Origin of the sequence: Methylibium sp. Pch-M, from assembly GCF_004136295.1 — a bacterium.
In the GTDB taxonomy this organism is placed as follows: Bacteria; Pseudomonadota; Gammaproteobacteria; order Burkholderiales; family Burkholderiaceae_C; genus Methylibium; species Methylibium petroleiphilum.
In genome coordinates this window covers 2,955,346-3,066,743 of sequence record NZ_CP029606.1, presented here as the reverse complement: position 1 = coordinate 3,066,743, position 111,398 = coordinate 2,955,346, and the positions used below count along the sequence as shown (strand labels likewise).

The 111,398-nt window shown below is 69.5% G+C and carries 111 protein-coding genes and 2 tRNA genes (2 of these 113 only partly in view); 58 read left to right on the top strand and 55 right to left on the bottom strand.

Annotation, left to right across the window (positions count from 1 at the left end):
* Positions 1-2,340: the 5' portion of an ATP-binding protein gene (locus C1M51_RS14800; protein WP_129450913.1), read on the bottom strand. 537 nt of this gene lie to the left of the window's left edge; the window shows 2,340 of its 2,877 coding nt (coding positions 1-2,340); it begins with the start codon at positions 2,338-2,340; its stop codon lies off the left edge, out of view.
* A gap of 240 nt (positions 2,341-2,580) precedes the next feature.
* Positions 2,581-3,489 (bottom strand): bile acid:sodium symporter family protein, encoded by a 909-nt coding sequence (locus tag C1M51_RS14795; protein ID WP_129450910.1) that lies wholly within the window; start codon positions 3,487-3,489, stop codon positions 2,581-2,583.
* 105 nt (positions 3,490-3,594) lie between these two features.
* Here C1M51_RS14795 and C1M51_RS14790 point away from each other — a divergent pair, with 105 nt between their 5' ends.
* The 4 genes from C1M51_RS14790 (at position 3,595) to C1M51_RS14775 (ending at position 8,523) form a co-directional block, all read left to right on the top strand.
* Positions 3,595-4,392, top strand: coding sequence for a helix-turn-helix domain-containing protein (locus C1M51_RS14790; protein WP_129450908.1), 798 nt, complete (start codon positions 3,595-3,597; stop codon positions 4,390-4,392).
* Between the two features lie 219 nt (positions 4,393-4,611).
* A complete protein-coding gene (locus C1M51_RS14785) occupies positions 4,612-5,769 on the top strand; it encodes a porin (protein ID WP_129450904.1) in 1,158 nt (385 codons plus the stop codon).
* Between the two features lie 10 nt (positions 5,770-5,779).
* Positions 5,780-7,513, top strand: coding sequence for an arylsulfatase (locus C1M51_RS14780; RefSeq protein ID WP_242499787.1), 1,734 nt, complete (start codon positions 5,780-5,782; stop codon positions 7,511-7,513).
* Positions 7,510-8,523, top strand: coding sequence for a formylglycine-generating enzyme family protein (locus tag C1M51_RS14775; protein ID WP_129450899.1), 1,014 nt, complete (start codon positions 7,510-7,512; stop codon positions 8,521-8,523). The genes C1M51_RS14780 and C1M51_RS14775 overlap by 4 nt, the downstream gene beginning before the upstream one ends.
* 47 nt (positions 8,524-8,570) lie before the next feature.
* Here the strand turns inward: C1M51_RS14775 and C1M51_RS14770 are convergent, their stop codons facing one another.
* On the bottom strand, positions 8,571-9,020 hold the full coding sequence (locus C1M51_RS14770) for a helix-turn-helix domain-containing protein (protein WP_036232721.1): 450 nt from the start codon (positions 9,018-9,020) through the stop codon (positions 8,571-8,573).
* A gap of 80 nt (positions 9,021-9,100) precedes the next feature.
* Here C1M51_RS14770 and C1M51_RS14765 point away from each other — a divergent pair, with 80 nt between their 5' ends.
* Both C1M51_RS14765 and C1M51_RS14760 read left to right on the top strand, forming a co-directional pair.
* A complete protein-coding gene (locus C1M51_RS14765) occupies positions 9,101-9,595 on the top strand; it encodes a DUF2938 domain-containing protein (RefSeq protein WP_129450896.1) in 495 nt (164 codons plus the stop codon).
* A 25-nt stretch (positions 9,596-9,620) separates the two neighbouring features.
* On the top strand, positions 9,621-10,208 hold the full coding sequence (locus C1M51_RS14760; protein WP_129450894.1) for a flavodoxin family protein: 588 nt from the start codon (positions 9,621-9,623) through the stop codon (positions 10,206-10,208).
* A gap of 33 nt (positions 10,209-10,241) precedes the next feature.
* Here C1M51_RS14760 and C1M51_RS14755 read toward each other — a convergent pair whose 3' ends face one another.
* Positions 10,242-10,853, bottom strand: a complete 612-nt coding sequence (locus C1M51_RS14755) for a PAS and helix-turn-helix domain-containing protein (RefSeq protein WP_129450892.1) — start codon at positions 10,851-10,853, stop codon at positions 10,242-10,244.
* 105 nt (positions 10,854-10,958) lie between these two features.
* On the opposite strand from C1M51_RS14755, the gene C1M51_RS14750 reads away from it, so the two are divergent.
* Positions 10,959-12,470 carry an AMP-binding protein gene (locus C1M51_RS14750; RefSeq protein WP_129450890.1) on the top strand — a complete coding sequence of 504 codons (1,512 nt, stop codon included), beginning with the start codon at positions 10,959-10,961 and terminating at the stop codon, positions 12,468-12,470.
* A 21-nt stretch (positions 12,471-12,491) separates the two neighbouring features.
* Here the strand turns inward: C1M51_RS14750 and C1M51_RS14745 are convergent, their stop codons facing one another.
* Positions 12,492-14,528, bottom strand: a complete 2,037-nt coding sequence (locus tag C1M51_RS14745) for a carbohydrate binding family 9 domain-containing protein (protein ID WP_207207758.1) — start codon at positions 14,526-14,528, stop codon at positions 12,492-12,494.
* Positions 14,529-14,689: 161 nt separating this feature from the next.
* Here C1M51_RS14745 and C1M51_RS14740 point away from each other — a divergent pair, with 161 nt between their 5' ends.
* From C1M51_RS14740 to C1M51_RS14720, 5 genes are all read left to right on the top strand, one after another.
* Positions 14,690-14,986 (top strand): iron uptake protein, encoded by a 297-nt coding sequence (locus C1M51_RS14740; RefSeq protein ID WP_129450888.1) that lies wholly within the window; start codon positions 14,690-14,692, stop codon positions 14,984-14,986.
* 27 nt (positions 14,987-15,013) lie between these two features.
* Positions 15,014-16,723, top strand: coding sequence for a PepSY domain-containing protein (locus tag C1M51_RS14735; protein ID WP_129450886.1), 1,710 nt, complete (start codon positions 15,014-15,016; stop codon positions 16,721-16,723).
* Positions 16,716-17,060 (top strand): DUF3325 domain-containing protein, encoded by a 345-nt coding sequence (locus C1M51_RS14730; protein WP_129450884.1) that lies wholly within the window; start codon positions 16,716-16,718, stop codon positions 17,058-17,060. The genes C1M51_RS14735 and C1M51_RS14730 overlap by 8 nt, the downstream gene beginning before the upstream one ends.
* An 82-nt stretch (positions 17,061-17,142) precedes the next feature.
* Entirely contained in the window at positions 17,143-18,468 is a 1,326-nt protein-coding gene (locus C1M51_RS14725; protein WP_242499786.1) for a sigma-70 family RNA polymerase sigma factor, read from the top strand.
* A 63-nt stretch (positions 18,469-18,531) separates the two neighbouring features.
* A complete protein-coding gene (locus C1M51_RS14720) occupies positions 18,532-20,937 on the top strand; it encodes a TonB-dependent siderophore receptor (protein WP_165349699.1) in 2,406 nt (801 codons plus the stop codon).
* 284 nt (positions 20,938-21,221) lie between these two features.
* Here the strand turns inward: C1M51_RS14720 and C1M51_RS14715 are convergent.
* The 4 genes from C1M51_RS14715 to C1M51_RS14700 form a co-directional block, all read right to left on the bottom strand.
* Positions 21,222-21,312: transfer RNA gene (locus C1M51_RS14715), tRNA-Ser, on the bottom strand.
* 46 nt (positions 21,313-21,358) lie between these two features.
* On the bottom strand, positions 21,359-22,657 hold the full coding sequence (serS, locus tag C1M51_RS14710; RefSeq protein ID WP_129450878.1) for a serine--tRNA ligase: 1,299 nt from the start codon (positions 22,655-22,657) through the stop codon (positions 21,359-21,361).
* Positions 22,658-22,701: 44 nt separating this feature from the next.
* On the bottom strand, positions 22,702-23,691 hold the full coding sequence (gene ispH / locus C1M51_RS14705; RefSeq protein ID WP_129450876.1) for a 4-hydroxy-3-methylbut-2-enyl diphosphate reductase: 990 nt from the start codon (positions 23,689-23,691) through the stop codon (positions 22,702-22,704).
* Entirely contained in the window at positions 23,691-24,152 is a 462-nt protein-coding gene (locus tag C1M51_RS14700; protein WP_129450874.1) for a peptidylprolyl isomerase, read from the bottom strand. Before C1M51_RS14700 ends, ispH begins: the two co-directional genes overlap by 1 nt.
* 50 nt (positions 24,153-24,202) lie before the next feature.
* Between C1M51_RS14700 and radC the strand changes: the two genes are divergently transcribed.
* Positions 24,203-24,871 (top strand): RadC family protein, encoded by a 669-nt coding sequence (gene radC, locus C1M51_RS14695; RefSeq protein ID WP_129450873.1) that lies wholly within the window; start codon positions 24,203-24,205, stop codon positions 24,869-24,871.
* Positions 24,868-25,563 carry a Smr/MutS family protein gene (locus C1M51_RS14690; RefSeq protein WP_129450871.1) on the top strand — a complete coding sequence of 232 codons (696 nt, stop codon included), beginning with the start codon at positions 24,868-24,870 and terminating at the stop codon, positions 25,561-25,563. Before radC ends, C1M51_RS14690 begins: the two co-directional genes overlap by 4 nt.
* 21 nt (positions 25,564-25,584) lie before the next feature.
* On the opposite strand, the gene C1M51_RS14685 is transcribed toward C1M51_RS14690, so the two are convergent.
* The 3 genes from C1M51_RS14685 to C1M51_RS14675 form a co-directional block, all read right to left on the bottom strand.
* On the bottom strand, positions 25,585-25,995 hold the full coding sequence (locus tag C1M51_RS14685) for a group II truncated hemoglobin (protein WP_129450869.1): 411 nt from the start codon (positions 25,993-25,995) through the stop codon (positions 25,585-25,587).
* Positions 25,996-26,074: 79 nt separating this feature from the next.
* Positions 26,075-26,875, bottom strand: a complete 801-nt coding sequence (locus C1M51_RS14680; protein ID WP_129450867.1) for a MinD/ParA family protein — start codon at positions 26,873-26,875, stop codon at positions 26,075-26,077.
* Positions 26,876-26,887: 12 nt separating this feature from the next.
* Entirely contained in the window at positions 26,888-27,643 is a 756-nt protein-coding gene (locus C1M51_RS14675; RefSeq protein WP_129450865.1) for a GGDEF domain-containing protein, read from the bottom strand.
* A 148-nt stretch (positions 27,644-27,791) separates the two neighbouring features.
* Here C1M51_RS14675 and C1M51_RS14670 point away from each other — a divergent pair, with 148 nt between their 5' ends.
* The 3 genes from C1M51_RS14670 to C1M51_RS14660 are packed head-to-tail and all read left to right on the top strand — an operon-like array spanning position 27,792 to position 30,511.
* The gene (locus C1M51_RS14670) at positions 27,792-28,658 is read left to right on the top strand and encodes a CheR family methyltransferase (protein WP_129450863.1); all 867 of its coding nucleotides are present in this window, start codon (positions 27,792-27,794) and stop codon (positions 28,656-28,658) included.
* A gap of 25 nt (positions 28,659-28,683) precedes the next feature.
* Positions 28,684-29,367, top strand: a complete 684-nt coding sequence (gene cheD / locus C1M51_RS14665) for a chemoreceptor glutamine deamidase CheD (RefSeq protein ID WP_129450861.1) — start codon at positions 28,684-28,686, stop codon at positions 29,365-29,367.
* A 55-nt stretch (positions 29,368-29,422) separates the two neighbouring features.
* The gene (locus tag C1M51_RS14660; RefSeq protein ID WP_129450859.1) at positions 29,423-30,511 is read left to right on the top strand and encodes a chemotaxis response regulator protein-glutamate methylesterase; all 1,089 of its coding nucleotides are present in this window, start codon (positions 29,423-29,425) and stop codon (positions 30,509-30,511) included.
* 17 nt (positions 30,512-30,528) lie between these two features.
* On the opposite strand, the gene hemW is transcribed toward C1M51_RS14660, so the two are convergent.
* The 5 genes from hemW to C1M51_RS14635 are packed head-to-tail and all read right to left on the bottom strand — an operon-like array spanning position 30,529 to position 35,051.
* Positions 30,529-31,782: a radical SAM family heme chaperone HemW gene (gene hemW, locus C1M51_RS14655; RefSeq protein ID WP_129450857.1), complete on the bottom strand. Its 1,254-nt coding sequence runs from the start codon at positions 31,780-31,782 to the stop codon at positions 30,529-30,531.
* Positions 31,779-32,405 carry an RdgB/HAM1 family non-canonical purine NTP pyrophosphatase gene (gene rdgB, locus C1M51_RS14650; protein ID WP_129450855.1) on the bottom strand — a complete coding sequence of 209 codons (627 nt, stop codon included), beginning with the start codon at positions 32,403-32,405 and terminating at the stop codon, positions 31,779-31,781. Before rdgB ends, hemW begins: the two co-directional genes overlap by 4 nt.
* Positions 32,406-32,415: 10 nt before the next feature.
* Positions 32,416-33,141 carry a ribonuclease PH gene (gene rph, locus C1M51_RS14645; protein WP_129450854.1) on the bottom strand — a complete coding sequence of 242 codons (726 nt, stop codon included), beginning with the start codon at positions 33,139-33,141 and terminating at the stop codon, positions 32,416-32,418.
* A gap of 10 nt (positions 33,142-33,151) precedes the next feature.
* Positions 33,152-34,072, bottom strand: a complete 921-nt coding sequence (locus tag C1M51_RS14640; RefSeq protein WP_011830290.1) for a PP2C family serine/threonine-protein phosphatase — start codon at positions 34,070-34,072, stop codon at positions 33,152-33,154.
* 10 nt (positions 34,073-34,082) lie between these two features.
* The gene (locus tag C1M51_RS14635; protein ID WP_011830291.1) at positions 34,083-35,051 is read right to left on the bottom strand and encodes a serine/threonine-protein kinase; all 969 of its coding nucleotides are present in this window, start codon (positions 35,049-35,051) and stop codon (positions 34,083-34,085) included.
* A 28-nt stretch (positions 35,052-35,079) separates the two neighbouring features.
* On the opposite strand from C1M51_RS14635, the gene C1M51_RS14630 reads away from it, so the two are divergent.
* Genes C1M51_RS14630 through rpoZ form a run of 3 tightly spaced genes read left to right on the top strand, consistent with a single transcriptional unit; the run spans position 35,080 to position 36,874 of the window.
* A complete protein-coding gene (locus tag C1M51_RS14630) occupies positions 35,080-36,003 on the top strand; it encodes a YicC/YloC family endoribonuclease (RefSeq protein ID WP_207207844.1) in 924 nt (307 codons plus the stop codon).
* A 14-nt stretch (positions 36,004-36,017) separates the two neighbouring features.
* Complete coding sequence (gene gmk / locus C1M51_RS14625; RefSeq protein WP_129450852.1) at positions 36,018-36,638, top strand: guanylate kinase; 621 nt, start codon at positions 36,018-36,020, stop codon at positions 36,636-36,638.
* A 32-nt stretch (positions 36,639-36,670) separates the two neighbouring features.
* Complete coding sequence (gene rpoZ, locus C1M51_RS14620; protein WP_011830300.1) at positions 36,671-36,874, top strand: DNA-directed RNA polymerase subunit omega; 204 nt, start codon at positions 36,671-36,673, stop codon at positions 36,872-36,874.
* Between the two features lie 62 nt (positions 36,875-36,936).
* On the opposite strand, the gene C1M51_RS14615 is transcribed toward rpoZ, so the two are convergent.
* The 3 genes from C1M51_RS14615 to C1M51_RS14605 are packed head-to-tail and all read right to left on the bottom strand — an operon-like array spanning position 36,937 to position 38,201.
* A complete protein-coding gene (locus C1M51_RS14615) occupies positions 36,937-37,374 on the bottom strand; it encodes a DUF6691 family protein (RefSeq protein ID WP_129450850.1) in 438 nt (145 codons plus the stop codon).
* A gap of 11 nt (positions 37,375-37,385) precedes the next feature.
* Complete coding sequence (locus C1M51_RS14610) at positions 37,386-37,820, bottom strand: YeeE/YedE family protein (protein WP_129450848.1); 435 nt, start codon at positions 37,818-37,820, stop codon at positions 37,386-37,388.
* A gap of 3 nt (positions 37,821-37,823) precedes the next feature.
* Positions 37,824-38,201: an ArsR/SmtB family transcription factor gene (locus C1M51_RS14605; protein ID WP_409072612.1), complete on the bottom strand. Its 378-nt coding sequence runs from the start codon at positions 38,199-38,201 to the stop codon at positions 37,824-37,826.
* 34 nt (positions 38,202-38,235) lie between these two features.
* Here C1M51_RS14605 and C1M51_RS14600 point away from each other — a divergent pair, with 34 nt between their 5' ends.
* From C1M51_RS14600 to C1M51_RS14590, 3 genes are all read left to right on the top strand, one after another.
* Positions 38,236-39,135 (top strand): MBL fold metallo-hydrolase, encoded by a 900-nt coding sequence (locus tag C1M51_RS14600; RefSeq protein WP_129450845.1) that lies wholly within the window; start codon positions 38,236-38,238, stop codon positions 39,133-39,135.
* Between the two features lie 139 nt (positions 39,136-39,274).
* Complete coding sequence (locus C1M51_RS14595) at positions 39,275-41,506, top strand: bifunctional (p)ppGpp synthetase/guanosine-3',5'-bis(diphosphate) 3'-pyrophosphohydrolase (protein WP_165349762.1); 2,232 nt, start codon at positions 39,275-39,277, stop codon at positions 41,504-41,506.
* 62 nt (positions 41,507-41,568) lie between these two features.
* Positions 41,569-42,759, top strand: coding sequence for a CaiB/BaiF CoA-transferase family protein (locus C1M51_RS14590; RefSeq protein ID WP_165349698.1), 1,191 nt, complete (start codon positions 41,569-41,571; stop codon positions 42,757-42,759).
* Between the two features lie 9 nt (positions 42,760-42,768).
* Here the strand turns inward: C1M51_RS14590 and greB are convergent, their stop codons facing one another.
* The 3 genes from greB to C1M51_RS14575 form a co-directional block, all read right to left on the bottom strand.
* Positions 42,769-43,329 (bottom strand): transcription elongation factor GreB, encoded by a 561-nt coding sequence (gene greB, locus C1M51_RS14585; protein ID WP_129450839.1) that lies wholly within the window; start codon positions 43,327-43,329, stop codon positions 42,769-42,771.
* Between the two features lie 40 nt (positions 43,330-43,369).
* Positions 43,370-44,164 (bottom strand): SDR family NAD(P)-dependent oxidoreductase, encoded by a 795-nt coding sequence (locus C1M51_RS14580; RefSeq protein ID WP_129450837.1) that lies wholly within the window; start codon positions 44,162-44,164, stop codon positions 43,370-43,372.
* A 111-nt stretch (positions 44,165-44,275) separates the two neighbouring features.
* Entirely contained in the window at positions 44,276-45,595 is a 1,320-nt protein-coding gene (locus tag C1M51_RS14575) for a hemolysin family protein (RefSeq protein WP_129450835.1), read from the bottom strand.
* Positions 45,596-45,657: 62 nt separating this feature from the next.
* Between C1M51_RS14575 and C1M51_RS14570 the strand changes: the two genes are divergently transcribed.
* Both C1M51_RS14570 and C1M51_RS14565 read left to right on the top strand, forming a co-directional pair.
* Complete coding sequence (locus C1M51_RS14570) at positions 45,658-46,479, top strand: symmetrical bis(5'-nucleosyl)-tetraphosphatase (RefSeq protein WP_129450833.1); 822 nt, start codon at positions 45,658-45,660, stop codon at positions 46,477-46,479.
* Positions 46,480-46,526: 47 nt separating this feature from the next.
* Positions 46,527-46,616: transfer RNA gene (locus tag C1M51_RS14565), tRNA-Ser, on the top strand.
* Positions 46,617-46,625: 9 nt separating this feature from the next.
* On the opposite strand, the gene C1M51_RS14560 is transcribed toward C1M51_RS14565, so the two are convergent.
* The 5 genes from C1M51_RS14560 to C1M51_RS14540 all read right to left on the bottom strand — a co-directional run bounded on the left by C1M51_RS14560 (position 46,626) and on the right by C1M51_RS14540 (position 54,487).
* On the bottom strand, positions 46,626-46,853 hold the full coding sequence (locus C1M51_RS14560) for a hypothetical protein (protein WP_129450831.1): 228 nt from the start codon (positions 46,851-46,853) through the stop codon (positions 46,626-46,628).
* A gap of 129 nt (positions 46,854-46,982) precedes the next feature.
* Entirely contained in the window at positions 46,983-47,255 is a 273-nt protein-coding gene (locus C1M51_RS14555; RefSeq protein ID WP_129450829.1) for a hypothetical protein, read from the bottom strand.
* A 204-nt stretch (positions 47,256-47,459) separates the two neighbouring features.
* A complete protein-coding gene (locus tag C1M51_RS14550) occupies positions 47,460-49,103 on the bottom strand; it encodes a diguanylate cyclase (RefSeq protein ID WP_242499784.1) in 1,644 nt (547 codons plus the stop codon).
* 71 nt (positions 49,104-49,174) lie between these two features.
* On the bottom strand, positions 49,175-51,439 hold the full coding sequence (locus C1M51_RS14545; RefSeq protein WP_129450827.1) for a bifunctional diguanylate cyclase/phosphodiesterase: 2,265 nt from the start codon (positions 51,437-51,439) through the stop codon (positions 49,175-49,177).
* Positions 51,440-51,481: 42 nt separating this feature from the next.
* A complete protein-coding gene (locus C1M51_RS14540) occupies positions 51,482-54,487 on the bottom strand; it encodes a response regulator (RefSeq protein WP_129450825.1) in 3,006 nt (1,001 codons plus the stop codon).
* Between the two features lie 56 nt (positions 54,488-54,543).
* On the opposite strand from C1M51_RS14540, the gene C1M51_RS14535 reads away from it, so the two are divergent.
* A complete protein-coding gene (locus tag C1M51_RS14535) occupies positions 54,544-55,986 on the top strand; it encodes an ATP-binding protein (RefSeq protein ID WP_129450823.1) in 1,443 nt (480 codons plus the stop codon).
* Between the two features lie 29 nt (positions 55,987-56,015).
* Here C1M51_RS14535 and C1M51_RS14530 read toward each other — a convergent pair whose 3' ends face one another.
* The 8 genes from C1M51_RS14530 to C1M51_RS14495 all read right to left on the bottom strand — a co-directional run bounded on the left by C1M51_RS14530 (position 56,016) and on the right by C1M51_RS14495 (position 65,976).
* Positions 56,016-56,612, bottom strand: a complete 597-nt coding sequence (locus C1M51_RS14530) for a response regulator (RefSeq protein ID WP_129450821.1) — start codon at positions 56,610-56,612, stop codon at positions 56,016-56,018.
* 58 nt (positions 56,613-56,670) lie between these two features.
* A complete protein-coding gene (locus C1M51_RS14525) occupies positions 56,671-59,874 on the bottom strand; it encodes a PAS domain S-box protein (RefSeq protein WP_129450819.1) in 3,204 nt (1,067 codons plus the stop codon).
* Positions 59,875-60,070: 196 nt separating this feature from the next.
* Positions 60,071-60,826, bottom strand: a complete 756-nt coding sequence (locus tag C1M51_RS14520; RefSeq protein ID WP_242499781.1) for a flagellar brake protein — start codon at positions 60,824-60,826, stop codon at positions 60,071-60,073.
* A gap of 50 nt (positions 60,827-60,876) precedes the next feature.
* Positions 60,877-61,176, bottom strand: a complete 300-nt coding sequence (locus tag C1M51_RS14515; protein WP_011830446.1) for a flagellar protein FliT — start codon at positions 61,174-61,176, stop codon at positions 60,877-60,879.
* A gap of 38 nt (positions 61,177-61,214) precedes the next feature.
* A complete protein-coding gene (fliS, locus tag C1M51_RS14510) occupies positions 61,215-61,649 on the bottom strand; it encodes a flagellar export chaperone FliS (RefSeq protein WP_011830447.1) in 435 nt (144 codons plus the stop codon).
* 128 nt (positions 61,650-61,777) lie between these two features.
* Positions 61,778-63,211: a flagellar filament capping protein FliD gene (gene fliD / locus C1M51_RS14505; RefSeq protein WP_129450817.1), complete on the bottom strand. Its 1,434-nt coding sequence runs from the start codon at positions 63,209-63,211 to the stop codon at positions 61,778-61,780.
* Between the two features lie 122 nt (positions 63,212-63,333).
* Positions 63,334-64,548 (bottom strand): flagellin, encoded by a 1,215-nt coding sequence (locus tag C1M51_RS14500; protein WP_129450815.1) that lies wholly within the window; start codon positions 64,546-64,548, stop codon positions 63,334-63,336.
* Between the two features lie 213 nt (positions 64,549-64,761).
* Positions 64,762-65,976, bottom strand: coding sequence for a flagellin (locus C1M51_RS14495; RefSeq protein ID WP_129450813.1), 1,215 nt, complete (start codon positions 65,974-65,976; stop codon positions 64,762-64,764).
* Positions 65,977-66,530: 554 nt separating this feature from the next.
* Here C1M51_RS14495 and flhD point away from each other — a divergent pair.
* From flhD to C1M51_RS14460, 7 genes are all read left to right on the top strand, one after another.
* On the top strand, positions 66,531-66,854 hold the full coding sequence (gene flhD / locus C1M51_RS14490) for a flagellar transcriptional regulator FlhD (RefSeq protein ID WP_011830452.1): 324 nt from the start codon (positions 66,531-66,533) through the stop codon (positions 66,852-66,854).
* Between the two features lie 61 nt (positions 66,855-66,915).
* A complete protein-coding gene (gene flhC, locus C1M51_RS14485) occupies positions 66,916-67,452 on the top strand; it encodes a flagellar transcriptional regulator FlhC (protein WP_011830453.1) in 537 nt (178 codons plus the stop codon).
* A 69-nt stretch (positions 67,453-67,521) separates the two neighbouring features.
* The gene (locus C1M51_RS14480) at positions 67,522-68,415 is read left to right on the top strand and encodes a trans-aconitate 2-methyltransferase (RefSeq protein WP_129450811.1); all 894 of its coding nucleotides are present in this window, start codon (positions 67,522-67,524) and stop codon (positions 68,413-68,415) included.
* A 202-nt stretch (positions 68,416-68,617) separates the two neighbouring features.
* Complete coding sequence (gene motA, locus C1M51_RS14475) at positions 68,618-69,478, top strand: flagellar motor stator protein MotA (protein WP_011830455.1); 861 nt, start codon at positions 68,618-68,620, stop codon at positions 69,476-69,478.
* A 130-nt stretch (positions 69,479-69,608) separates the two neighbouring features.
* Positions 69,609-70,571 carry a flagellar motor protein MotB gene (gene motB / locus C1M51_RS14470; protein ID WP_129450809.1) on the top strand — a complete coding sequence of 321 codons (963 nt, stop codon included), beginning with the start codon at positions 69,609-69,611 and terminating at the stop codon, positions 70,569-70,571.
* A 67-nt stretch (positions 70,572-70,638) separates the two neighbouring features.
* Positions 70,639-71,034: a chemotaxis response regulator CheY gene (cheY, locus tag C1M51_RS14465; protein WP_036233207.1), complete on the top strand. Its 396-nt coding sequence runs from the start codon at positions 70,639-70,641 to the stop codon at positions 71,032-71,034.
* Positions 71,035-71,044: 10 nt separating this feature from the next.
* A complete protein-coding gene (locus tag C1M51_RS14460) occupies positions 71,045-71,680 on the top strand; it encodes a protein phosphatase CheZ (protein ID WP_011830457.1) in 636 nt (211 codons plus the stop codon).
* Between the two features lie 19 nt (positions 71,681-71,699).
* Here C1M51_RS14460 and C1M51_RS14455 read toward each other — a convergent pair whose 3' ends face one another.
* Positions 71,700-72,218: a hypothetical protein gene (locus tag C1M51_RS14455; RefSeq protein WP_129450807.1), complete on the bottom strand. Its 519-nt coding sequence runs from the start codon at positions 72,216-72,218 to the stop codon at positions 71,700-71,702.
* 198 nt (positions 72,219-72,416) lie between these two features.
* On the opposite strand from C1M51_RS14455, the gene C1M51_RS14450 reads away from it, so the two are divergent.
* The 7 genes from C1M51_RS14450 to C1M51_RS14420 all read left to right on the top strand — a co-directional run bounded on the left by C1M51_RS14450 (position 72,417) and on the right by C1M51_RS14420 (position 78,912).
* Positions 72,417-73,160: a sulfurtransferase gene (locus C1M51_RS14450; RefSeq protein ID WP_129450805.1), complete on the top strand. Its 744-nt coding sequence runs from the start codon at positions 72,417-72,419 to the stop codon at positions 73,158-73,160.
* Positions 73,161-73,378: 218 nt separating this feature from the next.
* A complete protein-coding gene (locus tag C1M51_RS14445; RefSeq protein WP_165349697.1) occupies positions 73,379-74,701 on the top strand; it encodes a cyanophycinase in 1,323 nt (440 codons plus the stop codon).
* Between the two features lie 96 nt (positions 74,702-74,797).
* Positions 74,798-75,589, top strand: a complete 792-nt coding sequence (locus C1M51_RS14440; RefSeq protein WP_129450801.1) for an ABC transporter substrate-binding protein — start codon at positions 74,798-74,800, stop codon at positions 75,587-75,589.
* Between the two features lie 28 nt (positions 75,590-75,617).
* Positions 75,618-76,310, top strand: a complete 693-nt coding sequence (locus C1M51_RS14435) for an ABC transporter permease subunit (protein WP_310733958.1) — start codon at positions 75,618-75,620, stop codon at positions 76,308-76,310.
* The gene (locus C1M51_RS14430; protein ID WP_129450797.1) at positions 76,307-76,996 is read left to right on the top strand and encodes an ABC transporter permease; all 690 of its coding nucleotides are present in this window, start codon (positions 76,307-76,309) and stop codon (positions 76,994-76,996) included. Before C1M51_RS14435 ends, C1M51_RS14430 begins: the two co-directional genes overlap by 4 nt.
* A 23-nt stretch (positions 76,997-77,019) precedes the next feature.
* Positions 77,020-78,135, top strand: coding sequence for a succinylglutamate desuccinylase/aspartoacylase family protein (locus C1M51_RS14425; RefSeq protein WP_129450795.1), 1,116 nt, complete (start codon positions 77,020-77,022; stop codon positions 78,133-78,135).
* A gap of 3 nt (positions 78,136-78,138) precedes the next feature.
* Positions 78,139-78,912 carry an ABC transporter ATP-binding protein gene (locus C1M51_RS14420; protein WP_129450793.1) on the top strand — a complete coding sequence of 258 codons (774 nt, stop codon included), beginning with the start codon at positions 78,139-78,141 and terminating at the stop codon, positions 78,910-78,912.
* A 4-nt stretch (positions 78,913-78,916) separates the two neighbouring features.
* On the opposite strand, the gene C1M51_RS14415 is transcribed toward C1M51_RS14420, so the two are convergent.
* Entirely contained in the window at positions 78,917-79,663 is a 747-nt protein-coding gene (locus C1M51_RS14415) for a DUF599 domain-containing protein (RefSeq protein WP_129450791.1), read from the bottom strand.
* A 95-nt stretch (positions 79,664-79,758) separates the two neighbouring features.
* Between C1M51_RS14415 and C1M51_RS14410 the strand changes: the two genes are divergently transcribed.
* The gene (locus C1M51_RS14410) at positions 79,759-81,228 is read left to right on the top strand and encodes an NAD(P)/FAD-dependent oxidoreductase (protein ID WP_129450790.1); all 1,470 of its coding nucleotides are present in this window, start codon (positions 79,759-79,761) and stop codon (positions 81,226-81,228) included.
* A gap of 27 nt (positions 81,229-81,255) precedes the next feature.
* Here C1M51_RS14410 and C1M51_RS14405 read toward each other — a convergent pair whose 3' ends face one another.
* The 4 genes from C1M51_RS14405 to C1M51_RS14390 all read right to left on the bottom strand — a co-directional run bounded on the left by C1M51_RS14405 (position 81,256) and on the right by C1M51_RS14390 (position 84,196).
* A complete protein-coding gene (locus C1M51_RS14405; RefSeq protein WP_129450788.1) occupies positions 81,256-82,161 on the bottom strand; it encodes an alpha/beta hydrolase in 906 nt (301 codons plus the stop codon).
* A gap of 137 nt (positions 82,162-82,298) precedes the next feature.
* On the bottom strand, positions 82,299-82,871 hold the full coding sequence (locus tag C1M51_RS14400) for an NADPH-dependent FMN reductase (RefSeq protein WP_129450786.1): 573 nt from the start codon (positions 82,869-82,871) through the stop codon (positions 82,299-82,301).
* A 10-nt stretch (positions 82,872-82,881) separates the two neighbouring features.
* Complete coding sequence (locus tag C1M51_RS14395) at positions 82,882-83,436, bottom strand: flavodoxin family protein (protein WP_036233228.1); 555 nt, start codon at positions 83,434-83,436, stop codon at positions 82,882-82,884.
* Positions 83,437-83,494: 58 nt separating this feature from the next.
* The gene (locus C1M51_RS14390; RefSeq protein WP_129450784.1) at positions 83,495-84,196 is read right to left on the bottom strand and encodes a pirin family protein; all 702 of its coding nucleotides are present in this window, start codon (positions 84,194-84,196) and stop codon (positions 83,495-83,497) included.
* A gap of 122 nt (positions 84,197-84,318) precedes the next feature.
* Here C1M51_RS14390 and C1M51_RS14385 point away from each other — a divergent pair, with 122 nt between their 5' ends.
* Positions 84,319-85,299: a LysR substrate-binding domain-containing protein gene (locus C1M51_RS14385; protein ID WP_129450783.1), complete on the top strand. Its 981-nt coding sequence runs from the start codon at positions 84,319-84,321 to the stop codon at positions 85,297-85,299.
* Positions 85,300-85,321: 22 nt separating this feature from the next.
* Here C1M51_RS14385 and mdcB read toward each other — a convergent pair whose 3' ends face one another.
* The 8 genes from mdcB to C1M51_RS14345 form a co-directional block, all read right to left on the bottom strand.
* Positions 85,322-86,146, bottom strand: coding sequence for a triphosphoribosyl-dephospho-CoA synthase MdcB (gene mdcB / locus C1M51_RS14380; protein ID WP_129450781.1), 825 nt, complete (start codon positions 86,144-86,146; stop codon positions 85,322-85,324).
* Positions 86,147-86,213: 67 nt separating this feature from the next.
* On the bottom strand, positions 86,214-86,915 hold the full coding sequence (locus C1M51_RS14375; RefSeq protein ID WP_129450779.1) for a biotin-independent malonate decarboxylase subunit gamma: 702 nt from the start codon (positions 86,913-86,915) through the stop codon (positions 86,214-86,216).
* Between the two features lie 11 nt (positions 86,916-86,926).
* Positions 86,927-87,802, bottom strand: a complete 876-nt coding sequence (locus tag C1M51_RS14370) for a biotin-independent malonate decarboxylase subunit beta (RefSeq protein WP_129450777.1) — start codon at positions 87,800-87,802, stop codon at positions 86,927-86,929.
* On the bottom strand, positions 87,799-88,131 hold the full coding sequence (mdcC, locus tag C1M51_RS14365) for a malonate decarboxylase acyl carrier protein (protein WP_129450775.1): 333 nt from the start codon (positions 88,129-88,131) through the stop codon (positions 87,799-87,801). Before mdcC ends, C1M51_RS14370 begins: the two co-directional genes overlap by 4 nt.
* A gap of 16 nt (positions 88,132-88,147) precedes the next feature.
* Complete coding sequence (mdcA, locus tag C1M51_RS14360) at positions 88,148-89,830, bottom strand: malonate decarboxylase subunit alpha (RefSeq protein WP_129450773.1); 1,683 nt, start codon at positions 89,828-89,830, stop codon at positions 88,148-88,150.
* A gap of 48 nt (positions 89,831-89,878) precedes the next feature.
* A complete protein-coding gene (locus C1M51_RS14355; RefSeq protein ID WP_129450771.1) occupies positions 89,879-91,252 on the bottom strand; it encodes an SLC13 family permease in 1,374 nt (457 codons plus the stop codon).
* Positions 91,253-91,411: 159 nt separating this feature from the next.
* Positions 91,412-92,353, bottom strand: coding sequence for a LysR family transcriptional regulator (locus tag C1M51_RS14350; RefSeq protein WP_129450769.1), 942 nt, complete (start codon positions 92,351-92,353; stop codon positions 91,412-91,414).
* Between the two features lie 78 nt (positions 92,354-92,431).
* Positions 92,432-93,436, bottom strand: coding sequence for a tripartite tricarboxylate transporter substrate binding protein (locus tag C1M51_RS14345; RefSeq protein WP_129450767.1), 1,005 nt, complete (start codon positions 93,434-93,436; stop codon positions 92,432-92,434).
* 129 nt (positions 93,437-93,565) lie between these two features.
* Between C1M51_RS14345 and C1M51_RS14340 the strand changes: the two genes are divergently transcribed.
* The 3 genes from C1M51_RS14340 (at position 93,566) to C1M51_RS14330 (ending at position 95,734) form a co-directional block, all read left to right on the top strand.
* Positions 93,566-94,225: a GntR family transcriptional regulator gene (locus C1M51_RS14340; protein ID WP_036231936.1), complete on the top strand. Its 660-nt coding sequence runs from the start codon at positions 93,566-93,568 to the stop codon at positions 94,223-94,225.
* 43 nt (positions 94,226-94,268) lie between these two features.
* Positions 94,269-95,174 (top strand): tRNA glutamyl-Q(34) synthetase GluQRS, encoded by a 906-nt coding sequence (gene gluQRS, locus C1M51_RS14335; protein ID WP_207207757.1) that lies wholly within the window; start codon positions 94,269-94,271, stop codon positions 95,172-95,174.
* 161 nt (positions 95,175-95,335) lie between these two features.
* Complete coding sequence (locus C1M51_RS14330; protein WP_129450765.1) at positions 95,336-95,734, top strand: response regulator transcription factor; 399 nt, start codon at positions 95,336-95,338, stop codon at positions 95,732-95,734.
* A gap of 23 nt (positions 95,735-95,757) precedes the next feature.
* Here C1M51_RS14330 and C1M51_RS14325 read toward each other — a convergent pair whose 3' ends face one another.
* Positions 95,758-96,396: a response regulator transcription factor gene (locus C1M51_RS14325; protein ID WP_011830484.1), complete on the bottom strand. Its 639-nt coding sequence runs from the start codon at positions 96,394-96,396 to the stop codon at positions 95,758-95,760.
* Between the two features lie 105 nt (positions 96,397-96,501).
* On the opposite strand from C1M51_RS14325, the gene C1M51_RS14320 reads away from it, so the two are divergent.
* The 8 genes from C1M51_RS14320 (at position 96,502) to C1M51_RS14285 (ending at position 101,095) form a co-directional block, all read left to right on the top strand.
* Positions 96,502-97,881 (top strand): CHASE3 domain-containing protein, encoded by a 1,380-nt coding sequence (locus C1M51_RS14320; RefSeq protein ID WP_129450763.1) that lies wholly within the window; start codon positions 96,502-96,504, stop codon positions 97,879-97,881.
* A gap of 172 nt (positions 97,882-98,053) precedes the next feature.
* The gene (locus C1M51_RS14315; protein WP_011830486.1) at positions 98,054-98,218 is read left to right on the top strand and encodes a DUF1328 domain-containing protein; all 165 of its coding nucleotides are present in this window, start codon (positions 98,054-98,056) and stop codon (positions 98,216-98,218) included.
* Positions 98,219-98,292: 74 nt separating this feature from the next.
* On the top strand, positions 98,293-98,640 hold the full coding sequence (locus C1M51_RS14310; RefSeq protein WP_011830487.1) for a hypothetical protein: 348 nt from the start codon (positions 98,293-98,295) through the stop codon (positions 98,638-98,640).
* Between the two features lie 18 nt (positions 98,641-98,658).
* Positions 98,659-99,039 (top strand): hypothetical protein, encoded by a 381-nt coding sequence (locus C1M51_RS14305; protein ID WP_129450762.1) that lies wholly within the window; start codon positions 98,659-98,661, stop codon positions 99,037-99,039.
* Positions 99,036-99,755 carry a hypothetical protein gene (locus C1M51_RS14300; RefSeq protein ID WP_129450760.1) on the top strand — a complete coding sequence of 240 codons (720 nt, stop codon included), beginning with the start codon at positions 99,036-99,038 and terminating at the stop codon, positions 99,753-99,755. Before C1M51_RS14305 ends, C1M51_RS14300 begins: the two co-directional genes overlap by 4 nt.
* Positions 99,756-99,971: 216 nt before the next feature.
* Positions 99,972-100,325, top strand: coding sequence for a hypothetical protein (locus C1M51_RS14295; protein WP_129450758.1), 354 nt, complete (start codon positions 99,972-99,974; stop codon positions 100,323-100,325).
* A 171-nt stretch (positions 100,326-100,496) separates the two neighbouring features.
* Positions 100,497-100,811, top strand: coding sequence for a BON domain-containing protein (locus C1M51_RS14290; protein WP_129450756.1), 315 nt, complete (start codon positions 100,497-100,499; stop codon positions 100,809-100,811).
* 44 nt (positions 100,812-100,855) lie between these two features.
* Positions 100,856-101,095 carry a CsbD family protein gene (locus C1M51_RS14285; RefSeq protein WP_011830492.1) on the top strand — a complete coding sequence of 80 codons (240 nt, stop codon included), beginning with the start codon at positions 100,856-100,858 and terminating at the stop codon, positions 101,093-101,095.
* A 115-nt stretch (positions 101,096-101,210) separates the two neighbouring features.
* Here the strand turns inward: C1M51_RS14285 and orn are convergent, their stop codons facing one another.
* Positions 101,211-101,786, bottom strand: coding sequence for an oligoribonuclease (orn, locus tag C1M51_RS14280; RefSeq protein WP_129450754.1), 576 nt, complete (start codon positions 101,784-101,786; stop codon positions 101,211-101,213).
* A gap of 53 nt (positions 101,787-101,839) precedes the next feature.
* On the opposite strand from orn, the gene C1M51_RS14275 reads away from it, so the two are divergent.
* From C1M51_RS14275 to rsgA, 3 genes are read left to right on the top strand one after another with little or no spacing between them, the layout of a single operon-like run.
* Positions 101,840-103,108 (top strand): M48 family metallopeptidase, encoded by a 1,269-nt coding sequence (locus C1M51_RS14275; RefSeq protein ID WP_129450752.1) that lies wholly within the window; start codon positions 101,840-101,842, stop codon positions 103,106-103,108.
* On the top strand, positions 103,105-103,425 hold the full coding sequence (locus C1M51_RS14270; RefSeq protein WP_129450750.1) for a 4a-hydroxytetrahydrobiopterin dehydratase: 321 nt from the start codon (positions 103,105-103,107) through the stop codon (positions 103,423-103,425). Before C1M51_RS14275 ends, C1M51_RS14270 begins: the two co-directional genes overlap by 4 nt.
* A 16-nt stretch (positions 103,426-103,441) precedes the next feature.
* Positions 103,442-104,356: a ribosome small subunit-dependent GTPase A gene (gene rsgA / locus C1M51_RS14265; RefSeq protein ID WP_129450748.1), complete on the top strand. Its 915-nt coding sequence runs from the start codon at positions 103,442-103,444 to the stop codon at positions 104,354-104,356.
* A 16-nt stretch (positions 104,357-104,372) separates the two neighbouring features.
* Here the strand turns inward: rsgA and C1M51_RS14260 are convergent, their stop codons facing one another.
* Entirely contained in the window at positions 104,373-106,013 is a 1,641-nt protein-coding gene (locus C1M51_RS14260; protein ID WP_129450746.1) for an NAD(P)/FAD-dependent oxidoreductase, read from the bottom strand.
* Positions 106,014-106,265: 252 nt separating this feature from the next.
* On the opposite strand from C1M51_RS14260, the gene C1M51_RS14255 reads away from it, so the two are divergent.
* Positions 106,266-108,983: a LuxR C-terminal-related transcriptional regulator gene (locus C1M51_RS14255; protein ID WP_129450744.1), complete on the top strand. Its 2,718-nt coding sequence runs from the start codon at positions 106,266-106,268 to the stop codon at positions 108,981-108,983.
* Between the two features lie 7 nt (positions 108,984-108,990).
* Here C1M51_RS14255 and C1M51_RS14250 read toward each other — a convergent pair whose 3' ends face one another.
* Both C1M51_RS14250 and C1M51_RS14245 read right to left on the bottom strand, forming a co-directional pair.
* Complete coding sequence (locus tag C1M51_RS14250) at positions 108,991-109,224, bottom strand: hypothetical protein (protein ID WP_129450743.1); 234 nt, start codon at positions 109,222-109,224, stop codon at positions 108,991-108,993.
* A gap of 200 nt (positions 109,225-109,424) precedes the next feature.
* A complete protein-coding gene (locus C1M51_RS14245; protein WP_409072611.1) occupies positions 109,425-110,711 on the bottom strand; it encodes a DEAD/DEAH box helicase in 1,287 nt (428 codons plus the stop codon).
* Between the two features lie 385 nt (positions 110,712-111,096).
* Here C1M51_RS14245 and C1M51_RS14240 point away from each other — a divergent pair, with 385 nt between their 5' ends.
* Positions 111,097-111,398 carry the start of an MBL fold metallo-hydrolase gene (locus tag C1M51_RS14240; protein WP_129450741.1) on the top strand. 682 nt of this gene lie beyond the right edge of the window, so the window shows 302 of its 984 coding nt (coding positions 1-302); it begins with the start codon at positions 111,097-111,099; its stop codon lies off the right edge, out of view.

Here is a 111,398-nt window from a genome sequence, read left to right as displayed (position 1 = left end):
GATGCCATGCACGAGCGACAGCCCGAGCCCGGTCCCGACACCGACCTCCTTGGTCGTGAAGAAGGGGTCGAAGATGCGCTCCAGCAGCGCCGCGTCGATGCCGCTGCCGCTGTCCTCGACGCGCAGCCGCACATAGCTGCCGGCGGGCAGCAGCCGGGTCGTGACAGGGGTCTCGGCGTCGGTCTGCACGACGTCGAGCACGACCGTCAGCGTGCCCGCCCCCTTCATCGCCTGGACAGCGTTGGCGCACAGGTTCAGCACCACCTGGTGCACCTGGGTCGGATCGCCGAGCACCGCGGCATCGCCGGCGCGCAGCTCGCGGTGCAGACTCAGCTCGCGCGGCAGGGTCGCACTCACGCCGTCGAGCGCCTCGGCCACCACCGACTGCACATGCACCGGCACGCGCTCACCGACCCCGCTGCGGCTGAACGCAAGAATGCGCTCGACCAGCGACTTGGCGCGCAGCCCCGCACCCAGGGCCGACTCGATATGACGCCGCTGCGCGCCGCCCTCGGCAGCGTCCTTCAGCGCCATCTCGCCGTAGCCGAGGATGGCCGCGAGGATGTTGTTGAAATCGTGTGCGATGCCGCCGGCCAGCGTGCCGATGGCCTCGAGCTTCTGCGCCTGGCGCAGCTGCCGTTCGGCGCCGACGGCCTCCGACACGTCGCGGATGTTGAGCACGATGCCACCGACCGCCGGGTGGCCGCGCAGGTCGCTGGCGATCGCCTCGAGCACGCGCTCGCTGCCGTCCGCATGGGACGCGCGGCACTGGATCGCGCTGCCGTCGGGCTGCTCGATCTGACGGACCAGCGCCTCTGCGTCGGCCTCCAGCACCAGCTCGCGGACCGGCCGTCCGACCCAGTGCTCCGGTGGTCGACCCAGCATGCGCTCGACCGGCGGGCTGACATAGCGCAGCGCACCGGCGGCGTCGACCACCGCGACGAAGTCGGAGGCGTTGTCGGTCATCGCCCGCCAGCGCTCCTCGGTCAGGCGCAGCGAGGTCAGCGCGGCCTCGATCTCCTGCTTGTCCTGGCGCAGCGTGGCATCACGCTCGGCGATCTTGCCGGCCATGTCGTTGAAGGCCAGCGCGAGACGGCCGAGCTCGTCGTCGCGCCCCGAAGGCAGGCGCACCGCCATGTCGCCGCCGGCCACGCGCTCGGCCGCCTGGGTCAGCTCGCCCAGGGGACCGGCCACCTGGCGACGCAGGATCGCCGCCAGCAGGGCGAGCAGCGCCAGCAGCACGCCGAGGTAGACCGCCGAGCCCCACAGCGCCACGCGCCAGGCGTCGGCACGCACCGTGGCCCCGGGCAGCGTGGCGGCCACGTACCAGTCGGGGCCATCGATGCGTGCGGTGGCGAAATAGAGATCGCTGTCGGTGCTTTGCCCGGCGACAGGCGCACCCGCGCCCTGTCGCGTGCTGGCGAGCAGCGCCCCGGCAAGGTCGCCGCCGAGGCCGTCCAGCACGGCCTGGTTCGCGCTCGGCGCCGACGGGTCCGCCTCGCGCGTGTCGGCCAGCAGGCGACCATCGGGCTTGAACACCAGGTAGCGCGACGGACCGGCACCGAGCGGCATGGTGCGCGCCAGGAAGTCCTTGAACCTCAGCGTCGTCGCGACGGTCGCGATGTGGCGCTCGCCGACATGCACCGGCGTCAGCACCTGGAAGATCGGCCCCAGTCCGGGCCCGGGGCCGATGTCGTCGACCAGCGGCGTCGCGTAGCGCGAACGCGTACCGGGACGCGCCGGGGCGTACGCGAGCCGGCCCCACTCGTAGTCGCGCTGATCGAAGTCCGGCGGGATGTCGAACACCCAGTTCGGGAACAGGTAGGGGTCGTAGCCGACGTTGCTCTGCTCCGGCACGCCCATGAAGAACAGGTTGTCACGACGGATCGCAGCGCCCGGACCGTAGCGCGTCGACAGATCCCAGAACAGCACCAGCAGGTGCTTGAGCTCGGTGGTCAGCGGCGTCGCCGTCGGCACCCATCCGGTCGGGTGGACGGAGCCGTCGGCAAGCTCGGGACGGTTGCGCCAGACGCCGTCGGGGTAGCGCTGCAGGATGGTGTCGAAGCGCCGCGTCGTCGCGTCATCCTGGTAGGCGGGCCAGCGCTCGGCGAACGCCAGCCGAACCGTCTCGTGCGTCTCGACGGTGTAGCCGAGCACGCGCTCGGCGACGCGGGCGCGCTCGGCCACCGCGGCGGCCAGGCGCTGCAGCGCATCCGTCTGCGATTGGCGGTACAGCAGCGTGGCATTGAAGACCGCGGCACCGAACAGCAGCAGGCCCCCGGCCAGGGCCAGGCGCAGCAGCGTCTTGCCCGTGAGCGTGTGCAGGAACGGGGCGGTCATGTCCGTTCCGGGCGCCGTGCCCGGTACGCCGCGCACGCATCGACGGCGAGAACGGCGGATGAAACGTGGCGCAGGACGAGCGGCATGGCGGGCGGTCGGACAAGGGCAGCCTGCGCCGCAGTGTGTCATCGATCGCCCGGCCTCGGCATGGCGCGACGAGCCGTGCGGATTACAGATGAAACGCAACGGCGGACTCGCCAGGCTGCGCAGGCCGCTCCACCCTCGACGGCGTGCCGCCCGTCAGCCCCGGTGCTTCGCCACGTGCTCGGCGCCGGTGCCGCAAGGTACGGACCCGCACCGACGCGCAAACGCCCACGACAGCGCCAGCACCGCGATGACGGGCACGTAGACCACGGCCAGGCCGGCCAGTTCCGGGCGATTCAGGAGTTGATCGGCCATCAGGACCACGATGGGCACGTTGTGGATGCTGGCCTCGATGGAGATCGTGAACCGCAACGGCGGGTCGAGTCCGGCGACGGCTGCAGCGGCGTGGCTGGAACCCAGCATCAGTGCGCAGAGCAGCAAGGCGGCCGGCAGGTTGTCGAGCCAGCGCGCCGCCAGATGGTCAAAGATCGAAACGAAGACCACCGCCAGGATGACGACGACCAGTGCTGCCGCGCCGTCGTGTGCGAGCCGCATCAGGTCCGAACCGGCCTTCAGGTGGGCTCTCAGCAGCATGCCCAGCGTCACGGGCAGCACCACCAGCAGCACGATCTTCTGCACGGTCCTCCAGGGGTGCAGCTGAAGAGCGTCCGATCCATCGCTGAACATCGCGAACCCCAGCCCTGCGATGAGCGGCGTCAGGGCCATGCAGAGCAGGCCGTTGAGCGTGGTCAGTGCCACCGAGACATCGACCCTGGCCCGTGCGAACTGCACGATCCCGTTGGCGACGGCCCCGCCCGGCGCCGCGACAAGTAGCACGACTCCCAGTGCGATGTCGGGCCGATCGCGATACAACCAGGCCACGGCGAATCCGCACGCGGGGGCCACGAGCAATTGACACCCGAGGCCGATCCACAGCGGCTTCGACTGGCGTGTCAGGGCCCTGAAGTGCTCGATCGAAAGACCCAGCCCCACGCACACCATCATCATGAACACGCTGACGGACAGCACGAATGACAGCACGGATCGGGTGTCCAGAGCGTCCAAGCCTTGTCTCTTGTCGGGCTGCGGTCCGGCGAGGTTCCCGTAGCGGGTCGGCTCTGTCAACCCGCACCTGTCCTTGTTCCACCAGGCGAAACCTTGACTGCCTCCGTGAAGACCGTTCGTGCACTGGAGCGTGGGCTGCAGGTGTTCAGGGCCCTCGACAACGACGACGGGCGCTCGCTGCAGCAACTGCACACCCAGACCGGCATGGCGAAGCCCACGTTGCTCCGGCTGCTGCTGACCCTGGAACAGCAGGGGTTCGTGTGGCGTGCCATGGGCGACGGCCTCTATCGCCGAAAGGTCGTCCTGACCGAGACAACGCAAGGTTCGACGCGCCAGCGTGAGCTCGGAGAGATTGCCGGCCCCTATCTCGAGCGCCTGCAGCGCAAGGTGATCTGGCCGTCGGATCTGCTGGTGGTCCGCAACAACCGCCTCATCGCCGCCGAGACGTCGCGCAAGCGCAGCGGCCTGGCGCTGGACTTCTACCCGATCGGCTTCCGGGTCGACTTCTTCCTCAGTGCGCCGGGACGCGCCTACCTCGCCTGGTGCTCCGACAAGGAGCGCGAGCGCGTCCTGGCCTTCCATCACCGGCACCCGCCGACGATCCCGCGCAGTCTGGCGGTCATGAACGCTGAACTGCCCGCGATCCTCGAACGCACGCGCCACCAGGGCTATGGCGCGCGCGACCCGCAGTTCGGCGGTTCGCAGAAGCCGATGTCCGAGTTCGACGACGGCCTCGATGCCATCGCCGTGCCGGTGCTCCAGGGCCAGCGCGTTCTCGCGTGCATCAACCTGGTGTGGATGCGCAAGTACCGCTTGCGCAGCAAGATCGTGCGAGACCACCTCGCGGATCTGAAGGCGACCGCCGCCGAGATCGGCGCAGCTGCGGCCCGGGCCGGCCGGTAGCTTCCGCAGCACCGCGGCTGTCCCGTCGCGCCCCGCGTGCGGCCCGTGGAGGGCTCGCTCGGACCATTCCACCTGGTGTAACGCCACCCCAAAACAAGATGCGATAGCTCCTGCTTGCGTGCAGCATCCGCCCCCAACAAGAAACCCACCGCATCTGGACGGTGAGGCGATGCACACAAGGAGACAAGCATCTTGAAATCGTTCCGACTTCCGCAGGCCATGGCGGCCGCTGCCCTGTGCGCGGCCTCCTCATCCGCCCTGGCACAAGGCTCCGACCTGACGCTCTACGGCTACCTCAACACCGCCGTCGAGTCGTATCACAAGGGCGCGGCGGCGAGCAGCAGCGCCGTCGGCCTGCCGAGCGCGACCACCTCGCGTCTCACGAACTACGGCTCCTTCTTCGGCACCCGCGGCAGCGAGGACCTGGGCGGCGGCATGAAGGCACTGTTCCAGGTCGAGTCCTACGTCTTCCTCGACGGCGTGACGCCCCCCGGCTTCAACGCCTTTGCCTCGCGCAACACGCGGGTCGGCCTGGAGACGCCGTATGGCACCGTCTTCGGCGGGGTGTGGGACACCCCCGTGCGGATGCTGCTGGCGCGCGATCTCTTCCCCGGCTCCACGCCCGACGGCGGCCAGATCCTCGGGAACGGCGTCGCCAACACGGTCAGCAACGTGCAGGCTCCCGGCTCCTTCGCCCGTCGCCAGGTGAACACGCTCGCGTACTGGTCCCCGTCGATGAACGGGCTGCGGCTGATGGCGCACTACAGCTTCGGCGAAGATGCCACGCCGACGGCACGCCCGCGCTTGCTGTCCACGTCGGCGGTGTACGACGGGGGTCCGCTGTCGTTGGGTGCCGCGTACGAAACCCACGGTCGCTACGGCGGCGCCGGAACGCAGGACCGCGCCTGGGTCCTCTACGGTGCCTACACCTTCGGCAACCTGAAGCTCGGTGCCTATGTCGTGGACATGCACTACGAACGGGTGATCGGCAGCGACACGCTCGACCTCGACGTCCGCAACTGGCAGCTGCAGGCGACCTACCGGCTCGGCAAGGGCTTGCTGAAGGCGGCGTACACCCGCGCCGACAACGGCTCCGGCAGCCTGTCGGCACTGGGCACCGACGCCAACGGCCAGGTCACCGTCGATGCGTCCCGGATGGCCGGCCAGGCCACCGCCGGCCCCGACACCGGCGCCTCGCAGATCGCGCTGGGCTACGAGTACGGCTTGTCCAAGCGCACGGCCTGGCACACCAACCTGCTGTTCCATCGCAACGAGCGCAACGGCGCCTACACCCCCTTCGCTGGGGTGCCGTCCCCCGCCGGCGCGCTGGGCGTCCGCACCCGGCTGCTGTCGGTCGGCCTGCGCCATGTGTTCTGAGGAGCCCACGATGAAACTCACCGCATCACCGAAACCCACCCTCGCCGCCTTGACGCTGGGCGCCGCCGCACTCCTGTGCGTCGCGACGACCGTGCGTGCCGAGGGCACGGCCCCGCCAACCCGCCCCAACATCCTGCTGATCGTCGCCGACGACCTGGGCTACTCCGACCTCGGCGCCTACGGCGGCGAGATCGACACGCCTCACCTGGACGCGATCGCCCGTGACGGCGTGCGCCTGACGAGCTTCTACTCGGCGCCGTTCTGCTCGCCCACGCGCGCCATGCTGATGTCGGGCACCGACAACCACCTGGCCGGCTTCGGCGGCATGGCCGAACTGCTCACCCCGGACCAGAAGGGCAGGCCGGGCTACGAGGGCTTCCTCAACGACCGGGTCGTGCCCTTCCCCCAGTTGCTGCGCGACAGCGGGTACCACACCTACATGGCCGGCAAGTGGCACCTCGGGGTCACGCCCGAAGTGAGCCCGGCCCGGCGCGGCTTCGAGCAGTCGTACGCGATGGTGCAGGGCGGCGCCGGGCATTTCGACCAGACCGGCATCATCACCGGCGACCCGGCCAAGCCCCCGCGCGCGATCTACAACGAGAACGGCCAGCTCGTCGACGTGCCCGCGCGAGGCTTCTACTCGAGCGAGTTCTTCGCGCGCCGCATGATCTCCTACATCGACCGCGGCCGCGGCGACGGCAAGCCCTTCTTCGGCTACCTCGCCTTCACCGCGCCGCACTGGCCCCTGCAGGCCTACGACGAGACGATCCGCAAGTACGAGGGCCGCTACGACGTCGGCTACGACGCGATCCGCGACCGGCGCACCACGCGCCAGAAGGCGCTGGGCATCATCCCGAAGGATGCACAGGTCTACACCGGCCACCCGCTGTGGCCGAAGTGGAGCACGCTGACCGCTGCGCAGAAGCAGACCGAATCCAAGCGCATGGCGGTCTATGCCGCGATGGTCGACGACATGGATTACTACATCGGCGAAGTCGTGAACTACCTGAAGAAGACCGGCCAGTACGACAACACGCTGATCCTCTTCATGTCCGACAACGGCGCGGACGGCAACACCGCACTCGACGAAGGCCGCACGCGCGAGTGGGTGAAGACGCGCATGGACAACAGCCTCGCCAACAGCGGGCGCAAGGGCTCCTACATCGACTACGGCCCCAACTGGGCCCAGGTGGGCTCCAACCCCTTCCACCTGTACAAGGGCTTCCTGTACGAGGGCGGGATCTCCGTGCCGTTCATCGCCAGCTGGCCGGCACTGGGCCGCAAGGGGCAGATCAGCGACAGCTTCGCCCACACGATGGACATCGCGCCCACGCTGCTGGAGCTGGCGGGGGCCCGCCATCCGGGCACCGAGTACCAGGGACGTGCGGTGCTCCCGCTGCGCGGTCGCTCGATGCTCGCGATGCTGACCGGGCAGCGCGACAGCGTGCACCCGGCCGATCACGTGCACGGCTGGGAACTCGGGGGCCGCAAGGCGCTGCGCAAGGGGGACTGGAAGATCGTCTACAGCAACCGGCAGTGGGGCACCGGCGAGTGGGAGCTCTACGACCTGTCCAAGGATCGCAGCGAACTCAACAACCTGGCGGCGTCCCAGCCGGCCAAGTTGAGCGAGCTGGTGGCCGAGTACGAGCGCTACGTGCGCGAAGTGGGCGTGGTGGACATCCCCGGCCTGGCGGAGCGCAAGGGCTACAGCAACGGCACGCGCTACTTCGAGGACATGCAGTGAAGAGGGACCTGCGGCCACGCGCACTGCCGCGGGTGGCCGCGGCTGCGCTGGCCGCGGGCCTGCTGTGCCACCAGTTGACCCCGATGGCGGTCGAGGCGTCGGCCGATCACGGCCTCTGCGAGGCCTACGCCGGGCTGCCGGCCGCCGACGGTGCCCACGACGGCATGGTGCGGGTCGCGGGCGGCCGCTTCGAGATCGGCGCCGACGACGCCTACCCCGAGGAACGGCCGGCGCTGCCGGCCGAAGTGCGCAGCTTCTGGATCGACCGGCACCCGGTCACGAACGCGCAGTTCGCCCGCTTCGTCGCGGCGACGGGCTACGTCACGACCGCCGAGCGCGCGGCTGCCGCGGGCGAGGTGCCAGGGTCTGCGGTGTTCGTGCCGCCGGCGCACGGCCGGCCCGGTGGCTGGCGCTACGTGCCCGGCGCCGACTGGCGCCATCCCGGCGGGCCCGGCAGCGATCTGGACGGACGGGGCAACCACCCCGTGGTGCAGGTGTCGTACGACGATGCGCTCGCCTACGCACGCTGGGCGGGACGCGACCTGCCGACCGAGGCGGAATGGGAGTACGCCGCGCGGGGCGGACTGAAGGGGCAGCGCTACGCCTGGGGCAGCGAAGTGAGGCCCGACGGCGTGCACCGGGCGAACACCTGGCAGGGCGAGTTTCCGCTGAACGACACGCAGGAGGACGGCTACGCCGGCACCTCGCCGGTGGGTTGCTTCCGGCCCAACGGCTTCGGTCTGTACGACATGGCCGGCAACGTGTGGCAATGGACCGCCAGCTGGTACCGGCCGGGGCACCAGGCCGGCGCGAACGGACGGCTCGCCGAGACGCCGGCCGCCGGCAGCGGTGACCCGCGCCAACCGGGCACGCCGGTGCGCGTGATCAAGGGCGGCTCGCACCTGTGCTCGCCGGACTACTGCCTCCGCTACCGACCGTCGGCACGGCAGCCGCAGGCCACCTCGACCGCCACGTCGCACGTCGGATTCCGCACGGTGCGCCGGTCCTGAGCGATCGACCGGCGGGAGGCCACGAAGGCCCGGCCGGGCACGAGCGATCACGGCGCGCTGGCCACCCCCTTGCCGGCCGGCCGCAGCCCGCGGTCGCGCCGCTGTCGATCGAGGGCGCCGGAGGCCGCGGCCTTCAGCAGCTTGCGGAAGGTCGGGCATTGCGCATGGCTGGGCGCGCGGCAGGCCGCGGCATGTCGCAGTCCCCGGCTCATCGCGCGCAGCTGCCGCACCGTCGCATCGATCTCGTCGGCCTTCGCCGCGAGCAACTGCCGGTCGATGTTCGGGGCGCCCTGCGGCGACAGCATCGAACGGACCTCGTCGAGCGACAGGCCGGCCGCCTGGCCCAGGGCGATGAGCGCCAGCTGGTCCAGCACCGAGTCCGCGAAGCGGCGTCGGGCGCCCTGCGGACCGAGCGACGCGATCAGCCCCCGCTGCTCGTAGTAGCGCAGCGTCGACGCCGGCACGCCCGCGCGCCGGGCCACTTCGGAAATATCCACCGCCGACCCCTTGACTTGAAGTTGACTTGAACTTCTATAGTGAACTCGAAGCACACCCGAGTCAATCAAGGAGGTCCCTCATGACATCGATGCAAGAGATTCAACGCCTGGTCCTGATCGGGGCGGGCGCCACCGCCGTCCTCGACGCGTGGCTCCTCGTCCTCCGCCGTGCGGGGGTGCCCGGCCTGGACTTCGCCCACCTCGGGCGCTGGGTCGGGCACCTGCTCCACGGCCGGTTCATACATGCCGCCATCGCACGCACCGCGCCCATACCGCGCGAACGGATGTGGGGTTGGCTGACCCACTACGCGATCGGCATCGCCTTCGCGGCCGCCCTGGTGGCCATCGAGGGCTGGGCCTGGGTCCGGGAGCCGACGCTGATGCCGGCCGTCGCCTTCGGTCTGCTCACGACACTGGCGCCGCTGGCCGTCCTGCAACCGGCGATGGGCGCCGGGTTCGCGGCGTCCAGGACGCCGACACCGACGAAGAACCGGCTGCGGAGCCTGGCCAACCACACGGTCTTCGGCCTCGGCCTCTACCTGTCCGCGGCCATCGCCGCGATGCCGTGGCGCTGATCCCGACATCCCCTGGAGCCATGACATGCAAAGGCTCGCCATCGTCTATCACAGCGCGCAGGGTCACACCGCGCACATCGCGACCCACGTGGCCGAAGGCGCCCGCAGCAGCGCCACGGTCGAGGCGCAGTTGCTCGAGGCCACCGAACTGGCGCAGCGACCCGATGAGTTGCTGGCGTACGACGGCGTCGTGCTGGGCTCTCCGACCTACCTCGGCGGCGTGTCCGGCCCGTTCAAGGGCTTCATGGACGCCACCGGCCGGCTGTGGCGCACGCAGCGGCTCAAGGGCAAGCTGGCCGCCGGATTCACCGTGTCCTCGCTGCCCTCCGGCGACAAGCAGTCGACGCTGACCTCGATGTTCGTGTTCGCCATGCAGCACGGCATGCTGTGGGTCGGCAACCCCTTCCTGCCCGGGCAGCACGACGGCGTGCCGCACGACCAGGCCGTCAACCGGCTCGGCTCCTGGTCGGGCCTGATGGCGCAGGCCGGACACGCGGCAGCGGCCGATGCCTTCGTGCCGGGCGACATCACGACCGCGCGGCTGTTCGGCCGGCACGTGGCACAGACCCTGGAGCGGCTCGGCCCTCCCCGCGCTGCAGGAGCGGCGGCCTGATTCCCCGGCGCCATGGGCCGCTGCGGTGGCCGATCACTGCAGGCCGACCAGCCGCGCGATCATCTCGCCCGCGCTGCGGGCCTGCAGCTTCTTCATCAGGCGTGCGCGGTGGCCGTCGATCGTGCGCGGGCTCACGCCGAGCGCACGCGCGATGGCCTTGGTGCCCTGCCCCGCCGCGAGCTGGCGCGCGATCTCGCGCTCGCGCGCCGTCAGATCGACCGTCACCGGGCGACGCGCGGAGATGTCCTCGAAGGCCCACACCGCACGGGCGAAGGGCTGGTCGAGCCGCATCGAACGACCGGCCACGTGGCACCAGAACAGCCGGCCGCTGCGGTGGCGCATGATGCGCTCGTCGCTGTAGTGGCCGGTCTGCTGCATGACGGCCAGCCCCTGTGCGCCGATGTGCTCGAACTCGCTGCGCGACGGGTACAGGCCCTCGAGCGAGCGCCCGGCCAGGTCGGCCGGGGTGTAGCCGAACATCGCGGCGAAGGGAGCGTTGCAGCGCCGGATCGTCCGCTCGCGCGAGACACACAGGCCGACCGGCGCCAGCTCGAAGACCCGTTCCAGGTCGTCGTCCTCCGCCGGCCCTTGAGGCGCCGACGCTGGCCAAGGATCGTCTGTGCGGGACTTGCGGGAAAGCACCATGAGGTAGTCCTACGTCTGGCGGCGGGCCCGCGAGTTTCCTACATTGGCCGTCGCGGCAAACGGGGACGATGACCCTGCGGTTGCCCGGTTTCCGGAGTGCCTGCAATGAACCTGGCCCGATGGCTCGTGCGCGCCGCCCTCGCCCACCCCGACCGCCCCGCCGTGCTGCGGGGCGATGCGGTGGTGCGGGACTACCGGGCCCTGGCCGACCGCGCCGCGCGACGGGCCGGCCACCTGCGCGGCACCCTGGGGCTGCAGCCGGGCGAGCGGGTGGCGCTCTGCATGCACAACCACGTGGACTACCTCGAGCTGCTCTATGCCGCGTGGTGGGCCGGCCTGGTGGTGGTGCCCGTCAACGCCAAGCTGCACCCCGGCGAGGTCGCGTTCATCGTCGGCGACGCCGAGGCCGCGGTCCTGTTCGTCTCCGAGGATCTGGCGCCCGAGCTGCGCGTCCCCCTCGCGGCGCTGCCGGCGCTGCGCCAGGTGCTCACACCGGCCGATGCCGCCTACCGCACGGCGCTGGAGGCCGCCGCCATCGAGCCCGCGCACCGGGCCCCCGACGACCTGGCGTGGCTGTTCTACACCTCGGGCACCACCGGCCGCCCCAAGGGCGTGATGCAGTCGCACCGCAACCTGGCCGCGATGACGGCCTGCTATTTCATGGACGTGGACGAGGTGACGGCGGAAGACGCCATCGTCTACGCCGCGCCGATGTCGCACGGCGCCGGGATGTACAACTTCGCCTTCGTCGCGAAGGCGGCACGCCACGTGGTGCCGGTCTCGGGCGGCTTCGATCCGGCCGAGTTGCTGGCGCTGTCCCGACGCATCGGGCGGCTGTGCCTGTTCGCCGCGCCCACCATGGTGAAACGCCTGGTCTCGCACCTGCGGGACACGGGCGCGCCGGCCCACGGTTTCAAGACCATCGTCTACGGCGGCGGCCCGATGTACGTGGAAGACATACAGGACGCGCTCGGCGTCATGGGCCCGTGCTTCGTGCAGATCTACGGGCAGGGCGAGTCGCCGATGACGATCACGGCGCTCTCGCGCCAGCACCTCGCCGATCGTGCGCACCCGAAGTGGCTCGATCGCATCGGGTCGGTCGGCATGGCCCATTCGCTGGTCGAGGTGCGCGTGGTCGACTCACGAGGAGACCCCGTGGCGGCGGGCGAGATGGGCGAGGTCGTCGTGCGCGGCGAGACCGTGATGACGGGCTACTGGCGCAACCCCGAGGCGACGGCCCGGACGCTGCGCGACGGCTGGCTCCGCACCGGCGACCTGGGCGCGCTGGACGCCGACGGCTTCCTCACGCTCAAGGACCGCTCGAAGGACGTGGTCATCAGCGGCGGCTCCAACATCTACCCGCGCGAGGTGGAGGAGGTGCTGCTGCGCCACCCCGGCGTGCGCGAGGTGGCCGTGATCGGCCAGCCCGACCCCGAGTGGGGCGAGATCGTCGTCGCCTTCGTGGTGGGCGACGGGGTCGAGCCCGAAGCGCTCGATGCACTGTGCCTGCAGCACATCGCCCGCTTCAAGCGACCCCGGCGCTACCGCTTCGTCGAGGCGCTGCCGAAGAACAGCTACGGCAAGGTGCTGAAGACCGCGCTGCGGCAGCTCGCCTGAGACGGGGCGGCGCAGGGTCCGTCACCGCTCCAGCGTCCACACCAGCTTCAGCAGCGCGCGGGTCTGCCCGGGCAAGGTATCGCGCTGCTCGCCGGTGTAGCCGAGGCGATCGACGGAGAAGAGGAGCTCGCGGCCGGGCTCCCATTGCCAACGCAGGCGCCCGCTCGCGCCCAGCTCGTGCGACACGTTGTCCCACTGCAGCAGCAGGCTGCCCGCCAGCTGCGTGCTCGGCGTGTGGTCGATCCGCAAGGTGGCCATGCGCACCGTGAACCGCCCTTCGTCGAAGCGGATCGCGTTGCGCAGGCCGCCCACCGCCGCGCTCCAGCGCGAACTCGGATGCCATCGCAGCGTCAGGCCCCGGTCGTTGCGGCGACCGGTGTAGTAGCCGCCGCTGCGCCACTCGACGATGGCGGAGACCGGCCTGGACTGCGAGGTCTCCGACAGCAGGTAGAGGTAGTGCCAGCGGTAGTTGCCCGGCGCCACGGTCAGGCCCGGCACCGGCGAGAAGGCGCTCGCGACGCGGTCGCCCTCGACGAAGACTTCGGGGAGCAGGTAGTCGCCCGCCGCGTTCACCAGCTCCAGCTCCGGGTTGAGCAGCCACGAACGCTCGCTGCCGTCGAGCCGGCGGCGCAGGTTCCAGTCGAGGCCCGGCACGATGTCGTGGCCGGCGTCGGTGCGGTGCCACCAGCCGACGCTGCCTTCGCTGCGCGTCACGCCGGCTTCGTCGAGGAAACCCAGCGCCGGCTCGAAGCGCTCGCCGATGCGCTGCACGGCGACATAGGCCTTCGGGCCCAGGTTCGGGTAGTTCAGGCTGAAGCCGGTGGCGTGGTCGCTGCCCAGGCCGGGGTTGGTCGACTCCTGCATCCAGACGTGCGTCTCCAGGGTCCGCTCGCCCTGCCAGCGGCTGTCGCGGAACTGGTAGTCCAGCCCCCACAGATGGCTCCCCGAGCTGCCTTGCGGATTGCCGGCCGTGGCGATCATGCCGGCCCGGTGCGATGCGCCGAAGCTGCGCGAGACGCGCGCCACCGAGACATCGGCCGGGCGCTGGTCCGGCAGGCCCGGCGCGACCGGCCCGCCGGCCACGCGCGCCCCGAACAGGCCGAAGTCCAGCTCGCCCACGCTGCCGGAGAACTTCAGGCCGGCATCGAGGCTGCGGCCACGGCCCTGCGCGTCGAGCCCGACGCGGCGCGAGTAGTACGGGATCGGCGACATCATGCTCAGCCCACCGAAGCTGAAGCGCCCGGCGTCCTGCAGGAAGAACTCGCGCTTCTCGGGCCGGAACAGCTCGAAGCGGCTCAGGTTGACCACCCGCTCGTCGGCCTCGGCGTCGCCGAAATCGATGTTCAGCGCGGCCGTGGTCCGCACCCCCGACGCACTCTGGTGGAACAGCTCCAGCCCCGGCTCGAGCTGCTGGCGCGAGCGGCCCGTGCCCGAGGCCGCGGCGGATTCGGTCACCGCGCGCAACGACGATTTCAGTCTCACGCCCCAGCCGCTGCGGTCGGGCCGCACGCCGCGCATCGGCAGCGCCTCGCCCAGCGCGAACACCTCGCGGTCCGGGCTCGCACCGGCCAGGCGTACCCGCTCGCTGCCGCGCGGCATCCAGCGCTCGGCGTTGATGCGCCACAGCGGTTCGTCGGCGTCGGCCCGCAGGCCGAGGGCGCCGAGCGGGATCGACATCCGTGCGCTCCAGCCCTGCGCGTCGACGCTCGCTTCGCTGCGCCACAGCGCGTCCCAGTCGCGCCGCTCCTGGCCGCCGTCGAAGATCAGGCTGTCGTACTGCGCGCCGTTCGGATTGACCGCGAACAGATAGCCGTTGCGGCCCTGCCCGTCGACGTCGATCACCACCGCCACGTGGTCGTCGCCCAGCAGCCCTTCGGCGTCGCGGCGCATCTGCTGCGCCACGATGCCCGCGGGCTCCGGGTCCCAGGCGCGCACCTCGATGAACAGCGTGTGCGCGTCGTGCGTGATCCGCACTTCGGTGCGCCGGGTCGGCGGCTCGCCGGTGCGCGAGGCGACCTGCGAGAACGCGTCCAGGGTGTCGCCCGGCGCGAGCGGCATTGCACTCGCCGGCCCGCACAGGCAGGACGCCAGGGCCAGGGCCATCCGGGCCGAGGGAGGGAGAGGGATCACGGCAAATGCACCATCATAAATGCGAATTATTCGCATATAGTTCCGATGCTGCGATTCCTCCTTCCTCCCGTCGACCCCGGCACCCGCGCATGAGCACCACGGCCCTTTCCTTCCCTCACGTCGCGTCGCGCATCCTCGCCGGCCTGCTCGGCGGCTGGTGGTTCGTGTGGGGCTTCGTCTCGCTCGGCATCACCGGGCTGGTGAGCCTGGGCATGCCCTACGACGAGGCCTACAAGCTGGCGATGCTGCTCGCCTTCATCGTGTTCCTGGTGGCGTTCTGCTGGGCCTTCGCCGCCGCGAGCCTGGTCCGCGTCTGGACCGTGCTGGCCGGCGGCGGGGCCGTGATGACCGCCGCCGCCTGGTGGCTGAGTAAGGCTTTGCTCTGAACCCGGCGCCCTGCGGAGACCTGCCCGATGTTTTCCTCGTTCCGCCTCTCGATGACGTGGCTGCACACCTGGTTCGGCCTGGTGCTGGGCTATGTGCTGATGGCCTGCTTCTTCTTCGGTTCGCTGTCGGTGTTCGACCGCGAGATCGATCGCTGGGCGATCCCGGAGACGCGCTTCCAGCCGCAACCGATGCCCTCGTACGACCAGGTGCTCGCGCCGGTCTTCCGCGATCTGCGGGCGCACCCCGACGACATGGCCGCCACGGCCGCGCGCGTGGTCGGCGAGATCCCGCACCCCGACACGCTCGCGCTGGCCTCCCTCTACGCCTACACCACGCACCGCGACCCCGTGCTGGCCATCGGCGGCGAGTTCGCCATTCCCAACCAGCCGAAGGACGCTTCCGACGAGCACCAGCACGTGCACGGCTGGGCCACCATCGACCCGCGCAACGGCCGGGTGCTGAACGACGACAAGCTCAAGATCGGCAGCAACTTCTTCTACCCCATGCACTACAGCCTGCACCTGCACTGGCTGGACCTGGGCTACTGGGTGGTGGGCCTGGCGGCGCTGGTGATGCTGGCCGCGCTGGTGAGCGGCGTGGTGATGCACCGCAGGATCTTCCGCGAGCTGTTCACCTTCCGTCCGAAGAAGAGCACGCAGCGCAGCGCGCTCGACCTGCACAACCTGACCGGCGTGGTCGCGCTGCCCTTCCACTTCTTCTTCGCCTTCACCGGGCTGGTGATCTTCGCCGGCATCTACCTGCCGGTGAGCGACACGATGCTCAAGCCACTGGCCAAGGCCCACGAGACCGCCAAGGCCGCCCGCACCGGCCTGCCGCACGATCCGGCGGGCATCGCGGCGCCGCTGGCCTCGGTCGACGCGATGGTGGCCGAGGCCCGGCGCCGCTGGGCCGCGAACGACATGCCGGGCGAGGTGGGCCTGCTGACGATGGAACACCTGGGCGACAGGAACGGCTACGTCAGCATCTTCCGCGCGGGGACCGATCGCGTCACGCTGGTGGGCCAGGGCGTGCACTTCGAGGCCAGCAGCGGCCGCGTGATCCGCGAAGACCCGGTGCCCACGGCGGTGAGCAGCGTCAACGACTTCCTGACCGGCCTGCACCTGCAGCACTTCGAGCACTGGCTGCTGCGCTGGTTCTACGTGCTGGGCGGACTGTGCGGCTGCGTGTGCATCGCCACCGGCTTCCTGTTCTTCGTGGAGAAGCGCAAGAAGCAGCACGCCAAGGCCGGCGTCACCGGTTCGCGCTGGGTCGACGCGCTGGCCGTCACCACCGTCACCGGCATGCTGGTGGCGACCCTGGCGATGCTGGTCGCCAACCGCGTGCTGCCGCCCGAGCTGCCGCGGCGCGGCCACTGGGAAGAACTTTCGTTCTGGGCTGCCTGGCTGCTGGCCATGGCGCACGCCTTCTGGCGCACGGCGCCGGTGCTGCAGGCGCGGATCGCCCCGGCGTGGCGCGAACAATGCTGGGCCATCGCGGCGCTGGCCGTCGCGGCCATGCTGCTCAACTGGGCGACCACCGGCGATCATCTGGTGCGCACCATCGGCACGGGCTACTGGCCCGTGGCCGGCCTCGACCTGACGCTGCTCGCCAGCGCCCTGGTGGCCGTCGTGGCGGCGCGCCGGCTGCGCCGGCGCGAGCGCGGCGCGGGCATCGCGGGACGCCCGCGCGACGAGACCTCCGAGACCGGCTCGCCAGCGGAGGTGGCCCGTGCTTGACGTCCTGCTGCGTGCCCTCGCGCTGCTGTGCTGCACCGCCGGCTTCGCCTGGCTGGCGCTGTCGATGGAGAGGCACTGGGAGCAGGTGCGTGGCGCGCAGCCGTTGCCACGCCGCACGGTGATCGGGCTGCGCGTGCTGGGCGGCGCCGCGTTGCTCGGGTCGCTGCTGCTGTGCCTGCGCGTGGATCACGCGTCGATGGCCTCGCTGGTGTGGGTGATGTCGCTGGCCGCATCAGCGCTGGTCGTCGCCTTCACCTTGACCTGGCGACCGCGGTGGATGACGCCGCTGTTGCCGTGGATGCAGAAGCGGGACGCCTCGGCGGCGCGGAAGGCCTGAGCGCGAACAGGAACACCCGGCGTTCGCCCTGAACAAGCGTTTCGGCACGCTGTATCCGGCCCCGTCGGCCCCATCCATGGCCATGACAACTTCCACGCTGTCGCTGCTGGGCAGTTTCAACGATCACTACGCCGCGCTGCTGCGCTTCCTGTCGAGGCGCGCCGGCCATCACGAAGACGTGCACGAACTGGCGCACGACACGTGGTTGCGGATCGCGCAGGCCGAAGCCGCGCTGGAGCCGACGGCCACTCCGGCGGCCATCGACCATCCGCGCGCCTACCTGTTCGCCGTGGCCACCCACCTGGTGCTCGATCGGCAACGCCGCGATCAACGCACGAAGCAGTGGCTCGTGCCGGGCGACATCGATGACGACGAACTGCGGTCCCCGCAGCACCAGCAGGGCCCGTCGACGCCGGACGTGGCCGATGCGCATGCCCATCGCCAGGCGCTGCTGGCGATCGACCGGGCCCTGCTGCAGCTGCCGGAGCGCGCGCGCGCGTGCTTCCTGGCGCACCGGCTCGACGGCGTCGGGCAGGATGAACTGGCACAGCGCCACGGGGTCTCGCTCAAGACCATCGAGCGCGACATGCGGATCGCCAGGGACCATGTCCGGACCGCCATGGAACGGTGGCAAGGCCAGCCGGCCGTGGCCGGTGATGTGCAGCGGACACCGCGCGGCCGTCGCAAGGCATTGTCTGCACTGCTGGGGCTGGTCGGCGTGGGCTGCAGCGCCACGCTGGGCTGGCAAGCCTGGCGAGAGGCGAGCGCTCGATTCAGCACCACGCTGGCGACCCTGGTGGGCAAACGGCTCGACCAGACGCTGCCGGACGGCAGCCATGTGACGCTGGATGCCGACAGCCACGCCGAGGTCGCCTACGACGCCTCTCGCCGCCGCGTCCGGCTGCTGCGCGGCAGTGCGTTCTTCGCGGTCGCCCGCGAGGACGGTGAGCCCGGACGGGTCTTCGCCGTCGAGGCACAGGGCGCGCTCATCACGGTGCTGGGCACCCGGTTCGGCGTGGAGATCGACGGCCCGGACGTGCTGGTGGCCGTCGAGGAAGGCCGCGTGGGCGTGCGATCGGTCGATGGGCAAGAGCGCGTGCTCGGTGCCGGGGAGCTGGCGCGGGTCGGAAGGCGCATCGATGTGCACGCTGCGGCCGCACCGGGCGAGATCGCCGCCTGGCGCCACGGTTGGCTGGACTTCGAATCCGTGCCACTGGCCGCGGCCGTTGCACGGCTGGCGCGTTACAGCCGACGCGCCTTGCACGTGTCGCCCGACGCTGCAGGGCTCGTGCTGCTGGCACGCGTGAGGCTGGCGAGAACGGCCGAGTGGCTCGAGCTGCTGCCGCGCCACCTGCCGGTGCGGCTGGATCCGCAGGAGGACGGTTCGCTGCTGATCCGGCGGCGGTGAGGGATTTCCGGCGCTGCGACGTCTATGTCTTCGAACCCATCCACTTCGAAGACCGGAGACCCGATGTCCACGCCCCGTCCTGCCCTGCTTCGCCGACCCGTCGCTCGCGCCGCTGCCGCCCTGATGCTGGCCGGCGTCGGTGCCCTGGCCGCACCGGCCGCCCTCGCGCAAGTGTCCGGCTACAGCCTGGCCGCGCAACCGCTGGATCAGGCACTGGCCAGCCTGGCGCGCCAGGCCGGGCTGCAGTTGCTGGTGCCGGCCGAACTCGTGCGAGGGCGGCAGGGACGTGCCGTCGAGGGCGCCGCCGATCCGCGGACCGCACTGAACGCGATGCTGGCCGGCAGCGGCCTGCAAGGCCGTATCGACGGCACGACGCTGGTGGTCGAGCCGCTCCCTCCGGCCCTTCCGCCGAGCGATGCCGCGATCCTGCTGCCCGACGTGCGTGCGAACACCGCCGCCGCGCGCGAGACGGCGACCGGCCCGGTGCAAGGCTATCGCGCCACGCGCTCGCAGACGGCCACCAAGACCGACACGCCGCTGATGGACACGCCGGTCTCCGTGCAGACCGTGAGCCGCGAGCTGATGGACGACCAGCGAGTTCGCAGCGTGAAGGATGCGGTGGCCAACGTGAGCGGCGTCTACCAGCAGCACGGCCCCGACGGCAACACCATGGACGCCTTCACGGTCCGCGGCTTCTCGGTGGACAGCTACGGCGCCACCTACCTCGACGGCGTCAAGGACTTCTCCCGTTCGCCCAAGGAGACGGCCGGCCTGGAGCGGATCGAGGTGCTCAAGGGGCCCGCCGCGATCATGTACGGGCGCATCGAGCCGGGCGGCCTGATCAACCGCGTCAGCAAGCGCCCGCAGGCGGAGGGGCTGACCACCGTCGAACAGGAAGTCGGCTCCCATCGGCATTCGCGCACCTCGCTCGATTCCACCGGCGCCGTGAGCAGCGGATCGGACTGGCTGTACCGCGTGAACGCCGTGTTCGAGGACGAGGACGGCTTCAAGGACGACACCCACAACCGCCGCGTCTTCTTCGCCCCGCAGGTCGAATGGCGCCCCGACGCCGACACCTCGGTCCGCGTCGGTCTCGACTACATGCGGGACCGGCGTTCCTGGGCCTTGACCTACGGCACCATCGGCAATGCACAGGGCCCGGTCGACATCCCGATCAGCAGCAACCTGCACGGCAAGGATGATCACTACCGCGACGAAAGCGCAGCCCTCAAGCTGGACTGGTCGCGTCGGCTGAACGAGAGCTGGACGGTGCAGCAACGCGTGACCTTGCTGCGACGCAAGGGCGAGGCGCATGGCACCGGCCTGGGCGCGGCCGACGACGACGGCGACTACACCCGCGACTACTGGGGCTGGGAGAACGAACGCACCGACGTGTTCTCGACCAACATCGAACTGCTGGGCAAGCTCGCGACCGGCGACGTGAAGCACACGCTGCTGGTCGGCGGCGACTGGTTCGACGAGGACTACGACTCGGGCGGCTGGGCCTTCGGCGGCACGGTGGTGAACGCGAACATCCATGCGCCCCGGCGGGACGACCAGGCCTACCGGCTCGACTACACCGTCATGCCCTACAAGTACCGGAACCGCAACGCGGGCCTGTACCTGCAGGACCAGATGGCCTTGCTCGACGACCGCTTCCACGTGATGCTGGGCGTGCGCTACGACCACTCCGACTACACCTACCAGTTCGACACCGCGCGCTTCCATCCGGTGGACAAGAAGGCGACGTGGCGGGCCGGCCTGCTGTACAAGTTGCAGCCGTCCGTTGCGGTGTACGCCAGCTACGTCACCGGCTTCGGGCAGTCGCAGTTCGACTGGGCCAGCGGCTCGCTGTTCGAACCGCAGACGTCCAAGCAGTTCGAGGTGGGGGTGAAGCTCGAACCGCTGCCCGACTTCGGCGTCACCGTGGCGGCCTTCGAGCTGATCAAGGACAACCTCACGATGGCCGATCCGGCCGATCCCCTGCGCACCATCCTGGCGGGCGAAGCCACGAGCCGCGGCATCGAACTGGACCTGAGCGGCCGCCTGACGCGCAACTGGGACGTGGTGGCGTCCTATGCCTACACCGACGTGAGCTACACGCGCTCGGACACGCTGCAGGGCGAACGCCTGATGGGCGTGCCGCGCCACGGAGCCAGCCTGTGGAGCAGCTACCGCTTCGACGGCAGCGGCTGGAAGGCGGGCGCTGGCGTGATCGCCCGCAGCAGCATCCTCGGCACCCAGCGCGCCTGGGATCCCGCGCTCTACCCGTACACGCTGGCAGGCTATGCCATCCTGAACGCGATGGTCGCCTACGACTTCCGGCTCGGCGGCCATGCCGCCCACGCACAGTTGAACGTGTCCAACCTCACCGACAAGCGCTACAACCCGACCACCTACGGCGGCCAGGACCGCATCGGGCTGGGCGAACCGCGCAACGTGGTCGCGTCGTTGAGCGTCAGCTTCTGAAGCATTTCGAACGAAGGCGCCGTCGACTCGGCAAGACTGGCGGGGAGCAGGCAACACGGGCCCGTACCCTCGGGGCATTTGGCGTTCTTGCAGGCGGCGTCGATCAAGGGCACTGGGTTCGGAAGCGGTTCCCCCAGGCGAAAGTGCCCGGTTCCCCCAGTTGTTCCCCCAGCGAGCACCGGATGTCAAAGCACGGCGTGCGACGTCCAGAAACGACAAAGCCCCGTAAAACGGGGCTTTGCGGGGGATTCAGAGATGTCTTGCGATGCTCTGAAAACGATCCTTGGCGGAGAGGGAGGGATTCGAACCCTCGGTACGGGGATACCGTACGCCTGATTTCGAGTCAGGTACATTCGACCACTCTGCCACCTCTCCGGAAAACTGTGGTCCCGCTATCTCTAGCGAAGCCACGGATTGTAGCTCAGGCCACCAGCCTTTCGAGCCCACCGAGGTAGGGCCGCAGCGCCGCCGGGATGGTGATGCTGCCGTCGGCATTCTGGCCGTTCTCCAGCACCGCCACCAGCGCGCGGCCCACGGCCAGGCCGGAGCCGTTGAGCGTGTGCACCAGTTCGTTCTTGCCCTGCGCGGTCTTGTAGCGGGTCTGCATGCGCCGCGCCTGGAAGGCCTCGCAGTTGGAGCAGGAGCTGATCTCGCGGTAGGTGTTCTGCGCCGGCAGCCAGACCTCGAGGTCGTAGGTCTTGGCGGCACCGAAGCCCATGTCCCCGGTGCACAGCGTGATCACACGGTAGGGCAGCTCGAGCTTCTGCAGCACCGCCTCGGCGTGGCCCACCATCGCCTCGAGCGCGGCATCGCTCTGCTCGGGCGTGGTGATCTGCACCATCTCGACCTTGTCGAACTGGTGCTGGCGGACCATGCCGCGCGTGTCGCGCCCGGCGCTGCCGGCCTCGGAGCGGAAGCAGGGGCTGTGGGCGGTGAGCCTGATCGGCAGCTGGTCGGCCGCCAGCACCTGCTCGCGCACGCTGTTGGTCAGCGAGATCTCGGAGGTGGAGATCAGGTACTGCGTGCTGGCCTCGTCGTCGCCGCCGCCGCGCGTGACCCAGAACATGTCGGCCTCGAACTTGGGCAACTGGCCGGTGCCTTCGAGCACCTCGCGGTTCACGATGTAGGGCGTGTAGCACTCGGTGTAGCCGTGCGCCTGCGTCTGCAGGTCGAGCATGAACTGCGCGAGCGCGCGGTGCAGCCGGGCGACCGGCCCGCGCAGGAAGCTGAAGCGCGCGCCGGACAGCTTGGCCCCGGTCTCGAAATCGAGCCCGAGCGGCGCGCCGAGGTCCACGTGGTCCCTGGGCGTGAAGTCGAGCGTGCGCGGCTGGCCCCAGCGACGCACCTCGACGTTGCCGTGCTCGTCGCTGCCGACCGGCACGCCGGCCTGTGGCAGGTTGGGCAGCGCCATCAGCAGCGCCGTGAGCTCGCTCTGGATCACCTCCAGCCGCTCGGCACTGGCCTTGAGGCCGTCGCCGATACCGCCCACCTCGGCCATCACCGCCGCCGTGTCCTCGCCCTTGGCCTTGAGCTGGCCGATCTGCTTGGACAGGCTGTTGCGCCGCGCCTGCAGTTCCTCGGTGCGGGTCTGGATGGCCTTGCGCTCGGCCTCGAGCGCGCTGAAGCGCTCCACGTCGAGGAAGGGCTGTGGCGACTTGCGCGTCTCGAGGCGGGCGACGACGCCGTCGAGGTCCTTGCGCAGCAGGTTGATGTCCAGCATGGTGGGGGCGGCGGGAAAAGGCTCGCGATTCTAGGGTTGCGGCGTCAGGCCACGCCTTCCATCGACTTGTCGCCCAGGCCCAGGGGCAGCGGGAAGCGCACGGTCTCCTCGACGCCCGACATCGTGCGCACCGACACCGCACCGAGCTCGCGCAGGCGCTCGATCACCTCGCGCACCAGCAGCTCGGGCGCCGAGGCGCCGGCGGTCAGGCCGACCCGGGCGGACCCGTCGAACCACTCGGGCCGCAGGTCGCTGGCGGAGTCGACCATGTAGGCCGGCGTGCCCAGGCGCTCGGCCAGCTCGCGCAGGCGGTTGCTGTTCGAGCTGGTCGGGCTGCCCACCACCACGACCACGTCGACCTGCGGCGCCAGCACCTTCACGGCGTCCTGACGGTTCTGGGTGGCGTAGCAGATGTCCTGCTGCTTGGGTTCGCGCACCTGCGGAAAGCGCCGCTTCACGGCGGCCAGGATCTCGGCCGCGTCGTCGGTGGACAGCGTGGTCTGCGTCACCACCGCCAGCCGGTCCGGCCGGGTCACCCGCACCTGCGCCACGTCGTCGACGTCCTCGACCAGGTAGATGCCCTCGCTCAGCTGGCCCATCGTGCCTTCGACCTCGGGGTGTCCCTTGTGGCCGATCATGATGAACTCGTAGCCTTCCTTGTGCAGCTTGGCCACCTCGACGTGCACCTTGGTCACCAGCGGGCAGGTGGCGTCGTAGACGCTGAAGCCGCGTGCGTCGGCCTCGTCGCGCACCGCGCGGCTCACGCCGTGGGCACTGAACACCAGCGTGGCGCCGGGCGGCACGTCGGCCAGGTCCTCGATGAAGATCGCGCCCTTGGCCTTCAGGTCGTTGACCACGAAGGTGTTGTGCACGATCTCGTGGCGCACGTAGATCGGCGCACCGAACTTGCGGATCGCGCGCTCCACGATCTCGATCGCGCGGTCCACGCCCGCGCAGAAGCCGCGCGGCTCGGCCAGCAGCACGTCGGTCACGCCGCGTTCGGCGTCATGGGGCGGGTTGGCGTTCGTCGTCATCACAGCACCCCGATCAGTTGCACCTCGAAGCTCAGCGGCTGGCCGGCGAGCGGGTGGTTGAAGTCGAACAGCGCCCAGTCTTCTTCGGGCGGGCCCAGCTGGCGCAGCACGCCGGCGAAGGCGCCCTGCCCGTCCGGCGTGGGGAACTGCACCACGTCGCCGACGCCGTAGCGCTCGTCGGGGTCGCCGTGCGCGCGCAGCACCGACAACGCCACGCGCTGCAGCAGTTCGGGGTTGCGCTCGCCGAAGGCCTCGCCGGGGGCGAGCTGGAAGGTGGTGTGTGCGCCCTCGGCCAGGCCGATCAGGCGCCGCTCCACGGCCGGCGCCAGCTCGCCGGTGCCGAGCGACAGCGTGGCCGGCTTGTCGGCGAAGGTGTTGATCAGATCGGCACCGTCCGGGCCGGTGAGCCGGTAGTGCAGGGTCAGGAAGGACCCCGGCTGGACCTGTTGAGCGTTGACCACGGAGGTTTGCTTTCGCTTCGATAGACTGGGGTGGATTTTCGCACTGCACCGTGAAAGACCTTCCCGCCGACCTCCGCCCCCGCGAAAAGCTGCTCGCCCGCGGCCCGGCGGCGCTGGCCGACGCGGAACTGCTGGCGCTGCTGCTGCGCACCGGGCTCAAGGGCCAGGGCGTGCTGCAGCTCGCGCAGGCGCTGCTCGATCGCTTCGGCGGGCTTTCCGGGCTGCTGGCAACCGACACAGTCGAGCTCGGCAGCGTGAAGGGGCTGGGGCCGGCCAAGCGGGCCGAGCTGGCGGCCGTGCTGGAGATCGCCCGCCGCAGCCTGGCCTCGCGGCTGGCGCAGACGCCGGTGTTCGACTCGCCGCAGGCCGTGAAGGACTATCTGCAGCTCCAGTTGGCCAGCAAGCCGCACGAGGTGTTCGCCGTGCTGTTCCTCGACACGCAGCACCGGCTGCTGGCCTTCGAGGAGCTGTTCCGCGGCACGCTGAATCAGGCGAGCGTGTACCCGCGCGAAGTGGTCAAGCGCGCGCTGGCACTCAACGCCGCGGCGGCGATCCTGTCGCACAACCACCCGTCCGGCGTGGCCGAGCCCTCGCGCGCCGACGAGGCCCTGACACAGGCGCTGAAGGCCGCGCTGGCGCTGGTCGACGTGCGGGTGCTCGATCACTTCGTGGTGGCACGGGGCGGCGTGGTGTCGTTCGCCGAGCGGGGGCTGCTGTGAGTGCTGCCCCGCCGGAGAACCGGTCGCGCAGGACGCGCCGAAAGGCAGTCGCCCCGGAGGCCGGCAGCCTGAAGGACCTGAAGGGTCTGAAGCGCCGGATCGAGGATGCCGCGCGAGAGCGAGCCCGTCGCGAGGCCGAACACGCCGCCGCCGAGGCGCGCCTGAGGCGTGAGCGCGACCTGTTCGCGCTCAGCGTCGGCCCGGTGTTTCCGCTCAAGCGCGCCGTGCGCACACCGGTGCCGCGGCCCAAGCCGGAGCCCGTGCCGCTGCAACGCCAGCGCGACGAGCAGGCGGTGCTGCGCGAGGCGCTGTCCGACGAGTTCGATGTGGAGTCGCTGCTGGACACGGACGACGCGCTGTCCTACCGCCGCAGCGGCGTGGGCATCGACGTCGTCAGGAAGTTGCGGCGCGGCGGCTGGGCCATCCAGGCCCATCTCGACCTGCACGGCCTGCGCCGGGACGAAGCCCGCGAGCGGCTCGCCGACTTCCTGCGCGAGGCCGGTCGGCAAGGCCTGCGTTGCGTGCGCGTGGTGCACGGCAAGGGCAACGGCTCACCGGGCCGGCAGGCCGTGCTGAAGACCAAGGTGAGGACCTGGCTGGTGCAGAAGACCGAGGTGCTGGCCTTCACGCAGGCGCGCGGGTCCGAAGGCGGCGCCGGCGCGCTCGTCGTGCTGCTCGGGTCGACGCCCTAGGCCGACGCGGAAGCGCGGCACTCAGGTGCCGCGGTTCCTCATCCAGTCGGCGGTGTTGGCGAACGAGGCCTTGAGCCGCGAGATCAGCAGCGGATCGAGTTCGCACTCGTGCATCGCCTGCTCCATGCAGGCCATCCACTGGTCGCGCTCGCGCACGCCGATCGGATAGGGCAGGTGCCGCGCGCGCAGGCGCGGGTGGCCGAAGCGCTCGACGTAGAGATCCGGCCCCCCGAGCCAGCCGCACAGGAACCAGAACAGCTTGTCGCGCGAGCCGTCCAGCGTGCTCGGGTGCAAGCGGCGCAGGTCGTGGAAGCCGGGTTCCAGGTCCATCAGGTCGTAGAAGCGGTCGACGAGCGTGCGCACGGCGTGCTCGCCGCCGACCCATTCGTAGGGCGTCGCCGGGGCGGTGGATTCAGGAGGGGTCGTGGTCATTTCGGCCCGGAGCATAGCGGTTGCGGCGGGCGGGGCCGGCATGCGCCAGCGGCGGCGGCGCCCGGCGGACGCGGCAGGTTCAGGGGCTGAGCCGGGCCGCGAGCTGGCTCACCGCTTGCGCGGCCGGCGTGCCCGGCAGTGTCTCGACGACCAGTTGACGCTTCTTGACGGCGTCGCGGACCGAGGGGTCGAGCGGCACCTCGCCCAGCAGGTCCAGCCGCACCGGCGTGTCCACGGCCGAACTGACGAAACGGTCGATCACCTGCTGCAGTTGCAGCGCAACGCCCCGCCCGTCCCCGGAGCGCGGCACCTGGTTCACCACCAGCCGCAGTTCGCGCCGTGACTGCTGCATCGCCAGCACCTTGATGGTGGCGTAGGCATCGGTCATCGAGGTCGGTTCCGGCGTGGCGACGATCAGCACCTCGTCGGCCAGCGACACGGTATAGAGCACCACGTCGGAGATGCCCGCGCCGGTGTCGAGCAGCACGATGTCGAAACGCGGCGTCACTTCCTCGATCACCGCGAGCAGCTTCTCGCGCACCTCGGGCGTCAGCCGCGAATATTCGACCAGTCCCGAGCCGGCCAGCAGCACCGAGAAGCCGCCGGGCGCCGGCAGCACCGCCTGCTCCAGCGTGGCATCGCTGGTGAAGACATCGTGCAACGTGATCTTGGGATGCAGGTTCAGCACCACGTCGAGGTTGGCCAGGCCCAGATCGGCGTCGAGCACCAGCACGCGCAGGCCACGGCGTGCCAGCGCCGCCGCGAGATTGGCGGAGATGAAGGTCTTGCCGACACCCCCCTTGCCGCTGGTGACGGCCAGGATGCGGGCGCGCGGGGGCGCGTCGTTCGGGGCGGGTCGGTCGGTGGGAGCGGTGGTCATGGCGATGAGGAGTTAGGAGGTGGCCGCCGCATCGTCGAGTGGCATCGGCAGACTGGGCGAGAACAGCATGCCGCGTTCTTCGGCACTGACGAGCGAGACGGCAGTCGGCTCGATGCACGTGCGGTTGCGGCCCTCGGCCTTGGCACGGTAGAGCTGGGCGTCGGCACGCTCGGTCCACAGGCGGGCCGACGAGCGCACCCATGGCGGCGCGAACGCGCCGCCGGCACTGAGGGTGACGCTCAGCGTGATGCCCTGTGGCAGCGGGACGGTGCGCGCCTCGACCGCTCGGCGCACGCGCTCGGCGGCCGCCTGGGCGAAGGCCGGTGGGCAGTTGGGCAGCACGATCGCGAACTCCTCGCCGCCGTAGCGGGCCACGGTGTCCATCGGACGTACGCATTCCTGCAGCGTGCGCGCCACGGCCTGCAGCACCAGGTCGCCGGCGGCGTGGCCGTAGGTGTCGTTGACGCGCTTGAAATGGTCGATGTCGAGCAGCAGCACCAGTGCCGCCTCGCCCGAGCGGGCCACACGATCGGTCTCGCGCTCGAGCGCCAGGTCGAACTGCCGGCGGTTGGCCAGGCCAGTGAGGGCGTCTCGGCTGGACAGGTCGCACAGCGCGTCGACCAGCCGCTGCAGCCAGGCCGCGTCGCGCGGACCCGTCGACAGCGCATGCCCGGCGCGCTGCAGCAGCTGCAGCGCGGTGTCGAGGTGGAGTCCGTCGGTGGGCAGGGGCGCGTCCGGCGGCGCGGGGCGGGAAGGCTTCACGATCACGGCAGTCTAGCGGGGGCGACACGGGCGTGAAGCTGCGAACTGCACCGCTTCCGCTCGGCTTCTTGCGGCCCGGTAGGCCGCTCAAGGGCGCCAGACTTCCGCCGATAAACCTGACGATCCCCCTGCCACTGCCCGAACTCGCCCCCTCATGAGCGCCGTGCTGTCATCCGTCCTGTCCGCCTCGCCGCCGGTCGGCGAACGCGAGTTCGATTTCGAAGCTGCCGACTTCCAGCGCGTCTGTGCCCTGATCTACCAGCGTGCCGGCATCAATCTGCAGCCGGGCAAGCAGGCCATGGTCTACAGCCGGCTGTCGCGCCGGCTGCGCGACACCGGGCACCGCTCGGTCGGGAGCTACCTGCAGTGGCTGGAACAGCACAGCGGCCCCGCCGGCGAGGCGGAGTGGCAGGAGTTCGTGAACTGCCTGACCACCAACCTGACGAGCTTCTTCCGCGAGGAGCACCACTTTCCGCTGCTGACGCAGGCGCTGCAGCAACGGCGTGGGCAGGCCGTACGGATGTGGTGCAACGCGGCCTCCACCGGCGAGGAACCCTATTCGCTGGCGATGACGGTCATCGAGGCACTGGGCGCCCAGCACAACGTGAAGCTTGTCGCCAGCGACATCGACACCAAGGTGCTCGCCACCGCGAGCCGCGGCGTCTACGACGCGGACTCGCGCGGCCTGAGCCCCGAACGGCTGCGCGCGCACTTCCTGCGCGGCACGGGTGCCAACGCCGGCTCGATCCGCGTGAAGCCCGAACTCGCCCGCATGATCGAGTTCCGCGCCTTCAACCTGATGAGCAGCGCCTGGGCGCTGGGCGACCCGTTCGACATCGTGTTCTGCCGCAACGTGATGATCTACTTCGACAACCCGACGCAGCGCCGCGTGCTCGAAGGCATCCACCGCGTGATGAAGCCGGGCGGCCTGCTGTTCGTCGGCCATTCCGAGAACTTCAGCGACGCGCGCGAACTGTTCCGCCTGCGCGGCAAGACGGTCTACGAGCGCGTGGATCGCTGAATTTCCCGACCCGGCCCCTGCCCTCATGCTCTCCTCCATCGCCCAGCCCACAGGCGCTGCCGCCGGCCCCGCGCGCGGCACCAGCCGCCCGTTCTCCCGCCTCGAGCAGCTGAAGGCCGCACCGCGCAAGCCGGGCGAGGCCTCCTTTTTCTTCTTCGACGCCCACTTCAAGGCCGACGCCGTGAAGGTGTTGCCGGGCGAGTACTTCGTCCATGACGAAGATCTGCTGATCATGACCACGCTGGGCTCCTGCATCGCCGCCTGCCTGTGGGACCGCGAACGCCGCATCGGCGGACTCAACCACTTCATGCTGCCCGACGGCGGCGGTGCGATGGAATCGGGCCGCTACGGCTCCTATGCGATGGAGTTGCTGATCAACGAGATGCTCAAGCGCGGCGCGAACCGCCTGACGCTCGAGGCCAAGGTGTTCGGCGGCGGCGCGGTGGTGAGCGGGATGAACACGCTCAACGTCGGCGAGCGCAACACCGCCTTCGTGCTGGACTACCTGAAGACCGAGCGCATCCCGGTGGTCAGCAAGGACGTGCTCGACGTCTACCCGCGCAAGGTGTGCTTCTTCCCGGCCAGCGGCAAGGCGATGGTCAAGCGGCTGGCCGCGACCAACACCGACGCCCTGGTGGCACAGGATCGCGCGGCCGCGAAGGCCGTGCTGCCGGCCACGGGCGGTGGGGGCTCGGTGGACCTGTTCTGAGCCCACCGGCGGCGACAGGACGGTGCATCGAGTACACAAGAACAGGGAGAACAAGATGGCGAAGATCCGTGTGGTGGTGGTGGACGATTCGGCGCTGGTGCGCAGCCTGCTCACCGAGATCATCAACCGCGAACCGGACATGAGCTGCGTCGGCGCGGCCAGCGACCCGATCGTCGCGCGCGAGATGATCCGCAACCTCGATCCCGACGTCATCACGCTCGACGTCGAGATGCCGCGCATGGACGGCATCGACTTCCTGTCGCGCCTGATGCGGCTGCGCCCCACGCCGGTGGTGATGGTGTCGACGCTGACCGAGCGCGGCGCGGAGGTCACGCTGAAGGCGCTGGAACTGGGTGCCGTCGACTTCGTCGCCAAACCGAAGATCGGCGTCGCCGACGGCCTGCGCCAGCTCGGCGCCGACATCACCGAGAAGATCCGCACCGCGGCCCAGGCCCGCGTGCGCAAGCTGGTCACGGCGCCGTCGCCGGCGCCCGGTGCCAGCGCACCGCGCGCGGCCGCGCCGGCCGCCAGCCTGGGCCGCCTGTCGACCGAGAAGATCGTGTTCATCGGCGCCTCGACCGGCGGCACCGAGGCCACCAAGGAAGTGCTGATGGCGCTGCCGGCCGATGCGCCGGCGGTCGTGATCACCCAGCACATGCCGCCTGGCTTCACGACCAGCTACGCGAACCGGCTCGATGGCCTGTGCCGCATCAGCGTGCGCGAGGCGCGCGACGGTGAGCGCGTGCTGCCCGGGCACGCCTACATCGCCCCCGGCGGCCTGCACCTGAGCGTGGAGCGCAGCGGCGCCAACTACGTCGCCCGCGTGCAGGACGGCGAGCCGGTCAACCGTCACAAGCCCAGCGTGGAGGTGCTGTTCAAGAGCGCGGCCCGCGTCGTGGGCCCGAACGCCATCGGCATCATGCTGACCGGCATGGGCGCCGACGGCGCCAAGGCGATGCGCGAGATGCGCGACGCCGGCAGCTACAACCTGTGCCAGGACGAGGCGAGCTGCGTGGTTTTCGGCATGCCGCGCGAGGCCATCGCGGCCGGCGCGGCGCACGAGGTGCTGCCGCTGACGCAGATCGCGCCGCACCTGCTGGAGCGCCTGCGCAGCACCGCGGGCCTCTCGCTCAACCGGGTCTGAGCTTCACGCCCGGCGGGCTACGGCAGGAACAGCGACTGCAGGTCGCTGAGGAAATCGAAACCGCGCTCGGTCGGCCAGACGCGCTGGAGATCGCGCTCGATCAGGCCCTTGGCCTCGGCCGCCTCCAGCCCGCGCTGGATCGCGGTCACCGCGAGGCCGGTGCGCTCGGCAAACCGGGCCAGTTCGAAGCCCTCCCTCAGGCGCAGCGCGTTGAGCATGAACTCGAACGGCAGTTCCTCGCGCGCCACCTCCTGCTCGCTCGACACCGCCGCGCCCTCCGCCGCCTGCCGCAGGTAGGCCGCCGGCTCGCGCCAGCGGGTCTGGCGCAGGATGCGGTGCGCGAAGCTGAGCTTGCTGTGAGCACCGGCCCCGATGCCCAGGTAATCGCCGAACTGCCAGTAGTTGAGGTTGTGCTGGCAGAGATGGCCGGGCCGCGCATAGGCCGAGACTTCGTAGCGCCCGAGGCCCGCCAAGGTCGTGAGTTCGGTGATGCGATCGAGCATGCCGAACGCGGTGTCGTCGTCGGGCAGGCCGGCCGGCGGGCGCGACGCGAACTGAGTGTTCGGCTCCAGCGTCAGGTGGTAGACACTCAGGTGCGGTGGCTCGAAGGCGAGCGCCTGCCGCACGTCGGCCTCGCAATCGGCCAGGCTCTGGCCCGGCAGCGCGTACATCAGGTCGACGTTGAAGGTGTCGAAGGCCGAGCGCGCTTCCTCGACGGCCGCCAGGGCCTGGGCGCGATCGTGCGCACGGCCCAGCGCCTTCAGCTTGGCGTCGTCGAAGCTCTGCACGCCGATCGACAGGCGGGTGACGCCGGCCTCGCGGAAGGCCCGGAAGCGCTCGCGCTCGAAGGTGCCCGGGTTGGCTTCGAGCGTGATCTCGCAGCCCGGCTCCAGCGGCAACCGGGCGCGCACGTCGGCCAGCAGCTGCCCGATCGCGTCGGGCGAGAACAGGCTGGGCGTGCCGCCGCCGATGAAGACGCTGACCACGCGCCGGCCCCAGACCAGCGGCAGGGCCGCCTCCAGGTCGGCGCGCAGGGCATCGAGGTAGCGCGACTCCACTCCGGCGTCGAGCGCACGGCCCGCTCCAGCCCCGGGCCTGCCGGACCGGAGCGCGGGCGTCGCCGTCAACTCATGCGAGTTGAAATCGCAATAGGGGCACTTCTTCAGGCACCACGGCAGGTGGACGTACAGCGCCAGCGGCGGCAATGCCGCCAATTGCAGCGTGCCGGCGCGCTGGTGCAGCGCCGCGATGTCGATGGCTCGCGTGTTCACGCGAGCCAGTGTGCGCGCATCAGCGCGAGCATGTCGCGGGCGGCGAGGGCCCGGTGGCTGCAGCGGCTCTTCTCGTCGGTCGGCATCTGCGCGACGCTGCGGCCGAGCGAGGGGATGAACATCAGCGGGTCGTAGCCGAAGCCGGCCTCGCCGCGCGGCGCGTCGAGGATCTCGCCCTGCCAGCGGCCGAAAGCGATCAGCGGCTGGGGATCGTTGGCATGGCGCAGGGCGACCAGGGTGCTGACAAAGCTGGCACGCCGGTCCGCCTGCCCTTGCAGTCGATCGAGCAGCAGCGCGTTGTTGGCGGCGTCCTGCACCGCGCGCTGTGCCTCGCGATCGGCGGCCGGCAGCACGACCGCCGCGTAATGGGCCGAAACGACCCCCGGAGCGCCCCCCAGCGCATCGACGCACAGGCCGGAGTCGTCGGCGATCGCCGCACAGCCCGCCACCGCAGCGGCGTGCCGCGCCTTGGCCAACGCGTTCTCGACGAAGGTGTGGTGCGGCTCCTCGGCCTCGGCGATGCCCAGGGAGCCCTGCGTCACCAGCTCGATCGGCAGCGCGGCGAACAGCCGCTGCAGTTCGACCAGCTTCTTCGCGTTGTTGGAGGCCAGAACCACGCGCACGGCGGGGGCCTCAGTCCTTCAGCGCCGCGGCCTGGGCGGCGACCAGTGTACGGATGCCCTGCTCGGCCAGCGCCAGCAGCCGGTCCATCTCGGCACGGCTGAAGGCGGCGCCTTCGGCGGTACCCTGCACCTCGATGAAGTGGCCGGCACCGGTCATCACGACATTCATGTCGGTGTCGCAGGCGGAGTCCTCGATGTACTCGAGATCCAGCAGGGGCGTGCCCTGCACGATGCCGACGCTGACCGCTGCCACCGGCTCGCGGATCGGCGAGGCCCCGATCTTGCCCTGCCCCAGCAACCAGGTCACCGCGTCGTGCGCCGCCACGTAGGCGCCGGTGATCGCCGCGGTGCGCGTGCCGCCGTCGGCCTGCAGCACGTCGCAGTCGAGGTGGATGCTGCGCTCGCCCAGCGCCTTCAGGTCGAACACCGCGCGCAGCGAGCGACCGATCAGGCGCTGGATCTCCTGCGTGCGACCGCTCTGCTTGCCGCGCGCGGCCTCGCGGTCGCTGCGTGTGTGGGTGGAGCGCGGCAACATGCCGTACTCGGCGGTGACCCAGCCCTCGCCGGAGCCACGCTTGTGCGGCGGCACCTTCTCCTCGACCGAGGCCGTACACAGCACCTTGGTATCGCCGAAGGCGATCAGCACCGAGCCCTCGGCGTGCTTGGTGTAGCGGCGGGTGATGGTGAGCGGGCGCAAAGCGTCCGCTGCACGGGCTTGCGTGCGTTCGAAACCCATGGCGGGCCTTTCAGTGCTTCTTGGATTCGGACGAGCGCCGGATGGCCTCGTTGATCTCGCGGATCGAGCGATCGATCTCGGCTTCGTCCAGCTCGTCGGGTTCGCCGGAGCCGGCGCCGACACTGGCCTGGATCGTGGAGGCAAACACCTCCTCGCCCAGGGTCTGGGTGGATATGGCCTGGTCGGGGACGGCATTCTCCGCCGCCTCCCACTCGACCGAGAGCACGGTCACGTTGTCGCTCTTCGGACCACCCTTGCGCAGGGCCTGCTCGACCAGTTCGGGCACGGCGTCGGAGATCGAGCGCGTGGCGAGTTGCTCGGTGATGGTGTCGTCGCTGATGCTGCCCCACAGGCCGTCGGAGCACAGCAGCAGGCGATCGCGCTTCTGCAGGATCAGCGGCCCCACCGTGTCGACGACTGGTTTGCCCGGGCTGCCCAGGCAGGTGAACAGCACATTGCGGTTGAAGCGTTCGCCCATCGGCACGACCTGGGCCATCGTGTCCTGCAGCTCGGAATAGCTGTGGTCGCGGGTGCGGGCAATGAGCTTGTCGCCGCGCACCAGGTAGAGCCGCGAATCGCCGCAGTGCGCCCAGTAGGCCGTGTTGCCCTGCAGAACGCAGGCGACGATGGTGGTGCGCGGCGTGTCGATCAACGCCTTCTCCGTGGCGTAGCGGATCAGTTGGTGATGGCCCGCGATGATGGCATCGTGGAGGAAGCGCATCGGGTCCTTCAGCACCGGCTTGGCATCGCGCTGGAACATCGCGGCCAGCGTCTGCAGCGCGAGCTGCGAGGCGACCTCGCCCTCCGGGTGCCCCCCCATGCCGTCGGCCAGCGCGAACAGCCCCGAATCCCGCGTGTAGCAATAGCCCATGCGGTCTTCGTTCTTCTCGCGGCCACCCTTGCGGCTGATCTGGTAGACGGAGAACCTCATGCGGCGATCCTCACGCCTTCGCGCCGGTCTTGATGTTTTCGAGTTGCAGCTTCAGCCGCTCGCTGAAACTGAGCTTGGTGTAGCGGCGCTCGGTCTCGCGCGCCAGTTCCTTCTGCAGCGCGAACACGCTCTGCGGGCGCGACAGCGGGTCGAGCGACATGCACCATTCGGTGACTTCGATCAGGTTGTCCGAATACACATTGCGCAAGCGCGACAGCGACAGCCCGAGGCGGTCCTTTTCGATCCGCTGCGGCGCGTCGTTCGGCGGATAGCCCTGCATGCAGGCGTAGATGCACGCGCCGATCGCGTAGATGTCGGTCCAGGGGCCGAGCGTGCCATCGCGCCGGTACATCTCAGGCGCCGCGAAACCCGGCGTGTACATGGGACGGATGAAATTGCCTTCCTTCGACAGCACCTCGCGGGCCGCGCCGAAGTCGAGCATGACCGCCTTGTTGTCGTTCGTGATGAAGATGTTCGCCGGCTTGATGTCCAAGTGCAGCATCTTGTGCTGATGCACGATGCGCAGTCCACGGAGGATCTCGTCGAACAGTGAACGAATCGTCGATTCCCTGAAAACCTTGTCGCGCTTCAGGTCGCGTGCCGTGACGATGAAGTCCTGCAGGGTGTCGCCCTGCAGATAGTTCATCACCATGTAGACGGTCTCGTTCTCGCGGAAGAAGTTCAGCACCGAGACCACGCTCGGGTGGCTGATCTGCGCGAGCGAGCGGCCTTCCTCGAAGAAACTCTTCAGGCCCAGGCGGTACAGCGGCTGCTTCTCGGGTTTGACGCGAGGTGTGAGTTCGCCCACCGAGCGTTCCGCCAGCGAGGCCGGCAGGTATTCCTTCAGAGCGATCAGCCGCCGCTCGCTGTCTTCGCAGAGATAGACGACACCAAAGCCGCCGGCCGCCAACTTCTTGATGACCTGGTAACCCCCGACCACGGTGCCCGCAGGCAGTGGCGCGGGTTTCAGCTTTGACATAATCGGATTTTGCAATGCGATAAGTTCGATGGCAGTTTACAGCATGACCGGTTATGCAAGCGCATCGACCGGGGCCGCCGCCACAGGGGAAAACGCCAGCGAGAGCGGGCACGGTCCGTTCGCCGGGGTGGTGGTGGATGTGCGGTCGGTCAACAGCCGTTTCCTGGACATCGCATTTCGCATGCCTGACGAAATGCGCGCGCTGGAACCGGCACTGCGCGAGCTGATCACCGGCCGGCTGCGGCGCGGCAAGATCGAGCTGCGGCTCGCGACGCGGGACGACGCCGGCACCGCCTGGCCTCAGCCGCAGACCGAGCAACTGCACACGCTGTCGCGCCTGGAAAGCACCGTGCAATCGTGGCTGCCGAACGCCCCGCCGCTGACGGTGCACGAGGTGCTGCAGTGGTGCCGCGGCGCTGCGCCGGCGGTGCGGCTCGACGACGCGGCGCTCGATGCGGCCCGGCGCGCCGTGACCGGGCTGGTCGAGGCGCGCGCGCGCGAGGGCGAGAAGCTCGTCGTGGTGCTGATGCAGCGCGTCCACCGCGTGCGGCAGCTGGCGAGCGATGCCCAGCCGCTGGTGCCACAGGTGGTGCAGCGCCAGCAGCAGCGCTTCCTGGAGCGCTGGCAGGAAGCCCTGGCGTCGAGCGGTGCTGCGCAGACCCTGCCGCAGCAGGCCCTGCAGGAACGCGCCCTGAACGAGGCAGCGGCTTATGCCATCCGGATCGACGTGGCCGAGGAGCTGGCGCGGCTCGGCGCCCACCTCGACGAGATCGAGCGCCTGCTGAAGGCCGGCGGCGAGCTCGGCAAGCGCCTGGACTTCCTGATTCAAGAGTTGCAGCGCGAGGCCAACACGCTGGGCTCGAAGTCGGCCGCGCTGGAACTGACGCAGATCTCCGTGGAGATGAAGGTCGCGATCGAGCAGATGCGCGAACAGGTGCAGAACATCGAATGAGGCCCTGACACCCGATGGACACCCCTGGCAACCTCTTCGTCGTTGCGGCCCCCAGCGGAGCCGGCAAATCGAGCCTGGTCAAGGCCCTGCTCGAACTGGACTCGCACCTCGCGGTCTCCATTTCGCACACCACCCGGCCACCGCGCGGGCAGGAGGTCGAGGGACGCGAGTACCACTTCATCGACGAGCCGACCTTTCGTGCCATGGTCATGGAAGGCGCGTTCTTCGAGTGGGCGGAGGTGCACGGCAACCTGTACGGAACGTCGCGCATCGCGATCGAACAGCGATTGCAGGATGGCGAGGACGTCGTGCTCGAGATCGATTGGCAGGGCGCGCTGCAGATCAAGCGGCTGTTCCCGAACGCCGTGCTGATCTTCATCCTGCCGCCGAGCTGGGACGAACTGCTCCAGCGCCTGCAGCGCCGCGGCGAGGACCCGCCGCCGGTCATCGAGACCCGGATGGCCAACGCCCGCCTCGAGGTGGCCCAGGCAAAGCACTTCGACTACGTGGTCATCAACGCGGTGTTCGAGACGGCCTTGTTCGACCTGAAAGCCATCGTCCACGCGCAGCGGCTAAAATACTCTCGTCTGCGCCGCAGCAAGGCGGCCGTGTTCCGGGCTCTGCACCTGGACTGATTCTCTTCACACCTCTCCCCGGAGCACCGTCCATGGCCCGCATCACCGTCGAAGACTGCCTGACCAAGATCCCGAACCGCTTCCAGCTGGTGCTGGCAGCCACCTACCGGGCTCGCATGCTGAGCCAGGGCCATGCGCCCAAGGTCGAGAGCAAGAACAAGCCCGGCGTGACCGCGCTGCGCGAGATCGCCGAAGGCCATGTGGGCCTGGAGATGCTGCGCAAGGTGCCGGTCTAAAGCCCCACGCCCGCTCGCGAACGGCCCGCCTCGGCGGGCCGTCGTCATTTGGCGCTCCCGCCTCAGGCGGCGCCGGTTGCGGCGATGCGCCGGCGCCGCTCCAACAGCTCGAACGCGCCCATGCCGACGAGCATCGCCGCCACGAACACCAGCGCCTTGAACTCGCCCATGCCCAGGGCAACCAGTCCGGGACCGGGGCAGAACCCGGCCAGACCCCAGCCCACGCCGAACACCAGGCTGCCCAGCACCAGCCGGCGATCGATGTCGCGGGTCGTGGGCAATTGCATCGCAGTCCCCAGCAGGGACACGGCGCGGCGGCGCGCGACGAGGAACGCCACCGTGCCCACGGCGATCGCCCCGGCCATCACGAAGGCCAGCGACGGATCCCACGGGCCGGCGAGGTTCAGGAAACCGATCACCTTGGCCGGATTGGTCATGCCGGCGACGATGAGGCCCAGGCCGAACAGCAGGCCGGCCAGCAGGGACGTGAAGATCAGCATGACGACGCTCCTCAGAAACCGAACACGTGGCGCACCGCGAACACGGTGGCAAAACCCGCGGCCATGAACGTCGCCGTCGCGACGAGCGAGCGCGGCGACAGCCGCGACAGACCGCAGATGCCGTGGCCGCTGGTGCATCCCGAGCCGTAGCGGCTGCCGGCCCCGACCAGCAGGCCGGCCACGACGAGCGTGCCGAAACCCGCGTCGATCTGCGCCTTTGGCAGTGCGGCGAACAGCAGGTAGACGAACGGTGCGCCGATCAGGCCGGCCACGAAGGCGACGCGCCAAGCCGCATCGCCCCAGGCAGGTCGCAGCAGGCCCCCGACGATGCCGCTGATGCCGGCGATCCGGCCGTTCAGCAGCACGAAGGCCGCCGCGGCCAGTCCGATCAGCAGGCCGCCGGCGAGCGCGGACCACGGGGTGTAGGCATTCCAGTCGATGTTCACGGCTCATTCCTCGGGACAGTAGAGGCGGTAGAGCACCGCCAGGAGCTCGAGCATCGCGGGATCCGCGACGCTGTAGAAGATGTGCTTGCCTTGCCGCCGCGTGCTGACCACGCCCTCGGCGCGCAGGACGCCGAGTTGTTGCGACAGCGTCGGCTGGCGGATGGCCAATTGCTCCTCGAGTTCGCTGACGCAGCGCTCGCCCTGCGACAGCTGGCACAGCAGCAGCAGCCGGTCCTCGTTCGCCAGCAGCTTGAGGGCCCCGACGGCGCGCTCAGCGGCACCGCGCAGCGCGCCGGGGTCGATGGCAGTGGGGGTGGACTTCACGAAGCGCTCCAGAATTGGACTTGATATCAATATATAAATAAATATACTATAAATCAACAGAACATCTGAACCCCTGAAACAAGGCCCGCCCATGAGCAAGCGAACCGCGACCCGCGCCTTCTACGATCCCCTGACCGGCACGGTCACCTACGTCGTGTGGGACACGGCGACCCGCCGCGCCGCGGTGATCGACCCCCTGCTGGATTTCGAGTTCAAGGCGGGCCGCACCAGCACCGGCTCGGCCGATGCGGTGCTGGCCTGCCTGGCTGAACAGCAGTTGCAGGTGGACTGGATCCTCGAGACCCATGCCCATGCGGACCACCTGTCCGCGGCCCGCTATCTGCAGGGGCGTGTCGGCGGGCGCATCGCCATCGGCGAGAACATCCGCGCGGTGCAGGCTGTCTTCAAGAAGATCTACAACCTCGAGCGCAGCTTCCTGCCCGACGGCAGTCAGTTCGACCACCTGTTCCGTGACGGCGAGACGTTCCGGATCGGCGAGGTGGAAGCCACGGCCCTGCTCGTTCCCGGCCATACCCCGGCCGACATGGCCTACCTCGTCGACGGCCAGGTGTTCGTGGGCGACACGCTGTTCATGCCCGACGTGGGCAGCGCCCGAGCCGACTTTCCCGGCGGTGACGCACACCAGCTCTACCGCTCCATGCGCCGCCTGCTCGATCTGCCGCCGGACACCGTGATGTACGTCTGCCACGACTATCCGCCGCCGAACCGCCCGCCGCGATGGGAGACGACGGTCGCCGATCAACGCGCCCGCAACATCCACGTCCACGATGGCATCGGCGAGGCCGAGTTCGTGGCCATGCGCACGGCGCGCGACGCGCAACTCGAGGTGCCCGCGCTGATCCTGCCCTCGCTGCAGGTCAACGTGCGTGCCGGACAGCTCCCGCCGGCAGAAAGCGACGGGGTCAGTTATCTGAAGATCCCGCTCAACGTGCTGGCAACGAAGCACGCGCGCGGGCCGAACCCGCGCTGATCCGGACGGCGCCCGCCGTTCGACAGGGTCGTTCCGCGTTCGCTGCAGTCCGGTGCGGCGAGCGCGCTACCATGAGCCCATGCCCTCTCGTGCCGTACTTGCCGTCCGCAAAAAGCTGAGTCAGGCGTTGCCGTCGTTCATGCTCGGCGGCAGTGCCGTGGCCGAGCAGGACGCGGCCACCAGCGATGCCGAGGCGGCGTCCTTTGCCGCGCTGACGCACAAGCTGTCCTACCTCGACGCGGCCGACATCAAGCGCGTGCGCGAGGCCTACAAGTTTGCCGACGAGGCCCACCTCGGCCAGTTCCGCGCCAGCGGCGAGCCCTACATCACGCACCCGATCGCGGTCGCCGGCCTGTGTGCCGATTGGAAGCTCGACGCACAGGCCATCATGGCCGCGCTGATGCACGACGCGATGGAAGACTGCGGCATCGGCAAGGCCGAGCTGATCGAGCGCTTCGGCGCGCCGACGGCCGACCTGGTCGACGGTCTCACCAAGCTCGACAAGCTGCAGTTCAGCACCCGAGAAGAATCGCAGGCCGAGAGCTTCCGCAAGATGCTGCTGGCGATGGCGCGCGATGTGCGCGTGATCCTGGTGAAGCTGGCCGACCGGCTGCACAACATGCGCACGATCGATGCAATGCTGCCGGTCAAGCGCGAACGCATCGCGCGCGAGACGATCGAGATCTACGCACCGATTGCCCATCGGCTGGGCCTGAACGAGACCTATCGGCAGCTGCAGGAGCTGTCGTTCCAGCAGCTGCGCCCGTGGCGCCATGCCGCACTCAGCAAGGCGGTGCTGCGAGCCCGGGGCAACCGGCGCGACATCGTCGAGCGCGTGCAGCGCGATGTGGTGAAAGCCTTCAAGGAGGCCAAGCTCGCGGTGCAGGTGTCGGGCCGCGAGAAAACCATCTTCTCCATCTACAACAAGATGGACGAGAAGCGCCTGAGCTTCGCCCAGGTCAGCGACATCTTCGGCTTCCGCATCGTCGTCAACACGCTGCCCGAGTGCTACCTGGCGCTGGGTGTGCTGCACCAGCTCTACAAGCCGGTGCCGGGCCGCTTCAAGGACTACATCGCGATCCCCAAGGCCAACGGTTACCAGTCGCTGCACACCACGCTGGTCAGCCCGCTCGGTACCTCGGTCGAGTTCCAGATCCGCACGGCGCCGATGCACATGGTGGCCGAGAAGGGCATCGCGGCGCACTGGATGTACAAGACCCGAGGCAGCGCCGACGCCCAGAACATCGGCGCGATGTGGCTGCAGTCGCTGCTCGACATCCAGGACGAGACTCGCGACTCGGCCGAGTTCCTGGAGCACGTCAAGATCGACCTGTTCCCCGACTCGGTCTACGTCTTCACCCCGAAGAGCAAGATCCTCGCGCTGCCGAAGGGCGCCACACCGGTGGACTTCGCCTATGCGATCCACAGCGATGTCGGTGACCACTGCATCGCCGCCAAGATCAACGGCGAGCCCGCGCCGCTGCGCACCGCGCTGCGCAGCGGCGACGCGATCGAGATCGTCACCGCACCGGGCGCCCGCCCCAACCCGGCCTGGCTGAACTTCGTGCGCACCGGCCGCGCGCGCTCGCGCATCCGGCACTACCTGAAGAACATGGAGGCCGAGGAGTCCCTGCAACTCGGGCAGAAGCTGCTGGCGCAAGCGATCCGCGCCGAAGGCCTGTCCCTGCCTGCCGGCGACGAGACCTCGGCCGGCACCGACGGTGCGCTGTGGCAGTCCCTGCTGCGCTGGAGCGGCACCAAGAAGCGCGACGAGCTGCTGACCGAGATCGGCCTGGGCAAGAAGATCCCGACCATCGTCGCCAAGCGCATGGCCGCGCTGCTGGCCGAGCGCGGCGCGCGGCCCGATGCGCTGACCCTGACGATGGGCCGCTACGGTGCCGATGACGGCGCACCCTCTCAAGGCACCGTGGTCATCGATGGCAGCGAAGGCGCGACCGTGCAGTTGGCCGAATGCTGTCGGCCGGTACCCGGTGACTCGATCGTCGGCTACCTGGGACGCGGCGAAGGTCTGATGGTGCACACCGGCGAGTGCAGCACCGCCAAGCGACTGTTCGGGCGCGACAGCGAACCGTGGATCACGGTGGAGTGGTCCGAGGCTCCGCAGCGCAGCTTCGAGACAGCGGTGACGGTGCTGGTCCACAACGGCAAGGGCGTGCTGGCGCAGATCGCCACGGCGGTGAGCGGCGCCGAGGCCGACATCGTGCACATCGACATGGGCGATGAACGCGCCACCGAGACGACCGAGCTGCGCCTGCTGCTTGCGGTGCGTGACCGGCTGCACCTGGCCGACACCCTGCGGGCACTGAAGCGTTCGCCGTCGGTATTGCGCGTGGCGCGCGTCAAGCCCTGAATCCGCGGCCGGCGCCCGCGCGGGTGGGCAGAATGCGCGCGTCGCACGAACGGGAGCAAACGATGCAGATCCTCGAAGGCATCAAGGTGGTCGAACTCGGCCAACTGATCGCCGGCCCCTTCGCGGCCAAGACCCTGGCCGATTTCGGCGCACGGGTCATCAAGATCGAGCCGCCGGGCAGCGGCGATCCGCTGCGCAAGTGGCGCAAGCTGCGCGAGGGCAACTCGGTGTGGTGGGATGCGCAGTCGCGCAACAAGGAATCGGTCGCGATCGACCTGCGCCAGCCTGAAGGCCAGGTGCTGGTGCGCGAGCTGCTGGCCGACGCGGACGTGCTGGTCGAGAACTTCCGACCGGGCACGCTGGAGGCCTGGGGCCTGGGCTGGGAGGCGCTGCATGCGCTGAATCCACGGCTGATCATGCTGCGCCTGTCGGGCTTCGGCCAGACCGGGCCGCGGGCGGGCGAGCCGGGCTTCGCGGCGGTGGGCGAGGCCTTCGCCGGCCTGCGCCACCTGAATGCCGAGCCGGGCCGCGCTCCGGTGCGGGCCGGCGTGTCGCTCGGCGACACCGTGGCCGGGCTGCATGGTGCGATGGGCGTGCTGCTGGCGCTGTACGGTCGCGATGCACGCGGCGGCACCGGGCAGATGATCGACCTCGCGCTCTACGAGGCCATGTTCAACCTGACCGAGAGCCTGCTGCCCGAGTACGACGCGTTCGGCGAGGTGCGGCAGCCAGCCGGCGGCGCGCTGCCCGGCATCGCACCGTCGAATGCCTACCCCTGTGGCGATGGCCGCTTCGTGCTGGTGGCCGGCAACGGCGACAGCATCTTCCGTCGCTTGATGGCCGCGATCGGCCGCCCGGATCTGGCCGACGATCCGGCCTTGGCGCGCAATGACGGTCGCGCCGCGCGCGCCGGCGAACTGGACGCCGCGATCGGCGCATGGACCTCACAGCGAACGCTCGACGCGGTGCTGGCCGCGATGGCCGCCGCCGACGTGCCGGCCAGCCGCCTCTACACCATCGCCGACCTGGCGAACGACGCGCACTATCAGGCACGCGGCAACATCGAGCGCATCCCTGCGCTCGCCGGCGGCACGATCGCGGTGCCCGGCATCGTGCCGCGGCTGTCGGCCACGCCGGGCGCGGTGCATCGCCGTGCGCCCCGGGTCGGCGAACACAGCGATGCGGTGCTGCGCGAACTGGGCCACGACGAAGCGGCAATCGCCGCGCTGCGCGCGCGCAAGGTCGTCGGTTGACGCCGCCGTTCAGGCCGGCCGGGACGGGTAGCGCACCTCGATCACCTCGATCGTCTGCGGCCCCTGCGGCGTGAGCAGCGTGACCTCGTCGCCCACACGCGCCTTCAACAGTGCCCGCGCCACCGGCGAGATCCAGCTCACCTCGGCCCGCAGGTTGTCGGCCTCGTCGATGCCCTTGATCGTGATCGTGCGCTCGACGCCGTCGGAGACCGCGTACGTGACGGTCGCGCCGAAGAAGACCTGGTCGCTGCCTTGATGCACGCTGGGGTCGGCCACCTCGGCGATCTCGAGTCGCTTCGTCAGGAAGCGGATGCGGCGGTCGATCTCGCGCAGCCGCTTCTTGCCGTAGAGGTAGTCGCCGTTCTCGGAGCGGTCGCCGTTCTTCGCGGCCCAGGACACGGTCTCGACGACCTTGGGACGCTCGTCGTCGAGCAGTTGCATCAACTCGGCCCGCAAGCGGGCGAAGCCCGTCGGCGTGATGTAGTTCTTGCTGCCGGCCGGCAAGGCCGGCAGCTCGAGCTCGTCGTCCTCGCCAGGCGCGTCGCTTTCCTTCGTGAAGGCCTTGCTCATGCCTTCATTGTCGCGCGCGGGAACAGCCCGATCCGCAGGCTCAGACGGCCGAGCGGAGCACGCCGCCGTCCACCCGCAGCGCCGCACCGGTGGTGGCTGACGCGAGGGGGCTGGCGACATAGGCGACCAGCGAGGCCACTTCCTCGGTCGTGGCGAAGCGGCGGATCAGGGAAGTGGGCCGCATCTTGAGGAAGAACTCCTGCTCGACGACCTCGGCCGACTTGCCTTCGGCCTGGGCCAGCGCGTCGACGAAGTCGACGACACCGCGCGAACGCGTGGGCCCGGGCAGCACGCTGTTGACCGTGATGCCCGTCCCGGCCACCGCCTCGGCGAGGCCTCGCGACACCGCCAGTTGCGCGGTCTTGGTCATGCCGTAGTGGATCATCTCCGACGGGATCTGCAGCGCGCTCTCGCTCGAGATGAAGATCACCCGCCCCCAGTTGCGTTGCCGCATCGCCGGCAGGTAGAGCCGCGCCAGACGCACGCCGCTGAGTACGTTGACATCGAAGAAGCGCTGCCAGTCCGTGTCGGGGATCTCCTCGAAGGGCTTGGGCTCGAAGATGCCGAGGTTGTTGACGAGAATCTCGACATCCGGAAAGCGGCGCACGAGCGCCTCGGCCGCCGCCGCGGTGCTGAGGTCGCCCGCAAAGCCTTCGGCGGCATTCGGCCCCGATGCCGCGCGCAGTTGCGCAACGGCGCGTTCGACGGCCGCCTCGGTACGGCCATTGACGATCACGCGCGCGCCCTCGCGTGCCAGCGCCTCGGCGATCGAATAGCCGATGCCGGCCGTGCTGCCGGACACGAGAGCCTGCTTGCCTGTCAGTTGAAGATCCACGTTGAGCTTTCCTGAAGAGTGACGCTCGATGAGCGGATGCGCGCAGTCTTGCAGGAACGCGCCGACCTGCTCGATGCCAAGGTCTTCGTCGCGCCAACCTCGGCGCCGAGGTCAGGATTCGGCGCTGGTCAGCGACGCGGCATCGGTAGCGCCCAGTCGGTTGACCAGCACCTTGTCGACCCGCTTGCCGTCGAGGTCGACCACCTCGAAGCGCCAACCGGCCCACTCGACCACGTCGGCTGTCTGCGGCAGGCGCCCGAGCAACAGCATCGTCATGCCGGCGAGGGTGTTGTAGCGGCCGCGGTCCTCGTCGGGCAGTTCCTTCAGGCCGAGCCGGTCCTTGAGTTCGGGGACCGGGATCAAGCCGTCGATCAACCACGAGCCGTCGTCGCGCTGCACCGCCCAGGCATCGTCGGCGGTGGGTGTGGTGAACTCGCCGGTGATGGCCTCCAGCACGTCGCGCAGCGTGATCACCCCCTGGACTTCGCCGTACTCGTCGACGACGAACACCATCTGCGTGGTCGATCCGCGGAACTGCTCGAGCAGTTCCATGCCGGTGAGCGTCTCGGGCACGAACACCGGCGGCTGCAGGCCTTCGGTCAACGACAGCGGCTTGCCGCTGGTGACCTGCTGCAGCAAGTGCTGCGTCCCGACGACGCCGAGCACCTCGTCCAGTCCTCCCCGGCACACCGGGTAGCGGGAGTGTTCGTGGGCCGCGATCACCGCCAGTGCGTCGGCGATGGGGGTCGTGCTGTCGAGCCAGGCGATCTCGCCGCGCGGGATCATCATCGAGCCGATCTGCCGCTCGTCGAGCCGGAAGACATTGCGCACCATCTGGTGTTCCTGGGCCTCGATGACCCCGGCATCGAAGCCCTCCTCCAGGCTGGCCGCGATCTCCTCCTCCGTCACGCCCCGGCTCTGCGTGTCGCGGATACCCAGCAGGCCGAGGATCGCGCCCGTGCTGCCGGCCAGCAGCTTGACGAAGGGCCTGGCGACGAAGGACAGGCCGCGCATCGGCCGCGAGACCAGGCGCGCGACGGCTTCGGGATAGAGCTGGCCGACCCGCTTGGGCACCAGTTCGCCGAAGATGATCGTCAGGAAGGTGATGATCACCACCACCAGGGCGAGCGAGCCGATGTCGGCGGCCCGCGGCGCAATGTCGAAGCCTTCCTTGAGCCACGCGGCCAACGGCTGCGAGAAGGCGGCCTCGCCCACGATGCCGTTCAGGATGCCGATCGAGGTGATGCCGATCTGCACCGTCGACAGGAAGCTCGTCGGGTTGTCATGCAACTCCATCGCCGCCTTGGCACCGGCGTCTCCGGTTTCCACCATCACCTGCAGGCGCGCCTTGCGGCTCGCGGCCAGCGACATCTCCGACATCGCGAACAGGCCGTTGAGAAGGATCAGGCAAACCAGGAGGAAGACGTCCATTCAGTGCGCCGCGCCGGGCGGCGTCACGAGTCGGTGAAATACGAGCGTAGCAGAATCGACCCATGATCTATCTCGTCGGCGACCTCCAGGGCTGTTGCGACGCCCTCGACCATTTACTCGCCAAGATCGGCTTCTCGCCCTCGCGCGATCGCCTGTACGCGCTCGGCGACCTGGTCAACCGCGGTCCGCGGTCGCTCGACGTGCTGCGCCGCCTGGTTGCGCTGGGCAACTCGGCCACCTGCCTGCTCGGCAACCACGACCTGCACCTGCTGGCGGTGGCCCGGGGCGTGCGCCGCCCCCATCGCAGCGACACGCTGACGCCGATCCTCGAGTCTGCGGACCGCGATACGCTGATCGATTGGGTCCGCAGTCGACCGCTCGCGGTACACGCGGAGGGCTGGCTGATGGTGCATGCTGGCGTGGCGCCGCAGTGGGACCGGGCGCTGACGCTGCAACTGGCCGCCGAAGTGGAGGCGGAACTCGGCGGTCCGCGATGGGCTGACTTCCTGCAGGTGATGTACGGCAACGAGCCGTCTCGATGGAAAGCCGGTCTCGACGGCGTCGACCGGTGGCGCTTCGCGATCAACGTGCTCACGCGCGTGCGCTTCGTCGATGCCCGTGGCACGCTGGACTTCAAGGTGAAGGAGGCCGCGGACAAGGCGCCGGACGGGCTCTACCCGTGGTTCGAGGCACCCGACCGCCAGACGCACGGACAACCGATCGCCTTCGGCCATTGGTCGACACTCGGCCTCTTGAATCGCCCTGACCTGCTGGCCATCGACACCGGCTGCGTCTGGGGCGGCGCGCTCACCGCGGTACGTATCGACGGAGGACGGCGGGAAATGATCCAGGTCGACTGCGAAACGGCGCAGCAGCCTGGCTGATCAGCCGCGGCAACCGCGCCGCTGTCGAACTTAGAATTCAGACCGTTGGAAGCGTGGCCGAGCGGTTGAAGGCAGCAGTCTTGAAAACTGCCGAAGGGGTGACTCTTCCGTGGGTTCGAATCCCACCGCTTCCGCCAACGCGCCTTTCAGCGCTTGGTGAACGCGTCCTGCAGTTCGCCGGGCAGGGTCTCGATTTCTTCCTCGCTCACGTCCAGCCCACGACGCAGATCAAACGACGAATGCAACCAGTGATCGTCGGCCTGGGTGTCGTCCTGCTGAACAGGGCGGAAGTCGACGACGCTCCGATCCGTCCGAGTTTTGGGTGGATGCAGAGTGAAATGCCGAGACTTGGCCCCGAAATCGAAAGTTGCCATGGCGAACCTCGTCATGCGAAATCGCGTACATGAGGTTACATCTATGGTGGGGGCGCGGTAATTCCCTTCTTCAATGAATGGTTATAGGCCATATTCGCCGGCTGCAACGATGCCGCCCCTGGCAGCTACCTAGCGCAGCGTCGTCCAATGGACATCGACGCTCGTCGATCGATCATCTTCATCGACCCGAGGCCCAACGGGCGGCTCGGCTGACCCAGGAGGCACCGGTTCGGCACAACGGTCGATGAAGTGGCGCAGTTCGGACTCCATGGACGGCGTGAACCCGTCGCGCATCTGCATCACGATGGCCTGCTCGATCGCCAGACGCATGTCCGGCAGCAAGTGCCGCCCCGCCAGGAGCGTGGTCAGCAACTCGTGCGCGCGTTGTTCGAAGCCACTCATTCTCGGATCACGGAAAGTCTGCAGGGTCGGCACGCGGGGCACGCGCCGGGAGCGTCTCGACGGAGGCTGGGCCGGCATCGGGGCGGCCATCGACACGACCACAACGCTGGATTGTCAGCCTCGGCAGGACAGGGCGTCCGAACGAACTAGGGGTGTCCGCCGCGGGCCCCGCCCGGCCGCGCAAGGAGCGCCGCAGGCAGCCGATCAGGCAGTGCAGGTGCGGTTCTTGCCGCTGTGCTTGGCCTCGTACAGCGCCTCGTCGGCGCGCTCCAGGGATTGCTCGAGCCGTTCGCCGGGCCGGTAGAGGCTGACGCCGGCCGAGAAGGTCACGAACACCTGCCCCTGCTCATCGCTCATGAACAGCTCGGCGCTGAGCGTACGCTGCACTCGGGTGAGCACGCGTTGCGCCTCGTCGAGCGCCGTGCCCGGCAGCAGCACCACGAACTCCTCGCCACCGTAGCGCGCAAGTGTGTCGCCGGGACGCAGCGCCTGCGTCACGCGGTGGGTCAGGAACTGCAGTGCAGCATCGCCGCTCGCATGGCCCAGCCGATCGTTGAGCCTCTTGAAATTGTCGATGTCGATCAGCGCCACGGCGAGCGTCGTGCCCTCACCCTGTGCAGCCCGCTGATTCTTGGCCTGCTCCGTCTCGAAAGCCTGCTGCAGGCCGCGGCGGTTGGCAACCTGCGTCAAGGGATCCGTGGACACTTCGTCCGACAGCCGGCGGATCTCGTCCTCCAGCTCGACCACCCGCGCCTGCATCGCGGTCGATCGGCTGTGCTCCAGCGCCAGCTTGGCCTGCGCCTGGCTGACCCCTTCGTGCACCGCCCGGCTTTCAGCCACCATCTGTCGCACCGTCCCGGCCAGGCTCTCCAGAGATTCGGCCCGGTCGATCTCGTCGGCGTACCCGTCCAGCTGCGACGAGAAACGCCCGGTCTGTGCCCCCAGCGAGGCGATCTCGTCGAGCATCTCGTGGATCGAGTCCTTCAAGGCATCCCGGGCCGCCTTGCGGGCCGCGCGCAGTTCCTGCTGGCGCTCGCGCGTACCGAGCAGCAGCTGGCTGACCGATCGCACGCCCCGTGCCGTCAGACCACCGTCGCCCTCGAACAGCTGACTGCGCATCACCTCGCACTGCCCTTTGACCCAGGAATCGTCCTCGGACAGGTCGGCCAGACCTTCGGTGAGTTCCTGGCACAGCCCCCCCAGTTGGTTCATCAGGTGCTGGCGATGCTGCAACACCCGTTGAGCCTCGGCGCAAGCCTGCGCGACGTCTTCGACAACCCCATCGGGGCCGTCGGCAGCAACGCGCGCCTGCAGCTGCGCAAGCCGCTCGGCCACCTCGCGGCTGCGCGCCTCACTCGACGGCAAGGCCGCCTGAACGGTCGCACCGAGTTCGACGGCAACGCGCGACCAAGCCGTCGAGACGGGCGCCGGCGAAGCCTCTGCAACGACCATCGGCCCGACGTCGACCACAGGTGCTGCCGCGTCGAAAGGTGCCAGATCGCTCGGCGCCTCGTCCAGCGCATCACTGTCCCAGCTGGCGATGAGTTGCTTGAGCCTTTGCTGCAGCCGCTTCGCGTCGCTGCGACTGCCCCCGAGTACCCGCTGCAGACTGTCCTTGCGTCGCGCCGCGGTCCAGTTGCGGCCGCCACGCTCCACGCCCCGCAGGGCGCTCTGGATCAAAGCGGCCCACGCTTCGCCTTCGCCTTCGGCACTGTCCGGTACGGCAGCGGCGACTCCCGCCGCGGGTCCCGGTGCGTCACCGCGCTCCGTCCGGTAGGCCCACGCGAAATTCTCGGGCGTCGGTTGCTTGCGTTCCAGCGCAAGGCGGCGCAGCGCCGCCTTGGCCAACTCCGCGGCCGCGGGCTCCGCAGCACGTGCCGCGGACGCTTCCGGGTTCGAGGTCACGCCCATCGCGCAGCTCAGGCGCCCGGAGGCAGACTGCCCGGCAGGGCGCGCACATCGGCCCGCGGCACCGACTCCGCCGTGGCATCGTTGTCTTCCACCTGCCCGATCCACGGGGCCTTGCGAGGCAATATGGTCTGCGCCAGCCATTGCTCCAGCTCTTCAGGCGGCAACGCCTTGCTGAACAGGAAGCCCTGCATCGTGCTGCAGCCCAGGCGGTGCAGCACCTCCATCTGGCGCAGGTTCTCCACGCCCTCCGCAATCACGCGGATGCCGAGCGAGCGCGCCAGCGCAATGATCGCCGTCACCACGGCCGAACTCTGCAAGGTGACGCCGAGGTCACGCACGAAGCTGCGGTCGATCTTCAGCTCGCTGATCGGCAGCGTCGTCAGGTACGCGAGCGAGGAATAGCCGGTGCCGAAGTCGTCGATGGAGATCTCGACGCCGATCTCGTTGAGTCGATGCAAGGCCGGGATCACGTTCTGCAGATCCTTCATCAGGCCGGTTTCAGTGATCTCGAGCTCGATGCAGGAATGCGTGACGCCATGCGCCGCCGCGGCCTGCTGGATGTGGGTCACCAGGTCGGTGCGCTCGAACAGCCGGCTCGGCAGGTTCACCGCGATCGAGGTTTCGATGCCATGGTGCTGCTGCCACAGGCGCGCCTGCCGGGTCGCCTCGCGGATGGCCCACTCGCTCATCGGCACGATGAGGCCGGTTTCCTCCGCCAGCGGGATGAAATCGCCGGGCGGCACCAGCACGCCATTGCGCTTCCAGCGCATCAGCGCCTCGGCACCGACCATGCGCGCGGTGCGCACGTCGATCTTCGGCTGGTAGTGCAGCACCAGTTCCTCGCGCTCGATGGCCTTGTGCAGCGCACTCTCGAGCTCGAGCTTCTCGCGGCCCTTGCCGGCCAGATGCGGACGATAGAGCGATGCCGCGTTGCGTCCGGCTGCCTTGGCGGAGTACATCGCCACATCGGCGTTGCGCAGCACGTCGGCCACCGAAGCGCCGTCCCGAGGGAACAGCGCGATACCGACGCTCGCCGTCACGAAGCATTCCTGGCCGCCCACGAAGATGGGCTCGCGCATCACTTCGAGGATGCGCAGCGCAACGCGCTCGGCATCCTGGTCGGCATCGACCTCGGGCAGCAAGGCCACGAACTCGTCACCGCCGAGACGACCGACCGCCTCCAGGGAACGATGCGCGCGCAGACCCACCGAGTCGATCCCCGTCTCGACCACCTGGTCGGAGTGCCGCACGCAGGACCGCAGTCGCCGCGACACCTCCATCAGCAGTTCGTCTCCCGCCCCGTGCCCCAGCGTGTCGTTGATGACCTTGAAACGATCCAGGTCGATCAGCAGCAACCCCACCTGATGGTTCAGCCGCTTGGCCTGTTCCATCGCACGTTCGGCGCGCCAGATCAACTGGCGCCGGTTCGGCAGGCCCGTCAACGCGTCGAAGTTCGCCAGGTGGCGGATCTTGTCCTCGGCCACTCGTCGGTCGGTCACGTCCTGAACGATGCCGGTGTAGCCGGTCAGGTTGCCGTGTTCGTTGAACTCGGGTTCGGCCTCGACGTGGACCACGCGCTGGCGCCCGTCGATCAGTTGCACCGGGAAATCGGTGGCCAGCACGGTGCTTCGGGCCAGCGTGTCCCGCAACAGCGACAGACAGCCCTGCCGATGCTCGGCGGGGACCATGCGAATGAGCGATCTCATGCCGAGGTGATCCCCCGGGCCCAGACCGAAGACGCGCAAGCCCTCGACCGAGAACAGCAGCCCGGACCGATCGCGCCGCCAGTCGAAGCTGCCCATGCGTGCGAGATCCTGCGCGCGCGCCAGCTTCGATTTGCTGCGCTCGAGCTCCAGTCGGGTGCGGGACGAGCGCAGCAGATAACGCAGCCGTCCGGCCAGCAGGCTCCACTGCGTCGATTTCACGAAAAAGTCGGTAGCGCCAGCCTCGTAGGCACGGGTGATCGACGCATCGTCATCCAGTCCGGTCAGCATCAGCACCGGCATCGACTCGAAGCCGGGCAAGGCGCGCAACTCCCGGCAGGTGGTGAAGCCGTCCATGCCGGGCATCAGCGCATCGAGCACGATGACGTCGGGCGACCAGTCGGTCAGCAACTGCACTGCGCGCTCGCCGCTGGTGGCTTCGGTGACGGCGAAGCCTCGCTCGCGCAACGCGATCGATGTCAGCAGCAGGTTGACCTCGTCGTCGTCGACCAGGAGAACACGAGGGCTCTCCAGAGGATCGTCGACAGAGGGATCGGCGCGCAGGTCCATGGGCGAATTCTTGATCGACAGCGCGTGGGTCGTGGATCCGGGTCAGGCGGCAGGCAGCAACAGAGCGTGCAGGCTGCCACGAACCGACGCGATCTCGGCGCGCAGCGCCGCGACGCGCGGCCCCAGGGCCTGCACCTCGTTGTTGCGAATCATGCCTTCGATGTCGGCACACAGGGCGGACAACTTGAGCGCCCCGATGCTGGCCGACGAGGATTTCAGGGTATGGGCGACATGCTTCACGCCGTCGAGGTCGCCCGCCGCATGCGCTTCGTCGAGCTGCGGCAGCAAACGCCCCGTGGACGTCTCGAACGCCTGCACGACGCGCTCCAGCAGCCGGTTCGCCCCGGTGGGATCGAGGTCGCGCAGCCGCTGCAGAGCCTGGGCATCCAGTGCTCCGGCCGTCGCGGCAGGGGGGCTCGCCGGAGTCCCGGGTACCGCTGGCTCGACCGGAGCTGGCGTCAGCTCTCCTGCCCCGGTGTCGGGAATGTTCAGGCGTTGTGACAGCATGGTGTGCAACTGGCTTTGCCGGAAGGGTTTGGAAAGGTATTCGTCGAATCCGAGGCCGAGGAACCGCTCGCGGTCACCCCCCAGTGCGTTGGCGGTCACCGCGACCACCGGCGTGGTGGGCGGGGTGCGGAAGGCGAAGCGCTCGCCAGGCCCTCGGCGGAACCAACCGAGCGCCTCGACCCCGTCCATGCCCGGCATCTGGATGTCCATCATGATCAGGTCGAAGCGCTCGGCACACAAGGCACGCAGCCCTTCGAGCGCCGACGAGGCGAGCTGCACGCGGCAACCGAAGTGGCGCAGCATCTGCCCGATCACTTCCTGGTTCACGGGATTGTCCTCGACCACCAGGATATGGGCGCCAATCTTGCGCGACGAACCGCCGCCGGCGCCGGCAACACCCGACACGCCGAGGATCGCCTGGCGCAGTTCGGCCTTCCGCACCGGCTTGTTGACGAAGCGCTTGAAGCCCACGGCTTGCGCCCGCTTGGCGTCGTCGGGCGAGCTCACGGACGACAGCATGATCAGCTTCACGTCCGCGAAGTCCGGCTCGGTCGAGATCCGGTCGGCCAGTTGCAGGCCATCGAGTCGCGGCATCTGCATGTCGATCAGCGCAATGTCGAAGCTGCGCGCGGCATCGCGCTCCGCATACAGCCGCTCCAGCGCATGCACGCCGTCGTTCGCCACGACGACCTCCATGCCCCAGGCCCCGAGCAGGTTTTCGAGCACCGTCCGGTTGGTCTCGTTGTCGTCGACGACGAGCACGCGCAGGGCCGGCATGTCATGCAGTTCGAGCATGTCGACATCGACGTCGCTGGAGGCCGGCAACAGGGGCAGCCGAACGCAGAACCGCGAGCCCACCCCCGGCTGGCTGCGGACCGTGATCGATCCGGACATCAGTTCGACCAGCTGGCGCGAGATCGCCAGCCCCAGACCGGTGCCGCCGTAGCGCCGCGCCATGCCGCTGCTGGCCTGGCTGAAGGCGATGAAGAGCCGTGACAAGGCCTCGGGGGGAATGCCGATCCCGGTATCTCGCACGCACAGTTCGACCCACAGCCGGTCCCCGGTGGCCAGGGCCGTCTCTGTCGCGGTCGGCTCGACCCGCCGCATCTCGACGACCACTTCGCCGTGCTCGGTGAACTTGATCGCGTTGGCGACCAGGTTCGTGAGCACCTGGCGCAGCCGCAGCGCATCGCCATGCAGCGCCGGCGGCAGGCCGGGCTCCTCCCGGAAGCTCAACTCCAGCCCGCGCTCCTGAGCCCGAGGCGCCAACAGTTCCAACACGTCCTCGACCAGGGCTCGCGGCGTGAAGTCGGCCGGCGCCAGTTCCAGCTTGCCAGCCTCGATCTTCGAGAAATCGAGGATGTCGTTGATGATCTCGAGCAGGCTCTCGCCGGAGCGGTACACCGCCTGGGCAAAGCGTCGCTGCCGCGAATCGAGCGCCGTACCCAGCAGGAGTTCGGTCATGCCGAGCACACCGTTCATCGGCGTGCGGATCTCGTGGCTCATCGTCGCCATGAACTGGCTCTTCGCCTGGCTCGCCGTCTCGGCCTGCAGCGCCAGCGCCTGGGCTGCAGCCGTGGCCTGCTGCAACTCGGCGGCGCTGGCCTCGATGGCACTGCGATGCTCCCGCAGCCGGGCCTGCATGCTGTTGAAGGTGGCGGCGAGCCGGCCCAGTTCGTCGTCGGAGACGATCTCCACCGGTTGCTCGAAGTCGTCGTCCGCCATGCGCAACGCCCCGTCGCGCAGCCCGTCGATCTGACGGTTGATGCGCCGCGTCAGATAGCCGGCGACCACCAGCCCGAGCGTGAGCAAACCGCAGGCCGTCACCAGCATCAGAGCGAACAACAGCTGGGCGATCCAGCGGCTGGCCTCCCCCAGCACGGTGGAGAACGCGTCCTCGATCGGCACGAGGCGGCGATTGAGCACCTCGATCTCGCCAACCAGGAGGGCAGCGTGCGCAGGGCTCAGGCTGCCGTTCAGCACTTGCGTGCGGATTGTGTCGCCGTAGCTGCGCAGCAGCGCCATTTCCTCGTCGCCGCGGGTCCAGAGCTGGATCACCCGGTCCATGTAGCTCAGGTTGCGGAAGGTCCGGAACAACCAGATCAGGCTGTCGATGTCGTCGGGGTGGTTGCGCCCTGCAAGGAAGCCCGCATACGCCACGTCGTAGTCGAAATCGGGCTTCTCCAGTTCCAGTCGGGCCTGCCGGTCCCCCAGCGTCACGGACAACGCCGCCGCGTACTGGCGGTAATCGGCTTCCTCGTGGGTCTGTGCATAGCGCACCAGGTAGAACACCGCGTCGCGGTTGCCCTTGGCCCAAAGGCCGTCCCCGGCCACATAGGCGCGCACGCCGGACAGGATGTCGGAACTGAGCTTGCTGAGATAGACGAGTCCGACGACCACACCGACCAACAGGAACACGATCAGCGCCAGCTTGCGCGCCACCGCCAGATCGCGCAGCGGCCGCAGCACCCGGCGATCGACCGCGGCGCGCGCCTCGGCGGCGGCACGCTCGAACTGCGAGTCGACATGTTCGTTGCTCATCGAGCCCCCCCCGACCCGAGAACCCGCCGTGTCGATGTGGCCGTCTTGCGTCCGGGTTGGCCGACGGCGCGGATCGAGCAGGTGCGCATGTCGGCAAGTGTGGCGCGGCCCGGTGCCGGGCGCAAAGCCGCCACCGTCCCTTCGGTCGGGTGCCGGCGCGCCATCGCAACGCCGACGCCCCGCTGCGGCAATCGTTCACGGATGCGACTTCTACAATCGATCACATGATTTCGATTGACGACGACCTCAGGCGTGCACCGTCCCGGATCGCGGAAGCCTCGGGCATCGGACTCGGCGCGTGGCTGCTGCCGGTCGACGCGCGAGCTGCCTTCGACGCTGCCGAGAGTCTGCCCTGGCATGCCTTCGGGCTGTTGCTGGTCGGCGCGCTGCTGGCACTGGGCGTCCTGCTCGGTCTGCTGGCGTGGCAACAGCGCCAGCGGCGAGACGCCGCAGCCCTGCGCGACGAGCGCGCCCGCGTGCGACGCCTGCTCGGCCTGATCGAGGGTCCGCTGTGGCGCACCGACGCACAGCACCGCCTGACCGCGCTGCGCGCGACGGCGTTGCCTGCCGACCATGCGCTGCACGCCGGCCGCGACAGTCAGGCGTTCTGGCAGCTGTTCGACGCGACGTCGATGCCCGGGCTGCGCCAGGCACTCGAGTCGGAAGCCGATTTCCAGGCCATCGAGGTCGGGCTCGCTGCGCCTGGCGGCGGACCGTTGCAACGCTGGCGATTGAAGGCATGCGTGTGCCTCGACGCCTCGGGCCGCTTCGCTGGCCACGAGGGGAGCGCGACGCTCCTGACGCCCCCCCGCCCGTTGCCGGCGGCTGCGGACGAGGATGCGGCGTCGTTCGGCACGCTGGTGTCGCACGATCTGCGCGCACCGATCCGGGTGGTCGAGGGCTTCACGAAGATTGTCAAGGAGGACTACGGACGCCTGCTCGATCGCGTCGGCAACGACCACCTTGACCGCGTACTCGGGGCCGCGGCCCGCATGAACGGCATGATCGACGCGCTGCTGGCGCTGTCGAGACTCGGCGCACTGCCTCTGGCGCGCCAGACGGTCGACCTGTCGCAGCTCGCGAGCTATGTGATCGACGATCTGCAGCGCCAGGCGCCCGAACGCCGCGTCGATGTCCGCATCGCGCCCGGGCTGCTGGTCACCGGCGATCCGACCCTGTTGCGCGTAGTGCTCGAGAACCTGCTGGGCAACGCCTGGAAATACAGCGCCCATCGCCACGTTGCCCGGATCGAACTGGGCCGCGTAATCGAGGGTGAGCACAGTGCGTTTTGCGTGGCCGACAACGGCGCCGGTTTCGACATGCGCTTCATCGATCGGCTGTTCGGCGTGTTCCAGCGACTGCACAGCAGCAGCGACTTCGCCGGCACCGGGGTCGGCCTGGCGTCGGTGCGGCGCATCGTGCAACGCCATGGCGGCGAGATCTGGGCGGAAGCCGAGGTCGACCGCGGAGCCCGCTTCTACTTCACCCTGTCCACCTGAAACGATCGACGTCAAGACGGCCACTCGGTTCACGGCGCCGCAGGCGCCGACAACAGCTCGACCGCGGCCAGAAGCTGCTCGCACTCGGCCTCCAGGGCCCGCCCGTGATGCGCCGCCAGCCGGCGCAGCCGCTCCAGCGCCACGGCACGCGGCAGCGAGTGCCGGTGCATCACCACGCCGACCGCGATGGCCACCGGATCGGACAGCGGATCGCGCGGACGCGGCGCACCGACCTCGGCGACCGGTTCGGCCTCACCGCGGATTCGCTTGAACGCCGCCTCGACCGCCGGCAGGATCTGCCGCATGTCGACCGGCTTGATCAGGTGATCCAGCGCGCCCAGGGCCCGCACCTGCGCCACCGTGGCCGCGTCGGAGAAGGCCGACAGGAACATGAAGGGCACGCTGCCGTGTTCTCGCAGGTAGGCGGCCACGTCGAATCCGCTCTTGCCCTCCATGCGGATGTCGAGCAGGGCCAGGTCCGGCCGGCGCATGCGCGCCTCGAGGATGGCGTCGTCGCCGTTGTCGGCGTCGACCACGGCATAGCCGGCCGCGGACAGGCCGTGCGTCAGCGTCGCCAGCACCAGCCTGTCGTCATCGACGACGAGGATCTTGCCCTTGCTGCTCAAGAATGACTCCCCTTGATGGCCGTGACCGCCCCCTGATCCGCACGGGTGCTGGTCTTGCTCATGACGGTACACCGATGCCCGACGACCGCGGCTCCAGCGACACCAGGCCTGGCGGACGCAGGCTCACGCAAGCCAGCACACCGCCGGCATCCGGCGCCAGGCCGAAAGTGGCGGTACGCCGCGGCAGCAGCGCCCGCACCAGTCCCAGTCCATAGACCCCCGCAGCCACCCGGTCGAGGCTGAAGCCCTCGGGCAATCGCCCCTCGTTGCGGATCTCGATGCGCGCTTCCTCGGCCGCGCTGACGAGCCGGCACTCGACCGCGCCGTTGCCGTGCTTCAGCGCATTGCCCAGCAGTTCGTTGAGTGTCAGCGCGATCGGGATCGCCTCGGCCTCGGGCAGGGCCCAGCGCGGCGCCTCGCCGTCCGGCAACTCCACGGTGATGGTCCGGTCGCTGCCGCGCTGCAGGTTGGTCGAGATCGCGCCGACCAGGCTGGCCAGTTGCACCGGCCCCTGCGAGCCCACCTGCAGGCCGTAGACCTGGGCGATCGCCTGCACCTGCGCCACGGCCTCGTGGATGGCCGGCGCCACCTCCGGGCGCCGCTGGGCGATCTGCGTCAGCAGGCCGGCCACGCCCTGCAGGTTGTTCTTGATGCGGTGATGGACCTCCTTCACCAGCATCTCGCGCTGCGCGATCGCGGCCTCCAGGCGCGCCGCCTGGGTGGCACGCTGCTCCGTCACATCGACCGCCACCAGCAGCACCTCGTCCGGGACCTCGCCGGGCTGCCCGAGCGGCAGGTAGCGTGCCTCCCAGACCAGCGGGCGCCCTTCGTGCTCGAAGCGGTACTCGCGCAGCGTGACGTCACCGCTCTGGCCGGCGTCGAGCGCCGCCTGCAGGTCGGCACGGATCACCTCGCCACCGATCGCCAGCGGCAGCTCCTCGGCGCGACGACCGACCAGCATCTCGCCCGGCAGGCCGGCGGCAGCGGCGACCTGCGGATTGGCCTGCCGCAATTCACCGCTGGCCGCGTCGAACAGCGCGATCGCCAACGGCGCCAGGTCGATGACCCGCTGCAGCGAGGCCTGCGCCTGCGCGCTGCGCGCCTCGGCACGGCGGCGGCGGTCGATGTCGAGCAGCGCATACGTGAGCTGTGGTTGCTCGGCATCGCCGGTCGGAACCACGTTACCGACCACCCAGAAGGCGCGGCCGTCGCGCGCCTGCACGCGGCACTCGAAGCTGCCGGCTGCCGCTTCGGTGCGCAGGTCGGGCGACGCCAGCCGCGCCTCGACCTGGCGGAACGGGTGCTGAGGATCGCTGGTCGCCACGCAGCACAACGGGAAGTGCTGAAAATCGGCCAGATCACCACCGAACATGCGGCGCGCCGACCGGTTCATCCATTCGATGCCCCCCTGCCCCACGGTGACGATGCCGACGAACACCGAGTCGAGGATGGCCCGGGTGAGCTCGGCCTGCTGTGCCATTGCCGATTCCGTGCGCTCGCGCTCGTCGGCGAGACGCTCCAACTGCGCCTGCTGGCGCTTCAGGCGCGTGATGTCGGACAGCACCGCCACCACCTCGGCGTCAGGGCCGGGGGGGCCGATGCGGCGCGCCGCCAGCGACACCCAGTGCGGCTCGTGCTGCGGCAGCAGGATCTCGATCTCCGTCTCGTAGACGCCGGACTCGAGCAACGCCAGCTCGGCGTCTTCCACCGCGAGCCGCGCCTGCGGCTGGCCGGCGAACAGCTCGCGCACGCTGCACCCGGCCACGGCGCCCGAGGTGGTGCCGAGCATGCGTTCGAAGCTGCGATTGCAGCGCACCAGCGTGTTGCCGCGCAGGAAGGCAATGCCGGCGCTCGAGCTCTCGAGGATGCTGCTCAGCTCCCGCAGCAGTTCCTCGCTGCGAGCACGGCTGTGTTCCTGCTCCGTGACGTCGAGCGTGACCACCGAGGGGTCCCCGTCCCCGTCCGGCCGTGGCGACACGCGCGTGAGCAGCCAGCGCATACCCAGTTCGGGATGGCGGATCGCGTAGCGCGCCTGAGCCGCCTCGCCGGCGCGCAGCGCCCGCTGCAGCCGCTCGAATTCGGGCAGTGAATCGGACAGCACCAGATCGCGGCTGACGCTCTGCAGCGCCACACCGACGCCGGCCGCGTCGACCAGCGCCCCGAGCTGGGCCTGCGCCAGATCGAGCGCCTGCTCGGCACTGAGATCCTCGATCACCGCGATGTAGCGCGGCTCGCTGCCGGCCACGGCATCGGTGCAGCGCACCCTCGCCCGCAGATGGCGGGGAGAGCGGGAGCGCGCCCCTGGCAAGGCCGCGACCCAGCCGCGCCGCTCGGCGGCCTCGCCACCCGGCTGCAGCGCACCGAGGCTGCGCGGCCCATGCCAGCCCAGCAGGTCGTTCAGTCCCGGGGGGGCCTCGCTCAGCAGCACCGGCACCCGACCGACCAGGGCCTCGAAAACGGCGTTGCTGCGCAACACGAGGCCGGCGCCGTCGAAGGCCAGCATGCCGACCGGGCTGAGCTCGAACCACTGATCGAGCTCGCTGAGTGAACGCTCCGCCCGCTCTCGGGCCGCCCGTTCGGCGGTGCAGTCCTGCATCACCGTCAGGCACAGTGCCCGGCCCTCGGTGTCCGTGACCTGGCGCCGCGCCCCGCGGAACCAGCGGTCACGCCCCTGCGCGTCGACCAGACGGCGCTCCATCAGCGCCGGCAGTTCCGCGCCTGCCGGCGGGTCGCGGGTGGACTCCCACAGCAGGTGGTCCTCGATCGGCACCAGCGTCAGCGTGTCCATGCCGACGAGGCGGTTGCGCGACCAGCCGGTGTAGTCGACGAAGGCCTGGTTGACATCGACGATGCGGAAGTGGCCATCTTCCAGGATGGCAGGAAACGGCGAGTGCCAGTACAGCCTGCGCACCTCGGCAAGCGGTTCCGCCGCGGTCTGCGCCGCGGCCGCTACGCGCTCGCGTCGCGCTGGCGGCAGGCGCAGGGCCCAGCGCTGGGTGCTGAGCTGGCTGAGCGCGGCATCGGGAAAGCTGCTCAGCAACTCGTCTGCCCGGCCCTCCAGCACATCCAGGACCCAGGACACCAGCCCACCATCGATCACCGGTGGCAGATCCTCCAGCGGCATGCCCGGCTCGAACGGGAACAGCCGCAGGGCGGCAGTGTTGGCGAAACGCACGCGCGCCTGCGCGTCGAGCATCAGCAGGGGGTCGTTCAGTGTGTCGAGAAAGCCGTGCCACAGAACCACGGCGTCGGCGGCGCTCACCGGTGGCGGCTGGGCAGGAAGGGCAGCGGGAGTGACCAAAGGCACGGGCTCGGACAGCAACTGCTCGGCCAGGCAGGAGGCCTGGGCAACTGTCACGGAGTGTAAGGTCAAGGAGCCTGTCGGACAGGCCGTCTCGACTGTGGAAAACACGGGCGGTGGCCCGCCCCGCCTCCGGGCCGAGCGGCCTGCCGGACCGTCACAAGGACAGCAGGCGCCGCCGCTTCTGCGTCTGGTCGATGTAGCGTTGCAGCGCGCGCTCGCCGTCGCCGCCGAGGTTCAGCATCTCGCAGCCCAGCCGCGCGCCGCGCGACTCGTGGTGCAGCAGCGTCACATGGTGGACGATCAGGCCGCTCTGCAGGCGGGTGTCGCCGTCCAGGTCGACCTGCACCTGCGCGATCTGCACGCCCGGCTCGATCGGCGGCACGTCGTCGGGCAGGAACAGCGCGACGCCGCCGATGCTCACGTCGAGCACCCGCAGGCTCAGCTGCATGTCCGGCAGCGCCGGATGACGCAGCGTGGCGGTCGGGCTGGTGTTGAGCAGCGGCCGCACGCGGTAGCTGCCGCGTCGCTGGAAGCGGTAGAGCTCGCGCGGGAAGCGCGCATTGAGCGCGCTGGCGCGTCCGCTGTGCACCAGCACCAGATCGTGCAGGTCGAACTGCAGCTTGACGCTGTCGAGGTAGCCCACCGCGACCACCTCCTCGCTCTCCAGCAGGCGCTGGAGCTTGATGTCGCCGCCGTCGGCACTCAGGCACAGCAGCCCGCGCGACGGGTCCAGCGCCCACACCGTGGTCGTGTAGGCGGCGCCCTCGGGGGAGCTGAGGCTCAACAGCACGTTGCCGTCGGCGCATTGCTTGAGCAGGCTGAACACCTCGGCCGGCGAACTCACCCTGAATTCGCCCAGGCCATGGGGAGAACCGCTCATGGCCTCCAGCGGCATCGGCAGCGTTTCCATCGCTCGGATTCTCTCGGCAGCGGTCTGAATGGAATCGGGTTCGGTGTCGATCAGTGCAGCATCTTCGGCCGGCCGGCCAGGAGCTGATCGAGGTCCTCGAGCCAGGGTTCGGCCAAGGTACGGACCTCGGCGTCGTTGACGAGGATGCGCTTCATGATGCGGGTCTTGAGCTGGCGCTCGTCCGCACCGAGTTCACGGGTCGCTGCAGCCTGCTTGAGCTGATTGATCAGCACCGCGCAGGCCCCTTCGAGCTTGACGACCTGGTCCCAGTTGCCGCCGCGCGCAGCCTCGAGCATCTGCTCGCTGGCGCGTTCGATGGCCTCGTAGTAGTTCAGCAATGGCGTACTCATCGAGAAACTTCCTTGTCGATGGATCGTCGTCGGGGCGCTCAGCGAACCGCCGGCACGTCGCTCTGGGCGCGGATCGTCGACCAGGCATCGCGCAGCGGCTCGATCAGGCTCACGCATTCGGCCAGCGCGGCATCGTCGTTGCGCAGGTTGGCCTGCATCAGGCGCGTGCTGACATAGCTGTAGAGCGACGACAACTGCTCGGTCAGGGCGCCGCCGGCCGGGCTCAGCCCGCCCTTGAGTCCTTCCTCGACGATGCGGACCGCCCGGCTCAGTTCGTGTGCCTTGCGCTCGATCTGGCCGTCGCGCAGCGCACCGCGCGCTCGCGCCACGGCATCGAGCAATCCGGTGAACAGCATCGCGACCAGCTGGTGGGGCGAGGCGCCGCCGATGCCGGTCTCGACACCGACCAGGTTGTAGGCCTGGCTGGAAGCGTGGTGGCGCGACGGCGAATAGGGGCTGCTCTGGGCAAACATGAAGAAGGTCCGGCATTCGAGTGGGGCTGAGTGTTTATCGGCCGCTGCGCGCCCGGTCTTGAGCGCCACACACTCGAAAATCGCCCTGCGTTTCAACCGATCCCGCGAATGCGCGGGTCGGAGCGGACTCAGTCGTCGCTCTTCTTGTACAGGTTCGACAGGCCGGCCAGCTGCTGCGTCATGTAGGTCGACAGCGCGGTCAGCTTGGCCATCTGCGTGTCCAGTGCCGTGTACTGCTGGGTCAGCCGGACCTGCATGCGGTCGGCACGGTCGTTGACCTTGTCCTGGTCGTCCTGGTTGCGCTCCAGGCGGGCCTTGAGCCCGGCGTTGCGGCTGGCGATCACGCCCTCGGTACCGGTCGACATGTCGGCCAGCTTCTGGAAACGCACGCCCAGGCCCGTCGTCGCGGGGTTCGCCGTGTCGTTGGTCGTGAAGAGCTTCGACAGCTCGGCCGGCTTCGCGAGCGCCGCGTCGAGCTTGGCGTTGTCGAGCACGATGGAACCGTCGCGCTGCACGTTGAAGCCGATGTCCGACAGGCGGGTCAGCTCGGCCGATGCCGCGCTGTCCTGGCGCAGCATGGCGCGGAACTGGTTGCGCAGCCCCACGGCGGCACTGTCGCCCTGCAAGGTGCCGCCGATCTTGTTCTCCTCGTCGTACTTGGTCTGCGTGACCAGGTAGGTGTTGAGCGCGTTGTAGGCGTCGGAGAACTTCTTGATCGCGTCGCGCATCGTCCCGGTGTTTGTCGTGACATTCACGGTGACCGGTGCGGTGGTGACCTTCACGAGATCGAGCGTCACGCCGTCCAGTGTGCCCGTCAGGCGGTTCGTGGGCGACTCGATCGCCAGGCCGTTGATCGATGCGAGGGCATTGACCGCGGCCTGCGTCTGCGTCATCGGGTTGGCACCGCTGGCCGGGTCGTAGGCCAGGCCCGTCAGCGCCCCGGTGGCGTCGCTGACGGCGACGCGCAGGGTGCTGTCCAGTCCGGTCGTGGTGCTGGTCAGCGTGAGGCGGGCCCCGTTCGCGTCGCGCACGATCGCCGCCGAGACCCCGGCGTTCGCCGCATTGATCTGCGTCTTGACCTCCTCGAGCGTCGTGCCCTCCGCGAACTCGAGCTCGAGCGTCGTCGATCCGGTCTTGGGGGTGAACGCCGGGTCGTTCGCGACGTTGTAGCCGCCGAGCTCGATCGTCATCTTGCCGGCACCGACCACGTCGGTCGGCGCGGTGAACACCGCCGAGGCCAGGCTCTGCGCGCGTGCGATCTGGGAAACGCTGACCGAATAGCTGCCGATGGCGGCACCCGCGCTGGCGGTGGCGGCGACCGAGGTGGCGTCGCTGGTGCCGGCCGACGCCGCCTGCCACAGGGTGGGCTTGGCGAGCGCCTTCGCAGCGTCGCCGACGGCGGACACCAGGCTCTGCAACTGCCCGTAGGCCGAGACCTGGGTCTGCATGAACGTCGCCGCGGTTTGCATCTTCTCGAGCGGCTTGCGCTCCAGCGCCACGAGCTGCGAAACGATGCTGCTGACGTCCAGGCCGCTGCCGAGACCGGGTGAAGAAATGGCCATGCTGAGTCCGGACGGATTGATGAGAGGCTATCGGCGCTCGCGCAGAAAACTGAAGCCGCGGGCCCGGCGCCGTCAGGCACCGGACAGCCGCGGCTCTCCGAAGCAGGTCGCCGGAAGGCGTCTTACTTGAGCAGCGACAGCACCTGCTGCGGCAGCTGGTTGGCCTGCGCCACCATCGCGGTGCCGGCCTGCTGCAGGATCTGGGCACGGGACAGGTTCGCCGTTTCCATCGCGAAGTCGGCATCCATGATGCGGCCGCGGGCGGCCGACAGGTTCTCGGCCTGGATCTGGATGTTCGACACCGCGTTCTCGAAGCGGCTCTGCAGCGCGCCGAGCGTGCCGCGCGCGCCGTTGATCTGGTCGAGCGCGCTGTCGATCTTCTTGATCGACACCCAGGTGGCGGAATCGGTCTCGATGTTCAGGTCGCTCAGGCCGATGTCGTCGGCGACTTCGGCGATCGCGTCGCCTTCGTCCAGGCCCGTCGTCGCGGTGGCGAAGCCGGTGAACTCCACCGCCAGCGCGGCGCCCGCGGCATCGAGCTTCGAGGCCTTGATATCGAGCTTGAAGGTCCCGTCGTCGTTCTTCACCAGGTAGGCGGAGACGCCGGTGTCGGTGGTCTTGCGGTTGATCGCCTCGGCGATCTGACCCAGGCGTTCGGTTTCGGTGCTGGCCTCGGCGATCGGGCCGACCTCGACGATCTGCTCGTTCGCGCCACCGCCGTCGATCGTGATCTGCAGGTCGCCGTCGGCGATCGCGGCCAGGTCCGTGATGGTCGTGCCGTCGAGCGTCAGGTCGGCGCTCGCGCCCTCGGCGTAGGTGATCTTCGAGAGCACCGCCGCGGTGGCGTTGGTCAGGCTGCCGACGGTGATCGCATCACCGGAATTGGCCCCGACCTGGAAGGTCGCCGCGGTGAAGGAGCCGTCGAGCAGCTTTTTGCCGTTGAAGCTGGTCTGCTTGGCCACGCGGTCGATTTCGTCGCGCAGCTGGTTCACTTCGGCCTGCAGCGCCTTGCGGTCGTCGGCGCTGTTGGTGGCGTTGGCCGACTGCACCGCCAGTTCGCGCATCCGCTGCAGCATGTCGCCCAGCTTGCCCAGCGCGCCTTCGGCGGTCTGGGCCAGCGAGATGCCGTCGTTGGCGTTGCGCGCCGCGACGTTCAGGCCGCGCACCTGGGTGTTCATGCGCTCGGCGATCGCCAGGCCGGCGGCATCGTCCTTCGCGCTGTTGACGCGCAGACCCGACGACAGCCGCTGCATCGAGGTGGCCAGCGAGGACTGACTGGTGTTCAGGTTCCGCTGGGCATTCAGCGAGATGACGTTCGTGTTGATGGTCTGGGCCATGGAAATGCTCCTTGAAGAATCGAGGATCTCCGGCCCGAAGCCGGCTTACCTGTTCGGTGTAGCCATTCTTGGTGACCTGCGGGGGTGACGATGGATCGAAAAGAGGCCGACTTCCGGCGCATTTCGGCCCCGGAAAGCAAAAGGCCCCGTCCTGACGGACGGGGCCCGAGGTTCCCGGGGCCGGCGGCCCGGAGGCCGCCGCGGGGAGGCCGATCAGCGCAGCAGCGACAGCACTTGCTGCGGCAGCTGGTTGGCCTGGGCGACCATGGCGGTACCGGCCTGCTGCAGGATCTGCGAGCGCGACAGGTTGGCCGTTTCCGACGCGAAGTCGGCATCCATGATCCGGCCACGCGAGGCCGCGGTGTTCTCCGCCTGGATCTGGATGTTCGCCACCGCGTTCTCGAAGCGGCTCTGGATCGCGCCCAGGGTACCGCGGGCGCTGTTCACCTGGTCCAGCGCGCTGTCGATCTTCTTGATCGACACCCACACATCCGACTCGGTCTCGATGCTCAGCGCGTCGATGCCCACGGCGTCGGTCACTTCGGCCGGCACGTCGCCTTCGTCCAGACCGGTCGTGGTCGTGTCGAAGCCGGTGAACTCCACCGCCAGGGCGGCACCGTCGGCATCCAGGCGCGAGGCCTTGATGTCGAGCTTGTAGGTGCCGTCGTCGTTGGCCACCAGGTAGGCCGACACGCCGGTGTCGCTGGTCTTGCGGTTGATCGCCTCGGCCACCTGGCCCAGACGCTCGAGACCCGAGCTCGCCTCGGCGATCGCACCCACTTCGACCACCAGCTCGTTGGCGCCGCCGTCGTCGATGGTGATCTGCAGGTCGCCGTCGGCGATCTCGTCCAGCGTCGTGATGTCGGTGTCGTCCTTCGCCAGGTCGGCGCTGGAGATTTCGGCGTAGGTGATCTTCGACAGGTTGCTGGCCGCCGCGTTGGTCAGCGCGCCGACCGTGATGTTGTCGCCGGCGCCGGCGCCGACCTGGAAGGCCGCCGCGGTGAAGGAGCCGTCGAGCAGCTTGCGGCCGTTGAAGCTGGTGTTCTTCGCCACGCGGTCGATTTCGTCGCGCAGTTGCGTGACTTCGGCCTGCAGGGCCTTGCGGTCGTCGGCGCTGTTGGTGGCGTTGCCCGACTGGACGGCCAGTTCACGCATGCGTTGCAGCATGTCGCCGACCTTGCCCAGCGCGCCTTCAGCGGTCTGTGCCAGCGAGATGCCGTCGTTGGCGTTGCGCGCCGCGACGTTGAGGCCGCGGACCGACGCGTTCATGCGCTCGGCGATCGCCAGGCCGGCGGCGTCGTCCTTCGCGCTGTTGACGCGCAGGCCGGAAGACAGGCGCTGCATGGACGTCGCCAGCGACGACTGCGAAGTGCCGAGGTTGCGTTGCGCATTGAGCGAAACGATGTTGGTGTTGACTGACATAGCCATGATCTGAATCTCCTGAACGGTTGAAATGACTCTCCGGCAGCGCCGGCATTGCCTCGGTGGCTCGGCCCTGGAGCCTCATCACCGTGAACTAACCCTCGATCTCCGACAGCGGGTTTCGAGGGCCTGCTGCGCCCGGCGTACGTCATCCTCAGATCTCGTGGGAGGGGCGGAATGGTTGTGCCCTCTACGAAACATCGGTCGCCTACTCCGGACCCCGGAACCGATCGCTTGGTCCCGTTGTGGGGGTTATCGGAGCCCGTCCTGGCAACTTGAGGGCTGCGGGTTTCCTGTCAGCCTGGCCGGGAAGAGCACTTTCCTCCTCACCACGGCTGTCATCGGCATCTCCCGCCGCCACTTGAGCGGCCGCAGCGACCCGCCGCCTACTGGGGCGTGTAGGAAGTTGCCTGACACGGGCGGTCGAAGAAGCGAGACCCGAACCACAGAACTGGGCTGATGTTCCTGTGCATCTCCGATCTTCACAATCCATTTCACGCTGAAACGAACACCCGCTGCACCAGCGAAAGACGACCGGCCACCGCACAAGGAGCACCCTGATGAACACCGAACAGATCCTGATCGAGATTCGCGAAGCCAATCTGTCCTACCTGATGCTGGCGCAGAGCCTGATCCGCGCCGACCGCGACCAAGCCCTGTTCCGCCTCGGCATCTCGGAAGAGACGGCCGACCTGATCGGCCTGCTGAGCCCGGCGCAGATGATGAAGATCGCCTCCGGCAACACGCTGCTGTGCCGCATGCGCGTCGACGACGAGATGGTGTGGAGCCTGCTGACCAACCACGGCAAGGGCGCCGCCAACGACAGCGTCAGCCGCCTGCACGCCAACATCCTGATGGCGGGCCGCCATCAAGAGGCGGCCTGACCAACGACACCCGGCGCGGGATACCGAGCCACCCTCTGACGACCACTGCGAGACAGACACCATGCGCAACAAGAGCATCCTCACCGAAGCCAAGCAGATCGAACGTGCCGTGACGCTGATCCAGCTCGGTGCGCGCCTGCAGGTGCTGGAGTCGGAGACCGACCTGTCGTACGAGCGCCTGCTGCGCCTGTACAAGGAAGTGGCGGGCAAGTCGCCGAGCAAGGGCCAGTTGCCCTTCTCCACCGACTGGTTCATGACCTGGCAGCCGAACATCCACGCCAGCCTGTTCCTGAACATCCACGAGTACCTGAACAAGGTCGCGGCGCTCGACGAGATCGACACCGTGATCAAGGCCTACCGCCTCTACCTCGAGCAGACCGAAGCCCAGGGCCTGGAAGCGCTGCTGTCCGTCACCCGCGCCTGGCGCCTGGTGAAGTTCGTGGACAACGGCATGCTGACCATGACCGAGTGCTCGAAGTGCGGTGGGCATTTCGTCACGCACCCGCACGAGATCGGCAAGCACTTCACCTGCGGCCTGTGCAACCCGCCGGCGCGCGCCGGCAAGGGCAAGGCGGCGGGCGCCCTGCAACTGCACTGATCCCCACCCGCCGGCGGCCACCCACGGCGCCCGCCCCTCCTCCCGCGGCCCCCTTCCGGGACGCCCTCGATGTCATCTGCCCTGCCCGTCCCGCCGGTCACCGCTGCGCGGCCCGACCCGGCGGCCCCGAGCGTCACCCGCCGCGGGCCCGCATTGCAACGCCTCTGGCCCCTGCCCGCCTTGCTGGGCTGGGCCGTCGCCTGGGCGCTCTTCCTGCTGCTGCGCTCGACACCCGCACCGCTCTGGCTGGCGATCGCCTGCGCTTCGGCCACCGGCCTGGCCCTTGGCAGCCTGAGCGGCACCCGCATGCGCAGCCTGATCGTTGCGGCCGGGTTTCCGGTGTCGCTGCTGGCCAGCGGCGCCGCGAGCGGACTGCCCGGCTGGGCCTGGCTGCTGCCGCTGGCCCTGCTGCTGCTCGCCTATCCGCTCCAGGCCTGGCGCGACGCACCGCTGTTCCCGACACCGGCCGGCGCACTCGACCGCCTGGCCGAGCGCGTGCCGCTGCCGCCGGGCGCAACCGTGCTCGACGCGGGCTGCGGACTCGGTGCCGGACTCGCGGCGCTGCGCCGCGCCTACCCGCAGGCCCGGCTGTTGGGCGTCGAATGGAGCTGGCCGCTGGCGCTGGCGGCCCGGTTGCGGCACGGCGGTGCGCCGGTCAGCGCCGCAGTCCGCCGCGGTGACATGTGGGCCGCGGACTGGCGCCCCTGCGCCATGGTCTATCTGTTCCAGCGCCCGGAAAGCCTGCCGCGCGCGGTGGCCAAGGCGCGCGCGGAACTGGCCGACGGCGCCTGGCTCGCCAGCCTGGAGTTCCCGGCGCTGGCCCTGGAGCCGCAGGCCCGGCTGCAGTGCCCCGACGGCCGGCCGCTCTGGCTCTACCGCGCGCCCTTCACCGCCGCGGGCGGCGCAACGGCGCCCGACGCCGCGCCCGCACGGCGCCCAAGTTCCCGCTCCAGGCGCCGATAAGGGCTTGAGCCGGCGCGTTTCGCGCCCCGCTCCGCCTTGCCTCCGGCTGGCCTGCCGTTCGGCCGGCCGGCAGCGCGTCGGGCGGTCCGTCACGTTCTGTCACCGACCGCACGCCTCAAGTCCGGTGACACCGGGCCGATAAGCAAGGACAGAACCCTCCGCAGGGCCTCGGGCTCGCGGCATCTCAACCGGACCGCTCACCATGTTCGTCATCATCGGCTACGTCGTCGCGCTGGGCTGCATCTTCGGCGCCTACGCCATCCACGGCGGGAACATGCAGGTCATCCTGCATGCGATCCCGACCGAGATGATGGCCATCGGCGGTGGCGCGGCCGGCGCCTTCGTGGTCGCCAACCAGCCCAAGACGCTGAAGGCGGTGCTGAAGGCGATCCCGACGCTGCTGAAGGGCTCCAAGTACACCAAGGCGCGCTACATGGAGTTGATGGCGCTGCTCTACGACATCCTGCAGAAGGCCCGCAAGGAAGGCCTGATGGCGATCGAGAAGGACGTCGAGGACCCGCACAATTCGCCGCTGTTCAAGAAGTACGCGACGGTCGGCTCCGACCACCACGTGGTGGAGTTCGTCACCGACTACCTGCGCATGATGGTGTCGGGCAACCTCAACCCGCACGAGATCGAGTCGCTGATGGACAGCGAGATCGAGACCCACCACCACGAGGCGCACGCGCCCGCGGCCGCCATCGGCCGCCTGGCCGGCGCGCTGCCCGCCTTCGGCATCGTCGCGGCGGTGCTGGGCGTCGTGAACACCATGGGCTCGGTCGGCCAGCCGCCGGCGGTGCTGGGCGGCATGATCGGCTCGGCGCTGGTCGGCACCTTCCTGGGCATCCTGCTGGCGTATGCGGTGGTCGAACCGCTCGGCGGCCTGCTCGAGCAGAAGAACGATGAGGGCTCCAAGGAACTGCAGTGCATCAAGACCACGCTGCTCGCGAGCATGCAGGGCTACGCCCCGGCGATCGCGGTGGAGTTCGGCCGCAAGACGCTGTACTCGACCGAGCGGCCGTCTTTCAGCGAACTCGAAGGCCACGTGAAGGGCAAGAAGTGAGCAACCTGACCGAAGCGCGGTCGGTCCGCCGCCGGGCCGCTCCCCAGGCGGACCGCGCCCCAGGGGCCACTCAGGGCCCCTTCGTGGCCCATGGGGGCAGGAGCCGTACTCGGCGACGTGGGGGCATGTGATGGCCGGTGACGCGAAGAAGCTGCAGCCGATCATCGTCAAGAAGATCAAGAAGGGCGGCCATGCCGCGCACGGTGGCGCGTGGAAGATCGCCTACGCCGACTTCGTGACGGCGATGATGGCCTTCTTCCTGCTGATGTGGCTGCTCGGCTCGACCACCGAGGGCGACCGCAAGGGCATCCAGGACTACTTCAACAATCCGATCAAGGTCTCGATGATGGGCGGCTCCGGGTCCGGAGACTCGTCGAGCGTCGTCAAGGGCGGTGGGCAGGACCTCACGCGCAGCACCGGCCAGGTGAAGCGCGGCGACGTCGAAGCCGAGCGCAAGAGCTACACGCTGCAGGCGCTGAAGGCCACGCGCGCGCAGCAGGCCTCCGCCGAGGCGGAGAGCCTGAAGATGCTGAAGGGGCGTGTCGAATCGAAACTCGCCAACGATCCGCGCTTCAACGAGCTGAAGGCCCAGATCCGCTTCGACATGACGACCGACGGCCTGCGCATCCAGATCGTCGACGAGCAGAACCGACCGATGTTCGCGACCGGCTCCGCCGTCGTGCAGCCCTACATGCGCGAGTTGCTTCGCACCATCGGCGGGGTGCTGGCCGAAGTGCCCAACAAGCTGACGCTGGAAGGCCACACCGACACGGCGGCCTTCAGCGCCGGCGCCAGCGGCTACAGCAACTGGGAGTTGTCGGCCGACCGCGCCAACGCATCGCGCCGCGAGCTCATCGCCGGCGGATTGGCCGACGAGAAGGTGCTGCGCGTGCAGGGCCTGGCCGCCAGCAGCCTGTTCGACCGCGAGCAGCCGCTCAACCCGGTGAACCGGCGCATCAGCATCATCGTGATGAACCGGGAGGCCGAGGACCGCTTCCACGGCAGTGCGGACACCGAGGTGCAGCCGCCGGCCCTGGAAGTCGCGACGGCACTTGCCGAATCGGCCTCAAGTCCGCGGGCCGACACCCGATAACCCGTACAGAACACCGCATGGCCCGCCCCAGGGCAGCATGAACCGATAGCGCGCGAGGACCCTGACCATGAGCACCCCCGACCTCAAATTCCTGATCGTCGACGACTTCTCGACCATGCGCCGCATCGTGCGCGGCCTGCTCAAGGAGATCGGCTACGTCAACGCCGACGAGGCCGAGGATGGCGCCGTGGCGCTGCAGATGATGAAGACCTCGAAGTACGACTTCGTGGTCAGCGACATCAACATGCCCAACATGAACGGCTTCGACCTGCTCAAGGCCGTCAAGGCCGACGACAGCCTCAAGCACATCCCCGTGCTGATGGTGACGGCCGAGGCGCGCAAGGAAGACATCGTGCTGGCCGCACAGACGGGAGCGGCCGGCTACATCGTCAAGCCCTTCACGAAGGCGACGCTGGAGGAGAAAGTCCAGAAGATCATGCAGAAACTGGCGGCCACGGCCTGAAGGACAGCCCATGAAGATGGACGACACGGCCTTGCTGGCCCATCCGCCGACGCCCAGCACCTCGCCCGAGGTGTTCCAGCAGCTCGGAGCGATCACGCGCCAGTTGCACGACACTCTCGCGCAGCTCGGCGTCACGCCCAAACTGCAGCAGGCGGCCGAAGGCCTGCCCGACGCGCGCAGCCGCCTCAACTACATCGCCGAGAAGACGGCGGCAGCGGCCAACAAGGTGCTGAACTCGGTCGATCAGGCCAAGATGGAACACACCCGCATCGCCGCCGAGACGCGCCGCATCGCCGCCGCCATCGTCGCCGATCCGGTGAAGGCCGTGGCCTCGGGCTCGGTGATGAACTTCGTCAGCGATGTCGAGGCCGCCACCGCGCGCATCGACGCCGACCTGACCGACATCATGATGGCGCAGGACTTCCACGACCTCACCGGGCAGGTGGTGGCCAAGGTCGTGTCGCTGGCGAGCGATCTGGAAGACAGCCTGGTGAAGCTGCTGGTGCAGGCGGCACCACCCGAACAGGCGCAGAAGGTGGTCGAGAACACCATCCTCAACGGCCCGGTGGTCAACCCGGAGGGGCGGACCGACGTGGTGCAGAACCAGGGCGAGGTCGACGACCTGCTGGCCAGCCTGGGATTCTGATCCGGCGACGGCCGGCGCCTCAGTGGCTGCGGCTGGCCGTGCGGAGCAGCGAACGCGAAGGCAGCGGCCGGATCACCCGGCTCGGACGGTAAGCCGAGCGCACCCGCAGCGGTGGCAGCATGGTGGCCGTGGTCGTCGGCATGAGCACCGCGTCCGGCGGCAGCGCCTGGACCCGCGGAGCGGCGCGCGATGCCTGGGGCGCACGCGCCAGGAAGCGACGGCGCAGCTTGCGAAGCCGCTCCAGATCCGCCGCCGCGATCGAGCACCAGAACGCGGCGAAGACGCCCAGGCAACTCAACATCCATCCGGCCCCGTCGCCGAGCGGCTGGTCGAGCGGGGTCAGCAGCGTGGCGGCCATCAACGCCAGCGCCATGAACACGGCCAGGTCGAAACAGAACGCGCCGGCCGTGCGGGTGAAGCAGGGGCTGATCTGCCGCAGTGCGGCGCGCGAAGCGCCTTGCGCCTTGCCCACCAAGCGCTGGGCGGTGGCCCGGACCGCCAAGGCGACGGGGCCCGGTTTGTCCACTGTGCTGTCCATGCTCGTCATCCTTGCCGGCGCTTCCTTGCCGTGACCGATAAGGTAGCGAATCCCGGTCGCGGGAACACCCCGCGATTGCAGGGCGCGCCACAAGCTGGTGCGGCACTCGATCACGTCCGGAGGAAAGCCCGCCCTCACTGACGCACGCTAAAGGTGCGCTGCACCACCGTCCGCGCCGGTGATTTCTACAATCACCCAATGCCCAGCCCCGCCGTCCTGAACCTCGCCGCCTACCGCTTCGTCGCGCTCGACGATCTGGAGGCCCTGCGCGAACGGCTGCTGTCTCAGGCCCAGATGCTGGCCCTCAAGGGCAGCGTCCTGCTGGCCGAGGAAGGCATCAACCTGTTCCTGGCCGGCGCCGAGGCCGACGCCCGCAGCTTCCTGTCGTGGCTGCGCGGCGACGCGCGGTTCGCCGACCTGCAGGCCAAGGAGAGCTGGAGCGAGCGAGCGCCGTTCCAGCGGCTGCGCGTCAAGCTCAAGCGCGAGATCATCCGCATGGACCATCCGACCGTCCGTCCGGTCGACGCCCGCGCACCCGCGGTGGATGCCGCCACGCTGGCGCGCTGGCTCGATGCCGGTCGGTGCGACGCCGGCCGGCCCTTGCTGATGCTCGACACCCGCAACGGCTTCGAGGTCGATGCCGGTCGCTTCGCCGGCGCGATCGACTGGCGCCTGGAGCGCTTCGGCGAATTCCCGGCCGCCCTGGCTGCCCATCGCGCCGAACTCGCCGGCAAGACCGTGGTGAGCTACTGCACCGGCGGCATCCGCTGCGAGAAGGCGGCGTTGCTGATGCGCGAGCAAGGCGTCGAGCACGTGCTGCAGCTCGACGGCGGCATCCTGCAGTACTTCCAGACCGTCGGCGCACGCCACTACGAAGGCGGCTGCTTCGTGTTCGACGAGCGCGGCACGCTCGACGCCGACCTGCAGCCGGCCCCGGCGTGAGCGCCCTCGCCGCGGGTCGGGAGGCCTGCCGCCGCCGCCGGCAGGCGCGAGACTTGCTCAAGCGTGATGCCTGCCGCAGTTCGTGCTTGCCCGACTCGGCGGATCGCCACTTCGATGCCAAGATCGAATCTCTGCAACGCGCCATCACCGGAGGCTTCATCACCATGCCGGCCCCACTGCTCGCTGCTGCGTCCGGTCCCTCGCACCGGAAGGGTCCCGTGTTCTCCCGGACGGCGGGTCGCTGGATCGTCATGCTGCTCGCCTGGGCGGTCACGACGACGGCACTGGCGGCGGCGTCCGCCGCCGGCACGGCCCCCACCGGCTATGCCGTGCCGATCGGCGGCGAACTGAGGTACGACAACACCGCGGTCTGGTCACGGCTGGTGCAACTGTCGGGCGGACCGGGTTCGCGCTGGGTGGTGATCCCGGCGGCGTCGTCGGCCCCCGAGAAGACCGGCGAGATGGTTGTCGATGCCCTGCAGCGCCACGGCGCCCAGGCCGTGACCCTGCCGGTCGCGCCGGAATGGCAGGGCTACGAAGTGGCCGAGGCGGTGCACGACCCGGTACTGATCGAGCAGGTGCTGGCGGCCACCGGCATCTATTTCGCCGGGGGCGCGCAATCGCGCATCACCGACTCGCTTCAACCCGACGGCCTGCCGACGCCACTGCTGCAGGCGATCTGGAGCGTGTACCGCGCCGGCGGCGTGGTGGCCGGCACCAGTGCCGGTGCCGCGGTGATGAGCGAGACCATGTTCCGCGACGCCTACGACGTGCTGCGTGTGCTCAAGCGCGGCCGTCTCGATGAAGGCCAGGAGATCGGTCGCGGCCTGGGCTTCGTCGGACCCGAACTGCTGATCGACCAGCACTTCCTCAAGCGTGGCCGCATCGGCCGCCTGCTCCCGCTGATGGTGCAGAAGGGCTACCGCCTCGGCCTCGGTGTGGAGGAGAACACCGCCGCGATCCTGCATGACGGCAAGGTCGAGGTGGTCGGCGGCAAGGGCGTGCTGCTGGTCGACCTGGGCGCGGCCTCGCAGGACGGCCGGCTCGACGCCTTCAACCTGCGCAATGCCAAGCTCACCTACCTGGACCGCGGTGACCGCCACGACCTGCACAGCGGCGTCACCACGCCCTCGCTGCAGAAGCTCCAGGGGCAACTGATCGACCCGGGCTCGCCGGACTTCGCGCCGAGCTTCGAGAGCGCGCCGTTCCAGAACGACATGCTCGGCCCCTCGACCATCGTCGACGCGATGGGCTCGCTGCTCGACAACCGCGACACCGAGGCCACTGGCCTGGCCTTCAGCGGCACGCCGCGCGCCAGCGATCCGCAGCCCGACCTGGGTTTCGAGTTCCGGCTGCGGCGCGGCCCCGACAGCCACGGCTGGTACACCGGCGCCTTCGGCGGCGACGATTACACGGTGCTCAACCTCTACCTCGACGTCACGCCGATCACCATCGCCCGTCCACTCTACGGCCCGGCGACCGCCTCCGCGACCGACGCCGTGGTGCCACGCTACGAGCCGCTGGCGCCGACCCTGCCCTGAGCGGCCGCCCGCAGCGGCTAGCATGGCGACCGGCGACGGCCCGTGCGCTGTGCTCGCGCGCCGCCCCCGCCCTTCCAACGACCGCATGAGGACCGCATGACCCGTTTCGCCTCCTTCCTGGCCCTGGCCGCCGTCCTGCTCTTCGCGGCCGAGCCCGGGCTGGCCGCCGACGGGAAGAAGCTGCGCATCGCCGTCGAGGGCGCCTACCCGCCGTTCAGCGAGGTCACGCCCTCCGGGCAGTTGAAGGGCTTCGACATCGACATCGCGAACGCGCTGTGCGCCCAGATGAAGACCGAATGCACGCTGGTGCAGCAGGACTTCGACGGCATGATCCCGGCGCTGCAGGCGCGCAAGTTCGACGCCATCGTCGCGTCGATGTCGATCACGCCGGAGCGGCAGAAGGTCGTGGCCTTCACCGAGCGCTACTACCAGACCCCGGCGCGGCTGGTCGCCAAGAACGGGAGCAAGCTGGAGCTCACGCCCGAGGGCCTGAAGGGCAAGAAGATCGGCGTGCAGCGCTCGACCATCCACGACCGCTTCGCCACCGCCACCTTCAAGGGCGCCGAGATCGTGCGCTACACCAAGCAGGACGAGGTCTTCCTCGACCTCGCCGCCGGCCGCATCGACGCGACGCTGCAGGATTCGGTGGCCGCCGACGTCGGCTTCCTGAAGACGCCGCAGGGCAAGGGCTACGGCTACATCGGCCCGTTCTACGACGACGAGAAGTTCTTCGGCGTCGGCGCCGGCATCGCGCTGCGCAAGGGCGACACCGAGCTGCAGTCGAAGCTCAATGCGGCGATCAAGGGCATCCGCGCCGACGGCACCTACAAGAAGATCCAGGACAAGTACTTCGACTTCGACGTCTACGGCGAAGCCCCGAAGAAGTGAGGCCCGCCGCCGCGCTCTCACCGCCCCGCTGATGCTGCACGGCTATGCCCCCTCTCTGCTGAGCGGCACGCTGCTGACCCTGGCGCTGGCGCTGCTGTCGCTCGTGATCGCCACGGTGCTGGGGCTGGCCGCCGCGAGCGCAAGGCTGTCGCGCTCGCGCTGGCTGCAGGGCGGCGCGCTGGCCTACACCACGCTGATCCGCGGCGTGCCAGACCTGGTGCTGATGCTGCTGGTGTTCTTCGGCGGCCAGCTTGCGGTCAATGCGCTGGCCCAGCAACTGGGCTTCGCGGACTACATCGATGTCGACCCCTTCGTGGCCGGCGTGCTGACGATCGGCTTCGTGTTCGGCGCCTACCTCGGCGAGACCTTCCGCGGCGCCTTCCTTGCACTGGCGCCCGGCCAGCGCGAGGCCGGCCTGGCCTGCGGCATGAGCCGCTGGCAGGTGCTGCGCCGGCTGCTGCTGCCGCAGATGCTGCGCTACGCCCTGCCCGGTCTGTCGAACAACTGGCTGGTGCTGGTCAAGAGCACCGCGATCGTCTCGGTGATCGGCCTGAACGACATGATGCTGCGCGCCACCCAGGCGGCCGGCGCGACGCGCGAGCCCTTCGTCTTCTACGCCAGCGCGGCGCTCATCTACCTCGCCATCACCAGCGTCAGCGAGCTGGGCTTCAAGGCGCTGGCCCGCCGTCTTGCGGTCGGCGTGCGGACGGGCGCGCTGTGAACTTCGAGGCCATCGCCGAGAGCCTGCCGCTCTACGCGAGCGGCCTGGCCACCACGCTGCAGCTGCTGCTGATCTCGCTGGCGATCGGGCTGGTGGCGGCACTCCCGCTCGCCGTGCTGCGGGTGTCGGCCTCGCGCTGGCTGCACGGGGCCGTCTGGTGCTTCACCTACGTGATCCGCGGCACGCCGCTGCTGGTGCAGCTGTTCCTCGTGTACTACGGCCTGGCGCAGTTCGAGTGGGTGCGTGCCAGCATCGCCTGGCCCTGGCTGCAGTCGGCCTGGTTCTGCGCCTGCCTCGCATTCGCCGTCAACACCTGCGCCTACACCACCGAGATCATCGCCGGCAGCCTGAAGGCCACGCCGCATGGCGAGGTCGAGGCGGCGCGCGCGCTGGGCCTGTCGCGCGCCCAGGTCTGGCGCCGCATCCTGCTGCCCTCGGCGCTGCGGCGCGCGCTGCCGGCCTACGGCAACGAAGCGGTGCTGATGCTGCACGGCACCTCGCTGGCCAGCGTGGTCACGCTGCTCGACCTCACCGGCGCCGCGCGCGAGGTCAACTCGCGCTTCTATCTGCCCTTCGAAGCCTTCCTGACGGCCGCTGCGGTCTACTTGGGCCTGACGCTGGCGCTGGTGGGTGCGCTGCACGCGGCCGAGCGCCGCTGGCTCGCCCACCTGCGCCCGCGCGCCTGAGCCCCCCGGAGACCGACACCACCATGCAACGCCGCGACCACCCCTTGCCCAGCCGCAGCCTCGGCACGGTGCGCACGCTCACCAGCTTCCACTACGGCCCGCCCGGCGGCCCGAAGGTCTATGTGCAGGCTTCGCTGCACGCCGACGAACTGCCCGGCATGCTGGTCGCGCACCACCTGCGCGAGCGGCTGGCCGAGCTGGAGGCCCGGGACGCGCTGCGCGGCGAGGTGGTCGTGGTGCCGGTGGCCAACCCGATCGGCCTGTCGCAATGGCTGCTGCGCAGCCCGATCGGCCGTTTCGAGCTCACCACCGGCGAGAACTTCAACCGCCACTACCCGGCGCTGCGCGACGCGGTGTGGGCACGCATCGAGCCGTCGCTGGGGCCGGACGCACAGGCCAACGCGGCGCTGGTGCGGGCGGCGCTGCGCGAATCGGTGGCGCTGCTCACCGTGGAGTCCGAGCTGGAGGCGCAGCGCCGCACGCTGCTGGCGCTGGCCTGCGATGCCGAGGTGGTGCTGGACCTGCACTGCGATGCCGAGGCTGTTCTGCACCTTTACGCCGGCACGCCGCTGTGGCCGCAGACCGAGCCGCTGGCACGCTGCCTCGGCGCCCAGGCGACCTTGCTGGCCACCGAGTCGGGTGACCAGCCCTTCGACGAGGCCTGTTCGCAGATCTGGTGGGAGCTGTCCGACAAGGCCGGCCCCGCGCGGCCGATCCCGCTGGGCTGCCTGTCGGTGACGGTCGAGCTGCGCGGCATGGCCGACGTGGGCCATGCGCAGGCGCGCCAGGACGCGCAGGCGCTGGTCGATTTCCTGGTCCATCGCGGCCTGGTCTCCGGCGAGGCCCCGCCGCTGCCGCCGCTGCCCTACCCCGCCACGCCGCTGGCCGGCTCGATGCCGGTCACCACGCCGGTCAGCGGCGTCCTGGCCTGGCACCACGGGCCCGGCGACTGGGTGCGCGAAGGCGAGCTGATCGTCGACGTGATCGACCCGATCAGCGGCCAGGTGACGGCGCTGGCGAGTGCGACCGACGGCCTGCTCTACGCCCGCGAGAACCTGCGCTTCGTGACGGCCGGCACCCGCCTGGCCAAGGTGGCCGGCCGCGAGGCGCGACGGACCGGCAAGCTGCTGGGCGCCTGAGGCATGAGCGGCGACCCCAAGCTCCAGGCCCTGGACCTGCACAAGCGCTACGGCGCTCACGAGGTGCTGAAGGGCGTGTCGCTCACGGCGCGCGCCGGCGACGTGATCACGGTCGTCGGCTCCAGCGGCTCGGGCAAGAGCACGCTGCTGCGCTGCCTGAACCTGCTCGAGCAGCCGAGCCAGGGCCGCCTGCTGCTCGGCAGCGAGGAACTGGGGCTGGTGCCCGACCGCGACGGCAGCCTGCGCGCGCGCGACGCGAAGCAGCTGCAGCGCTGGCGCGCAAGGCTGGCGATGGTGTTCCAGTCCTTCAACCTGTGGCAGCACCTGACCGCGCTGCAGAACGTGATCGAGGCACCGATGCAGGTGCTGGGCCTGGGCAAGGCCGAGGCCACCGAGCGCGCGCAGGCGCTGCTGGCACGCGTGGGCGTGGCGCACCGCGCCACCACCTATCCGGCGCACCTGTCCGGCGGCGAGCAGCAACGCGTCGCGATCGCGCGTGCGCTGGCGATGGAGCCCGAGGTGATGCTGTTCGACGAGCCGACCTCGGCGCTCGACCCCGAGCTGGTGGGCGAGGTGCTGAAGGTGATGCGCGATCTGGCGGCCGAGGGCCGCACGATGATCGTCGTCACGCACGAGATGGGCTTTGCGCGCGAGGTGTCGAACCACACGCTGTTCCTGCACCAGGGCCTGATCGAGGAACAGGGCCCGCCGCGCGAGGTGCTGGCTCAGCCGCGCAGCGAACGGCTGCGGGCCTTCCTCTCGGGCGGCTTGAAATAGGCCGTCAGGACTCCCAGTCGCCGCGCAGCACCGCCAGCACCTCGGAGCGGAACTCGCGCTGGTAGAGGATGTAGACCACGCCGGCCGTCGCCAATGCAAACGCCAGCGGCGAGAAGAACCAGGCGATCGCCGCGAACGCGAAGTAGTAGGCCCGCAGGCCGTCGTTGAAGGTCTCGGCGGCCATGCCGACCACCCGCCCGGCACGGTCGGCGAAGGCCTCGCGCTGCGCCTGCCCCACCTCGCCGAGCGCGTCGTAGGCCTTGGCCTCGGGGGCCGACGCGACCAGCAGCGCACCGAAGGTGTATTGCCGCAGGCTCCAGGTGAAGCGGAAGAAGGCGTAGACAAACACCGCCGTCAGCAGCAACAGCTTCAGGTCGAACACCAGCGCGGTGGTGCGGGTGGCGAACGGCAGCTCCTGCACCAGCTCGGTCGCGCGGTCCGACGTGCCCAGCAAGGCCAGCAGGCCGCCGATGATGAGGATGGTGGTCGACGCGAAGAAGCTCGGGCTGGTCGACAGGTTCTGCACCACCACGCCATCGACGACCCGCACCTCGCGGTGCGTGGTCTGCAGCATCCACTGGCGTCGGATGCGGTTGGTGGCGCCAAGAATGGAGGCATGCGTGGCCGCGCGGCGGCTGGCGAAGGTCGCATAGCCTGACCACGCGGCGAAGAACCCGCAGACCGCGGCCCAGTCGGCCCAGGGCAGCAGTGACAGCAGGGTCGTGAACGACATCGTGGAGAACAGCGACATGGGCACGATGCTAGTCCACTGCCGTCCCGTCGCGCCACACCGGTGCGCACGGCGCCGTCCCTTACAGTCGCGCCTCGGTCCTTCCTCCCCAGCGCATGAGTGTCCAAGAACACGCGGTCCTGATCGTCGGTGCCGGCTTCGCCGGCCTCGGCATGGCCATGCGGCTGCGCCGGGACGGCATCGACGACTTCGCGATCCTCGAGCGGGCCGATGCGGTGGGCGGCACCTGGCGCGACAACCGCTACCCCGGCTGCGCCTGCGACGTGCCCTCGCACCTGTACTCGTACTCCTTCGAGCCCAACCCGCGCTGGACCCGCGCCTACGCGCCCTGGCACGAGATCCGCCACTACCTCGAGCACTGCGTGCGCAAGTACCGGCTCGGCCCGCACCTGCGCTTCGGTGCGGCGCTGCGCGAGGCCCGCTGGGACGCCGCTGCTGCGCGCTGGGAGGTGCTCACCGCCGACGGCCGCCACTTCCGCGCGCCGGTGCTGATCGCCGGCCTGGGCGGGCTCAGCAACCCGGCGCTGCCGCGCATCGACGGCATCGAGCGCTACGCCGGCCTCAGCGTCCACAGCGCCGCCTGGCCCGATGGGCTGGACGTGGCCGGCCGCCGCGTCGCGGTGATCGGCACCGGCGCCAGCGCGGTCCAGCTCGTGCCGCAGCTGGCGGGCCGGGCGGCACAGGTCGATCTCTACCAGCGCACCCCGGCCTGGGTGCTGCCCAAGGCCGACCGCGCGCTGCACGGCTGGGAGCGCCGGCTGTTCGCGCGCTGGCCGTTCACCCAGCGGATCGCCCGCGGGGCGAGCTACTGGCTGCACGAGGCGCGCGCGATCCCGCTGGTGCAGCGACCCCCATGGCTGTGCGTGGGCGAGGCCGAGGCGCGCCGCCACCTGCGCCGCCAGATCGCGGACCCGGCGCTGCGTGCCCGCCTCACGCCCGGCTACACGCTGGGCTGCAAGCGCGTGCTGCTGTCGAATGACTACTACCCGGCGCTGGCGCGGCCGGATGTCGAACTGGTGAGCGAGGCGATCCGCGAGATCACGCCGCGCGGTGTGCTCACCGCCGACGGCCGCGAACGCGCGGCCGACGTGCTGGTGTGGTGCACCGGCTTTCGCGTGCAAGGGCGCCTGCCGGCCGGCACCCTGGTCGGGCGCGACGGGCTGGACCTGCGCGACGCCTGGGAGCAGGCCAGCGAGGCCTATCTCGGCACCACCGTCGCCGGCTTTCCCAACCTGTTCCTGCTGAATGGGCCCAACACCGGTCTCGGCCACACCTCGGTGCTGCTGATGATCGAGGCGCAGCTGGCCTATGTCGGCGACGCCTTGCGCACGCTGCGCGAGCGCGGGCTGCGCAGCGTGGAGGTGCGGCGCGAGGCGCAGGACGCCTACAACGCAGAGCTGCAGCGCCGCCTGGCCGGCACCGCCTGGGCCAGCGGCTGCCGCAGCTGGTACCTCGACCGCAACGGCCGCAACACCGTCATCTGGCCGGGCTTCACCTTCGAGTTCCGGCGCCGCACGCGCCGCTTCGACGCGGCGTCCTACCGGCTCGAACCCGCCGCGCCCTGAAGCGGCGTCGCGCTTCGGCGCCGCGACTCAGCCGGCCATCACCAGGTGCTGCCGGAACCAGTCGGAGACGGCGCCGCCGGCGATGCGGAAGTCCTGCACATAGGCATCGAAGTGGCCGCCCTTCAGCAGCACCAGCTTCTTCGGCTCGAGGGCACGCTCGTAGGCCGCCAGCGCCTCGTCGGCGACCGTCAGGTGGTCCTGCAGCGCCACGATCATCAGCAGCGGCGTCGGGCTGATGTAGGCGATGTGGGCGCCGGGCTCGTATTCACCGAACATCTCGACCGAGCGCAGCGTGATCTCGTTCTTCCAAGATGGTGCGCGCAGCAGGTGGGTCGCGTTCATGAACGACCACGAATCGGCGGTCGGCAGCGCCGCCGGCCCGGCCGGGTCTTCCGAGATGATCGGCATCGTCATCGGCGGCTCGCCGCGCAGGCGGGCCCGGCGGTCCTGGTCGAACAGCGCGCGCAGTCCGGCGAACTGGTCGGCGCGCACCAGCCGGCGCGCATTGCGGTGGCCGGAGATCAGCGGCACCTGCGAGGCCACGCACTTGACGCGCCGGTCGAGCGCCGCGACGACCAGCACGTGGCCGCCGCTGTAGCTGGAGCCGAACACGCCGATGCGCTCGGCGTCGGTCTGCGGCAGCGTCTCGGCGTAGGTGATCGCGTCGCGGTAGTCGCGGATCTGCTGCAGCGGATCGACCTCCTGGCGCGGCAGGCCGTCGCTGGCGCCGAGGTTGCGGTTGTCGTAGACCACCGAGGCCACGCCGACGCCGGCCAGGGCCTCCGCGTAGTGGTCGAGGTACATCTCCTTGACGGCCGAGAAGCCGTGCGACATGACCACGGTGGGGAACTTCGGCCCGCCGCCGCCCGGCACGTAGTGCCAGCCTCGCAGGGTGGTGCCGTCTTCGGTCTTGAATTCGATATCGTGTCTCATCGTGCAGTCTCCTGAGACCCGCAGCGTCGCCCGAAGCGGGCCCTCGGACAAGCGGTTGTTTACCCTGCGTGGGCGTCCCAGGAACGAGACACGGCGCCGGCCGGCACGACTGTTCCGTTTCGTGCCAGGACCGCGACTCAGGCGCTGAGCGCGGTGGCCGTCTTCACCAGCGCGGCCAGCACGCCGTGCAGGGCCCGGGCCTGCTTCTCGTCGGCCAGCGCGCCTTCGGCGGTGAAGGCCTGGGCCGCATTGCCGAGCGCGAACTGCGGCGGGATCACCAGCATCGCCGGATTGATGGACAGGAAGTTGCGCAGCACCAGCAGGCTGCGCAGTCCACCCAGCGCGCCCGGCGAGGCGCTCAGCAGCGCGGTCGGCTTGCCGTTCATCGACTTCATGCCCTCGGGCAGTCGCGATACCCAGTCGATGGTGTTGATCAGCAGCGGCGTGGGAAAGGCGTTGTACTCCGGCGAGACCACCACGAAGGCGTCGTGGCCTGCCATCTGCCGCGCCAGCGTGCCGGCGCCGGCCGGCACGCCCTGCGCCGCCTCGAGGTCGGCGTCGTAGACCGGCAGCGCCAGCGCGCGCAGGTCGGCCACGCTGGGCTCGGCACCCAGCTCGCGCAGCACGGCCGCGGCCGCCTGCGCGAGCTGGAGGTTCCACGAGCCCGTGCGGGCACTGCCCGGGATCAACAACACGCGCAGACCGGCCATCGTTCACTCCTTACTTGTTCAGACGAGCGGCCATTGTGGCGACCCGCGCGCCGAACAGGCGGGCGGTCTCCAGATCGCCCGGCAGCATCTCGTCGACACTGGCGTCCGACGGGCTCTGCGCCATGGCGCCCGAGAACGACGCCACGTAGTTGATGTCGTTGCGCCCCGCAGCCTTGCTGTTGCTTGGCATCAGGCCGGTGCCGACCCACACGCCGCTGTGCTGCATCGCCAGCGTGAACAGGTAGTGCAGCGTCGACAGCTTGTCGCCGTTCATCGAGGCGCTGTTGGTGAAGCCGGCGAACAGCTTGTCCTTCCAGGCCTGGCCGAACCAGGGCTTGCTGGAGGCGTCGGCGAACTTCTTGAACTGCCAGCTCACGCTGCCCATGTAGGTGGGCGAGCCCATGATGATGGCGTCGGCCGCGGCCAGCTTCTCCCAGCCACCCTCGGGCAGGTTGCCTTCGGCGTCGATGGCCAGCAGTTCGCCGCCGGCGCCCTGGGCCACCGATTCGGCCATGCGGCGGGTGTGGCCGTAGCCGCTGTGGAAGACGATCACGATCTTGGACATGATGAAACCTTTCGTGTGAGTCGAGACAGAGAGACAGAAACAAGAGGTCCGGCGTGCCTCAGCGCGCCAGGTCGAACACGATCACTTCGGCGCCCTGGCCATCGCTCAGCTCGAGCCGGCTTTCGCCGTCGAGCTGGGCCGCGTCGCCGGCCTGCAGCGCGTGGCCGTTCACGCTGACGCTGCCGCGGGCCACGTGCACATAGGCCAGCCGCTTCGGGTCGAGCACCAGTGCGGCGGCTTCGGCACCGTCGAACAGGCCGACGTACATCGCGGCATCGGCATGCAGCGTCACCGCGCCGTCGCGGCCGTCGGGCGAAGCCACGAGCTTGAGCACGCCGCGCTTGCTGTCGGCCGCGAAGTGCTTCTGCTCGTAGCCCGGCGCGATGCCCTGCGCTTCCGGCAGGATCCAGATCTGCAGGAAATGCGTGGTCTGCTGCGTCGCGTGGTTGAACTCGCTGTGGCGGATGCCGGTGCCCGCGCTCATGCGCTGCACGTCGCCGGGCTGGATGGCCGCACCGTTGCCGATGCTGTCCTTGTGCCCCAGTGCGCCGTCGAGCACGTAGCTGATGATCTCCATGTCGCGGTGGCCGTGCGTGCCGAAGCCGGTCCCGGGCGCGATGCGGTCCTCATTGATGACGCGCAGATTGCCGAAGCCCATGTGGGCCGGGTCGTGGTACTCGGCGAACGAGAAGCTGTGGTGGCTCTTGAGCCAGCCGTGGTCGGCATAGCCCCGTTCGGCAGACTTGCGCAGGGTGATCATCGAGAACTCCTGGGGGGGCGGTGGAGGTCACCGCGATGAATCCAATGTAGGAGGGACTCGGGTCGCCATCGCCCACTGCGGCTTGATGGCATCATTCAAAGTCCTTGAAGCTGGAAAGCCCGATGAGCGACCGACGCAACGTCCTGACGCCCGAAGCGCTGACCATGGTCGACCTGATCGCCCGCACCGGCAGCTTCGCGGCGGCAGCGCGCGAGCTGGGCAAGGTGCCGTCGGCGCTGACCTACAGCGTGCGCCTGCTCGAGGACGCGCTCGACGTGCTGCTGTTCGACCGCAGCTCGCGCCAGGCCAAGCTCACCGCCGCCGGCGAGGAGCTGCTGCACGAGGGCCGGCGGCTGCTGCTGGAGATCGACGCGGTGGCCAACCGCGTCAAGCGCGTCGCCACCGGCTGGGAGACCCAGCTCACCGTCGCGGTCGACAACATCCTGGCGCCCACCGCGGTGTTCGAGCTGGTCGAGGCCTTCTACACGCTGCGCGTCGCGACCCGCCATGCCCCCGACAGCCCGCCGCCGACGCGGCTGCGGCTGCGCAGCGAGGTGCTGTCGGGCACCTGGGAGGTGCTGGCCACCGGCCGGGCCGACCTGGCGATCGGCCTGGCCGGCGATCCCTCGCAGGGCAGCAGCGGCATCCGCTGCGAACCGCTGGGCTCGCTGGACATGCGTTTCGCGGTGGCGCCCCACCATGCGCTCGCGGCCCTGCCCGAGCCGCTGTCGGCCGAGACGATCGCCGCGCACCGCGTGGTCGCGATCGCCGACAGTGCGCACAGTTTTGCGCCGATGACGCTGGGCGTGCAGCCCGGCCAGGACGTGCTCACCGTGCCCTCCCTCGCCGCCAAGCTGGAGGCCCTGCTGCGCGGACTGGGCTGCGGCTCGATGCCCGAGCCGCTGCTGCGCCGCCATGCCGAGGCCGGTCGGCTGGTGATCAAGCAGACCACGCTGCCGGCGCGCAACCTCGGCCTGCACTACGCCTGGCATGCGCCGGGCAACAGCGCGCCGGGCCTGGCCTTGCAATGGTGGCTGTCGCAGCTGCGCAGCGGGGCCACGCAGCGGGCGCTGCTGGAGCAGCACGCCGGGCTGGTGCTCTGAGCACCTGAACCCGGCGCTCGCTTCAATCGGCGCAGACCCGCTGCACCCAGCAGGCTGCGGCCAGCACGTCGGCCGCGCCGCCGGGTGAGAGGCGCCGCGCCACGAACTCGCGGTGGATGGCTTCGGCCTGCGCTGACGCATCGGCCTGCGCTGCGCCGCCGGCCGCCAGGAAGTTCGCCGCGGCACGCTGCGCGTAGCGCAGCCCTGGCAGGCCACCGCGGTGGGCCAGATTGGTATCGTCCAGCACGGCGATCACGTGGAACAACGCCTCAAGCCGTGCAGCGCGCACCGCGAGGCCGCGCGCCAGCGCCCGGCGCAGCGCTGGCACGGCCACGTCGAACAGCACCGGCAGGCCCAGCGCGGCTTCCTCGCCGGCACCGCGCAGGCCGTGCTGGCGCGTCACGCGCTGGCCGGCCGAGGACCGCGGGCGCGCGCAGCGCGCCTGCAGGGCAGCGCCCCAGCCGTGCCGCAGCGCGGCGCGCAGTGCGGCCGGCGAGCACGGCCCCCCCTGCGCGAGCACCGCGCCGGCACTGGCGCACAGCAGACCCAGCGTGAACACCGCGCCGCGGTGGGTGTTGATGCCGCTGGTGGCGCACAGCATGCGCCGCTCGGCGTCGATGCCCAGCCGCTCCAGCGCGTCGAAGCCTGCCTGCTGCGCGCCGAGCGCCGCCGCCTGCGGGAAGTAGCGCCGCAACGCGAACAGGCTGCGCATGAAGGTGGTGGCGTCCATGTCGGCATGGCTGCCGCGGTCGATGAACGACACCAGACCGGGCTTCGGGTAGAGCGCCAGCTCCTCGTACAGCGCCACCGTGGCGGCCCGCCCGATGCGCTGCGCAGCGCCATGCATCGGTCCCGCTGCGACAGCGGTGCCGACCACGGCCCGCTGCAGCGCGCCATGCGCTCCGGTTCGCGGCTCAGGCCTCATCGAGCACGCGCTGGATCACCGCCGCCGCGAGCCGGCGCCCGCCGCGTGTCCGGCCGTCGGCGGCCCGCACGTCCTCGGCCGAGGTCGAGGCCAGGGCCTCGCGCAATGCCACCGCCAGATCGCCCGTCCACAGCCTGCGCACGCCACCCATCGCCACGTAGTTCTCCACGCCGGGTGCGAACACCGGGTTGCTGCGCGACAGCTCGGTGAGCCGGTCTTCGGAGATCTTGGTGACGCGCGCCATCGCCGGGATGCGCATCACGCGGATCTCGGCCTCGGGCAGCGCGTCGCAGGCATCGGCGATCAGCCCGGAGGTGATGAAGCCGCCGGACAGCGCCTGGTCGTACACCAGCCCCAGCACGCGGTGGCCGCGTCGCCGCGCGAAGTCGATGCTCATCCCCAGGTGCGCCATCGCGCGGTTGATCCCCAGCAGTTCGTCCCGGCGGCGCAGCATCTGCCCCTGCGTGTCGATCAGCAGCAGGATCGGCCGGCCCGGGTGCTGCGTGACCGTGTCGAGCACGACGCGCGCCTGTTCCAGCGCGAGCCGCACACCGATCGGTGCGTGGTTGGTGGTGCCGATGACCGTGAGTGGGTTGCCGTCGAAGCGCACGTTGCCGCGCAACACATCGCCTTCCTGGGAGATGCCGTGGCCGGCGCCGAACAAGGCCGTGGCGAGTGTGTTCCAGTCCATTCCAGTGCTCCTCAGACCGTGCGCAGGGCGCGCAGGGCATCGACGTCGAGGTCGGGCACGCGGGCGGCGTCGGCCACGCCCAGCAGCCCCCACAGGGCCACCGCCTCGTCGCTGTCGAGCGCGTCGGGCAGCAGCCGCAGCCGCGTGGCGAGCAGCGCGTGTTCGCGCTCCAGCGTCTCCATCGACACGGGGCGCGATGCGTCGAGCGCGTCGATGGCCGCGGCCCGGAACGCCGCCACGTCGTCCTTCACCAGCACGTCGCAATCGCCGCTCAGCCAGCGGTGCTTGCCGCCGGTGGTGCGCCAGACCAGTGCGCGATCGCGGGAATCGAACTCTTCGACGCCTTGCGACGCCTCGATCACCTCCGGACCCGACATCGCCAGCCGCCCCATGTCGCTCATCACCACCCGGTCGGCGCAGCGCGCCACGATGCCCATGCCGCCGAAGCAGCCGTTGGCCCCGCCGATCAGCATCACGACCGGGATGCCCGCCGCGCGCACGTCGAGCAGCGCGCGCATGACCTCGGACACCGCGATCAGCCCGGCATTAGCCTCGTGCAGGCGAACACCGCCGGACTCGGCCAGCAGCAGCACCGCCGCCGGCCGGTCGCGCAGCGCCCGCCGCAGCAGGCCCACCAGCTTGGCACCGTGCACCTCGCCCACCCCCCCGCCCATGAATTCACCTTCCTGGGCGGCGACGAACACCGTGTGACCCTCGAGCGTCGCGCGGCCGATGGCGACGCCATCGTCGAAGGCCGAGGGCACGCCGAGCTGTTCGAGGTGCGGGCTGACGACACGCTCGGTCGGCGGCAGCCATTCGTGGAATGTCGCGGCGTCGACCACCAGCGCCAGCCGCTCTCGGGCCGAGCACTCTGCAAAGCTGATCATGGCGACCCTCCGGCGATCCCGGCCACCGCCTGGTCGAGCCGCAGGCTCACGACCGCGGGCGTGGCGCCCATGTCATTGATCGAGATGCGCAGGCCGGACAGCGGCTGGCGTTCGTGGAAGTCGGTCATCACGGCCTGCCAGATCGCGCCGAAGCCACGCGCCGACGTCACGACGCGAATCTCGCAATCCGGGCGTTCTGCGGCCTCGAGCATCACCTCGAGGTTGCCCGATCCGACCACACCGACCAGCACGGGGGCGAAGCTGCCCGCCGGCCGGCCGCCGGTGAACGAGAAAGCCAGGGTCTCGAGCCCTGAGGGGACGTCGCTCATGCTTGGGAATCTCCTGCTACCAGTTTCTGAACCGCCTGGGGGGCTGGTACAAGCCGCCCGAGGCATCCACCAGATCACGCATGCTGCGGGCCGCCAGCAGATTGCGCGTGGCCTGGCGAGGATCGATGCCGAGGTCCTGCGGCCGACGGATCACACCGCGGTCACGAAGGTTCTCGACGGCGCGCCGGTCGCGCGCCAGTCCCACGGCGGTGTAGCCGGCGACGCCCCGGATCGCCTGCTCGCGCTCGGCGTCGCTGCGGCACAGCAGCAGGTTCGCGATCCCTTCCTCGGTCAGGATGTGCGACACGTCCTCGCCGTAGATCATGATCGGTGGCAGCGCCATGCCGGACTGTTCCTGCAGCGTCCAGGCGTCGAGCCTTTCGACGAAGGCCGGCTGCATGTGTTCGCGGAAGGTCTCGACCATCTGGACCACCAGCTTCTGCCCGCGCGGCGTGCCCGCCGCACCGCTGCGGCCGGCGCGCGCCTCGCGGCCGGCCTTCAGCCAGGCGGGGCTGGCGTGGCGCCGGCCGCGCGCGTCGGCACCCATGTTGGGCGCGCCACCGAAGCCGGCAATGCGTCCCAGCGTGGCGGTGGAGCTGTTGCCGTCGAGATCCATCTGCAGGGTCGAGCCGATGAACATGTCGCAGGCGTAGTGCCCGGCCGCCTGGCAGAAGGCCCGGTTGCTGCGCAGGTTGCCGTCCGGCCCGGTGAAGAACACATCGGAGCGGGCGCGGACGTAGTCCTCCATGCCGAGCTCGGAGCCGAAGGAGTGCACCGACTCCACCCATCCGGCCTCGATGGCGGGGATCAGCGCCGGATGCGGGTTCAAGGCCCAGTGCTTGCCGATCTTTCCTTTCAGCCCCAGCGCCTCGCCGTAGGTCGGCAACAGCAGCTCGATCGCTGCCGTGTCGAAGCCGATGCCGTGGTTCAGGCGCTGCACGCCGTACTCGCCGTAGATGCCCTTGATCGCCATCATGGCCATCAGCACCTGGATCTCGCTGATCTGCGCGGGATCGCGGGTGAAGAGCGGTTCGATGAAGTTGGGGTGCGGCGCCTTCACCACGAAGCTGACCCAGTCGGCCGGGACGTCGACGCGCGGCAGCGTGGTGGTCTTGCCATCGACCAGTTCGTTGACCTGCGCGATCACGATGCCGCCGGCAAACGCCGTCGCCTCCACGATGGCCGGCGTGTCTTCGGTGTTGGGGCCGGTGTAGAGGTTGCCTTGCGCGTCGGCGGCCTGCGCGGCGACCAGGGCCACCTTGGGCGTGAGGTCGACGAAGTAGCGCGCGAACAGTTCGAGGTAGGTGTGGATCGCGCCGATCTCGATGCGCCCGCCCGACACCAGCTGGGCCAGCCGTGCGCCCTGCGGCCCCGAGAAGCTGAAGTCGAGCCGCGATGCGATGCCGTTCTCGAAGATGTCCAGATGCTCCGGCAGGGCCAGCACCGACTGCACCATGTGCAGCCCGTGGACCCGCTTCGGATCGATCTTCACCAGCGCCTTCGCCAGGAAATCGGCCTGCTTCTGGTTGTTGCCTTCGAGGCAGACGCGATCTCCGGGAGCGATCACCGCCTCGAGCAGGGTGGTGATCGCCGCGGCATCGACGCACTTGCCGGTGAGCCGTGCGCCCAGCGCGCTGCTCGCGCGGGCCAGCCGGGCGGCGCGCTCGTCGGCCTTGGAGTTCCAGTGTCTGGCTTCCATGGATTTCCGATGGGTTGGATTGAATTCAGACCCCGCTCACCGGCAGCCTCAGAGCACGACGAAGAGCAGCCACACCACCACCGGAGCCACCAGCGTCACGATGGCGCCGTACACCAACAGCTGCCGGAAGAACACGTCGCGGTCGATGCCCTTGGCATTGGCAAGAACCAGCGCGCCATTCGTGGAGAACGGGCTCACGTCGACGATGGTCGACGACACCGCCATGGCGGCGATGAAGCCGATGGCGCTGACGCCGGCATCGCCCTGCAGGAAGGGCACCGCCAGCGGAATCAGCGACCCGAGCACCGCGGTCGAGGAGGCGAAGGCGGACACCACCGCGCCGACGAAGCACAGCAGCAGCGCAGCCATCAACGGCGAGGTAAGCCCCGCGACGCTGTGCCCCACGAAGTCGATCGTGCCCATCTTGTCCATCACACCCACGAAGGTGCTGACGCCCACGATCAGCATGATTTCCGGCCACGACACCTGCCCCAGTGCGCGCTTCTGCAGGTTGGGCGCCATCAGCGTCAGCAGCAGGCCGATGGAGATCGACACGAAGCCGATGTCCTGCTTGAAGAACAGCGTCAGCACGGCCAGTCCGATCAGGCCGGCCACGGTGGCCAGCTGATAAGCGCGTGAACCCGTGTCCGCGGATGCCACCGGTGCGGCATTCATCAGGGAGTCGTCGTCCCGCATGGCGGTGCGGTGCTCTTCCGTGAGCGCCTCTGCTTCGGCGTCGCCGTAGACCTGGGCTCCGCCTTGACCGTGCGCTGTGCGGCGCACGGCAGGGACCTCGCCACGCTCGTCGGCCCTCTGGCGCAGCAGTTTCATGCCGCCGAACATGAAGAACAGCAGCAGGGACACCGTCAAGTTGACCCCCAGGCTCGCCAGCATGGTCGTCATCTCGCTGAGCGGCAGGCCCGCCTTGGCGACGATCTTGTTGGTGATGCCACCGTAGATGCTGATCGGCGAGAAGCCACCGCCCTGCGCGCCGTGCACGACCATCAAGCCCATCATCAACGGATTGATGCCGTACTTGGCCGCGAAGCCGAGCGCGATCGGCGCGATGATCGCCACGGCCGCGGGACTGACCGCGCCGACGGACGTGAGCAACGCCGCAATGAAGAACATGATCCACGGGATGGCGGCGATGCGCCCGCGTACCGCTCGCACCGCCAGCTTGACGAGCCAGTCGATCGTGCCGTTGTTCTGCGCCAGCGCGAACAGGTAGGTGATACCGACCAGCGTCAGGAACAGGTCGGCGGGGAAGCCCCCCAGGATGGCCTTGGCGTTCAGGCCGGCCACCAGCGTGCCGACCAGGAAGGCGCCGACGAAGGCGATCACGCCCATGTTGATCGGCAGCACGGTGGCGAGCACGAACATGCCGATCAACGTGCAGATGGAAATCCAGTGAGCACTCATCGATTTGTCTCCGACGGGGTTTTGGTACGGCACGCAGGCGCCGTTTGTGCGTGGGCAGAAGGTACGCACGCCGTCCGGGACGATCAATGAAGCAGCAAGGTCGACGATTACGCCGGATGAAACGATCGAGGGTTAACCCGCGCGCGCGCATGCCCACCCTCAAAGGGGCTTGGCCCTTGCGAGGCGGCACACCGTCAGCAGCGCCAGCAGATTCGGGTCGCGCTCGCGCGTCCGCAGGAAGTGCAGGCCGATGGTCTGGCGCATCAGGTACCTGGGCTGCAAGGGGATGAACTGCACGTCCTGCGGCATCACGCTGCGCACCCGTCCCGGCAGCAGCGTGCAACCGATGCCGCCGCTCACCAGGTTCATCAGCGAGAAGATGTCGCCGGTCTTCATGACGACGTTCGGCGCAAAGCCGGCGATGCGGAACGACTCCAGGAATCCGCCGTAGGTCACGAAGCCTTCGCTCAGGGAGACGAATCGCTCCTCGGCGCAGGCGGACAGGTCGACCTCCTGCAGCGCCGCGTAGCGCGAGCCGGCCGGCGCGGCGAAGAAGATGTCGTCCTCGAACAGCGGTTCCGATTCCACGTCGGCAGCGCTCTCGGGCGACCCCATCAGCGCGGCATCGACGCTGCCGTCGCGCAGCTTCTGCAGCAGGTCGGCATTGGAGCCGAGCACCAGTTCGGTCTGCACGTCGGGCTTGCGCAGCTTCATGCCCATGACCAGCGCCGGCACCGTCTGGTGGGTCAGCGAGTAGAGCGATCCGATGCGGATGCGATCGGCCGAATAGCCCGCCACTTCGCGGGTGGACCGGATGCCCTCCGTCATCCCGCGCAGCACCTCGCGCGCAACCTCGGCCAGTGCCTGTGCAGCGTCGGTGGGGTGCAGGTTCCGACCCTCGTGGCGGAACAGCGCGCAACGCAGACCGCTTTCCAGCGCATGCAGGGCGCGGTGCACGCTGACCGCGCTGGTGTCGAGCTTCTCCGCGGCGCGCGCGAGATTCCCGGTCTCCATGAAGGCCAGCAGGATCTCGAGCCGGCGGAAGGTGATCGCCTCGTCGACGCGGACGGCCGCGGCGGCATCGCGTGGAGAGGCAGCCATGGTGTCGCTTGCAGCGGCTCTGTGCCACGGGTTCGTGCGCGTCGGCGTCGGTCCGGGCACGGCGGCCCGGACACGGCCTCAGTCGAGCTTCACGTTGGAGGCCTTCACCACACCGGCCCATCGCTTGGTCTCCGCGCTGACGAAGTCGCCGAAGGCCGCGCCGTAGAGAGTGGGCGTGTCGGCGCCGAGCGTCGTCCAGGCGTCCTTGATCTCCTTCGTGCCGTGGGCCTTCTGCAGTTCGGCGGTCATGCGGTCGATCGCCGCCTGCGGCGTGCCCTTGGGCGCCCACAGCCCGTACCAGGTGGCCACCTGGTAGGTCGGCACGCCGCTCTCGGCGACCGTCGGGATGTCGGGATAACCGGCGGCACGCTTCTCGCCGGCCACCGCCAGCGCCTTGAGGCGCCCCCCCTTGATGTGCGCTGCCGACGATCCGAGGCCGTCGAACATCACGTCCACCTGACCTGCCATCAGGTCCTGCAGCGCCGGCCCGGCGCCACGGTAGGGGATGTGCGTGATGAAGGTCTGGGTCTGCAGCTTGAACAGTTCACCGGCCAGGTGGTGCGAGGTGCCATTGCCCGCCGAGCCGTAATTCACCTTGCCCGGATTGGCGCGCACATAGGCCAGGAACTCCTTGACGTCCTTCACCTGCAGACGCTGCGGGTTGACGACGATCACCTGCGGCACGCTGGACAGCAGGGCGACCGGCACGAAATCGGCGCCGAGGTTGTAGTCGAGCTTGGGGTAGACCGCCGGCGCGATGGCGTGGTGCACCGCGCCCATGAACCAAGTGTAGCCGTCGGGCGCGGCCTTGGCCGCCAGCGTGGCACCCACGTTGCCGCCGGCCCCCCCCTTGTTGTCGATGATCACCTGATGGCCGAGCTGCTTGGTCAACTGCGCGAACAGCGGCCGTGCGAAGGCATCGGTGCCGCCACCGGCCGGGAAGGGCACGATGACCGTCACCGGCTTGGCCGGCCAGGCCTGCGCGAATGCCGGCTGCAGGCTGCCCGCCAGCAAAGCGGCCACCAGCATGGCAACGCTGGGCAGCAAGCGTGACAGGGCGAGGAAAGGGGTCTTCTGAAGCATGGCGTGTCTCCTGGTGATTCGCCTTATGTATGTCTAGATTATTTTTATGTATACATTAAACCCATCATCACATCTGTCGTCAACCCTGGTGGATGCCCTGAGGGGATGGTGGCATGCAAAAATGGGGTCATGAAGATATCGGGACAGCTACGCGATCTGATCGAGGAGCAGATCGCCACCGGTGAACTGGCACCCGGCAGCACGCTGGACGAGGCCACGCTGGTGGAACGCCACGGCGTCTCGCGCACCCCCGTGCGCGAGGCGCTGATCCAGCTGTCCGCCGAAGGCCTGATCGAGCTGCGGCCGCGGCGCGGCGCGGTCGTGGCCGCCATCGGCCCCGCCCGGCTGATCGAGATGTTCGAGGTGATGAGCGAGCTGGAGGCGATGTGCGGTCGCCTGGCCGCGAGGCGCATGACCGACAAGGAGCGCGCGGAACTCGTGCGCGCCCACCAGGCCTGCGAGCAGGCACGCTCCGACAGCGACCCCGAGGCCTACTACCTGTGCAACGAGCGCTTTCACTTCGCGCTGTACGAAGGCAGCCACAACGGCTTCCTGAACGAGCAGGCGCAGTCGCTGAACCGCCGACTGCGGCCCTACCGCCGCCTGCAGCTGCGGGTGCGCAACCGCATGAACACCTCGTTCGCCGAGCACGATGCCATCGTCCGTGCGGTGCTGGCGGGCGACGCCGAGGCGGCGGCCAACACCTTGCGCGCGCATGTGGTGGTGCAGGGCGAACGCTTCGGCGACCTGCTGGCCTCGCTCGCCGAACTCGCGCCCGCCGCATCCTGAGCCTGACGCGATACCCCGGCATCGCGCAGGACCGGACCGCGCCGTGAAACCACGCCCACCGTCCTACGTCGGCCGGTTCGCGCCCTCCCCCACCGGCCCGCTGCATGCCGGCTCGCTGGTCGCGGCGCTGGCGAGCTGGCTGGACGCGCGCGCCCACGGCGGGCGGTGGCTGGTGCGCATCGAGGACGTGGATACGCCGCGCTGTGTGCCCGGCGCCGAGGCCGAGATCCTGAGCCAGCTCGATCAGCTGGGCCTGCACCCGGATGCGCCGCCACTGCGCCAGAGCGAGCGTGGCGCGCTCTACCAGGCGGCGCTCGATCGCCTGCAGCAGGACGGCATGGCGTATCCGTGCGCCTGCACGCGGCAACAGATCGTCGCAGCGAACGCGGCCCGCGGCCTGCTGCCCTCACGCCACGCCGAACTCGTCTACCCGGGCACCTGCCGGCCCGAGAACGGTGGGCTGCACGACCGCAGAGCCCGGTCCTGGCGGCTGCACCTGCCCGCGGCGGCGCTCGTGGACTGGCACGATCGGCGACTGGGTGCGCAGCGGCAGGCCGTCGATCGGGCCGTCGGCGATTTCGTGCTGCGGCGCGCCGACGGTCTGTGGGCCTACCAGCTTGCGGTGGTGGTGGATGATGCGGCGCAGGGCGTGACCCACGTGGTGCGCGGCGAGGACCTCGCCGACAACACCGCCCGCCAGATCCTGCTGCAGCGTGCGCTCGGCCTGCCGACACCGCGCTACCTGCACACGCCGCTGGTGCGCGCGCCTGACGGCGAGAAGCTCAGCAAACAGCATGGCGCGCCCGCCCTTCACCTGTCCGACCCGGCGGCCACGCTGGCGACGGCCGGGGCCGTTCTGGGCTTGACCATGCCGCGAGACCGCTCGGTGCGCGCGTGGCTGGATCGCGCCGTCCTGGCCTGGCGCGCGGCTCACGCAGCGCCGGACTGAAGGTGAAGATCGAAGCCCGGGTAGCGTCCGCCGTGTAGGAATCGGACTACACGCTCAACCGTCCCGCGCTGACGCGACGCCCCCTTCGGCTCCGATAACATCAAAAGACACATGGTGGCGGCAGCGATCCTGCGGCCCCATTCACTCCTGCCTTGCATTTCATGCCATCGCGTCGCGTTTTCATCGTCGAAGACAGCCCGGTCATCCGGGCCAATCTCATTGATACCCTTGAAGAATTGACGCCGGTTTCCGTGGTCGGTTGGTCCGACGGCGAGGCAGGCGCGCTCGCCTGGCTCGCCGAACACCCCGACGGCTGGGATCTGCTGATCGTCGACCTGTTTCTCAAGCAGGGTTCGGGGCTCGGCGTGCTGCAAGCGTACAAACATCGCCCTCCGGAGCGCAAGCTGGTGGTCTTCAGCAACTACGCGACGATCGACCTGCGCATGAAATGCATGGAGCTGCGCGCCGACGCGGTGTTCGACAAGTCCAACGAGATCGACGGCCTGATCGACTTCTGCAGCCATCTGCCCGATGGCGCGCAGGCCGCATCCGTGGCGTGAAACGCCGGGCGCCGCTGCGCCCGCTATTGGATCAGGCCGTTCTTCAGCGCGTAGTAGGTGAGGTCGCTGTTGGACGCGAGCTTCATCTTCTCCATGACCCGCGTGCGGTAGGTGCTCACCGTCTTCACGCTCAACGAGAGACTCTCGCCGATGGCCCCGATGGTCTCGCCCTGCGCCAGGCGCAGGAACACCTGCAACTCGCGCTCGGACAGCTGCTCATGAGGCAATCCTTCGGCCTTGCCGCCACCCAGCTGATCGGCCAGCAGCTCGGCCACGGCCGGCGTGATGTAGCGCCGCCCGCGCGACAGCGTGCGCACCGCGGTGAGGATCTCCTGAGGATCGCACTCCTTGTTCAGGTAACCGCTGGCGCCCTGCTTGAGCAAGGCGGTGGCGTAGTGCGTCTCGGGGTAGGAGCTGAGGATCAGCACCGGCAGCTCGGGCGCGCGCGCTCGGATGCCCGACAGCACGTCGACGCCGTTCTGGTCGGGCATCGACACGTCGAGGATCAGCACATCGATGCCGCCGGCGCGCACCAGGTCCATCGCCTCGCGGCCGTTGGAGGCTTCGGCGACGACCTGCAGATCCATCTGCTCGGCGAGATACTGGCGCAAACCGGCACGCACGATGGCGTGGTCATCGACGATCGCAACTTTGATGGACATGGACTTCGCTGATCAGGGCCGCGGTGCGAACGATTCTAGGTCGCCCGTGGTGACCCGTGCATCCTGCACATCCTCATCCGTCGGCGATCACGCCGAGCCTCACGCATGACACGCACTCGCTTGTGGCGCAAGTCCGCCCTCAGTTTTCCGCTCGCGCTGCTGGTGGCGCTGGCACTGCTGCTGATCAGCGAGACCTCCTACCACCGCTCGCTGGCAGCCATCCAGGAGACCAACGCCGCCGTCGAGGCGCGCATCCACGTCGGCCGCGTGCTGCGCTACATGGTCGATGCCGAGACCGGCCAGCGCGGCTACCTGCTGACCGGCAAGGAAACCTACCTCACGCCCTACCGCAACGCGGTAACCCAGATCAAGGAGCTGCTGCCGTCCCTGTCGAGGTACTACGCGGCCCACCCCGCGCAGCTGACCGACTTCGAGACGCTGGCGCGCGCCATCGAGAAGAAGCTGTCGGAGATGTCCGAAACGATCCAGCTGCACCGGGAGGGCCGCGAGGACGCCTGGCGCAGCCTGCTGCAACTCGACGTCGGGCTGGAGATGCAGCAGACGATACGTGTCGTGGTCGATCGCCTGATCGGCGTGGAGATGCAGCGCCTGGCGGATCACCAGTCGCAAGTGAAGCAGACGCTGTTGATCAGCCGGCTCGGCGTGGCGGCCATGACGGTGCTCAGCGTGCTGGCGTTCTACTTCTACCTGAAGCAGACGCGCGAGCTGGGCCTGGAGCGCGAACGCCGGCGCGCGGCGCTGCAGGCCGAACGCGACCTGCTCGAGTCGCAGGTGAACCAGCGCACGCACGAACTCACCGTGCTCGCGCGCCACCTGCAGACCGCGCAGGAAAGCGAACGCAGCCACCTGGCACGCGAACTGCACGACGAACTCGGCGCCTTGCTGACCTCGGCCAAGCTCGACGTCGCACGGCTGCGCACGCACCTGCCGACCGTGACCCCCGAGGCCGCGAAGCGGCTGGCGCATCTCAACGAGGCGCTCAACAGCGGCATCGCGCTCAAGCGCCGCATCATCGAGGACCTGCGGCCCTCGGCACTGGGCCACCTGGGCCTGACCGTGTCGCTCGACATCCTGACCCGCGAGTTCGGCGAGCGCTCCGGCATCGCCGTCCACACCGACTTCGCGCCGGTGAAGCTCGGCGACAGCGGCGACCTCACGATCTACCGCTTCGTGCAGGAAGCGCTGACCAACATCGCCAAGTACGCGAAGGCCAGGCAGGTCGACGTACGGCTGAGCGCGATCGGCGACGAGGGCGTCGAGATCTCGGTGACCGACGACGGCAGCGGCTTCGATCCGGAGCGTGTGCGCAGCGGCGCTCACGGTCTGGCCGGCATGCGCTTCCGTGTGGAAGCCGAGGGTGGAGAGATGAGGGTCGAGTCACGGCCCGGCGAGGGCTCGCGCCTGAGCGCGCGACTGCCGAAGCGTCCCCCTCCACCGGACGAAGGCAACGAGCTCGCCACCTGAGCGGGCGCGTGAGCGCCGTCCTACAGCGACGTGCTGTGGCGGACGACAGCACCCGGCGGTGGCGTCTCATAGGTCGATCGCGGCCCCCCTTCTACATTGAGGCTTCGGTCCGGCGCGATTCCCGCGCCGGCCTCCCGGCCCACCGGGAGCCGTCTCAACAGAGGAGCCTTCCATGCTGCACTATGCCGTCGTCTTCTTCATCATCGCGCTGATCGCGGCCGTCTTCGGTTTCGGCGGGATCGCTGCCAGCGCGGCCGGTATCGCCAAGATCCTGTTCTTCGTGTTCGTGGTCCTCGCCGTCGCCAGCTTCCTGTTCGGCCTGATCCGCAAGGGCTGAGGTCCACCGTACCAGCACCGTCCTTCGCGCCGCAGAGGCGCATACTCTTCTCCACAACCTCGCAAGGAGTTGCCATGTCCACCCCCCGCACCGCATCGATCCAGCCCCAGGTCCAGCAGGCCGCCGACGCCGCCAACCGCCTGGCCGACAGCGCCGAGCAGACCGTGAACGGCGTGCGCGAGCGCGTGATCCCGGCGGCGGTTCGCCTGGCGAACCAGGCCGAGGATCTGGCGCATCGCGGTTACGACGCGGTGCGCGACCGCACCGTGCAACTGCGCGAGCGCGCGCTCGACGCCAGCGACCGTGGCGTCCGCTACGTGCAGGAGGAGCCGGTCAAGGCGGTCCTGATCGCCGCAGCCGCCGGCGCCGCGCTGATGGCAGTCGCGCAGTTCCTGTCGCACCGTCGCAGCGACCGCCGCTGATCCGAGCTGCCGGGCACCATGCTGCCGCTGCTCCGCGTGCTGGCGAGCGAGCCCGACGCCCTGGTCGAGCACGCGGCGGCGTACGCGGATCTGGCGAGCGACGAGCTGCAGGAGCTGCAGGCCCATTGGGTGCGGCGGCTGCTGTGGCTCGCCGTCGCCGCGGTGGCCGGCCTCGCGGCATTGCTCCTCGGGGGCATGGCCCTGATGTTGTGGGCGGCGCTGCCGGCGATCGACGCCGGCCGTGTCTGGCTGCTGTGGGTGGTGCCGCTGGTGCCCGGCCTCGTGGCGGTGTTCGGCCTGCTTGCCGCACGCCGCATCGATGCGCGGCCCGCTTTCGGCAACCTGCGCGCGCAACTGCGCGAGGACATGGCGATGGTGCGTGAAGGCCTCGCGCCGTGAAGCCCGAGGCCGCGCCCGTCCCCCCCGAGGCGCTGACGCCCATCGAGCGCCTGGAGCGCTCGCGCGCACGGTTGCGCAAGACTTGGGTCGGCAAACGCCGCGCGCCGCGGCGCGACCCGCAACGATCCTCCGCCGAGACGAGCCCGAACGACGCAGGCGCTACCGCGCCCCAGGCTGGCGACGACAGCACGCTCGACGTGCTGGTGTCGATGCTGACGCGCTGGTGGGAGCGCCATCCGCTGCACCAGGTGTTCGACATCGCCGCCGAGGTCGCGGCACCGGCAGCACGCAGCATCGTCGGTCCGCTGGCCGAACGCCATCCGCTGCGCCTGGTGGCGCTGGCAGCGGGGGCCGGTGCGCTGCTGATGGTCGTGCGGCCGTGGCGCTGGCTTCCCCAGGCTGCGCTGTCTTCGGTCCTGCTTTCGGCACTGTGGCCCCGCGGCGGCCCGTCGCGCTGGCTCAGCGCCGGGGGCCTTGCGACTCTGCTGGCGAACGGTGACCTGAGCCGGCTGCTGGCGAGCCTGGCCGGACAGGCCGCGGACGGCTCGATCTCGGATCGCGACGGACCGGAAGCTCCGGAGCAGGCGTCGGCGGCTGCGGTGCCCCCCACAGCCGCAGCGACGGCCACGGCCCCTGCGGCCGCCAACGATCCCGCCCCCGCCCCCCGCGGCGACGCCGCAGACCCACCTCCCCCAGCCGCCGCCGCAGCGCGCTGAAGCCGCGCGTGCCGAGGCACGCGTCCGTCGGACCGACCCCTTCCTGTCTTGCCCGCCTCGCGGCCGTTCTCCAACCCGGGGCGGTGCTCTCGCCTGCAGGCACGCACGACACCGAAGGTGCAACGCACGCACGCCGGGATGGCGCCGCGTCCTACAGGCCGTCGCGCCGGCTGCTGATACCTCGCGAACGCTCCGGTTTCTACAGTGTGGTCAACGGTGCAGGACGGCACCGATGCTCTCGACACCGATGCCGTTCACACCCCAACGATCGCCGACCCCACCATGAAATGCCGAACCCTTCTCCTCACCGCGACGAGCCTGCTGATCGCCAGCACGGCTTCGGCGCAGGCCGGGTTCCCGGATCCGGGCGCTACCTCGATCGGCACCTGGTACGCCGTGCTGATCGCCGTGTTCGCCGTGCTGATCGGCGTGGGCCTGGTCAGCAGTCAGCGGGACCAGCGGGACACCCACAAGCGACCCGAATCCCAGGGTCGCTCCGATACCAGGCCCCCGCACAGCGGCAGCACGGATGCACGGACCCTGCGCCGCAGCAAGAACGAGGATCAGTGACGCCGACCCCACCAAGGAGCTTTCGATGAACGACCCGAGCATTCGCCCTCTGTGACTCCAAGACATCCTGCGTGACGAGGAAGAGCACGCGGACGAGAAGAAGGACCTGCCGGAAGGCGGCGTCCCGCTCGCGACAACCCCTTCCACCCCAAGACCTCAGGAGAAACCACCATGAACTTCCGCACCCTGCTCATCGCGGCCGCCACGGCCACCACCCTCGTCGTCACCAGCGGCTGCGCGGTGCAGCGCGGCCAGTCGACCGTCGGTCAGTACATCGACGACACCACCATCACGACTTCGGTGAAGGCCAAGCTTGTCGAGGACAAGACCGTCGACGCCAGCGCCATCAGCGTGGAAACGCTGAACGGCACCGTGCAACTGTCGGGCTTCGCCAAGACGCCGACAGAAAAGGCCCAGGCCGAAGTGCTGGCGCGCCGCGCCAACGGCGTGAAGGACGTGAAGAACTCCATCGTCGTGAAGGGCTGACCGGCCCTTCATCTTTCCGCAACCCACCTGAAGGAGATCCACACATGAACTGGGACCGCATCGAAGGCAACTGGAAGCAGCTCAAGGGCAAGGCCAAGGAGCAATGGGGCAAGCTGACCGACGACGACTTCGACGTCATCGCCGGCCGCCGCGACCAGCTCGCCGGCAAGATCCAGGAGCGCTACGGCGTGGCCAAGGACGAGGCCGAGAAGCAGGTGTCGTCGTGGGAACGCAGCGCCAAGGACGACTGGTTCACCGACGGCGGCAACTCGCCTCGCCACTGACCCGTCGATCCAGGGGCGCCACCGCCCCCCGCGTTCCAGGACCGACATCCGCGAGCGCAGCGGCCCGGCCTCCCAGAGGCCGGGCCTTTGTCGTTCAGAGCCTGCACCACTTCATTCAGAGTGCGAGGAAATGCTCGCGGTAATAGGCCAGTTCGTCGATGGACTCGTGGATGTCCGCCAGCGCGGTGTGCGCCTGGGCCTTCTTGAAGCCGTCCAGGATGGCCGGCTTCCAGCGCCGCGCCAGCTCCTTGAGCGTGCTGACGTCGAGGTTGCGGTAGTGAAAGAAGGCCTCGAGCGCGGGCATGTCCTTCGCGAGGAAGCGGCGATCCTGGCAGATCGAGTTGCCACTCATCGGCGACTTGCCGGCCGGCACATACTCCTTCAGGAACTCGATCACCTGCCGCTCCGCGGCGGCCTCGTCCACGGTCGAGGCCTTCACCCGGTCGATCAGGCCGCTGCGGCCGTGCGTGCCCTTGTTCCAGGCGTCCATCGCGTCGAGCACGGCATCGCTCTGGTGCACCGCAAACACCGGGCCCTCGATGCGCACCGTCAGGCCCGGGTCGGTGACGACGACCGCGATCTCGATGATGCGGTCGTTGAGCGGATCGAGCCCGGTCATCTCGAGGTCGATCCAGATCAGGTTCTGCTCGCTCTTGGCAAGCGGGGAGGAGGCGGTGGCGGTGTCGGTCATGGAGGGATCCTTGCTAGCTGCGGATTGTCGGTCAACACGTACACTGATCCACCATGACGACAAGCGTCCTGACCGTGCTTTTCGCGGCTTTCCTGGTCGGCTCCCTGCTGCTGCGGGTCTGGCTCGCCAGCCGCCAGATCCGCCACGTCGCCACCCACCGCCACAGCGTGCCGGCGGCCTTCCAAGCCACCGTGAGCCTGCCGGCCCACCAGCGCGCGGCCGATTACACGCTCGCCAAGCTGCGCCTGGGCCTGCTGACCACCGCCTTCGGCGCCGCGGTGCTGCTGGGCTGGACGCTGCTGGGCGGACTCGATGCACTGAACGGCCGGCTGCTCGCCCACGCCCGGCCCGCGCTCGGCGATCTGGGCTACCAGCTCTCACTGCTGGCGGCGTTCGCGCTGATCACCGGACTGATCGACCTGCCCTTCGAGGCCTGGACCACCTTCCGTCTGGAGCAGCGCCACGGCTTCAACCACACGACGCCCGGGCTGTGGCTGGCCGACCAGGCCAAGGGCGTGCTGGTGGGCGCGCTGCTCGGGCTGCCGATCGCTGCGCTGATCCTCTGGCTCATGGGCACAGCCGGCGCGGCCTGGTGGCTGTGGGCCTGGGCCGTGTGGGTGGTCTTCAACCTGCTGGTGCTGGTGCTCTACCCGACCGTCATCGCGCCGCTGTTCAACAAGTTCCAGCCGCTCGAGGACGGCGCGTTGAAGGCGCGCGTCGAGTCCCTGATGGCCCGCTGCGGCTTCGCGGCCAAGGGGTTGTTCGTGATGGACGGCAGCCGCCGCTCGGCCCATGCCAATGCCTACTTCACCGGCTTCGGCGCCGCCAAGCGCGTGGTGTTCTTCGACACGCTGCTGTCCAAGCTGTCGCCGCCCGAGGTGGAGGCGGTGCTGGCGCACGAGCTGGGCCACTTCAAGCACCGCCACGTGACGAAGCGCATCGTCGCGATGTTCGCGCTGAGCCTGGCCGGCTTCGCGCTGCTCGGCTGGCTGTCGCAGCAGGTCTGGTTCTATGCGGGTCTGGGCGTTCGGCCCAGCCTCGACGCGCCGAACGACGCGCTCGCGCTGCTGCTGTTCCTGCTGGTCGGCCCGGTGTTCAGCTTCTTCGTCACGCCGCTGTTCGCCGGCCTCTCGCGCCGGCACGAGTTCGAGGCCGACGCCTACGCCTGCGCGCAGACCAGCGCCCGCGATCTCGGCGGCGCGCTGCTCAAGCTCTACGAGGACAATGCCTCGACGCTGACGCCGGACCGGCTCTACGTGCGCTTCTACTACTCGCATCCGCCGGCCTCGGAACGGTTGGCCGCGATGGGAGCCCTGGCATGACGAAGCTGTCCGAACAACACTGCCTGCCGCAGACCGAAGGTGCCATGACGCCCTACGAGATCGGCAAGCACCTGCAGACGGTGGTCGGCTGGTCGCTCGTCGAAGGTTCGATCGAGAAGACCTACAGCTTCGCGAACTACCACGAGACCATCGGCTTCGTGAACGCGGTGGCCTGGATCGCCAACCGCGAGGACCACCACCCCGATCTCGCCGTCAGCTACGACCGCTGCGCGGTGCGCTTCAACACCCACTCGGTGGGTGGCATCTCGCTGAACGACTTCATCTGCGCGGCGAAGCTCGACGCCCTGCTCACATGAAGCGCAAGGGGCGCGCTTGACCCGTCCGGTCGAGCTCGACCTGGGTCTCGTGGTGGCCGGGCACGGCCGCCACTACATTGTCGAGACGCCCGAGGGCCGCCGCCTGATCTGCCATCCGCGCGGCAAGAAGAGCACGCTGGTCGTCGGTGACCGCGTGCGCTGGCTGCCGGTCGGCGGCGACCAGGACGAAGGCGTGATCGAGCACCTGGAGCCGCGCCGCAACCTGCTGTTCCGCCAGGACGAGTGGAAGACCAAGTCCTTTGCGGCCAACCTCGACCAGTTGCTGATCTGGCTCGCGGTCGACCCGCAATTCAGCGAGTCCCAGCTCGCGCGCGCGCTGATCGCCGCCGAATCGGCCGGCATCGACGCCACCATCGTGCTCAACAAGACCGACCTGCCGGACGCCGAAGCACAGCGCGCCCGCCTCGCCCCCTACCGGGCGATGGGCTATGCGGTGATCGAGCTGTCGCTGAAGCACGCGTTCGACGCCGCCTCCGGCGCGCTGCACGCCCTGCTCGCCGGGCGGACCACGCTGGTGCTCGGCCCGTCGGGCACCGGCAAGAGCACGCTGATCAATGCGCTGCTGCCGGACGCACGGGCGCAGGTGGGCGAGATCTCGCAGGCACTGAACTCCGGACGCCACACCACCACCAGCACCCAGTGGTACTGGCTGGACCGCGAGGCGCACAGCGCGCTGATCGATTCGCCCGGCTTCCAGGAGTTCGGCCTGCAGCAGATCGAGGCCCAGCAACTGCCGGCCTACATGCCCGACCTGCGCGCCCACGCCGGCGGCTGCAGGTTCTACAACTGCAGCCACCGCCACGAGCCGGGCTGCGCGGTGATCGCCGCGGTCGAGCGCGGCGACATCAGCGCCAGCCGCTGGCGCATCTACGGCGACTTGCTGGACGAGAGGGCGCGCACGCGCTGGTGACGCACCGGCGCCGCCTTCAGACCATCGAGAAGCCTTCGTAGCCCTTCGCGACGATGTCCTCGCAGGTGGCCTTGTAGGCCGGGAAGCCGCCCAGGTACAGCAGGATCTGCCGCGGCTTGCCCGGCACGTTGGCGCCCATGTACCAGGAGTCGGCGTGCGTGAAGAGCGTCTGGTTGCCGACGTCGGTGACGTGCTGGCACCAGAAGTCCTCGATCGCCTGCGTCGGCTCGATGGCGGCGCGGCCGGCCTTGCGCACGTCCTCGATGGCGCGCACGATCCATTCGACGTGGTATTCGTTTCCGAGGATCATGTTGAACAGCACCGACGGGCTTCCCGGGCCGGTGGTGATGAACATGTTCGGGAACCGGGCGCTCATGATGCCCAGCGCCGTGCGCGGCCCGCCCTTCCACTTGTCGCCCAGCGCCTCGCCGCCGCGGCCGCGGATGTCCATGTTGCACAGCGTGCCCGTCAGCGCGTCGAAGCCGGTGGCCGTGATCAGCGCATCGAGTTCGTGGAAGCGACCGTCCTGCGTGGTGACGCCACTGGCGGAGAACTTCTGGAACGGCGTGGCGCGAAGGTCGACCAGCGTCACGTTGTCGCGGTTGTAGGTTTCGTAGTAATCGGTATCGGCGCACAGGCGCTTGGTGCCGAACGGGTAGCCCTTGGGCACCAGCATCTCGGCCACCTTCGGGTCCTTGACCTTCTGGCGGATCTTGCGGCGCGCGAACTCGGCGAGCGTCTCGTTGGCCCGCGGATCGACCAGCAGGTCGACATACGAGGTGTAGAAGCTCAGGCCACCCATCGCCCAGCGGGCCTCGTATTCGCGTTCGCGCTCCTCGGGCGTGGCGTCGAGCGCCCGGTTCGGGTTGATCGGGAAGCGTGAGATGCCGAGGATGGAGTTCCATTCGCGCCGGCGCAGGTCGGCGTACTCGGCCTTCTGGACGCGACGCTGCTCGTCGTCGAGCGGATGGTTCCAGGCCGGGATGCTGAAGTTCGGCGTGCGCTGGAACACCGTCAGGTGCGCGGCCTGCTTCGCGATGTGCGGGATCGCCTGGATACCCGACGAGCCGGTGCCGATGATGCCGACGCGCCGGCCGCCGAAGTCGACGCCGCCGCGCGGCCACGCCGCGGTGTGATAGCACTCCCCAGCGAAGTCGTCGATGCCCTCGACATCGACCTGCTTGGGCGTCGACAGGCAGCCGGTCGCCATGATGCAGAACTGGGCCGAGACCGTCTCGCCGCGGTTGGTCGTCACCGTCCAGCGGTTGATCTTCTCGTCGAAGTGCGCCGACGTGACCCGCGTCTCGAGCTGGATGTCGCGCCGCAGGTCGAAGCGGTCGGCGACGTGGTTGATGTACTTCAGGATGTCGGCCTGGTCGGCATAGCGCGCCGGCCAGTCCCACTCCTGCTGCAGCTGCTCGTCGAAGGAGTAGGAATACTCGATGCTCTCGATGTCGCAGCGCGCGCCGGGATAGCGGTTCCAGTACCAGGTGCCGCCGATGCCGTCGCCGGCTTCATAGACCCGCACCGAGTAGCCTTTCTTGCGCAGCAGGTGCAGTGCATAGAGGCCGGCGAAGCCAGCCCCGACCACCACGACGTCGAGCGTCGCCCGCGCGTCGCGGCCTGTCGAACCCGAGGAGGAGCTTGCCTTGTCCATTGCTGATGTCCCTTTCCTTGTCGGTCACTCGGCAGCGCACATGGCGCGTCGATCTGGAACGGATCATCGCGATGCGTGCCGCCGGCCGCCCCCACCCGCAGGCTAGTTTTTGGCCGATGCACGGGCTAGTGGTTTCCCGTAGGCCTCGGCACAACGGCGGGCCGAAGGGGTTTGCACCGCAGCAAAGCGCAGTCTGCATAGGCAGAATCTCGGCGCCGACATCGCCCCCGTCTCTCCTCCGGTCTCCCGCCCTTGAAGATCGCCGTACCGGCCGGCTTCGTGCCGCTGCCGCTGAACCACAAGATCCTGCCTCCGCGCGCGCACCGCCATGCGGTGGAGCGCAGCGCGCTGCTCGCCCGGCTGTTCCGCGATGTCGCCGAGCGGGTGGTGGTGTTCCAGGGCCCTGCAGGGCACGGCAAGACCAGCCTGATGCTGCAGGCGCAGGCCGCCAGCGCGAGCGGCGGCGCCCTCACCGGTTGGCTCTCGCTCGACGAGAGCGACAACGACATCCGCCGGCTGCTCGGCCACCTGCAGGCGCTGCTGAGCGTGCTGGGTTCGCAGTCGCCGACCCCACCGAACGAGGACTACGCCGGAAGCGCCGGCACCATCACCCCGCGGTCCGACTGGCTGATCGGCCGGCTGCTCGAACTGGGACGGCCAGTGGCCCTGTTCCTGGACGACCTGCACGCGATCACCGACCCGGGCGCGCTGCGGCTGCTGCGCGAACTGATCACGAACGCGCCCGACCGCATTCGCTGGTTCCTGGCGAGCCGCGTCGTGCCCGAAGTCGGCCTGCCGCGGCTGGTGGTGGGCGACGAGGCGCTGGTGGTCAGCGCCGAGGACCTGCGCTTCTCGCGCGCGGAGATGCGCCACGTGTTCGACGCCGACCGCGGCCTGAGCGTCAGCGACACCGAGCTCGACGCCATCTTCCGCGGCACCGAGGGCTGGCCCGCAGCGGTGCAGCTGTACAGGCTCGCGCTGGGCTCGGCCTCGGTGCGTCACTCGCTGGCCAGCGGTTGCGGCGGCGCACCGCGCGAGGTGGCCGACTACCTCGCCGAGAACGTGCTCGGCCAGCAGGCGCCGTCGGTGCAGGACTTTCTGCTGCAGACGTCGGTGCTGTCGCGCATGTCGGCCGCGCTGTGCGACGACGTGCTCGGCCGCAGCGACGGCCAGGACGTGCTCGCCTCGCTCGAACGCGACGGGCTGTTCGTGCGGCGGCTGGAGTCGGGCGAAGGCTGGTTCACCTACCACGCGATCTTCGCGAACTTCCTCCAGGAGCAGCTGGCGCGCACGCAACCCGAGCGCCGGGTCGCGGTGCACCGCCGTGCCGCGGCCTGGTTCGAGTCGCAGGGCCAGCTGGAAGAAGCGCTGCACCACCACCTGAGCGCCGGTGACGACGACCGCGCCTGCGAGGTCTTCGACCACTGGTCCGACGTGCTGGTGCCGGATGGTCACTTCGCCACCGTCGACCGGTGGTCACACCGCCTGCCGGCCGATGCCGCCGTGCGGCGGCCGGGCATCGCGGTCAAGTTGTCTTGGGCCTTCACGTTCCTGATCCGGCACGAGCAGCTGGCGCCACTGCTGCCGGTGCTGCGCGCCAACCTGGCACGACGACTGATCGAAGGCGACCCGCGGCTGGCGCTGTCGATGGCCGCCGTCCTGCAGGACGATCCGGCCCGCGCGCTGGAGCACGTGGCGCATACCGAGCACCGAGAGCCGACGTCCAACCGCTTCCGCAATTTCGAGCTCGCCGCCGGCCACAACGTGCGCGGTTTCGTCGGCATGATGCGCGGCGAGTTCGGCCCGGCGCTGCACAGCCTGGCGCAGGGCCGCTCGCTCAGCGAGCGCTCGAACGCGACCTTCACGCTGGCCTACTCGCTGGTGCACTCGGGCCTCACGCTGGTGGCGCAGGGGCAGTTGCCCGAAGCCGTGGAGCACCTGCGGGGCGCGATCTCCGACCGGCGCATGGTGCTGGAGGAATCGGTCTCCAAGGCCTGCCTGGCCTGTGCGCTGGTGATGGCGCTCTACGAAGCCGACCAGACCGGCGACGCGCTGGCGCTGTTCGAGCAGTTCCACGACATGATCGTCGAGGCGTCGCTGCATGACTACCTGGTGGTCTGCTATCGGGCGGTCGCCCGCATCCGCGACCAGCGCGGGGAGCTCGCGCTCGCGCTGGAGACTCTGGAAGAGGCCGAACGGCTGAGCTACAACGGCCGCTGGCCGCGCGCCGTGCAATTGATACAGGGCGAGCGGGTGCGCCGCGAACTCGTCGCAGGCCGCGTCGATCGAGCGCAGACGCTCGCCGCCCGCCTGCAACCCGAAAGCCGCAGCGACACCGACGACTGGGTGCGGTTCTCGGAGGAGACCGACGGCCCGCGCATCGGCCGCATCCGGCTCGATCTGCATGCAGGCCGCGCGGCCCAGGCGCTCGACGAGATCGGCGCCTGCCTGGCGGCCGCTCAGCGCCAGGGGCGCGTGCACCGACAGATCCGGCTGCAGACGCTGGCTGCGCTGGCGCACCACAGTCTGGGTCAGACGCGGCCGGCGCACCGCTGCCTGCAGTTGGCGCTGGAACTCGCGGCGCCCGGCCGATACGTGCGCATGTTCCTCGACGAAGGCCCGGCACTGGCGACGCTGCTGCGCGCCCATGCCAACCTGCCGGCCGCGGCCCCCGAGAACGGCGCCGAGGCCCGCGCCCTCCTGGGACGACTGATCGAGATCAGCGGTACAGAGCCCGCCCCAGCGGACACCCCCTGGCGCGCCGCTGCCTTGGAGCCCCTCACCAAGCGCGAGCACAAGGTGCTCGCGATGCTGGTCGACTACCTGTCGAACGAGGAGATCGCCAGTGCGCTATGCGTGAGCCGCGACACCGTGAAGTTCCACGTCCGCAACATCTACTCGAAGCTGGGCGTGAAAACGCGGCTCGAAGCCATCCGCGTCGTGAAGACATCGGACGCCACGGGCCGCTAGCGCCGCTTCACTTGGCAGGGCCGGGATTGGCCTTCAGCCAGACTTCCATCTCCTCTGGCGACACATAGCCGTCCTTGTTCGTGTCGATCTGGGTCCAGTCGCGCCCACCGGTTGGCTGGGCCGCGGACTTGGCCTGGGTCGCTTTGGCTTCCGGCTTGGCGGCCGGCGCGTTCTGCGCCAGCGCGACGGAAGTGCCCAGCATCGGGCCGATGGCGATGATCAGGGTGCGCAGCAGGCTCATGCAGGTCTCCTCTTGAAGGGTTGCAAGAAGTTGTCCGATCGGTCGGACAGCGGTTCGGCAGCAAGGCGCCGAACCTCAGACTGACAAAAAACTGACAGCGTGGAAATGGGAAAAATTCCTGTCCTTTCCGACCGAGCGCCTCTGCAGAAAGAAAAAAGGCTGCCTTTCGGCAGCCCATCCCGGAAAGCGCCTTGCGGCACTCAGCGACCGTCGCGTGATCCGAAGCGCGAAGCGCCCTCACGGCGCCCACCGCCGAAACCGCCGCCCGACGAGCGGCCGCTGCGGCCCTGACCGTGACGCTGGCCCGGCAGCGGCTTGGCCGGACGCGGACGCTGCGGCGTGGGCTCCAGACCGACGATCACGCTGGCTTCGATCGGCTGGCGGGTGAAGGCCTCGATCGCACGGATCTTGCCGCGCTCGCGGTGCTCGGCGATGGTGATCGCGGTACCGCTGCGGCCGGCCCGGCCGGTGCGGCCGATGCGGTGCACGTAGTCTTCAGCCTTCATCGGCAGGCCGAAGTTGATGACGTGGCTGATGCTCGGCACGTCGAGGCCGCGCGCCGCCACGTCGGTGGCGACGAGCACGCGCACATGGCCGTCACGCACGTTCTGCAGACGACGGTTGCGCACCGCCTGAGGCATCGCGCCGTGCAGCGCCACGGCCGAGTGACCCTGCTGCTGCAGCGCCTCGGCGATGGCCTCGGTATCGACCTGGGTGCTGGCGAACACGACAGCCTGGTCCACTTCGGCATCGCGCAGCCAGTGCTCCAGCAGCGCCTGCTTGTGGCCCATGTTGTCGGCCCAGTGCAGGGTCTGGGTGATGTCGCTGTGCACGTCGTGCGCGGTCGCCAGTTCCAGGCGGCCGGGCGAGCGCATCAGCTTGCTGGCCAGCGCCATGATCCGCGGCGCGAAGGTGGCCGAGAACATCATGGTCTGGTCGCGCTGGGCAGTGGCGTCGGCGATCGCCGCCAGGTCCTCGGCAAAGCCGAGGTCCAGCATGCGGTCGGCTTCGTCGACCACCAGCACCTGCGTCGCGTCGAGGCGGATCTGACCACGGCTGTGCAGGTCGAGCAGGCGGCCGGGAGTGGCCACGACGAGTTGGGCGCCGCGCAGGTCGAACAGTTGCTTGCCGAACGGCATGCCACCCACCACGGTGGCGATGCGCAGGCCACGCGCCGCGTCGCGCAGCGGATGCTGCTTGGCTTCGGCCCTCAGCGCTTCGCCCACGCCGCGCATCAGGTCGATCGCATCGGCTGACACCTGCTGCGCGAGTTCGCGGGTCGGGCACAGCACCACGGCGCGCGGCGTGGCGACGCGGGTCTGTTCGGCGGCGCCGGCATTCAGCAGACGGTGCAGCATCGGCAGCAGGAAGGCCGCGGTCTTGCCGCTGCCGGTCTGGCTGCTCACCATCCAGTCGCCGCCCTTCAGGGCGGCGGGGATGGCTTGTTCCTGCACGCGGGTGGGCGCAGTGAAACCGAGCTGGGTCACTGCATGCAGCAGCGGAGCGGCAAGACCAAGGGATTCAAAATTCGAAGCAGTCACGAAGCATCCCCGCCGGGTTGCCGGCGGGTCCGTCATCGCCGCATGCAGAGATGCGGCAGGTTGGTCCAAAACACATCGACCAACAGACGGACTGCACTGGGTGCAATGGCCCCGATGGGAAACGGGTGGGGCCGGACTGGTGACGATGCACTGACCCTCGGGGCCCGCGGTGCGGGTGAGGGAGGCCGCTTTTTGCAGCGCAGCAAGGATTGTCGCACATCCCGCCTGCCCGTGCCGAATTCGGGCGCGCATGTCGCCGGGTGGACAGGCCGCCGGCGGGCACTTCCTACAATCGAATCGCCTCTTCCCACCACTCCCTGCCTGTCCTGCGATGACGACCTTCCCGTTCCTCGAAGCGCTCGGCCACGGCATCACCGCGATCGACACCGGCTTCATGCGGCCTCGCTTCGATGCGGCCTATCTCGTCGTCGAAGGCGGCCATGCCGCCTACATCGACAGCGGCATCAACGACGCGCTGCCGCGCCTGCTGGCCGCGCTCGACGTGCAGGGCCTGGACCGCGGCGCGGTCGATTACGTGATCGTCACCCATGTGCACCTCGACCACGCCGGCGCCGCCGGGCTGCTGATGCAGCAGTTGCCGAACGCCCGGCTGGTGGTGCATCCGCGCGGCGC

Coding starts and splice junctions, on each gene's coding strand:
- C1M51_RS14340 (WP_036231936.1), top strand. CDS start 93,566: ATGAAGATATCGGGACAGCTACGCGATCTGATCGAGGAGCAGATCGCC.
- C1M51_RS14725 (WP_242499786.1), top strand. CDS start 17,143: ATGACAACTTCCACGCTGTCGCTGCTGGGCAGTTTCAACGATCACTAC.
- C1M51_RS14315 (WP_011830486.1), top strand. CDS start 98,054: ATGCTGCACTATGCCGTCGTCTTCTTCATCATCGCGCTGATCGCGGCC.
- C1M51_RS14595 (WP_165349762.1), top strand. CDS start 39,275: ATGCTCGGCGGCAGTGCCGTGGCCGAGCAGGACGCGGCCACCAGCGAT.
- C1M51_RS14680 (WP_129450867.1), bottom strand. CDS start 26,875: ATGACCACCGCTCCCACCGACCGACCCGCCCCGAACGACGCGCCCCCG.
- C1M51_RS14520 (WP_242499781.1), bottom strand. CDS start 60,826: ATGGAAACGCTGCCGATGCCGCTGGAGGCCATGAGCGGTTCTCCCCAT.
- C1M51_RS14615 (WP_129450850.1), bottom strand. CDS start 37,374: ATGCTGATCTTCACGTCCCTGCTGGCCGGCCTGCTGTTCGGCCTGGGC.
- C1M51_RS14450 (WP_129450805.1), top strand. CDS start 72,417: ATGCCCAGCCCCGCCGTCCTGAACCTCGCCGCCTACCGCTTCGTCGCG.
- mdcA (WP_129450773.1), bottom strand. CDS start 89,830: ATGGAAGCCAGACACTGGAACTCCAAGGCCGACGAGCGCGCCGCCCGG.
- C1M51_RS14310 (WP_011830487.1), top strand. CDS start 98,293: ATGTCCACCCCCCGCACCGCATCGATCCAGCCCCAGGTCCAGCAGGCC.
- mdcB (WP_129450781.1), bottom strand. CDS start 86,146: ATGCATGGCGCTGCGCAGCGCATCGGGCGGGCCGCCACGGTGGCGCTG.
- C1M51_RS14540 (WP_129450825.1), bottom strand. CDS start 54,487: ATGAGCAACGAACATGTCGACTCGCAGTTCGAGCGTGCCGCCGCCGAG.
- C1M51_RS14560 (WP_129450831.1), bottom strand. CDS start 46,853: ATGGCAACTTTCGATTTCGGGGCCAAGTCTCGGCATTTCACTCTGCAT.
- C1M51_RS14455 (WP_129450807.1), bottom strand. CDS start 72,218: ATGGACAGCACAGTGGACAAACCGGGCCCCGTCGCCTTGGCGGTCCGG.
- flhD (WP_011830452.1), top strand. CDS start 66,531: ATGAACACCGAACAGATCCTGATCGAGATTCGCGAAGCCAATCTGTCC.
- C1M51_RS14425 (WP_129450795.1), top strand. CDS start 77,020: ATGCAACGCCGCGACCACCCCTTGCCCAGCCGCAGCCTCGGCACGGTG.
- motA (WP_011830455.1), top strand. CDS start 68,618: ATGTTCGTCATCATCGGCTACGTCGTCGCGCTGGGCTGCATCTTCGGC.
- C1M51_RS14785 (WP_129450904.1), top strand. CDS start 4,612: ATGGCGGCCGCTGCCCTGTGCGCGGCCTCCTCATCCGCCCTGGCACAA.
- C1M51_RS14325 (WP_011830484.1), bottom strand. CDS start 96,396: ATGTCCATCAAAGTTGCGATCGTCGATGACCACGCCATCGTGCGTGCC.
- C1M51_RS14755 (WP_129450892.1), bottom strand. CDS start 10,853: ATGGTGCTTTCCCGCAAGTCCCGCACAGACGATCCTTGGCCAGCGTCG.
- fliD (WP_129450817.1), bottom strand. CDS start 63,211: ATGGCCATTTCTTCACCCGGTCTCGGCAGCGGCCTGGACGTCAGCAGC.
- C1M51_RS14735 (WP_129450886.1), top strand. CDS start 15,014: ATGTTTTCCTCGTTCCGCCTCTCGATGACGTGGCTGCACACCTGGTTC.
- motB (WP_129450809.1), top strand. CDS start 69,609: ATGGCCGGTGACGCGAAGAAGCTGCAGCCGATCATCGTCAAGAAGATC.
- C1M51_RS14305 (WP_129450762.1), top strand. CDS start 98,659: ATGCTGCCGCTGCTCCGCGTGCTGGCGAGCGAGCCCGACGCCCTGGTC.
- C1M51_RS14415 (WP_129450791.1), bottom strand. CDS start 79,663: ATGTCGCTGTTCTCCACGATGTCGTTCACGACCCTGCTGTCACTGCTG.
- C1M51_RS14385 (WP_129450783.1), top strand. CDS start 84,319: ATGAGCGACCGACGCAACGTCCTGACGCCCGAAGCGCTGACCATGGTC.
- rpoZ (WP_011830300.1), top strand. CDS start 36,671: ATGGCCCGCATCACCGTCGAAGACTGCCTGACCAAGATCCCGAACCGC.
- C1M51_RS14740 (WP_129450888.1), top strand. CDS start 14,690: ATGAGCACCACGGCCCTTTCCTTCCCTCACGTCGCGTCGCGCATCCTC.
- orn (WP_129450754.1), bottom strand. CDS start 101,786: ATGACCGACACCGCCACCGCCTCCTCCCCGCTTGCCAAGAGCGAGCAG.
- greB (WP_129450839.1), bottom strand. CDS start 43,329: ATGAGCAAGGCCTTCACGAAGGAAAGCGACGCGCCTGGCGAGGACGAC.
- C1M51_RS14630 (WP_207207844.1), top strand. CDS start 35,080: ATGGCAGTTTACAGCATGACCGGTTATGCAAGCGCATCGACCGGGGCC.
- fliS (WP_011830447.1), bottom strand. CDS start 61,649: ATGTTTGCCCAGAGCAGCCCCTATTCGCCGTCGCGCCACCACGCTTCC.
- C1M51_RS14270 (WP_129450750.1), top strand. CDS start 103,105: ATGACGAAGCTGTCCGAACAACACTGCCTGCCGCAGACCGAAGGTGCC.
- C1M51_RS14395 (WP_036233228.1), bottom strand. CDS start 83,436: ATGTCCAAGATCGTGATCGTCTTCCACAGCGGCTACGGCCACACCCGC.
- rph (WP_129450854.1), bottom strand. CDS start 33,141: ATGGGTTTCGAACGCACGCAAGCCCGTGCAGCGGACGCTTTGCGCCCG.
- C1M51_RS14460 (WP_011830457.1), top strand. CDS start 71,045: ATGAAGATGGACGACACGGCCTTGCTGGCCCATCCGCCGACGCCCAGC.
- C1M51_RS14600 (WP_129450845.1), top strand. CDS start 38,236: ATGAGCAAGCGAACCGCGACCCGCGCCTTCTACGATCCCCTGACCGGC.
- C1M51_RS14440 (WP_129450801.1), top strand. CDS start 74,798: ATGACCCGTTTCGCCTCCTTCCTGGCCCTGGCCGCCGTCCTGCTCTTC.
- C1M51_RS14750 (WP_129450890.1), top strand. CDS start 10,959: ATGAACCTGGCCCGATGGCTCGTGCGCGCCGCCCTCGCCCACCCCGAC.
- C1M51_RS14410 (WP_129450790.1), top strand. CDS start 79,759: ATGAGTGTCCAAGAACACGCGGTCCTGATCGTCGGTGCCGGCTTCGCC.
- C1M51_RS14405 (WP_129450788.1), bottom strand. CDS start 82,161: ATGAGACACGATATCGAATTCAAGACCGAAGACGGCACCACCCTGCGA.
- C1M51_RS14720 (WP_165349699.1), top strand. CDS start 18,532: ATGTCCACGCCCCGTCCTGCCCTGCTTCGCCGACCCGTCGCTCGCGCC.
- C1M51_RS14745 (WP_207207758.1), bottom strand. CDS start 14,528: ATGCCGCTCGCGCCGGGCGACACCCTGGACGCGTTCTCGCAGGTCGCC.
- C1M51_RS14400 (WP_129450786.1), bottom strand. CDS start 82,871: ATGGCCGGTCTGCGCGTGTTGTTGATCCCGGGCAGTGCCCGCACGGGC.
- C1M51_RS14685 (WP_129450869.1), bottom strand. CDS start 25,995: ATGACCACGACCCCTCCTGAATCCACCGCCCCGGCGACGCCCTACGAA.
- mdcC (WP_129450775.1), bottom strand. CDS start 88,131: ATGAGCGACGTCCCCTCAGGGCTCGAGACCCTGGCTTTCTCGTTCACC.
- C1M51_RS14290 (WP_129450756.1), top strand. CDS start 100,497: ATGAACTTCCGCACCCTGCTCATCGCGGCCGCCACGGCCACCACCCTC.
- C1M51_RS14375 (WP_129450779.1), bottom strand. CDS start 86,915: ATGGACTGGAACACACTCGCCACGGCCTTGTTCGGCGCCGGCCACGGC.
- C1M51_RS14480 (WP_129450811.1), top strand. CDS start 67,522: ATGTCATCTGCCCTGCCCGTCCCGCCGGTCACCGCTGCGCGGCCCGAC.
- gmk (WP_129450852.1), top strand. CDS start 36,018: ATGGACACCCCTGGCAACCTCTTCGTCGTTGCGGCCCCCAGCGGAGCC.
- C1M51_RS14640 (WP_011830290.1), bottom strand. CDS start 34,072: ATGAGGTTCTCCGTCTACCAGATCAGCCGCAAGGGTGGCCGCGAGAAG.
- C1M51_RS14500 (WP_129450815.1), bottom strand. CDS start 64,548: ATGGCCCAGACCATCAACACGAACGTCATCTCGCTGAATGCCCAGCGG.
- C1M51_RS14515 (WP_011830446.1), bottom strand. CDS start 61,176: ATGAGTACGCCATTGCTGAACTACTACGAGGCCATCGAACGCGCCAGC.
- C1M51_RS14555 (WP_129450829.1), bottom strand. CDS start 47,255: ATGAGTGGCTTCGAACAACGCGCGCACGAGTTGCTGACCACGCTCCTG.
- C1M51_RS14660 (WP_129450859.1), top strand. CDS start 29,423: ATGGCGAAGATCCGTGTGGTGGTGGTGGACGATTCGGCGCTGGTGCGC.
- C1M51_RS14570 (WP_129450833.1), top strand. CDS start 45,658: ATGATCTATCTCGTCGGCGACCTCCAGGGCTGTTGCGACGCCCTCGAC.
- C1M51_RS14355 (WP_129450771.1), bottom strand. CDS start 91,252: ATGAGTGCTCACTGGATTTCCATCTGCACGTTGATCGGCATGTTCGTG.
- C1M51_RS14320 (WP_129450763.1), top strand. CDS start 96,502: ATGACACGCACTCGCTTGTGGCGCAAGTCCGCCCTCAGTTTTCCGCTC.
- C1M51_RS14420 (WP_129450793.1), top strand. CDS start 78,139: ATGAGCGGCGACCCCAAGCTCCAGGCCCTGGACCTGCACAAGCGCTAC.
- flhC (WP_011830453.1), top strand. CDS start 66,916: ATGCGCAACAAGAGCATCCTCACCGAAGCCAAGCAGATCGAACGTGCC.
- cheD (WP_129450861.1), top strand. CDS start 28,684: ATGCTCTCCTCCATCGCCCAGCCCACAGGCGCTGCCGCCGGCCCCGCG.
- C1M51_RS14370 (WP_129450777.1), bottom strand. CDS start 87,802: ATGATCAGCTTTGCAGAGTGCTCGGCCCGAGAGCGGCTGGCGCTGGTG.
- C1M51_RS14575 (WP_129450835.1), bottom strand. CDS start 45,595: ATGGACGTCTTCCTCCTGGTTTGCCTGATCCTTCTCAACGGCCTGTTC.
- C1M51_RS14350 (WP_129450769.1), bottom strand. CDS start 92,353: ATGGCTGCCTCTCCACGCGATGCCGCCGCGGCCGTCCGCGTCGACGAG.
- C1M51_RS14285 (WP_011830492.1), top strand. CDS start 100,856: ATGAACTGGGACCGCATCGAAGGCAACTGGAAGCAGCTCAAGGGCAAG.
- C1M51_RS14345 (WP_129450767.1), bottom strand. CDS start 93,436: ATGCTTCAGAAGACCCCTTTCCTCGCCCTGTCACGCTTGCTGCCCAGC.
- C1M51_RS14260 (WP_129450746.1), bottom strand. CDS start 106,013: ATGGACAAGGCAAGCTCCTCCTCGGGTTCGACAGGCCGCGACGCGCGG.
- C1M51_RS14760 (WP_129450894.1), top strand. CDS start 9,621: ATGCAAAGGCTCGCCATCGTCTATCACAGCGCGCAGGGTCACACCGCG.
- C1M51_RS14765 (WP_129450896.1), top strand. CDS start 9,101: ATGACATCGATGCAAGAGATTCAACGCCTGGTCCTGATCGGGGCGGGC.
- serS (WP_129450878.1), bottom strand. CDS start 22,657: ATGCTGGACATCAACCTGCTGCGCAAGGACCTCGACGGCGTCGTCGCC.
- C1M51_RS14250 (WP_129450743.1), bottom strand. CDS start 109,224: ATGAGCCTGCTGCGCACCCTGATCATCGCCATCGGCCCGATGCTGGGC.
- C1M51_RS14590 (WP_165349698.1), top strand. CDS start 41,569: ATGCAGATCCTCGAAGGCATCAAGGTGGTCGAACTCGGCCAACTGATC.
- C1M51_RS14780 (WP_242499787.1), top strand. CDS start 5,780: ATGAAACTCACCGCATCACCGAAACCCACCCTCGCCGCCTTGACGCTG.
- C1M51_RS14635 (WP_011830291.1), bottom strand. CDS start 35,051: ATGTCAAAGCTGAAACCCGCGCCACTGCCTGCGGGCACCGTGGTCGGG.
- C1M51_RS14330 (WP_129450765.1), top strand. CDS start 95,336: ATGCCATCGCGTCGCGTTTTCATCGTCGAAGACAGCCCGGTCATCCGG.
- C1M51_RS14495 (WP_129450813.1), bottom strand. CDS start 65,976: ATGGCTATGTCAGTCAACACCAACATCGTTTCGCTCAATGCGCAACGC.
- C1M51_RS14275 (WP_129450752.1), top strand. CDS start 101,840: ATGACGACAAGCGTCCTGACCGTGCTTTTCGCGGCTTTCCTGGTCGGC.
- C1M51_RS14390 (WP_129450784.1), bottom strand. CDS start 84,196: ATGATCACCCTGCGCAAGTCTGCCGAACGGGGCTATGCCGACCACGGC.
- cheY (WP_036233207.1), top strand. CDS start 70,639: ATGAGCACCCCCGACCTCAAATTCCTGATCGTCGACGACTTCTCGACC.
- ispH (WP_129450876.1), bottom strand. CDS start 23,691: ATGACGACGAACGCCAACCCGCCCCATGACGCCGAACGCGGCGTGACC.
- C1M51_RS14670 (WP_129450863.1), top strand. CDS start 27,792: ATGAGCGCCGTGCTGTCATCCGTCCTGTCCGCCTCGCCGCCGGTCGGC.
- C1M51_RS14545 (WP_129450827.1), bottom strand. CDS start 51,439: ATGGACCTGCGCGCCGATCCCTCTGTCGACGATCCTCTGGAGAGCCCT.